The sequence below is a fragment of the Micromonospora sp. B9E7 genome, assembly GCF_039871815.1.
GTDB lineage: Bacteria > Actinomycetota > Actinomycetes > Mycobacteriales > Micromonosporaceae > Micromonospora.
On record NZ_JBDPLX010000002.1, the window covers coordinates 342,006 to 455,764 of the forward strand.

General features: G+C 71.1%; 104 protein-coding genes, 2 tRNA genes, 1 pseudogene and 1 riboswitch (2 of these 108 cut by a window edge). Of the genes and pseudogenes, 43 read left to right on the plus strand and 64 right to left on the minus strand.

Features of this window, described 5'->3' with window-relative positions; all coding sequences use genetic code 11:
- Window positions 1-801, minus strand: the 5' portion of a protein-coding gene (locus ABGB10_RS04260) for a ferric reductase-like transmembrane domain-containing protein (protein ID WP_347659522.1). The gene continues 834 nt to the left of window position 1, outside the view; the window shows 801 of its 1,635 coding nt (coding positions 1-801); its start codon is at window positions 799-801; the stop codon falls past the left edge of the window.
- Window positions 802-1,076: 275 nt separating this feature from the next.
- Between ABGB10_RS04260 and ABGB10_RS04265 the strand changes: the two genes are divergently transcribed.
- Together ABGB10_RS04265 and ABGB10_RS04270 are read left to right on the plus strand one after the other, a co-directional pair.
- Window positions 1,077-2,522, plus strand: a complete 1,446-nt coding sequence (locus ABGB10_RS04265) for an alpha-amylase family protein (protein ID WP_347659523.1) — start codon at window positions 1,077-1,079, stop codon at window positions 2,520-2,522.
- An 84-nt stretch (window positions 2,523-2,606) separates the two neighbouring features.
- A complete protein-coding gene (locus tag ABGB10_RS04270; protein WP_347659524.1) occupies window positions 2,607-3,515 on the plus strand; it encodes a L,D-transpeptidase in 909 nt (302 codons plus the stop codon).
- An 18-nt stretch (window positions 3,516-3,533) separates the two neighbouring features.
- On the opposite strand, the gene ABGB10_RS04275 is transcribed toward ABGB10_RS04270, so the two are convergent.
- The 4 genes from ABGB10_RS04275 to ABGB10_RS04290 are packed head-to-tail and all read right to left on the minus strand — an operon-like array spanning window position 3,534 to window position 7,021.
- Window positions 3,534-4,166, minus strand: coding sequence for a response regulator transcription factor (locus ABGB10_RS04275; RefSeq protein WP_347659525.1), 633 nt, complete (start codon window positions 4,164-4,166; stop codon window positions 3,534-3,536).
- Window positions 4,163-5,293 (minus strand): histidine kinase, encoded by a 1,131-nt coding sequence (locus ABGB10_RS04280; protein WP_347659526.1) that lies wholly within the window; start codon window positions 5,291-5,293, stop codon window positions 4,163-4,165. Before ABGB10_RS04280 ends, ABGB10_RS04275 begins: the two co-directional genes overlap by 4 nt.
- 26 nt (window positions 5,294-5,319) lie before the next feature.
- Window positions 5,320-6,120 (minus strand): ABC transporter permease, encoded by an 801-nt coding sequence (locus ABGB10_RS04285; RefSeq protein WP_347659527.1) that lies wholly within the window; start codon window positions 6,118-6,120, stop codon window positions 5,320-5,322.
- A 1-nt stretch (window position 6,121) separates the two neighbouring features.
- Window positions 6,122-7,021, minus strand: coding sequence for an ABC transporter ATP-binding protein (locus tag ABGB10_RS04290; protein ID WP_347659528.1), 900 nt, complete (start codon window positions 7,019-7,021; stop codon window positions 6,122-6,124).
- Window positions 7,022-7,209: 188 nt separating this feature from the next.
- Between ABGB10_RS04290 and ABGB10_RS04295 the strand changes: the two genes are divergently transcribed.
- Window positions 7,210-8,064: an alpha/beta fold hydrolase gene (locus ABGB10_RS04295; RefSeq protein WP_347659529.1), complete on the plus strand. Its 855-nt coding sequence runs from the start codon at window positions 7,210-7,212 to the stop codon at window positions 8,062-8,064.
- A gap of 19 nt (window positions 8,065-8,083) precedes the next feature.
- Here the strand turns inward: ABGB10_RS04295 and ABGB10_RS04300 are convergent, their stop codons facing one another.
- A complete protein-coding gene (locus tag ABGB10_RS04300) occupies window positions 8,084-8,341 on the minus strand; it encodes a hypothetical protein (RefSeq protein WP_347659530.1) in 258 nt (85 codons plus the stop codon).
- Window positions 8,341-8,652, minus strand: a complete 312-nt coding sequence (locus ABGB10_RS04305; RefSeq protein ID WP_347659531.1) for a DivIVA domain-containing protein — start codon at window positions 8,650-8,652, stop codon at window positions 8,341-8,343. Before ABGB10_RS04305 ends, ABGB10_RS04300 begins: the two co-directional genes overlap by 1 nt.
- 363 nt (window positions 8,653-9,015) lie before the next feature.
- Here ABGB10_RS04305 and ABGB10_RS04310 point away from each other — a divergent pair, with 363 nt between their 5' ends.
- Window positions 9,016-9,894: a helix-turn-helix transcriptional regulator gene (locus ABGB10_RS04310; RefSeq protein WP_347659702.1), complete on the plus strand. Its 879-nt coding sequence runs from the start codon at window positions 9,016-9,018 to the stop codon at window positions 9,892-9,894.
- Entirely contained in the window at window positions 9,887-10,087 is a 201-nt protein-coding gene (locus ABGB10_RS04315) for a DUF397 domain-containing protein (RefSeq protein WP_347659532.1), read from the plus strand. The genes ABGB10_RS04310 and ABGB10_RS04315 overlap by 8 nt, the downstream gene beginning before the upstream one ends.
- A 509-nt stretch (window positions 10,088-10,596) precedes the next feature.
- Here ABGB10_RS04315 and ABGB10_RS04320 read toward each other — a convergent pair.
- Complete coding sequence (locus ABGB10_RS04320; protein WP_347659533.1) at window positions 10,597-11,007, minus strand: PIN domain-containing protein; 411 nt, start codon at window positions 11,005-11,007, stop codon at window positions 10,597-10,599.
- Complete coding sequence (locus ABGB10_RS04325; RefSeq protein WP_210783943.1) at window positions 11,004-11,285, minus strand: hypothetical protein; 282 nt, start codon at window positions 11,283-11,285, stop codon at window positions 11,004-11,006. The genes ABGB10_RS04320 and ABGB10_RS04325 overlap by 4 nt, the downstream gene beginning before the upstream one ends.
- Before the next feature lie 105 nt (window positions 11,286-11,390).
- Between ABGB10_RS04325 and ABGB10_RS04330 the strand changes: the two genes are divergently transcribed.
- Window positions 11,391-12,521: a site-2 protease family protein gene (locus tag ABGB10_RS04330; protein ID WP_347659534.1), complete on the plus strand. Its 1,131-nt coding sequence runs from the start codon at window positions 11,391-11,393 to the stop codon at window positions 12,519-12,521.
- Between the two features lie 72 nt (window positions 12,522-12,593).
- Here the strand turns inward: ABGB10_RS04330 and ABGB10_RS04335 are convergent, their stop codons facing one another.
- On the minus strand, window positions 12,594-13,865 hold the full coding sequence (locus tag ABGB10_RS04335) for an FAD-binding protein (protein ID WP_347659535.1): 1,272 nt from the start codon (window positions 13,863-13,865) through the stop codon (window positions 12,594-12,596).
- A complete protein-coding gene (locus ABGB10_RS04340; RefSeq protein WP_347659536.1) occupies window positions 13,862-14,698 on the minus strand; it encodes a hypothetical protein in 837 nt (278 codons plus the stop codon). The genes ABGB10_RS04335 and ABGB10_RS04340 overlap by 4 nt, the downstream gene beginning before the upstream one ends.
- Window positions 14,699-14,733: 35 nt before the next feature.
- Here ABGB10_RS04340 and ABGB10_RS04345 point away from each other — a divergent pair, with 35 nt between their 5' ends.
- On the plus strand, window positions 14,734-15,156 hold the full coding sequence (locus ABGB10_RS04345) for a hypothetical protein (RefSeq protein WP_347659537.1): 423 nt from the start codon (window positions 14,734-14,736) through the stop codon (window positions 15,154-15,156).
- Window positions 15,157-15,173: 17 nt separating this feature from the next.
- On the opposite strand, the gene ABGB10_RS04350 is transcribed toward ABGB10_RS04345, so the two are convergent.
- Window positions 15,174-16,103 (minus strand): LLM class F420-dependent oxidoreductase, encoded by a 930-nt coding sequence (locus tag ABGB10_RS04350; RefSeq protein ID WP_347659538.1) that lies wholly within the window; start codon window positions 16,101-16,103, stop codon window positions 15,174-15,176.
- Window positions 16,104-16,201: 98 nt separating this feature from the next.
- Here ABGB10_RS04350 and ABGB10_RS04355 point away from each other — a divergent pair, with 98 nt between their 5' ends.
- Together ABGB10_RS04355 and ABGB10_RS04360 are read left to right on the plus strand one after the other, a co-directional pair.
- A complete protein-coding gene (locus ABGB10_RS04355; protein WP_112699184.1) occupies window positions 16,202-16,513 on the plus strand; it encodes a metalloregulator ArsR/SmtB family transcription factor in 312 nt (103 codons plus the stop codon).
- Window positions 16,514-17,035: an SRPBCC family protein gene (locus ABGB10_RS04360; protein ID WP_347659539.1), complete on the plus strand. Its 522-nt coding sequence runs from the start codon at window positions 16,514-16,516 to the stop codon at window positions 17,033-17,035.
- 48 nt (window positions 17,036-17,083) lie between these two features.
- Here the strand turns inward: ABGB10_RS04360 and ABGB10_RS04365 are convergent, their stop codons facing one another.
- The 3 genes from ABGB10_RS04365 to ABGB10_RS04375 form a co-directional block, all read right to left on the minus strand.
- Window positions 17,084-18,121 carry a hypothetical protein gene (locus ABGB10_RS04365; protein WP_347659540.1) on the minus strand — a complete coding sequence of 346 codons (1,038 nt, stop codon included), beginning with the start codon at window positions 18,119-18,121 and terminating at the stop codon, window positions 17,084-17,086.
- A complete protein-coding gene (locus ABGB10_RS04370) occupies window positions 18,121-18,390 on the minus strand; it encodes a hypothetical protein (protein ID WP_347659541.1) in 270 nt (89 codons plus the stop codon). Before ABGB10_RS04370 ends, ABGB10_RS04365 begins: the two co-directional genes overlap by 1 nt.
- Before the next feature lie 547 nt (window positions 18,391-18,937).
- Window positions 18,938-19,957: an aldo/keto reductase gene (locus tag ABGB10_RS04375; protein ID WP_347659542.1), complete on the minus strand. Its 1,020-nt coding sequence runs from the start codon at window positions 19,955-19,957 to the stop codon at window positions 18,938-18,940.
- 140 nt (window positions 19,958-20,097) lie between these two features.
- Here ABGB10_RS04375 and ABGB10_RS04380 point away from each other — a divergent pair, with 140 nt between their 5' ends.
- The 4 genes from ABGB10_RS04380 to ABGB10_RS04395 all read left to right on the plus strand — a co-directional run bounded on the left by ABGB10_RS04380 (window position 20,098) and on the right by ABGB10_RS04395 (window position 22,933).
- Window positions 20,098-20,688 (plus strand): helix-turn-helix domain-containing protein, encoded by a 591-nt coding sequence (locus tag ABGB10_RS04380; protein WP_347659543.1) that lies wholly within the window; start codon window positions 20,098-20,100, stop codon window positions 20,686-20,688.
- 10 nt (window positions 20,689-20,698) lie between these two features.
- Complete coding sequence (locus tag ABGB10_RS04385) at window positions 20,699-21,160, plus strand: GNAT family N-acetyltransferase (RefSeq protein WP_347659544.1); 462 nt, start codon at window positions 20,699-20,701, stop codon at window positions 21,158-21,160.
- 9 nt (window positions 21,161-21,169) lie between these two features.
- Complete coding sequence (locus ABGB10_RS04390; RefSeq protein WP_347659545.1) at window positions 21,170-21,649, plus strand: hypothetical protein; 480 nt, start codon at window positions 21,170-21,172, stop codon at window positions 21,647-21,649.
- A 75-nt stretch (window positions 21,650-21,724) separates the two neighbouring features.
- Window positions 21,725-22,933: an MFS transporter gene (locus ABGB10_RS04395; protein ID WP_347659546.1), complete on the plus strand. Its 1,209-nt coding sequence runs from the start codon at window positions 21,725-21,727 to the stop codon at window positions 22,931-22,933.
- Between the two features lie 313 nt (window positions 22,934-23,246).
- On the opposite strand, the gene ABGB10_RS04400 is transcribed toward ABGB10_RS04395, so the two are convergent.
- A complete protein-coding gene (locus ABGB10_RS04400) occupies window positions 23,247-26,804 on the minus strand; it encodes a S8 family serine peptidase (RefSeq protein ID WP_347659547.1) in 3,558 nt (1,185 codons plus the stop codon).
- A 139-nt stretch (window positions 26,805-26,943) separates the two neighbouring features.
- Between ABGB10_RS04400 and ABGB10_RS04405 the strand changes: the two genes are divergently transcribed.
- Together ABGB10_RS04405 and ABGB10_RS04410 are read left to right on the plus strand one after the other, a co-directional pair.
- Window positions 26,944-27,888: an RNA polymerase sigma-70 factor gene (locus ABGB10_RS04405; RefSeq protein WP_347659548.1), complete on the plus strand. Its 945-nt coding sequence runs from the start codon at window positions 26,944-26,946 to the stop codon at window positions 27,886-27,888.
- Between the two features lie 83 nt (window positions 27,889-27,971).
- Window positions 27,972-29,159, plus strand: a complete 1,188-nt coding sequence (locus tag ABGB10_RS04410; RefSeq protein ID WP_347659549.1) for an FAD-dependent oxidoreductase — start codon at window positions 27,972-27,974, stop codon at window positions 29,157-29,159.
- Window positions 29,160-29,717: 558 nt separating this feature from the next.
- Here ABGB10_RS04410 and ABGB10_RS04415 read toward each other — a convergent pair.
- Together ABGB10_RS04415 and ABGB10_RS04420 are read right to left on the minus strand one after the other, a co-directional pair.
- Entirely contained in the window at window positions 29,718-32,000 is a 2,283-nt protein-coding gene (locus ABGB10_RS04415) for a BTAD domain-containing putative transcriptional regulator (protein WP_347659703.1), read from the minus strand.
- An 89-nt stretch (window positions 32,001-32,089) separates the two neighbouring features.
- Complete coding sequence (locus ABGB10_RS04420; protein WP_347659550.1) at window positions 32,090-32,884, minus strand: hypothetical protein; 795 nt, start codon at window positions 32,882-32,884, stop codon at window positions 32,090-32,092.
- A gap of 213 nt (window positions 32,885-33,097) precedes the next feature.
- Here ABGB10_RS04420 and ABGB10_RS04425 point away from each other — a divergent pair, with 213 nt between their 5' ends.
- From ABGB10_RS04425 to ABGB10_RS04460, 8 genes are all read left to right on the plus strand, one after another.
- Complete coding sequence (locus ABGB10_RS04425; protein ID WP_347659551.1) at window positions 33,098-36,175, plus strand: BTAD domain-containing putative transcriptional regulator; 3,078 nt, start codon at window positions 33,098-33,100, stop codon at window positions 36,173-36,175.
- Between the two features lie 14 nt (window positions 36,176-36,189).
- Window positions 36,190-37,161: a helix-turn-helix domain-containing protein gene (locus ABGB10_RS04430; RefSeq protein WP_347659552.1), complete on the plus strand. Its 972-nt coding sequence runs from the start codon at window positions 36,190-36,192 to the stop codon at window positions 37,159-37,161.
- An 89-nt stretch (window positions 37,162-37,250) separates the two neighbouring features.
- Window positions 37,251-37,835 carry a hypothetical protein gene (locus ABGB10_RS04435; protein ID WP_347659553.1) on the plus strand — a complete coding sequence of 195 codons (585 nt, stop codon included), beginning with the start codon at window positions 37,251-37,253 and terminating at the stop codon, window positions 37,833-37,835.
- Between the two features lie 489 nt (window positions 37,836-38,324).
- Complete coding sequence (locus ABGB10_RS04440) at window positions 38,325-38,618, plus strand: hypothetical protein (protein WP_347659554.1); 294 nt, start codon at window positions 38,325-38,327, stop codon at window positions 38,616-38,618.
- Window positions 38,615-39,238 (plus strand): RNA polymerase sigma factor, encoded by a 624-nt coding sequence (locus tag ABGB10_RS04445; protein ID WP_347659555.1) that lies wholly within the window; start codon window positions 38,615-38,617, stop codon window positions 39,236-39,238. Before ABGB10_RS04440 ends, ABGB10_RS04445 begins: the two co-directional genes overlap by 4 nt.
- Entirely contained in the window at window positions 39,162-41,123 is a 1,962-nt protein-coding gene (locus ABGB10_RS04450) for an EAL domain-containing protein (protein ID WP_347659556.1), read from the plus strand. The genes ABGB10_RS04445 and ABGB10_RS04450 overlap by 77 nt, the downstream gene beginning before the upstream one ends.
- Before the next feature lie 446 nt (window positions 41,124-41,569).
- Complete coding sequence (locus tag ABGB10_RS04455) at window positions 41,570-42,097, plus strand: DUF4231 domain-containing protein (protein WP_347659557.1); 528 nt, start codon at window positions 41,570-41,572, stop codon at window positions 42,095-42,097.
- A 21-nt stretch (window positions 42,098-42,118) separates the two neighbouring features.
- The gene (locus ABGB10_RS04460) at window positions 42,119-42,574 is read left to right on the plus strand and encodes a hypothetical protein (protein ID WP_347659558.1); all 456 of its coding nucleotides are present in this window, start codon (window positions 42,119-42,121) and stop codon (window positions 42,572-42,574) included.
- Window positions 42,575-42,923: 349 nt separating this feature from the next.
- Here the strand turns inward: ABGB10_RS04460 and ABGB10_RS04465 are convergent, their stop codons facing one another.
- The 8 genes from ABGB10_RS04465 to ABGB10_RS04500 all read right to left on the minus strand — a co-directional run bounded on the left by ABGB10_RS04465 (window position 42,924) and on the right by ABGB10_RS04500 (window position 50,487).
- The gene (locus ABGB10_RS04465; protein ID WP_347659559.1) at window positions 42,924-43,340 is read right to left on the minus strand and encodes a type II toxin-antitoxin system VapC family toxin; all 417 of its coding nucleotides are present in this window, start codon (window positions 43,338-43,340) and stop codon (window positions 42,924-42,926) included.
- Window positions 43,322-43,576 carry a hypothetical protein gene (locus ABGB10_RS04470; RefSeq protein ID WP_347659560.1) on the minus strand — a complete coding sequence of 85 codons (255 nt, stop codon included), beginning with the start codon at window positions 43,574-43,576 and terminating at the stop codon, window positions 43,322-43,324. Before ABGB10_RS04470 ends, ABGB10_RS04465 begins: the two co-directional genes overlap by 19 nt.
- Window positions 43,577-43,688: 112 nt before the next feature.
- Window positions 43,689-43,762 (minus strand) — tRNA-Ile (locus ABGB10_RS04475).
- 66 nt (window positions 43,763-43,828) lie between these two features.
- Window positions 43,829-45,511, minus strand: coding sequence for an insulinase family protein (locus tag ABGB10_RS04480; protein ID WP_347659561.1), 1,683 nt, complete (start codon window positions 45,509-45,511; stop codon window positions 43,829-43,831).
- Window positions 45,508-46,455: a hypothetical protein gene (locus ABGB10_RS04485; protein WP_347659562.1), complete on the minus strand. Its 948-nt coding sequence runs from the start codon at window positions 46,453-46,455 to the stop codon at window positions 45,508-45,510. The genes ABGB10_RS04480 and ABGB10_RS04485 overlap by 4 nt, the downstream gene beginning before the upstream one ends.
- Window positions 46,456-46,510: 55 nt before the next feature.
- Window positions 46,511-47,749: an NAD(P)/FAD-dependent oxidoreductase gene (locus ABGB10_RS04490; RefSeq protein WP_347659563.1), complete on the minus strand. Its 1,239-nt coding sequence runs from the start codon at window positions 47,747-47,749 to the stop codon at window positions 46,511-46,513.
- Window positions 47,739-49,856 (minus strand): MMPL family transporter, encoded by a 2,118-nt coding sequence (locus tag ABGB10_RS04495; RefSeq protein WP_347659564.1) that lies wholly within the window; start codon window positions 49,854-49,856, stop codon window positions 47,739-47,741. Before ABGB10_RS04495 ends, ABGB10_RS04490 begins: the two co-directional genes overlap by 11 nt.
- A gap of 558 nt (window positions 49,857-50,414) precedes the next feature.
- A tRNA-Asn gene (locus ABGB10_RS04500) sits at window positions 50,415-50,487 on the minus strand.
- A gap of 294 nt (window positions 50,488-50,781) precedes the next feature.
- On the opposite strand from ABGB10_RS04500, the gene ABGB10_RS04505 reads away from it, so the two are divergent.
- Window positions 50,782-51,186 (plus strand): hypothetical protein, encoded by a 405-nt coding sequence (locus ABGB10_RS04505; protein ID WP_269682837.1) that lies wholly within the window; start codon window positions 50,782-50,784, stop codon window positions 51,184-51,186.
- A gap of 64 nt (window positions 51,187-51,250) precedes the next feature.
- Here the strand turns inward: ABGB10_RS04505 and ABGB10_RS04510 are convergent, their stop codons facing one another.
- From ABGB10_RS04510 to ABGB10_RS04615, 22 genes are all read right to left on the minus strand, one after another.
- Window positions 51,251-52,258 carry a sugar phosphate isomerase/epimerase family protein gene (locus tag ABGB10_RS04510; protein ID WP_347659565.1) on the minus strand — a complete coding sequence of 336 codons (1,008 nt, stop codon included), beginning with the start codon at window positions 52,256-52,258 and terminating at the stop codon, window positions 51,251-51,253.
- Window positions 52,259-52,469: 211 nt separating this feature from the next.
- Window positions 52,470-52,961: an ATP-binding protein gene (locus ABGB10_RS04515; protein WP_347659566.1), complete on the minus strand. Its 492-nt coding sequence runs from the start codon at window positions 52,959-52,961 to the stop codon at window positions 52,470-52,472.
- A 216-nt stretch (window positions 52,962-53,177) separates the two neighbouring features.
- The gene (locus tag ABGB10_RS04520) at window positions 53,178-55,286 is read right to left on the minus strand and encodes a ThuA domain-containing protein (protein WP_347659567.1); all 2,109 of its coding nucleotides are present in this window, start codon (window positions 55,284-55,286) and stop codon (window positions 53,178-53,180) included.
- Between the two features lie 75 nt (window positions 55,287-55,361).
- Window positions 55,362-58,220, minus strand: a complete 2,859-nt coding sequence (locus ABGB10_RS04525; RefSeq protein WP_347659568.1) for a PQQ-dependent sugar dehydrogenase — start codon at window positions 58,218-58,220, stop codon at window positions 55,362-55,364.
- A gap of 217 nt (window positions 58,221-58,437) precedes the next feature.
- Window positions 58,438-59,505, minus strand: coding sequence for a polyprenyl synthetase family protein (locus tag ABGB10_RS04530; RefSeq protein ID WP_347659569.1), 1,068 nt, complete (start codon window positions 59,503-59,505; stop codon window positions 58,438-58,440).
- On the minus strand, window positions 59,502-60,908 hold the full coding sequence (locus ABGB10_RS04535) for a nucleotide pyrophosphatase/phosphodiesterase family protein (protein ID WP_347659570.1): 1,407 nt from the start codon (window positions 60,906-60,908) through the stop codon (window positions 59,502-59,504). Before ABGB10_RS04535 ends, ABGB10_RS04530 begins: the two co-directional genes overlap by 4 nt.
- The gene (gene eboE / locus ABGB10_RS04540) at window positions 60,905-62,104 is read right to left on the minus strand and encodes a metabolite traffic protein EboE (RefSeq protein WP_347659571.1); all 1,200 of its coding nucleotides are present in this window, start codon (window positions 62,102-62,104) and stop codon (window positions 60,905-60,907) included. Before eboE ends, ABGB10_RS04535 begins: the two co-directional genes overlap by 4 nt.
- Window positions 62,104-62,961, minus strand: coding sequence for a TatD family hydrolase (locus tag ABGB10_RS04545; protein ID WP_347659572.1), 858 nt, complete (start codon window positions 62,959-62,961; stop codon window positions 62,104-62,106). Before ABGB10_RS04545 ends, eboE begins: the two co-directional genes overlap by 1 nt.
- On the minus strand, window positions 62,962-63,570 hold the full coding sequence (locus ABGB10_RS04550; RefSeq protein ID WP_347659573.1) for an EboA domain-containing protein: 609 nt from the start codon (window positions 63,568-63,570) through the stop codon (window positions 62,962-62,964).
- 53 nt (window positions 63,571-63,623) lie between these two features.
- The gene (locus tag ABGB10_RS04555) at window positions 63,624-64,643 is read right to left on the minus strand and encodes a sugar phosphate isomerase/epimerase family protein (protein ID WP_347659574.1); all 1,020 of its coding nucleotides are present in this window, start codon (window positions 64,641-64,643) and stop codon (window positions 63,624-63,626) included.
- Window positions 64,640-65,563: an SCO3242 family prenyltransferase gene (locus ABGB10_RS04560; RefSeq protein ID WP_347659575.1), complete on the minus strand. Its 924-nt coding sequence runs from the start codon at window positions 65,561-65,563 to the stop codon at window positions 64,640-64,642. Before ABGB10_RS04560 ends, ABGB10_RS04555 begins: the two co-directional genes overlap by 4 nt.
- Window positions 65,547-66,713, minus strand: a complete 1,167-nt coding sequence (locus tag ABGB10_RS04565) for an inositol-3-phosphate synthase (protein ID WP_347659576.1) — start codon at window positions 66,711-66,713, stop codon at window positions 65,547-65,549. The genes ABGB10_RS04560 and ABGB10_RS04565 overlap by 17 nt, the downstream gene beginning before the upstream one ends.
- A gap of 623 nt (window positions 66,714-67,336) precedes the next feature.
- Window positions 67,337-68,545 carry a Gfo/Idh/MocA family oxidoreductase gene (locus tag ABGB10_RS04570; protein ID WP_347659577.1) on the minus strand — a complete coding sequence of 403 codons (1,209 nt, stop codon included), beginning with the start codon at window positions 68,543-68,545 and terminating at the stop codon, window positions 67,337-67,339.
- Between the two features lie 21 nt (window positions 68,546-68,566).
- On the minus strand, window positions 68,567-69,619 hold the full coding sequence (locus ABGB10_RS04575) for a substrate-binding domain-containing protein (protein ID WP_347659578.1): 1,053 nt from the start codon (window positions 69,617-69,619) through the stop codon (window positions 68,567-68,569).
- A gap of 98 nt (window positions 69,620-69,717) precedes the next feature.
- A complete protein-coding gene (locus tag ABGB10_RS04580; RefSeq protein WP_347659579.1) occupies window positions 69,718-70,842 on the minus strand; it encodes an ABC transporter permease in 1,125 nt (374 codons plus the stop codon).
- A complete protein-coding gene (locus tag ABGB10_RS04585) occupies window positions 70,839-72,347 on the minus strand; it encodes a sugar ABC transporter ATP-binding protein (protein ID WP_347659704.1) in 1,509 nt (502 codons plus the stop codon). The genes ABGB10_RS04580 and ABGB10_RS04585 overlap by 4 nt, the downstream gene beginning before the upstream one ends.
- Window positions 72,348-72,480: 133 nt before the next feature.
- Window positions 72,481-73,659, minus strand: a complete 1,179-nt coding sequence (locus ABGB10_RS04590) for an ROK family protein (RefSeq protein ID WP_347659580.1) — start codon at window positions 73,657-73,659, stop codon at window positions 72,481-72,483.
- 286 nt (window positions 73,660-73,945) lie between these two features.
- Complete coding sequence (locus ABGB10_RS04595) at window positions 73,946-74,971, minus strand: YihY/virulence factor BrkB family protein (protein WP_347659581.1); 1,026 nt, start codon at window positions 74,969-74,971, stop codon at window positions 73,946-73,948.
- Window positions 74,972-75,034: 63 nt separating this feature from the next.
- Complete coding sequence (locus ABGB10_RS04600; protein ID WP_347659582.1) at window positions 75,035-75,844, minus strand: ABC transporter permease; 810 nt, start codon at window positions 75,842-75,844, stop codon at window positions 75,035-75,037.
- 9 nt (window positions 75,845-75,853) lie between these two features.
- Window positions 75,854-76,642 carry an ABC transporter permease gene (locus ABGB10_RS04605; RefSeq protein WP_347659583.1) on the minus strand — a complete coding sequence of 263 codons (789 nt, stop codon included), beginning with the start codon at window positions 76,640-76,642 and terminating at the stop codon, window positions 75,854-75,856.
- Window positions 76,643-76,906: 264 nt separating this feature from the next.
- Window positions 76,907-77,098, minus strand: a complete 192-nt coding sequence (locus ABGB10_RS04610) for a DUF397 domain-containing protein (RefSeq protein ID WP_347659584.1) — start codon at window positions 77,096-77,098, stop codon at window positions 76,907-76,909.
- Window positions 77,089-77,892 (minus strand): helix-turn-helix transcriptional regulator, encoded by an 804-nt coding sequence (locus ABGB10_RS04615; RefSeq protein ID WP_347659585.1) that lies wholly within the window; start codon window positions 77,890-77,892, stop codon window positions 77,089-77,091. The genes ABGB10_RS04610 and ABGB10_RS04615 overlap by 10 nt, the downstream gene beginning before the upstream one ends.
- 250 nt (window positions 77,893-78,142) lie before the next feature.
- On the opposite strand from ABGB10_RS04615, the gene ABGB10_RS04620 reads away from it, so the two are divergent.
- Window positions 78,143-78,370: a flavin reductase gene (locus ABGB10_RS04620; RefSeq protein ID WP_347659586.1), complete on the plus strand. Its 228-nt coding sequence runs from the start codon at window positions 78,143-78,145 to the stop codon at window positions 78,368-78,370.
- A gap of 11 nt (window positions 78,371-78,381) precedes the next feature.
- Here ABGB10_RS04620 and ABGB10_RS04625 read toward each other — a convergent pair whose 3' ends face one another.
- Window positions 78,382-79,314, minus strand: a complete 933-nt coding sequence (locus ABGB10_RS04625; RefSeq protein WP_347659587.1) for an ABC transporter ATP-binding protein — start codon at window positions 79,312-79,314, stop codon at window positions 78,382-78,384.
- Window positions 79,315-79,446: 132 nt separating this feature from the next.
- Here ABGB10_RS04625 and ABGB10_RS04630 point away from each other — a divergent pair, with 132 nt between their 5' ends.
- Window positions 79,447-81,768, plus strand: coding sequence for a TRAP transporter fused permease subunit (locus ABGB10_RS04630; protein ID WP_347659588.1), 2,322 nt, complete (start codon window positions 79,447-79,449; stop codon window positions 81,766-81,768).
- Complete coding sequence (locus tag ABGB10_RS04635; protein ID WP_347659589.1) at window positions 81,765-82,772, plus strand: TAXI family TRAP transporter solute-binding subunit; 1,008 nt, start codon at window positions 81,765-81,767, stop codon at window positions 82,770-82,772. Before ABGB10_RS04630 ends, ABGB10_RS04635 begins: the two co-directional genes overlap by 4 nt.
- Before the next feature lie 9 nt (window positions 82,773-82,781).
- Here ABGB10_RS04635 and ABGB10_RS04640 read toward each other — a convergent pair whose 3' ends face one another.
- On the minus strand, window positions 82,782-83,318 hold the full coding sequence (locus ABGB10_RS04640) for a hypothetical protein (RefSeq protein WP_347659590.1): 537 nt from the start codon (window positions 83,316-83,318) through the stop codon (window positions 82,782-82,784).
- A pseudogene (gene dnaG, locus ABGB10_RS04645) lies at window positions 83,319-85,221 on the minus strand (DNA primase).
- A 113-nt stretch (window positions 85,222-85,334) separates the two neighbouring features.
- Here dnaG and ABGB10_RS04650 point away from each other — a divergent pair.
- Window positions 85,335-86,540 carry a low temperature requirement protein A gene (locus tag ABGB10_RS04650; protein ID WP_347659591.1) on the plus strand — a complete coding sequence of 402 codons (1,206 nt, stop codon included), beginning with the start codon at window positions 85,335-85,337 and terminating at the stop codon, window positions 86,538-86,540.
- Window positions 86,541-86,546: 6 nt separating this feature from the next.
- Here the strand turns inward: ABGB10_RS04650 and ABGB10_RS04655 are convergent, their stop codons facing one another.
- Genes ABGB10_RS04655 through ABGB10_RS04665 form a run of 3 tightly spaced genes read right to left on the minus strand, consistent with a single transcriptional unit; the run spans window position 86,547 to window position 89,062 of the window.
- Window positions 86,547-87,395 carry a siderophore-interacting protein gene (locus ABGB10_RS04655; protein ID WP_347659592.1) on the minus strand — a complete coding sequence of 283 codons (849 nt, stop codon included), beginning with the start codon at window positions 87,393-87,395 and terminating at the stop codon, window positions 86,547-86,549.
- Between the two features lie 14 nt (window positions 87,396-87,409).
- Window positions 87,410-88,666: a deoxyguanosinetriphosphate triphosphohydrolase gene (locus ABGB10_RS04660; protein ID WP_347659593.1), complete on the minus strand. Its 1,257-nt coding sequence runs from the start codon at window positions 88,664-88,666 to the stop codon at window positions 87,410-87,412.
- A 42-nt stretch (window positions 88,667-88,708) separates the two neighbouring features.
- On the minus strand, window positions 88,709-89,062 hold the full coding sequence (locus ABGB10_RS04665) for a VOC family protein (protein WP_347659594.1): 354 nt from the start codon (window positions 89,060-89,062) through the stop codon (window positions 88,709-88,711).
- 255 nt (window positions 89,063-89,317) lie between these two features.
- Here ABGB10_RS04665 and ABGB10_RS04670 point away from each other — a divergent pair, with 255 nt between their 5' ends.
- Window positions 89,318-89,821 (plus strand): roadblock/LC7 domain-containing protein, encoded by a 504-nt coding sequence (locus ABGB10_RS04670; RefSeq protein WP_347659595.1) that lies wholly within the window; start codon window positions 89,318-89,320, stop codon window positions 89,819-89,821.
- 43 nt (window positions 89,822-89,864) lie between these two features.
- Here ABGB10_RS04670 and ppdK read toward each other — a convergent pair whose 3' ends face one another.
- Window positions 89,865-92,573: a pyruvate, phosphate dikinase gene (gene ppdK, locus ABGB10_RS04675; RefSeq protein ID WP_347659596.1), complete on the minus strand. Its 2,709-nt coding sequence runs from the start codon at window positions 92,571-92,573 to the stop codon at window positions 89,865-89,867.
- A gap of 314 nt (window positions 92,574-92,887) precedes the next feature.
- On the opposite strand from ppdK, the gene ABGB10_RS04680 reads away from it, so the two are divergent.
- The gene (locus ABGB10_RS04680) at window positions 92,888-94,591 is read left to right on the plus strand and encodes a beta-N-acetylhexosaminidase (RefSeq protein ID WP_347659597.1); all 1,704 of its coding nucleotides are present in this window, start codon (window positions 92,888-92,890) and stop codon (window positions 94,589-94,591) included.
- Window positions 94,592-94,613: 22 nt separating this feature from the next.
- On the opposite strand, the gene ABGB10_RS04685 is transcribed toward ABGB10_RS04680, so the two are convergent.
- Window positions 94,614-95,786 (minus strand): Clp protease N-terminal domain-containing protein, encoded by a 1,173-nt coding sequence (locus ABGB10_RS04685; RefSeq protein ID WP_347659598.1) that lies wholly within the window; start codon window positions 95,784-95,786, stop codon window positions 94,614-94,616.
- Window positions 95,787-96,172: 386 nt separating this feature from the next.
- Between ABGB10_RS04685 and ABGB10_RS04690 the strand changes: the two genes are divergently transcribed.
- A complete protein-coding gene (locus tag ABGB10_RS04690; RefSeq protein WP_347659599.1) occupies window positions 96,173-96,832 on the plus strand; it encodes a C39 family peptidase in 660 nt (219 codons plus the stop codon).
- 362 nt (window positions 96,833-97,194) lie between these two features.
- Here the strand turns inward: ABGB10_RS04690 and dusB are convergent, their stop codons facing one another.
- Window positions 97,195-98,352 carry a tRNA dihydrouridine synthase DusB gene (gene dusB, locus ABGB10_RS04695; protein WP_347659705.1) on the minus strand — a complete coding sequence of 386 codons (1,158 nt, stop codon included), beginning with the start codon at window positions 98,350-98,352 and terminating at the stop codon, window positions 97,195-97,197.
- A 192-nt stretch (window positions 98,353-98,544) separates the two neighbouring features.
- Here dusB and ABGB10_RS04700 point away from each other — a divergent pair, with 192 nt between their 5' ends.
- A complete protein-coding gene (locus ABGB10_RS04700; RefSeq protein ID WP_347659600.1) occupies window positions 98,545-99,519 on the plus strand; it encodes a type IV toxin-antitoxin system AbiEi family antitoxin domain-containing protein in 975 nt (324 codons plus the stop codon).
- Between the two features lie 93 nt (window positions 99,520-99,612).
- Here the strand turns inward: ABGB10_RS04700 and ABGB10_RS04705 are convergent, their stop codons facing one another.
- The 3 genes from ABGB10_RS04705 to ABGB10_RS04715 form a co-directional block, all read right to left on the minus strand.
- Entirely contained in the window at window positions 99,613-100,992 is a 1,380-nt protein-coding gene (locus ABGB10_RS04705; RefSeq protein WP_347659601.1) for a glycine--tRNA ligase, read from the minus strand.
- A gap of 114 nt (window positions 100,993-101,106) precedes the next feature.
- A complete protein-coding gene (locus tag ABGB10_RS04710) occupies window positions 101,107-101,586 on the minus strand; it encodes a hypothetical protein (RefSeq protein WP_278141083.1) in 480 nt (159 codons plus the stop codon).
- Between the two features lie 24 nt (window positions 101,587-101,610).
- Window positions 101,611-101,952, minus strand: a complete 342-nt coding sequence (locus ABGB10_RS04715; protein ID WP_347659602.1) for an antibiotic biosynthesis monooxygenase — start codon at window positions 101,950-101,952, stop codon at window positions 101,611-101,613.
- A gap of 29 nt (window positions 101,953-101,981) precedes the next feature.
- Here ABGB10_RS04715 and ABGB10_RS04720 point away from each other — a divergent pair, with 29 nt between their 5' ends.
- From ABGB10_RS04720 to ABGB10_RS04755, 8 genes are all read left to right on the plus strand, one after another.
- Window positions 101,982-102,239, plus strand: coding sequence for a hypothetical protein (locus ABGB10_RS04720; protein WP_347659603.1), 258 nt, complete (start codon window positions 101,982-101,984; stop codon window positions 102,237-102,239).
- A 54-nt stretch (window positions 102,240-102,293) separates the two neighbouring features.
- A complete protein-coding gene (locus ABGB10_RS04725) occupies window positions 102,294-103,238 on the plus strand; it encodes a metal ABC transporter substrate-binding protein (RefSeq protein ID WP_347659604.1) in 945 nt (314 codons plus the stop codon).
- Entirely contained in the window at window positions 103,235-103,996 is a 762-nt protein-coding gene (locus ABGB10_RS04730) for a metal ABC transporter ATP-binding protein (protein ID WP_347659605.1), read from the plus strand. Before ABGB10_RS04725 ends, ABGB10_RS04730 begins: the two co-directional genes overlap by 4 nt.
- 3 nt (window positions 103,997-103,999) lie before the next feature.
- Window positions 104,000-104,866 (plus strand): metal ABC transporter permease, encoded by an 867-nt coding sequence (locus ABGB10_RS04735; RefSeq protein ID WP_347659606.1) that lies wholly within the window; start codon window positions 104,000-104,002, stop codon window positions 104,864-104,866.
- 43 nt (window positions 104,867-104,909) lie between these two features.
- Window positions 104,910-105,209 (plus strand): metalloregulator ArsR/SmtB family transcription factor, encoded by a 300-nt coding sequence (locus ABGB10_RS04740; RefSeq protein WP_282257156.1) that lies wholly within the window; start codon window positions 104,910-104,912, stop codon window positions 105,207-105,209.
- Window positions 105,206-105,604 (plus strand): Fur family transcriptional regulator, encoded by a 399-nt coding sequence (locus ABGB10_RS04745; RefSeq protein WP_347659607.1) that lies wholly within the window; start codon window positions 105,206-105,208, stop codon window positions 105,602-105,604. The genes ABGB10_RS04740 and ABGB10_RS04745 overlap by 4 nt, the downstream gene beginning before the upstream one ends.
- 156 nt (window positions 105,605-105,760) lie before the next feature.
- Window positions 105,761-106,369 (plus strand): hypothetical protein, encoded by a 609-nt coding sequence (locus ABGB10_RS04750; protein ID WP_347659608.1) that lies wholly within the window; start codon window positions 105,761-105,763, stop codon window positions 106,367-106,369.
- Between the two features lie 178 nt (window positions 106,370-106,547).
- Window positions 106,548-106,715: a hypothetical protein gene (locus tag ABGB10_RS04755; protein ID WP_167493739.1), complete on the plus strand. Its 168-nt coding sequence runs from the start codon at window positions 106,548-106,550 to the stop codon at window positions 106,713-106,715.
- A gap of 9 nt (window positions 106,716-106,724) precedes the next feature.
- Here ABGB10_RS04755 and ABGB10_RS04760 read toward each other — a convergent pair whose 3' ends face one another.
- The 4 genes from ABGB10_RS04760 to ABGB10_RS04775 form a co-directional block, all read right to left on the minus strand.
- Window positions 106,725-108,647 (minus strand): acyl-CoA dehydrogenase family protein, encoded by a 1,923-nt coding sequence (locus ABGB10_RS04760; protein WP_347659706.1) that lies wholly within the window; start codon window positions 108,645-108,647, stop codon window positions 106,725-106,727.
- 179 nt (window positions 108,648-108,826) lie between these two features.
- Entirely contained in the window at window positions 108,827-109,330 is a 504-nt protein-coding gene (locus ABGB10_RS04765; protein ID WP_347659609.1) for a DUF6328 family protein, read from the minus strand.
- A 171-nt stretch (window positions 109,331-109,501) separates the two neighbouring features.
- Window positions 109,502-110,251 carry an SIS domain-containing protein gene (locus ABGB10_RS04770; protein ID WP_347659610.1) on the minus strand — a complete coding sequence of 250 codons (750 nt, stop codon included), beginning with the start codon at window positions 110,249-110,251 and terminating at the stop codon, window positions 109,502-109,504.
- 153 nt (window positions 110,252-110,404) lie between these two features.
- Window positions 110,405-111,235 carry an alpha/beta fold hydrolase gene (locus ABGB10_RS04775; RefSeq protein WP_347659611.1) on the minus strand — a complete coding sequence of 277 codons (831 nt, stop codon included), beginning with the start codon at window positions 111,233-111,235 and terminating at the stop codon, window positions 110,405-110,407.
- A 108-nt stretch (window positions 111,236-111,343) separates the two neighbouring features.
- Window positions 111,344-111,448, plus strand: a riboswitch (TPP riboswitch).
- A gap of 74 nt (window positions 111,449-111,522) precedes the next feature.
- On the opposite strand from ABGB10_RS04775, the gene ABGB10_RS04780 reads away from it, so the two are divergent.
- From ABGB10_RS04780 to ABGB10_RS04790, 3 genes are all read left to right on the plus strand, one after another.
- Window positions 111,523-112,116, plus strand: coding sequence for an ECF transporter S component (locus ABGB10_RS04780; protein WP_347659612.1), 594 nt, complete (start codon window positions 111,523-111,525; stop codon window positions 112,114-112,116).
- A 116-nt stretch (window positions 112,117-112,232) separates the two neighbouring features.
- The gene (locus ABGB10_RS04785; RefSeq protein ID WP_347659613.1) at window positions 112,233-113,663 is read left to right on the plus strand and encodes an ABC transporter ATP-binding protein; all 1,431 of its coding nucleotides are present in this window, start codon (window positions 112,233-112,235) and stop codon (window positions 113,661-113,663) included.
- On the plus strand, window positions 113,660-113,759 hold the 5' portion of the coding sequence (locus ABGB10_RS04790; protein ID WP_347659614.1) for an energy-coupling factor transporter transmembrane component T. 701 nt of this gene lie beyond the right edge of the window; 100 of the gene's 801 nt are visible here — the first part of the coding sequence; the start codon lies at window positions 113,660-113,662; its stop codon lies off the right edge, out of view. The genes ABGB10_RS04785 and ABGB10_RS04790 overlap by 4 nt, the downstream gene beginning before the upstream one ends.

A 113,759-nucleotide genomic window follows, 5' to 3' on the forward strand; every position in this document is an offset into this window, starting at 1 on the left:
CGTCCGGGCGGTCTTCGCGTCGTTGGCCCGACCGGCCATCACCGCGTTGCGCACCGCCGCCTGGTGCTGTTCGCGGCTGCGCCGACCGATGGTGACCGAGAGCCGCACCAGCAGGGCCAGCACCACCAGCAGGAGGCAACCGAGGTAGCTGAACATCACCCAGGGCGCTGCGGCCCGGCCGGCGTTGAGCCCGTGCAGGATGGCGAAGGGCCAGGCCAGGTACGCGGTCGAGTGCAGGGCGCGCCACAGCCACCTCGGGCCGACGTCGGCGAACCGGGCCCGGATGATTCCGGTCCAGATCACGCTGACCATGAGCAGGGCGGCCACCGTGCCGAGTCCGACGTAGAGCCCTCGGCCGCCGACGAACGGCACCACCGCGTCGGTCGCCGCCGCCCGGCCCGTGGCGATCTTGGTGAGGACGTGGAATCCGAGCCCGGCCACGCCCAGCACGCCGGTGGCACGGTGCGCCGACTGCATCAGCACGCGGTGCGGGATGCGCAGCACCAGCCGGTCGGTGGCGAGCAGACCGAGCATCACGGTGAGGCTCAACGCCACCAGGGAGATCACCCCGGCGAAGAACTCGGTGAAGAAGAAGCCGTACGCGTACGCCTTCTGTCCGACGCCGGTCAGCATGATCGCCGCCCAGAGCGCGGCAAGCGCCGACGCGATCAGCATGCCGGCCGCCGACCGCGAGGGGGTTCGCACCCCCCGACTGCTGGCGCTGGTCCGGACCTTGGCCGCCTTCTTGTCCTGCTGTGCCCGGGCCATCTGCTCCTCGATCGTCTCGCGGCGGCGCACCACCGGCCGACCCCTGCTCCCCCATCCAGTACGGACTGACGGGGCGCGCGGATCACCGGTCACCAAAAATTTCTGGGCTGGGATCGAACCGAGTTGCGCCGCGATGCGTTGTGCCCTCTCCCAGACCCGAAATGCAGCGATGAATATCCATGCGTTGACAGTGCTTGCAACACGCTTGTAATCTTTCGGCAAATTTCGGCAGGGGTTGCAAGATTCGAGCAGCCCGACGGTGACCCGCCGCACCACCTCCGCCACCCCCGCTCCCGTCAGGAGTCCCGATGCATCGACGTCGACGCGGCTCGGCGATCCTCGCCCTCGGCCTGATCGCCAGCCTGCTCGTCCCCGCCACCGTGCCGGCGAGCCCGGCCCTCGCCGCCCCACCCGGCACCAGGAAGGTCATCGTCCAGCTCTTCGAGTGGAACTGGCCCTCGGTGGCCGCCGAGTGCCAGAGCACCCTCGGCCCGAAGGGCTACGGCTACGTCCAGGTCTCGCCCCCACAGGAACATGTACGGGGCAACCAGTGGTGGCTGGCGTACCAGCCGGTCAGCTACCGGATCGAGTCCCGCAAGGGCACTCGCGCCCAGTTCCAGTCCATGGTGAACACCTGCCACGCGGCCGGGGTCAAGGTGCTCGTCGACGCGGTGATCAACCACATGTCCGGCCAGGCCAACGGGGGCACCGGCTGGGCCGGATCGTCCTACTCGCACTACGACTACCCGGGCATCTACCAGACCCAGGACTTCCACCACTGCGGCCGCAACGGCGGCGACGACATCGTCAACTACAACGACCGGTACGAGGTGCAGAACTGCGAACTGGTGAACCTCTCGGACCTGAAGACCGAGTCGGACTACGTCCGGACCAGGATCGCCACGTACCTCAACGACCTGCTCTCCCTCGGCGTGGACGGCTTCCGCCTGGACGCCAGCAAGCACATGCCGGCCGCCGACATCGCCGCGATCAAGGGCAAGCTGTCCCGCTCGGCGTACCTCGTGCAGGAGGTCATCCACGGCGCCGGCGAGCCGATCCAGCCGACCGAGTACACCGGCAACGGTGACGTGCACGAGTTCCGCTACGGCAAGGACCTGGCCCGGGTGTTCCGCTCGGAGCGGCTGGCGTACCTGCGCAACTTCGGCGAGGGCTGGGGGCACCTGCCCAGCGGTCCGGCCTCGGTCTTCGTGGACAACCACGACACCCAGCGCGACAGCGGCGGGGTGCTCACCTACCGCGACCGGGGGATCTACGCGCTGGCGAACGCGTTCATGCTGGCCTGGCCGTACGGCTCGCCGACCGTGATGTCCAGCTACACCTTCAGCAGCCGGGACGCCGGCCCGCCCTCGGACGGCAACAACAAGACGCTCGACACCACCTGCTACTCCGGCTGGGAGTGCGAGCACCGCTGGCCGGTGATCGCCAACATGGTCGACTTCCGCAACGCCACCGAGGGCGCTGGCATGGCCAACTGGTACGACAACGGCAACAACCACATCGCGTTCAGCCGCAGCGGCAAGGGCTACCTCACCGTCAACGACGAGGACTCCGCGGTCAACGGCCGCTCCTACTACACAGGGCTGCCCGCCGGCCGGTACTGCGATGTCATCCACGGCACCTACACGGGCGGCACGTGCACCGGGCCGGTGATCACGGTGGACGGGAACGGCTGGTTCGCCGCCAACGTGCCCGCACACGACGCGGTAGCCATCCACATCGGCGCCCGAGTCTGACCCCTGCAAGGAAGGGCCCCTTGTTATCACTTTTTGTATAACAGGGGGCCCTTCCTAGCAGCTCAGGTCCGATACAGTGGATTCGTGCCTTTCGACCGAATGTCCCCGTATCGCCGGCGTGGCGTCTGGGTGACCGCCGCCATCGCCGTACCCGTGCTGCTGGTGGCCGCGTTGCTGGTCGGCCAGGCCCTCACTCCGAACCCGACGGCCCCCGAACGGGTCATCGCGGCAGCCGACCCGACGCCGAGCAGTGTCGAGCAGAACGCGGACGAGTCGATTCCCCCGGCCGCGCCCGCCCCGGCGGGGTTGCCGGTGGTCGACTACGACCCCGCCCCCGGCGGGTTCCCCGCCGACCCGGCCACCATGGACACCACGCCGCTGACCGAGGGCGCGCACCCGACGAAGCGGATCGCCGCGTACGACGCGCCCGGTGGTCGCCCGCGAGCCTTCCTCGAGCCGACGATCCGGGGCGTGGAGCTGACCATGCCGATCGCCGACCGGCACGCCGGCTGGACGGCGGTCCTGCTGCCCTCGGCCAATCGGCGGCTCGCCTGGCTGCCCCCCGGCGGGTTCGACACCGTGCCGTTGCGCGACCAGATCGTGGTGGAACGCAAGGTCCACCGACTCACCTGGTACCGGGCCGGCAAGGCGGTGCGCTCCTGGGAGGTCAGCCTCGGCCAGTCGGGGCAGGACACTCCGCTCGGGCGGACCTTCATCCTGGGCCGCACCCCACCGCCGGAGTCGGTCTACGGCGGGGTGGACATCTACGCGCTCGGGTCGGTGCCCGACGACCCGGAGTCGGTGCCGGCCGGGCTGCGCGGCGCGCACATCGGCGTGCACACCTGGCACAACGACGACGAGTTGGGCGAGAACACCACCAACGGCTGCATCCGGCTCACCCGCTCCGGTCAACGGGAGTTGCTCGCCGAGGTCCGCCCCGGCAGCAGCCTGGTGGTGGTCGACCAGTTGCCCACCCCACCGCCGACCGCCTGAGCGCCGGGGGCCCCTCGTTCAGTCGCCGAGCAGCCAACCGTTCTGCTCGGCGACCCGGATGGCGTCGGCCCGGTTACGCGCGCCGGTCTTGCCGATCGCCGCCGAGAGGTGGTTGCGTACCGTCCCCTCGGAGAGGTGCAGCGCCCCGGCCAGGTCGGCGACCGTGCCACCGCCACGGGCCGTACGCAGCACCTCGGTCTCCCGCTCGGTCAGCGGACTCACACCGGTGGCCAGGGTCTCCGCCGCCAGCGTCGGGTCGACGACCCGCAGGCCGGCATGCACACGGCGGACCGCGTCGGCGAGCTGTCGGGCCGGGGTGTCCTTGACCACGAAGCCGCTCGCGCCGGCCTCCATCGCCCGGCGCAGGTAGCCGGGCCGGCCGAAGGTCGTCACCACCAGCACCCGGCAGGTCGGCAACGCGGCCCGCAACGCGGTGGTGGCCGCGATCCCGTCCAGGCCGGGCATCTCCACGTCCAGCAGGGCCACGTCGGGGGCGCTGCGCAGCGCCTCGGGCACCACCTCGTCGCCCCGGCCGACCTCGGCCACCACGGTCAGGTCCGGCTCCAACGACAGCAGCGCGGCCAGCGCGCCCCGGACCAGCGCCTGGTCGTCGGCGAGCAGCAACCGGATCGGCGGAGACTCGCCGCTCACCGCGCCTCCCCCGGCGCGTGTACCCGCAGCAGGAAACCGTCGCCGCCCGGTCGGCGGCCGACGGTCACCACCGCGTCCAAACGCTCCGCCCGCTCCCGCAGGCCGACGAGGCCGGAGCCGCTGGCGTCGGGAGTGGACGGCCCACGCCCGTCGTCACTCACCTCGACCCGGTCCGGGTGCACCCGGACCGTGCAGCACCGCGCCCCGCTGTGCCGGACCACGTTCGTCACCCCTTCGCGTACCGCCCAACCGAACAACCGGTCCCACTCCTGCGGCAGGTCCGGCACCTCGGCCGGCAGATCCGCCGCGATGCCCGCCGCGGCCAGCGCGGAGCGGGCGCCGGCCAACTCCGTGGCGAGGGTGACCTCGCGGTACGCCCCAGCCGTCTGCCGTACGTCGGCGAGCGCCGCCCGGGCCAGCGCTTCCACCTCGGCGATCTCGACGGCGGCCCGGTCGGTGTCCACCTCGATCAGCCGGCCGGCCAGCTCGGCCTTGATCGCCACCACGGTCAGCGAGTGCCCGAGGATGTCGTGCAGGTCCCGCGCCGCGCGGGCCCGTTCCTCGGCTACCGCGAGCCGGGCGATCTCCTGCTGGGCGGCCCGCAGCTCGCTGTTGCGTTGGGCCAACCGGGAAACCCCGAACATGGCGAACGAGGCGAGCAGCACCGCGAAGACGATGCCGCTCTCCGCCTCCCAACCCGCCACCAGCCAGGAGGCCAACGCGGGGGTCACGGCGCAGACCACCACGGTCGCCAACGCCTCCCACGACGGCAGCAGGAACACCGCTGCCGCCGCCACGTAGACCAGGGTGGCCAGCCAGTCCCCGCCGGTCCCCGGGATGCTCGCCAGGCCCACCACCAGCAGCAGCACCAGCCCGGCCCGCGCGCGACCGGCCGGGATCGGCCGCAGGGACTGGCGCAGCCCACGCGCCCACTGGAACAGCAGCACGTAGCCGACGCCGAAGGCGACCAGCGCAGTCACTCCGAGGATCCGCCGCCACAGCTCCGGCTGGTGCAGCGCGGTGGCGAGTGGCACGTTGAGGAAGAACAGCCACACGGCGGCCAGCAGCCAGCCGGTGAACCGCCAGTGGCGGCTCACCGGCCGGGGCTGCACGGTCGCGAGGTCCATCGGGTTCACGCTAGCCGTCACGGTGGTCAGACCCGCGCGGTGTCCCGGCGGAACAACCGAGCCGCACCGACGCCGAAGACCAGCGCCCAGACCACGAGGTTGGCCACGGCCGCCATGCTCACCCCGTCGCCGGTCAGTGGAGCGCGGGCCAGCACCCCCACGCCGTACACCGGGGTGAACGTGGCGACGTGCTGGAGCACCTCCGGCAGCACCTCGACCGGCACGAACAGCCCGCCGAACATGGCCAGCACGGCCAGGATCGGGCCGATGAACTGCATGACGTTCTCGGCCGGCGCCAGGTAGCCGACGAACAGGCCGAACGCGGCGAAGACCAGCGAGCCGATCCAGGCGGCGAGCCCGGACAGCAGCCAGACGTACGCCGGAACCCGGACGCCGGCCGCCGCGCCCACCAGGAACTCGACGACGACCGCGAGCAGGCCGAGGGCCATCGCGGTAGCCAGCTTGGTGGCCACGTACGCGCTCGGGCGCAGTGGGGTGAGCCGCAACTGACGGCTCCAGCCCAGTGCCCGCTCGGTGGCCACCGCGCCGCCGGCGCTGGTGGTCGCCACCATGGCCGCGTACACGGCCAGGCTGATCATGACGTACGCCGTGACCGGACGCCCGTTGTCCAGGTTCTGCCCGCCCTGCGGCAGGCCGAAGATGAGGAAGAAGACGCCCGGCATGATCAGCGTGAAGGCGAGGGTCCGGCGGTTACGCAGCACCCGGCGCAACTCGATGCGCAGGACGCCCGGGGAGAACCCGCCCAGGGCGGGCAGCCGGCGGTCCGGCTGGTCGGTGCGGGGCGGGGTGGCCGACAGGGTGGTCATCTCAGGCTCCGGTCTGCGCGGTGGTCAGGGTGAGGAAGGCGTCCTCGAGGTTGCGGGAGGTGATCTCCACGTCCCGGGCGGTGGTCCGGGTGAGCAGGTGCCGGGCGATGGCGTCCGAGTCGCTGGTGCGGACCAGCACGCTGTCCCCGCGTACCTCCACGGTGTCCACCCCGGGCAGCGCGGCGAGCGCGGCCTGGTCGGCGCCGGGCAGGGTGGCTCGCACGGTGCGACCGGCGGCCAGGTTCTTGATCTCCGCGGTGGTGCCGTCGGCGACGACGCGCCCCTGCCGGACCAGCACGATCCGGTCGGCGTACGCGTCCGCCTCGTCCAGGTAGTGGGTGGCGAAGATGACGGTACGTCCGGCCCGGGCGTCCCGGCGCAGTGCCTGCCAGAAGTCCCGGCGGCCCTCGACGTCCATACCGGTGGTCGGCTCGTCGAGGACCATCAGGTCCGGGTCGGGCAGCAGGGCCAACGCGAAGCGCAGTCGCTGCTGCTGGCCGCCGGAGCAGCGCCCCACCACCCGCCCGGCGATGTCGGCGATGCCGGCCCGCTCCAGCACCTCGGCCACCGGGCGGGTGTGTCGGTAGAAGTGGGCGGTCATCTCGACCGTCTCGCCCACGGTGAGGTCCTTGAGCAACCCGCCGGTCTGCAGGACGGCGGCGACCCGGCCCCGGGCCACCGCCTCGTCCGGGGTGCCACCGAGGATGCGGACGGTCCCCGCGTCCGGGCGGGCCAGCCCGAGCAGCATGTCGATGGTGGTGGTCTTGCCCGCGCCGTTCGGGCCGAGGAAGGCCACCACCTCGCCGGGCTGCACCCGCAGGCTCAACCCGTCGACAGCGGTGACCGCGCCGAAGGACTTGGTGAGGCCGTCCAACTCGACAGCCGGATGCGTACTGGTCATGTCAGTCATGCTCCGGCGGCGCGTACCCCGATGCCTGGAGCGGCCGTCACGTCCCGGCCGTGACATTTGTCAGGGGCCGCGCTCCCCCGCACATGCCCGCCCCGCCGGAGTGGACACGCCGGTACAGGCATTCCAGGCGCGGCAGCGGGTAACCGCCGGCCCGGACGCCGCGACACCGGGAGGACGCCATGGGTGCCACGCCGCAGGGCCAGGTCGACACGGTCGTGCTGATCCACGGGCTCTGGATGACCCCGCGCAGCTGGGAGGGGTGGGTCGAGCGGTACACCGCGCGCGGCATGCACGTCATCGCCCCCGCCTGGCCCGGGATGGACCGGTCCGTGGAGCAGTTGCGTGACGATCCCGGCCCGATCGCCGAGCAGAGCATGGCCACGATCGTCGCCCACTACGACAGAATCATCCGGGCTCTGCCCCGACCGCCGATCATCATGGGGCACTCGTTCGGCGGTCTGTTCGCGCAGGTCCTCGCCGACCGGGGTCTCGGCGCGGCGGTGGTGGGGGTGCATCCCGCAGCGGTGAAGGGTGTGCTCAAGGTGCCGCTGAGTCAGCTGCGCTCCGGCTTCCCGATCCTGCGCAGCCCCGCCAACCGGAGCAGGGCCGTCCCGTTCTCCCCGGACGACTTCGCCTACACGTTCGGCAACGCCATGAGCCGCGAGGACTCCGACCGGGCCTGGCAGCGCTACGCCGTCCCCGGCGCCGGCCGGGTGTTCTTCGAGGGCGCGTTCGCCAACCTCGACCCCCGCTCACCCGCCCGGGTCGACGTCGGCCGCGACAACCGTGCCCCGCTGCTGCTGATGGCCGGCGACATCGACCACGTCGTGCCGGCGTCGGTGGTCCGCGCCAACGCCGGGCTCTACCAGAAGTCCCGGGCCCTCACCGCGTACCAGGAGTTTCCCGGCCGCACACACTTCACCGTGGGGCAGGACGGCTGGGAGGGGATCGCCGACTACGCGCTGGACTGGGCGCTGCGCGCGGCAGCCCTACCCCGCGAGGCGACCATCGCCAGCGAAACCCCCCGCCGCTGAACGCCCATCGCCGAGTCGCTCATCGCCGTCTCGTCATCCGCCGCGAGCAGGCACCGTCGTGGTCGGCCCGCAGGAGGCAGCGCTGCCCCTCGGGCAGAGTCCGGTCGCAGAAGACCCAGTGGCGTACGTTCTGGTCGTCCTCGGCCGAGACGGTGGTGCCCACAGGGTCGAGCTGCGGCAGGACGTGTGCCCAGTGCGCGACCACGCGGGCGAGCCGCTGTGCGCTCAGCAGGTCACCGGCGACCACGGGTAGATGGATTACCCAGCGTTCGCTCATCAGCCCTGGCTCCGCTCGTTGCGGGCGCGCGCCTGCGCCGACTGCCACTGGCGCAGCGCGTCCTTGACCCGCTCGGTCTCCCGGCGGCTCTGGGCCAGCGCGTCGTAGACGATCGCCAGATCACCGGCGACCTGATCGAGGAATTCCCGCACCTCACGGGGCTCGACGCCGCGTCGACCGAGCGGGGTCGGGCGAAACTGCTTCTCGCGCACCTGCCATGGCCGCAACGGGTGGTAGGCCGCCGAGCGGTAGCTGGTCGGCCCGTGGACCGACCGCTGCCGACGCCGGGCATGCCGGAAGAAGACGCGCATGACGACCTGCCTCTCACCGTGGAGATTGACCTGTGAACGGTGGGCCCGCCGGCCCGCCGCGCACCGGCGGACCCACCCCGGCACCTGCCACCGCAGCTTTCATCAGCGGTACGAGAGCAGGGCATCCATGGCCACTGAGCTGCACGAACTCCACAGTGGCCGCAGAGGCAGTGAAACAGCACTGAGGCGTAATTGCAACATCGCAATCGATTCGCCTCACAGGCAACATGGCTTGGCGAATGCACCGGCTGTAGCGTGTCTATTGCTTATGAGACACTGGGCCGCTTCAATTGGTCGAGCGACTGTCTACGGATCGCAATCGACGGAGGTAAGGCCGTGTCACAGTCAGTAACCGGCTCGACCATGCTGCGCCGGCAGATCGGGCGCAAGCTGGAGGGTTTACGCAAGGCAGCCGGGCTGACGATGGAGCAGGCCGCCGAGCACCTGGACCGGGCACGGGCGACCATGCACCGGATCGAGAACGGCGCCGAACACGTCCGCTTCCGACAGGCTGATGTACGGCAGATGCTCGACCTCTACGGCGCGTCCGCCGAGGACTCCGAGCTGCTGCTCGCCATGACGGCAGCCACCCGGGAGAACAAGAACTGGTGGCACGACTACATCGGCTCCGGCCTACCGCGCTGGTTCCAGCTCTACATCGGGCTCGAAGACTCAGCAGCCACCATTCGGCAGTACCAAGCTGAACTGGTCCCCGGTCTTTTTCAGACTCGCGCCTACGCCGAGCAAGTGTTCAAGCTGCCGACCAGCGCGATCGACGCCAGCGACAAGGAGGAGCAGCAGCGCGCCATCCAGCTTCGGGTCGAACGACAGACCCTGCTCACTCGGTTCTCAGCCCCGAAACTCAGCGTGATAATCAACGAGGGCGTGCTGCGCCGGCCGGTTGGCAGTGCCACGCTCATGGCTGAGCAACTTCACCAGATCCTGAAGGCCATGGAACTACCGAACGTAATCGTCCGCGTGCTGACTTTTTCTGCCGGTCTGCATGCCGGGATGACGGCCGGGGCCTTCTCGGTCCTTGAGTTCCCCCGAGACAACCGTGACAAGGAGGTGGAGCCACCGGTGGCGTACTTGGAGGCGGCTACCGGCGCGATCTATCTCGACAAGCCGCACGAGATAGCCGTTTACAACACGATCTGGGCCGACATGACCGTCCGAGCCCTCAACGAGTCCCGTTCCAAGAGCCTGATCCATGAAGTCGCAGAGGAGTTCTCCCGTGCCTGACCTGACCAATGCCGCTTGGCGCAAGTCGAGCCGAAGCAACAGCGGCGGCGAGTGCGTCGAGGTCGCCGACAACCTGCCCGGCGTCGTCGGGCTTCGCGACAGCAAGGACCGGACCGGCCCGGTGTTGACATTCGGCCCGACCGCCTGGTCGACCTTCGTCGAAGCCGCGAAGGCTGGCGATATCCGTCCATGACGACGGGCATGCGCAGCCTCCCCTGGCGCGGAGGTTGCGCATGCCGCCCCCGATCGAGGGCTCGACGGTGCTCACTTCGATGGCAACAATCAGACCATGGGACTCAGCGGTCAACGCGACGGCGAGCGACGCAGGAAACGGGCGAAGGATGCCCAAGCTGTGCAGATCCAGCTCGAAAATCGCTGGCCGCCGGGTGGGACGTGCGGCATCGTGACCACCGGCGGTCGGACCTTCCATCGAGATGACGAATGTCCTGGCTACCTTCAGGGCGTCCGCCAGGCACAGAAGAAGGGTCGCACCATCAACAAGGTGGAGCGCGTGAGCGCGGCATCCGCTCGTGAGCGGGGCAAAGCTGCATGCCGCCGCTGCTGGCCGCGCGGTTGACTCCGATAGCTCACAGATCTCCGCCCGATCGGTCGACTTCTCAACTGAACCTGCCCTGCCGACACGAGGCAGACGCCAGGATGGATGGTCCGGCCATGGGTCGCACACACGAGTTCAGGCCGGGCTTAGCCCCAGCGCAGGGAGATGTCGAGGATCTCCAGATCGGGCGGCGCGGCTGGGGTGACCCGTTTGGGGTCACGGGTGACCAGGTAGCAGCGGTTCAGGACGGCGGTCGCCACGGCGTGGGCGACGTCCAGAGGCACGTCGAACCGTGCTGCGATCCGGGCCACCCGCCGGCTGGTCGGCGCGTCGTACACCGCGACCTTGATGTCCCGCTCCTCGCTGAGAAGCAGGTCGAGCAGGTGTACCGCTGGCGTGCCAGCCACCTCCAGCTGAGCCTGACCCAGGCAAAGTGCCGGAATCCACACCTCCTGCTCCGGGTCCTCCTCGGCGAGGGTCAGGATCGCCCCCGGCTCGATGCTCGTGCCGGAGGCATAGGCGAGGAGGACGGACGTGTCCAGGACAAGACCGTTCACGCGGCAGCCGACCCGTCCTGGTCGAACTGGCGCAGCCACTCGGCGTTACGGGCGTGCTGTTCGTCGGTGATCGGCGCTCGTGCGGCGAGGTGCGAACGGGTCCGCTCGATATCCTCGTCGGTCACCACGTAGCCGAGTTGCGCCCATCGGGCACGAAGGCTGTCGGCGCGCATCTTCCGGCGCAGGATCCCGGTGATGAAGCCCGACGTGTTGCCCTGCGTGCGCTCCACGTACGCGGCCACGTCGTCGGGCAGGCTGATGGTGATGCGGCGAGTCATACTCTGAGCCTACCCGCTGCATACTCAGGCAGGGAGGATGACAGTTCTCGTGTCCGGCTCAGCCGCGTTTGGCATGTGCGGGCCCGCCTGGGGTATCCCGGTGGGATGAGGGCCAGTTTCCGGCTAGGCCGGGTCGCGGGGGTGCCGGTCGGCGTCAACTGGAGCGTGCTGGTCATCTTCGCGTTGATCGCGTGGGGGTTGGCCGCCAACCAGTTCCCCCGCTCGTACCCCGATCGCTCGCCCGTGGCGTACACCCTCGCCGGCCTGGCCGCGGCGGTGGTCTTCTTCGTCGGTCTGCTCGCCCACGAGGTGTCGCACGCGGTGGTGGCCAAGCGCAACGGGCTGACTGTCGACGGCATCACGCTGTGGCTGTTCGGCGGCGTCGCCGAGTTGCGGGGCGAGCCGCGTGACCCGGGCGCGGAGTTGCGGATCGCCGGCGTGGGCCCGCTGGTCAGCCTCCTGATCGGAGCGTTCTTCGGTGCCGTGGCCGCGCTGCTCGCGCTGGCCGGGCAGGGTGGGCTGCTGCTCGGGGCGGTGGCGTGGCTGGCCGGCATCAACGTGCTGCTGGCCGTCTTCAACGTGCTGCCGGCCGCGCCCCTGGACGGCGGTCGGTTGCTTCGTGCCGCGGTCTGGAAGGCCACCGGTGACCGGACCCGGGCGTCAGTGGTCGCCGCCCGGGCCGGCTGGGTGCTGGGTGTGCTGCTGATCGGCCTCGGGTTGTGGCAGTTCCTGTCCGGGGTCGGCTTCGGTGGGCTCTGGCTGGCCCTGATCGGCTGGTTCCTGATCGGCGCGGCCGGGGCGGAGGAACGGCAGGCCCGCACCGGGAGCGCGCTGCGCGGGATACGGGTGGGCGACGTGATGACGCCGCAGCCGCAGACCGTCTCGGCGGAGGTGACGGTCGCGGACTTCGTCGACCACTACCTGTTCGCGTACCGGCATTCGGCGTTGCCGCTGACCGAGGACGGCCGACCGACCGGTCTGGTCACCGTCGACCGGGTACGCGGCGTACCGCCCGACCGGCGGGCGTCGACCACCCTCGCGGAGGTGGCCTGCCGAGCCGACCAGTTGGTGCTGGCCCAGCCCGGTGAGCAGCTCAACGACCTGCTCCCCCGGCTCAGCGAGTGCGCCGACGGCCGCGCCCTGGTGGTAGGGGACGACGGCCGCCTGACCGGGATCGTCTCCCCCAGCGACATCGCCCGCGCGGTCCAACGCAACACCCTCGCCAGCTCCCGCTGATCATGAGGTTAGCGGGCGCGACACGCCGGTATCGATGCCGCTAACCTCATGATCAACCGGCGCGGGGGGAGGTCAGCGGGGGAAGTAGCGGTTCAGCTGGTCGGTGTGGAACTTGGCCTTCGGGTCCAGGTCGGTCAGCAGGGTGCTGAAGTCGGCGTAGTGCGGGTAGCGGGCGGCCAGCTCCGCCGGGTCGGTGACGAAGACCTTGCCCCAGTGCGGGCGGGGCGCGAACGGCGCCAGGCGCTCCTCCACCGCGGCCACCACCGGCAGTACGGCGGCGGTGTCGTCGATCCAGGTGAAGTGCACGACGAAGCTGTCCCGCCGGTGGTTCGGGCTGAGCCACAACTCGTCGGCCGCCACCGTACGCAGCTCGCACACCAGCAGCACCGGGGCGATCAGGTGCGCCACGTCGTCCAGGGCGGCGAGCGCGTCGGCCGCCGCCGTACGCGGCACGTGGTACTCGGACTGCAACTCGTCACCGCTGCTCGGGGTGAAGCCGAGCTTGAAGTGCGGCAGCCGCTCGTGCCACGGGCCCGGCTCGCCGAGCTGCGGGGTGCAGTTCTCCGGCGACATCCCGAGCACCGGGTGCCGCGGCTGGACGGCGGCGGTGGTGCCGAGCCAGTCCGCCGAGGGCGGCGGTTGGTCGGCTGCCTGCTTGCGCCACACCTCGCGCAGTCGGGGCGTACGCCAGTCGGTGAAGACGCTCACGCTGTACGCCGAGCCGAGCGCCTCGTCCAACGCCTCCCGGCCGAGGTCGAGCCGCACGTACTGGCGCAGCTCGAAGGCCGGCACCACGTCCAGGGTGACCCGGGTGACCAGGCCGAGCGCGCCGAGCCCGACCACCATGCCGGCGAACCTGTCGGTGTCGCGGTCGACTCGCAGCAGGTCGCCGTCGGCGGTGACCAACTCCAGGCCGGCGGCCGCGCTGGCCAGGTTGCCGTGGGTCTGACCGGAGCCGTGGGTGGCGGTGGCCACCGCGCCGGCGACCGAGATGTGCGGCAACGAGGCGAGGTTCGCCAACGCGTACCCCTGGGTGTGCAGCTGTCGGGCGAGGTCGCCGTAGCGCATCGCGCCGCTCACGGTGACCTGCCCGCGCTCGCGGTCCACCTCGACGGCCGTGGGCAGCCCGGCGAGGCTGACCAGGTCGCCGTCGGTGTCGCCGAAGCGGTTGAAGGAGTGCCCGCTGCCCACCGCGCGGAGCCGGGTGCTGCCGGCGACCAGTCGGCGCAGTTCGTCGGTGGAGGTCGGCCGGTGGAACGCCCGGGCGGCGTACCGCACGTTGCCGGCCCAGTTACGGCGCGGCACGTCGGTGGTCGACGCGGTGTTCGGTCCCTGCTCGATCATGTAGCGGTCTCCCGATCGGTGGACTGCTGGTCGGCCAACGCGGTGACGAGGGCGTCCAGAACCGTATCCGTCTGGTACGTGTTGTAACCACGCTGGGCTCTCGGCAGACCGGCTGCGGTGGCGCGTTCGATCTCGCCCCGGGCCGCCTGCCGGGCCGACGCGTCGCCGGACATCAGGGCGTCCTGGCCGCGTCGGATCAACCGGTCGACCCGGTCCATCTGGTAGCCGCGCAGGCCGATCGGGAGGTCCGGGGCGGCGAAGGCGGCGCGGCGCAGCGCGACCAGGTCGACGAAACGGTCTCCGGCATGGCGGGTGAGCGCGGCGGACACCTGCTCGGGCTGCTCGCGGACCTGGTCGAGGACGAGCAGCTCGATGGCGGGGCGGCCGTCGAGCGGGTGACGGGCGTTCACCAGCTCACGCGGCACACCCTGCACAGGCACCAGCAACAGTCGCGGCGGTGTCGGGTAACCGTCGCGGCGGGGCGGCTCGTCGAGGACCAGCGTGGCGACCTCGGCCCACCGGATCTCCCGGCGCAGGCCGGGCCGCCGGATGCTGAGCCCGTCCGCGTGGATCCCGAACCGGAACGGCCGTAGCGCGCTGACCAGCGCCAACGCGCCGAGCGCGATCACCCCTACCGCGATGATGGTCCGTAGCAGGTGGCCGTCGCTGGGATAGACCAACAGCAGCACCCCACCGAGTACGCACACCAGGGCGAGCGCACGGGCCCCCCGATTCCGGCGCAGTTCCACGCTCGGACCCCCGTTCATGACCGTGGCGTCGGTCCCGACATCTTCCGCCAGACCGGGCACCAGGGACACCGGTCGATCGGGCACGGTTGTTCTCGTCGTCGTCGGGGAACCCTACGCCCATGAGCAGCTACCGCGATCCGGCCGCACGAGGTGACGTCTTCCCCTCCGAGGAGGAGCTGGACCCGACCGGCATCGACATCGAGCAGGCCAGTGCGCCACCGGCCGGCGGGTTGCCGAGCCACCCGGCGCCCACGCCCGGTCCCCGCCCCACACCGGCACCCGCGCCGGCCCCGACGCCGGTGCCGGCGCCCGGGCCGCCGCCACGCGCTCCCGGCGCGCAGTCGATCGTGACCCGCCACCTGGACGGCTCGGTGGAGGTGGTCACCGACCTCGACGGTGACGGTGTGGCCGACGTCGTCCAGATCGACGTGGACGGCGACGGGATCCCCGACATCACCTATGTGGACAGTGATCGGGACGGGCGTCTGGACACCGTGCTGGGCGACCCGGACGCGGTCGGGACGGGCGCCCACCGCGCCTGATCGGAGGCGGGGTCGACTCAGAGCTTCGCCATCACCTCGCTGGCGACCAGCTCCAGGTGTTCCAGGTCGCCGAGGTCCAGCACCTGGAGGTAGAGCCGCTCGCTGCCGATCTCCGCGTACCGGCCGATGGTGTCCAGGACCTCGGCGGGGGTTCCGGCGAGACCGTTGGCCCGCAGCTCGTCCGGTTCACGGCCGATGGCGGCGGCCCGGCGGGCCACCTCGGCGTGGTCGCGCCCGCAGCAGAGCACCAGGGCGTTGGACCAGACCATCTCGGCCGGGTCCCGGCCGATCTCGACGCAGGCCGCGCGGACCCGGTCGAACTGCGCCGCCGTGTCCGGCACCGAGGCGAACGGCAGGTTGAACTCGTCCGCGTAGCGGGCGGCCAGCCGAGGGGTGCGCTTCGGGCCCGTCCCGCCGAGCAGGATCGGTGGACGCGGCTGCTGCACGGGCTTGGGCAGGGCGGGCGAGTCACGGACCGGGTAGTACCGGCCGTCGTGGTCGAACCGCTCCCCCGGCGGCGTGGACCAGAGCCCGGTGATGACGGCGAGCTGCTCCTCCAACCGGTCGAACCGTTCGGCCAACGGCGGGAACGGGATGCCGTACGCGGTGTGCTCCTCGGCGAACCAGCCGGTGCCGATGCCCAACTCCACCCGACCGCCGCTCATCTGGTCGACCTGCGCCACGGTGATCGCCAGCGGGCCGGGCAGCCGGAAGGTCGCGGCGGTCATCAGCGTGCCGAGCCGGATCCGGCTGGTGTCCCGGGCCAGCCCGGCCAGCGTGGTCCACGCGTCGGTGGGGCCGGGCTCGCTGGTCCCCTCGCCCATCCTGAGGTAGTGGTCGGACCGGAAGAACGCGCCGTAGCCAGCGTCCTCGGCGCAGCGGGCGACGGCGAGCAACTGGTCGTAGCTGGCGCCCTGCTGGGGCTCGGTGAAGATCCGAAGTTCCATGATCCGAGCATAGGGAGCCGATCGGCGGTGCCGCGTCGGGACGGCGATCGTCGTCGTATGCTTTGACAGTCATATGACCGAGGAGGCATATTAGGTTGGTGTCCACCGACGCCTTCACCGTCCTCGCCGAGCCCACCCGGCGCCGGATCCTCGATCAGCTCCGCGACGCCGAACGCAGCGTCGGCGAGCTGGTCGACGGGCTCGGGGTCAGCCAGCCGGCCGTCTCCAAACACCTGCGGGTGCTTCGCGACGCCGGCTTCGTCACCTGCCGGACGGCCGCCCGACAGCGGATCTACCGCCTCGACCCCGGCCCACTGCGGGACGTCGACGGTTGGCTGGACCCGTACCGACGGCTCTGGGCCCGACACCTGGACGCCCTGGAACGGCACCTCGACAGTCAGGAGCAGTGAATGGACCGCGACGCGTTCCGCCCGAGCCCACCCGCCGACGTACGCGCCGAGGCCGGCGCGACCCTGGTCTTCGTCCGCGACCTGCGGCATCCGCCAGCCACCGTCTGGGCGGCCTTGGCCGACCCGACCCAGCTCGCGCAGTGGGCGCCGTTCCTCGCCGACCGCGATCTCGGCAGTACCGGCACCGCCGTGCTCACCCTCGTCGACGGCGAGACCACCCAGGAGGACCCGGCGACGGTACGTCGGGCCGAGCCGCCGCACCTGCTGGAGTACACCTGGGGCGACGACCTGCTGCGCTGGGAGCTGAGCCCGCTGGGCAGCGGCACCCGGCTCACCCTGCGGCACACTCTCGCCGACGGGGGCATACTCCCGATGGTCGCGGCCGGCTGGCACATCTGCCTCGACGTGGCCGACCGGCTGCTCGACGGCGACCCGGTCGGCCCGATCCGTGGTGCGGAGGCCAAGGACTTCGGCTGGCCCGAACTGCGCGACGCCTACGCCGAACGGCTCGGTGCGGACTGACCGGTATCGCCCCGGCGGCCCCGGCACCCCGGAGCCGCCGGAACCCGGTCAGACGTACGGCCGCTTGGCGTACGCCTCGCGCAGCGCGGCCAACCCGGTCGCCTTCGGTGTCAGGGTGCCCCACCCGGAGTTGAAGTAGTTGGTCCGCACGATCCGTGGCCCACGCTCGGCGTTGAGCTGGGCGATCGCCGCCGGCACGGTGGCGATCCAGGCCGCCTGGTTGGGGATCTCGGCCACCCGCACCCCCCACTCCGCGATGATCACGGGCCGGGACAGCGCCACCGGTCCGAGGTCGGCCACCGCCCAGTCCTTGGTCCGGCGGAACCGGGCCAGCGCGGTGTGGCTGGCGTTGGTGCCGTACGCGTTCCACTGGAGGAAGTCGAGGCGGGCCATCAGCGACTCCGGGTGGGTGCGCTGGAAGCAGGCCCGGTCGAAGCCGCCCAGCCCCACCGAGAAGGTCGTCCCGGCAGGCAGCGTCCGCGCCTTGAACCAGGTGATGATGTAGTTGATCGCCTGCACCGCCCGGGCATCCGACTCGGCCCAGGTGTACGCCTTGCCGTCCTCGGTGGTGCCGAACTCGTGGTCGGTGTCCAACTCCGAGGCGAGCTGGATGTTCACCCCAAAGCCGAGCGTCCGGTACTGCGACAGGGCGCGGGCGAACAACCCGTCGCACTGCCCGTTGATCACCTGGCCGTACCCGTACGCCTTCGGCCAGGTCGTGCCGGGTCGCTGCTGGATGGTCATCGACGGCGCCGGGACGGTGTAGCTGACGCCGTCCACCGCGAAGCTCTGCGGCCCCTGGTTCGGGGCGCCGTAGTGCTTCAACTCCAGGACCATGTTCATCTGCACCCCGGCCTTACCCAGGTTGACCAGCCAGGGCCGGTTGTAGCCGGGGAAGACGTAGCCGTCGGCGAAGCTGCGGTACTGGGTGAGCGACCGGAAGTTGCCGCCGGCCATGTCGGCGGTCGGATCGGCGCCGCCGGAGAGGTAGTAGCCGCCGAGCACAGGTTGACCCAGGCTGTAGTCGGCCGTGGCCGTCGCGGTGTTGCCGCCCGCGTCGCGGACCTGGACGGTGACCCGGGGCATCACGCCACCGCCCGGTACACGGCCACCGAGCCGTTGTCGGACACCCGGGTCCAGGTACGCCCGGAGTTGTCGGTGACGGTCACGGTGAGCGGGTCGATGACCGCCGTGACCTTGACCGGCGCGCTGCTGTTGCCCTGCGCGTCGGTGACCACGATGGTGACGGTCAGCGGTTTGGTGTCGGCGTCTTTGTAGGTGACGGTCAGCAGCATCTGGTCACCCGGTGCGAAGACGGATGCGTTCAGGGCTGCGGTAACGGTGGGAGCGGCCATGTCGGGCCCTCTCTGGCTCGGTCGCCGGGCCTCGGCGCGCGGTCGAGCGACGCCGGACCCCGACGGGGTCCACAGTGCGAAAGGCCGGCGGGGCACGGGGACGGATGGCACGGCCGGTGGGCGGCGTCGCCTGACTGCCGGCGGTGCTGACGTCCTTGTCCCGGTGGGCGGAGGCACCACTGCGGGCGCCCGCAGTGGTGTCGGTGACAGCCGCGGCCTCTCGTACGCGTGACCGGTACGGCAGCTGTGCCGTGACCGCCGCGGCATCGAGGCCGGGCTGGGTGAGGGCGGCACCGGTGCGGACGATGTTGTCCGCGCCGGGCCGGAGGATCGGGATGTGGCCCGCCACCCGTCTACCTCCACCTGCCCCAAGGGTGCTCTACCAGGGGCTTTACCGTCTTGTCCGGTTTGCGACAACGCCCGGTGCGGCTCGTCGTGACGGCTACTCGGGCGCCGTGCCGCGTACGGCCCAGGCCCGTGCGGTGAGCCGGATCGACCCGCCCGGCTCGACCGGCAGCCGGGTGCCAGCAACTCCCGCAACGAAGGTTCAGCGACGTCGGCGGGCCGGGTCGAGCAGGGCGGGCGGGGTGTCGAACTTCTCGTGCGCGGCGAGGTCGACGCCGGGTGCCACGATCGCGTCGATCGCGTCGAGCACGTCGGCGGAGAGCGCGGTGTCGGCGGCGGCGAGCTGCGAGTGCAGGTGTTCGATCGTGCGGGGGCCGATGATCGCGCTGGTCACTGCCGGGTGCGCGGTGACGAACCCGAGCGCGAGCTGGATCAGGGTGAGCCCCGCCTGGTCGGCAACCGTGGCCAGCTGCTCGACGGCGGCGAGCCGGGCCTGGTTGGCCGGGACGCCGAGGTCGAAACGGGCGGGCAGGATCGCCGAGCGACTGGTGGTGATCTCCCGGCCGGCCCGGATCGCGCCGGACAGCCAGCCCGAGGCGAGCGGGCTCCAGGCGAGGACGCCGAGCCCGTACTGCTCGGTCACGGGCAGGACGTGGGCCTCGATTCCGCGTTGCAGAATCGAGTAGCTGGGCTGCTCCGTGACGTACCGACTCAGGTGGTGCTCCCGCGCGGCCCACTCGGCCTGCACGAGCCGGTACGCGGGGAAGGTCGAGGCGCCGAAGTAGCGGATCTTTCCGGCCCGTTGCAGGTCGGTCAGCGCCGACAGGGTCTCCTCGTCGCTGGTGCTCGGGTCCCACCGGTGGACCTGGTAGAGGTCGACGTGGTCGACGCCGAGACGGCGCAGGCTGTTGTCCAACTCGGTGACCAACCAGCGGCGCGAGCTGCCCCGCTGATTGCGCTCGTCGCCCATCGGCATGCCGGCCTTCGTGGCCAGCACGATGTCGTCGCGGCGGCCGGCGATGGCCTTGCCGACCAGCTGCTCCGACTCGCCCTGGCTGTACATGTCGGCGGTGTCGATCAGGTTGATTCCGGCATCGAGGGCGGCGTCGACGATCGCCGTCGCCTCGTCCTGGGTGGTGTGCCCCAGTTTGCCGAAGTTCATCGCGCCCAGCGCGAGCGTGCTGACCTGGACGCCGGTGCGACCCAAGGTGCGGTACTGCATGTTTTCCTCCGTGACACGGGATCGTGGCTTGGCCGCGGACCAGCCGTTCTGGCATCCTGGCCAAGTGGAACCATGTTCCGCTAACCAACATACGGAACAATGTTCCGTTTGCCAAACGGTGTGACGGAGGTAGCAACACGGTGGCCGAGATCGACAGCGGGCGGCCAGCCCCACGGAAGCGGGCCGACGCCCGGCGCAACGAGGCGACGCTGCTGGACGCCGCCGCCTCGGCCTTCGTCGCCTCGGGGGTGGACGCGCCCGTACGGGACATCGCCGCCAGGGCCGGCGTCGGTGTGGGCACGATCTACCGCCACTTCCCGACCCGCGCCGACCTCATCGTCGCCGTCTACCGGCACCAGGTCGAGGCATGCGCGGAGGCTGGCCCGGCGCTGCTGGCCGAGAGCAGCACGCCGCACGCCGCCCTCGCGCGATGGATCGACCTCTTCGTGGACTTCCTGGTCACCAAGCACGGCCTCGCCGAGGCACTACAGTCCGACAACGCGGCCTTCGAGAACCTGCACGCCTACTTCCTGGACCGCCTCGTCCCCGTGTGCGCCCAACTGCTCGACGCCGCCGTCGCGGCGGGCGAGATCCGGCCCGACGTGACCGCCTTCGAGTTGCTGCGCGGGGTCGGAAATCTCTGCATCGGCGCCGGCGAACCCCGCTACGACGCGCGCCGCCTGGTCGGCCTCCTCGTCGCGGGGCTGGGGCAACGGCACACCGCCGGATAGCTTGGTGATCATGGCGGACTGGGAGATCAGGCCGGCGTCGACGGCGGACGTCGAGGCCGTGGCCGAGTTACGGGCGGTGGTGCTGCGAGCTGATCTGGAGCGGCTCGGGCGGTACGACGAGCAGCGGGTCCGGCAGCGCCTGCGGGACGGCTTCGCACCGGCGTACACCTGGGTTGTCGAGGTGGACGGCGCGTTCGCCGGCTGCGTGGCGCTGCGGCCCGACGTGGACGCCCACTGGCTGGAGCATTTCTACCTGGCCCCGCACCTACAGGGCAGTGGCATCGGCACGGCCGTGCTGCGCGAGTTGCTGGGCCGTTGCGACCGCGACGGCACCTCGGTCCGGCTGAACGTGCTCCAGGGCAGCCCGGCCCGACGACTGTACGAGCGACACGGTTTCACCCTCGAAACCGAGGACCCGGTGGACGTGTTCATGCGACGCGCGCCCGTCAACGAGCCGACGGTGTCAATGTAGCGTTGACAGATGATGTCGGAGCTGGCTCGGCTGGCGGAGGTCCGCGCTACCCGCGCTCGCCTGGACGAGCAGGAGTTGGGCCTCATCGATCGGGCGCGCCACGAGGGTGCGACGTGGGCCCAGGTCGCGACGGCACTCGGCCTCGGCAGCCGGCAGGCTGCCGAGCAGCGTCGACAGCGGCTGGTGGCGGCTCGCTGGTCGCGGCGGCAGCAGCTCGACCTCCGGCTGCCTCCGCAGATCGCGGCGCTGCGGGCAGCGGTGGCCGACCTTGGCCGGTGGATCGGCGCCGATCAGCGGTGGGACAGCCGATTCCGTCGAGCGGCACTCGTGCGGAGCACGGTGGACGCCGCCCTGGATGCCGCCCCGGGCTCGCTGTACGCGCTGGCGCTGCACCTCGCCACCGATCTCGCCGAAGCGGCTGAGCGACTGCCCGCGCCCGCTCGGACCGCCGCGACGAAGATCGACGCCATTCTGTCAACGGAACGTTGACGTAGCCCACCAGCATTGCCTGCTCTCAACTCAAGCTTGAGGATGTGAGTCACCTCGACTCAACTCGGAGTGCTCATGCGTCGCAACGCGGGCCTGTTCGTGTGGATCTCCCTGCTGTCCGGCTTCGGCAGCAGCGCCATGTCCCTGGTCGCCGGCATCTGGATCCTCGACCTCACCGACTCCACCAGCCTCGCGGCCCTCGCCGGGCTCTGCGTGTACGCCCCGGTCCTCGCCGGCCCGTGGCTGGGCGGCCTGCTCGACCGGGCGCCCCGGCGGCCTCTGGTCATCGCCGTCAACCTCATGTTGGCCGCCGCCCTGTTGGCACTCCTCGCGGTGCGCGGGCCGGGGCAGACCTGGCTCATATTCACCGTCTCGTGCGCCTACGGCATCAGCTACGTGCTGATCGACGCGGGCGAGACGGCGCTGCTGCCCTCCGCGCTGTCACCGACGGAACTCGGCGACGTCAACGGGTGGCGTTCCAGCGCGCAGGAGGGCATGAAGCTCGTCGCTCCCCTGGCCGGGGCCGGCCTCTATGCGTGGCGCGGCGGCCACGCGGCCGTCGTCCTCAGCGCGGCCACGCCGGTCCTGGTCGCCATCCTGTACGCGGCACTCCGCCTGCACCGGACACCCCCCGACCAGCCCGCGCGGCACAGTGACGGTCTGCGTACCGGACTGGTGGTCCTGTTCGGACAGCGGGCGACGCGACTGCCGGTCATGCTCGCCGCCGTCTCGATCGCCATGTCCGGCCTCACGACCGCGGCGATCTACGCGATGGTCGTCACGGAACTGCGGCTACCGACGACATTCCTGGGGGTGTTGGCCAGTGCGCAGGGCGGCGGTTCCATCCTCGGTGGCCTGATCGTCGGCCGGCTCATCGCGGCCAGGGGTCCCGTCGCCGTCGGTGTCGCCGGGACGGTGCTGTTCGCGGTCGGTTGTCTGGCCCGCTGCCTGCCATGGTGGCCGGCCACGGTCGTCGGAGCGGTGGTGGCCGGCGTCGGCCTGCCCTGGACCCTGGTCGCGGCGGTGACCGCCGTACAGATGCACACGCCGCCGGCGCTGCTGGGCCGGGTCTCCGCGACGGCGAACACCGCGATGTTCGGGCCTCTCGTCGCCGCGATCCCCCTGGGCTCCGCAGCCGTGCACCTCGGCGCCCGCCCACCGCTCATCGCCGCCGCGGCGATCTGCCTGACCGCCGCGGTGGCGGCCACGTTCCGTCGTTCGTCGACGCCGTACGACGAAACGCCTACCACGCCCACGCCGCGCCGAACGGCCGGCAGCCGCTGACCGGGGTCACCCGCGGACCGGGTGGGTTGACTGAAAGGCGAGTCGGCGGTCCGCGTCGTCGGCGATCTAGTCGAGGATGTCGTCCAGGTCGAGGAATACCGACCACCGCTCACGGCCGGTGGCGTCGGCGCAACGAATCGGACGTCACCCAGCTAGGGTACGACCAACCGCCCTTGATCAAGTGATGAGAAGTAGGTCAGGAACGGCGCTCAAAGCTACTTGTCATCACTTGATCATGGCGCGAGCGGTGGGATTGGTTGATCCCGGCCCGGCCCGGCCCGTGGGCGTGGGCGTGGGCCGGGCCGGGATCATCTCAGCGCACGCCGAACGCGCGGATCACCGTCTGGGTGACGGTGCCGTGCTTCGCCGCATCGGAGGCGGTCGCCCGGACGCTGACGAACCGGGCCGACTTCGGGGCGTCGAGGGTGCCGGCGCGGCCGAGTTCGCGCCACGTACGACCGTCGTCGTAGGACACTTCGACCCTGGTTGCCGCGCCGAGTGGCCTGCCGTCGATCCGGGTCGCGGTGACCGCGAGGCGGGCATGCCGCGACGCCACCCCGGACAGGCTGGTCGTCACCTGGTAGTCGAGTTGCACCAGGTCGAGCGGGGTCTGTTCCACGTGCTCCAGGTTCGGTGCCGGCGAGCGGAAGGACCACTCGGTGTCCGTGCGGGTGCTGTACGGCGTCACGCTGCCGTCGTGGGAGGTGTGCGTGACCAGGCGCAGCGACTTTGCCGCCGTACCGACCTCGGCGACCAGGGAGTCCCCGTCGGCCTTCCCCAGTTCGGTGTCGCCCTCGTAGAGCGCGGTCGTCTGGGCGACCCCCTGGGTCAGCATGCCCTGGTGGTGCGGGTCGCCGTCGCCGAAGGCGGGGAGGCCGAAGACGCCGACGAGTTCACCGATCCGCGCCGGGGCCGGGAACGGGCCGTCGTCGAAGAGCCGTGGCCGACCGACCGGCGCGAACCAGGAGGTGGTCGTGGTACGGCCGATCGGGTATGCCTGTGACTCCGACATGATGGTCATCTCCGGCACACCGGCCTGCTCACGCCACGCGCCGCTGGACACCCAGTCGGTGCGCCGGCCCTGCGCCGGGATGGGCAGGACCGGGCCGAGGAGAGCCGAGCCGGGCCGGTGGGGGTGGGCGTCGCCGCGGGTCAGGTAACCCGTGCCCGCGCTGCGACTGCGGAAGTCCTGCTCCACCCGGGCCAGATCGCGTTCCTTCGGTCGCCAGGTGAGGTCGGCGGGGATCGCGCCGGTGTGCCACCGGTTGAGGTCGTAGACGTAGCGCGGCTCCGGGTGCGACTCCAGGGTGACCGGCGACCGACCCAACCGCGACAGCAGGCGCTCCCCCGGGTCGCGGGCGATGGCGGCGACCGGCAGCGGAGTGCTCGGGTCGCCCACCTCCCACCAGGCGTCCAACCGGCCCGAACCGGTGTTGACGATCAGGAGCATCGTCGCGCCCGCCCGGTGGGCGGCGTCCGCCTGCGCGATCGCCGTCGGAACGTCGACGTACCGGACGACCGCCACCTTGCCGCGAGCCGCCGCGAACGATCCACCCGCCGGGACGAGCACCGCGCCCCGCCGGTAGACGCCCTCGGGAAGTTTCGCCGAGCCGGACTGCGGCAACAGGTCGTCGAAGCGTTCACCGGCCACGGTGAGCGACAACGGCGGCTGCGTGGAACTCCAGCGGGTGCCGAAGGTGAAGTCGCCCTGGGTGACCTTCCGTCCGGTCGGTGTCGCCCAGATGCTGTCGTACTGCGGGCCCACGACGTAGTCGTCGCCGAACGGGTACCTGCCGGGGTGGGAACGGAACAGGTCGACGCGCAACTGCGCCAGGCTGCTCCGCGTCGGGGTCACCGCGCGAGCCTGGGTGAGCTTCCGACCGTCCAGGAGCACGTCGCGGTCGCGGTCGAGGACCACCTCGGGCGCGGCCAGCACGGCGCGGCCCAACGAGTGCGGTCCGTCGGCGCCCGGCACGTCGGCGTACATCCACATCGCCCACGTGCTCGCGGGCAACCGAACCTTCAGCGTTCCGCCGGCGTCCACCTCGTACGCCTTCGGGGCGGTGTCGTTCAGCACGTCCTTAACGATCAGGACGCCGCTGAGCGGCCTGTCGTCCGGGCCCTTGCCGGTCACGGTGAGGTTCGCGTGCTTGGCCTCCCGGTTGAGACCCACGACGGTGCGCAGGGAGATGCCGTCCGGCCCGGTGGCGGTCACCGACCCGATCGCGTACGTGCCGTCCGGCATCGGGTCGAGCGGCGAGATCACCGGTGCCGTGGCGGTTCCTCGCGCGGGCACGGTGATCTGCCGTCGCGGCAGCGTGAAGGCCGGTCCGGCCACCGCGAGGTCGAGCGTCACCGCCCGTTCGCCCGTGTTCGTGTACGTGATCGTCTGCTCGACCTGCTGCCCCGGCGAGTACGGCCACCGCAGTCCGGCGAAGGTGGTACCGGTCGCGAACACCGTCGCGCGCACGGCGGCGTCCACGTCGACGCGACCGCTTCCGGCCCATTCCAGCGAATGCCGTGGGGTTCCCTTGCTGGTGCTCATCAGCGCGTCCTTGAGGCGAGCGCCGGTCCAGTCGGGGTGCACCGCGGCGAGCAGGGCGGCCGCCCCGGCGACGTGCGGTGAGGCCATCGAGGTGCCGCTCATCGTCTGGTACGCGCCCTCGCCCTCGGCCGCGTACTGGGACCTGGCCGCCAGGATGTCGACGCCCGGCCCGGTCAGGTCGGGCTTCGGCGCGTTGTCGCCGTGGCGCGGACCACGGCTGGAGAAGACCGCGAGCCGGTCCTGCGCGTCGACCGCGCCCACGGTCAGCGCCGACGCGGCCGCGCCGGGCGCGCCGACGACCTGGGCGTCCGGCCCGCTGTTGCCGGCGGCGATCACGAAAAGCGTCCCGGTCTCGGCGCTGAGCCGGTCGACCGCGGCGCTGAGCGGGTCGGTTCCGTCGGTCGGACGGCCGCCGAGGCTCATGTTGACCACCCGGGCCCGGGCGGTGCGGGCCGCCCACTCCATGCCGCTGATGATCCAGGAATCCTGGCCCTCGCCCTGGTCGTTGAGCACCTTGCCAATGTGCAGGTCGGCACCCGGCGCCACACCCCGTTCGGCACCGCCCGACGCCGCGCCGGTACCGGCGAGGGTGGACGCCACATGGGTGCCGTGCCCGTGCCGGTCGGTCACGTCCTCGCCGGGGACGAAGCTTGCCGCCTCCTCGATCCGGCCGGCCAGATCCGGGTGTTCCCGGTCGACGCCGGTGTCGAGCACTGCGACGTCCACGCCCACGCCGGTGTCGCCGCCGGCCCACACCTGCGGGGCACCGATCTGCGCGGTGCTCTCCGCCAGCGCGGCGCGTACCTTGCCGTCCAGCCAGATCCGCGAGACACCGCCGCGCATCGACGTGCCCGGGGCGGCGAGCGTCGACCAGAACTCCCGCGAGCGGGCCACGGTGATCGCCGCACCGCCGATGCTCGGCAGCGGACGGACCTCGGCGGCGCTCTTCGGCAGCGCCCGGGCACCGGCCGCGTACTCGACGATCAGCGGAAGCCGGTCGGTGCGCGCGTCGTCGTACCCGTCGGCGATCAGCCGGGTCACGTTGAACAGGTCGTCGTCGAGCAGACCAGACGCGACGAACGGCAGCGCGGCGTCCGGATACGCGTACGTCTCGCCGTCGAAGGTGCTGATGCGTACCCCGCCGGCGGCCTCCACGCGGGTCACCGCCGTGCCGGTCACGGTGACCCGGTCGCCGGTGATGAGCGTGACCGTGCGCGTGGGCGACCCGGCGGCAGGGGCGGCCGCAGCAGCCGGGGCCGGTGTGCTGGGCACCGGGGCGCCCATCGTGGCGGCCGTCAGCACGGCCAGTATCGAATGGACGAGCAACGCGACTCCTGTGCGGTAGGGAACGGGTGGCACAAAGGTTCTAGAGATCGAGTAACGGCACAATCAGCCCGTCCTGGCCACGTTGCGCCACGTCCACTCGGCGACAGTCCGGCGCGACGCGCGTGGATACTGTCTAGTCATGCCGCTCAGTCCGGACGAGGTCGAGGTGTTCGAGCAGTCCAGGGCCCGCCTGGAGGCGATCGCCTATCGCCTGCTGGGCTCGGCCAGCGACGCGGAGGACGCCGTCCAGGACACCTTCCTCCGCTGGCAGGGCACCGACCGGGAGCACGTGGAGACGCCCGCGGCGTGGCTGACGAAGGTCCTCACCAACGTGTGTCTCAACCAGCTGACCTCGGCGCGGGCCAGGCGGGAGACGTACGTGGGCACGTGGCTGCCCGAACCGGTCCTCGCCGGTGACCGGATGCTCGGCCCGCTCGACACCGCCGAGCAGCGCGAATCGGTCTCGATGGCGGTGCTCACCCTGCTGGAGCGGTTGTCGCCCAACGAGCGCGCGGTGTACGTGCTGCGGGAGGCCTTCGGCTACTCGCACGGTGAGATCGCCGAGATCCTCGGCATCACCGAGTCGAACTGCCAGCAGACCTACCGGCGTGCCAAGCAGCACGTCACCGCCGAACGGGCCCGCGCGGAGGTCGACCTGACCACCGCCCGGAAGATCGTCGCGGAGTTCCTCACGGCGGCCAACAACGGCGAGATCCAGCGGCTGGTGGAGTTGTTGACCGAGAACGCGACGAGCCTCGGCGACGGCGGAGGCAAGATCCCGGCCCGGACCACACCGATCGTCGGCGCGCTGGCGGTGGCGAAGTTCCTGCGGGGCCTGTTCAAGCCCGCCGACGTCAAACGGGACCTGGTCGGAGGCAGCCCCGCCGTGCACATCACCACCGCCAACGGCGCTCCGGCGGTGGTGGTCGTGATCGACGACCGGCTCATCGGCGTGATGTCCCTGGAGGTGACGCCCGACGGTGTCGCGGCCATCCACAACCAGGTCAACCCCGACAAGCTCGTCCGCGCCAGCCAGCAGTGGGCCGCCTCCGAGCACGAGGAGCCCACCCTCCACGTCTGGTGATCCAGCTCATAGCCACCTCCTGTCAGGAATCGCGTCGCTGCCCGGTTCAGGAAGCGACCACCACCGAGACAGGAGTGCCCACCATGAAGCACCGCATCGTCGTCCTCGGAGCCGGCTACGCAGGCGCCATCGCCGCCGGGCGCCTCGCCAAGCGGTTGCACCCCGACGACACCGAGATCACCGTCGTCAACGCCGACGCGGACTTCGTCGAGCGGGTCCGCATGCACCAACTCGCCGCCGGGCAGGACCTCAAACCACACCCCCTGAGCAAGGTGTACGCCGGCACCGGCGTCAAGCCTCGGCTGGCGCGGGTCACCGCCGTCGACGCCGATCGCAGGACCGTCGCGCTCGCCGACGAGAACGGCACCGACGAGATCGCGTACGACACGCTCGTCTACGCCCTCGGCAGCGTTACCGCCGACCACGGCGTCCCCGGGGTCGCCGAGCACGCGTACGACATCGCCGGCAGGCCCTCGGCGCTGCGGTTGCGCGACCGCCTCGCCCACCTCCCGGCCGGCGGGACCGTGCTCGTCGTCGGCGGCGGCCTCACCGGCCTCGAAGCGGTCACCGAGATCGCGGAGACCCGGCCGGACCTCGACGTCGCGCTCGCGGCCCGGGGCGGTCTCGGCGACTGGCTCAACGACAAGGCGCAGCGGCACCTGCGCGGCGTCTGCGACCGGCTCGGCATCACCGTGCACGAGCACACCGACATCGCGCGGGTCGACGCGACCGGTGCGGTCACCCGCGACGGTCGGGAGATCCCGGCCCAGGTGACGGTGTGGACGACCGGCTTCGCCGTCCACCCCATCGCGGCCGCCACGACCCTGGCGGTCGCGGACACCGGCCAGATCATCGTCGACCCCAGCATGCGGTCGGTCTCACACCCCGAGGTGTACGCGGTGGGCGACGCCGCGATCGCCGCAGGACCGGGCGGCAAGCCACTGCGGATGTCCTGCGCCTCCGGCATCCCAATGGCCTGGCAGGCCGCCGACGCCATCGCCGCCCGCCTGACCGGTCGGGCGAAGTTCCCCAAGGCCCCGCTGCGCTACTTCAACCAGTGCATCAGCCTCGGCCGCCGCGACGGCATCATCCAGTACGTGACCGCCGACGACCGGGCCAAGCCGTCCCTCCTCACCGGGAAGCTTGCGGCCCGCTACAAGGAGTTCGTCTGCACGGGCGGGGCCTGGAGCATCGCGCACCCGGTCCTGTACCCGGTCCGCCGCCACCGCGTCGTCCTCGACCGAACGGAGATCCGCACGGGCGCGTCCTGACCGGACGTGCGCGAGCCCCAGGCTGTCGCAGTGGCGGCGGCGCATGCGGAACGTGCTCCTTCACCTGGTTGTCCAGGTGCGCAGCAGTCGGGCGGGCCGGAGTCCCGCTGGGGATCGGCCCGCCCGCATTCGCCCGAAGTCGACTACCAGCCGTGGCCCCAACCGGCTTGAGCCGGCGCGGCCATCCAGGTGACCGCCAGGATGGCTCCGAGGGCCGTTGCGTAGATGACACGACGGATTCGCATGAAGTCTCCCTCTCACAGGTGGGTGCCGCCGTTTGAAGAGGCGACAGTGCTGACCGATCCGTGGGGCCCTCACGTGTCGGCGAATTCATCACCCATCTTGTTCGCCGGCGTCCTGGGTGATTGGACGTCAGCGTATTGACGCCAGCTCGGAGTTCGCTACGGTCGATGCCTGTTCCGATCAGCCGCGCACCTGTCCAGGCTGCTCACGGGCCTGTTCGGACCTGTTCGCGCACTCGGACCGGCTGCGTCTGCTCGACCAGTTGCACCAGCACCAGCGCCGTCCTCTTGTCGGGCTGCACAGAAGCAGTGCGGATCAGGTACGTGCCAGCCGCCACGTCGACCGTGAGGTGGGCGGTGTGTGGCGGCGGAGCCGGGAGCAGGCGAGCCCGAGGCTGCGGTGGGCGTGGCCCTGCCCGGCCTGATCCCCGATGTGGGACGCGGCGGCGAGAGCGATCCGCTGCGTGCCGAGCCAGTCCTGCCAGTACCCCTGCCGGTGCAGGAAGCCGGCCATGGTCCAGGCGAGCCGCCAGGCGTGTCCCTCGAACCCGCGCCGCGCCGCGAGCGGTACCGCGGCGAGCAGGACGGGGAGTTCGGCGGTGAACCACGCCGTGGCGGCCACCTTGCTTCTGGGACGTTCCGGCGTCACGCCCGCCCGCGGCGGCGCGAGGCTGATCTCGCTGAAGTGCGGGTGCAGCACGAGGTCGGCGGCGTGGGCGGTGTGCAGGCAGTGGTCGAGCAACCGGTGGACGGCGGCATCACGTTCGGCCGCTGGCTCAGCCTCGTCGGCGAGACCGGCGGCGTACGCGCGCAGCAGATCGTGGAACGCGTATCGCCCGTACGTGTGCTCGGTGAAGAGGTTCGCCCGGGTCAGCTCGGTGAGCACCGGACCACTCGCCTGTGGCGCGACGCCGGCCAGGCTGGCCACGGCCGGGGCAGAGACGTCCGGGCCGGGATGCAGGCTCAGCAGCCGGAACAGCCGGGCCGCAGGTGGGCTGAGCGTCCGGCACGACCAGGAGAACACGGCCCGGACGTCGGTGGCCTCGTCTCCCCCGTCGAAGGCGTCCAGGTCGCTCAGCTCGCCGGCGACGGCGTCCAGGTCACGCAGCTCGCCGGCGACGGCGTCCAGGTCACGCAGCTCGCCGGCGACGGCGGCCAACGAGAAGTGCCGGTTGGTGGCGGCTCTGGCCGCGACGATGGCCAGGGCGATGGGCAGCCGGGCGCACCGCTCGGCGATGTCGTCCGCCGCAGCGGGTTCGGCGGTGACCTGACTCTCCCCGAGTCGACGGACCAGCAGGTCGCGGGCGTCGTCCGGGCTCAGCAGGTCGAGGGGCACCGGTTGGGCGCTTTCGGTGACGACCAGCGGGACGAGCTGGTCGCGGCTGGTGACGATCGCGAGGCAGTCGGGTGAGCCGGGCAGCAGCGGCCGGACCTGTTCCGCGTCGCGCGCGTTGTCCAGCACGACAAGCAGGCGCCTGCCCGCGACGGTCGTGCGGTACAGGCTCACCATCGCGTCCGGGTCGCTCGGCATCCGGGCCGCCGCGACGCCGAGCGCCTCCAGGAAGCCGTGCAGCGCCCGAGCCGGCTCGGTCGGTGTGGCCCCCGGGTCGAAACCGCGCAGGTTCACGTAGAGCTGCCCGTCGGGGAAGCGCTCGGCCGCGCGGTGCGCCCAGTGCACGGCAAGCGCGGTCTTGCCCACGCCCGCGGTTCCGGAGATCACGACGGTGCCGCCCCGGTCGACGAGCGCGTCGAGGGCGACCAGTTCCGCGTCGCGTCCGGTGAACGTCGGCACGGAAGGAGGCAGCTGCGCCGCCACCGGCACCTGGGCTGCCGCCGCTGTCGGAGCGGGTGCGGCGATCGCGGTGTCCTGGCGCAGAATGGCGCACTCCAGATCCCGCAGCCGCAGACTCGGGTCGATGCCGAGGTTCTCCCGGAGCGTGTCGCGCAGCCGCCGGTACGTGGCGACCGCTTCGCCCTGGCGGCCGTCGCGGTACAGGGCGAGCATCAGCTGCGCGTGCAGGTGCTCGTCGAACGGATGCTCCCGGACGAGCCGTTCCAGTCCGGGGACGAGCCGAGCGTGTTCGCCGACGGAGAGCCGGGCCTCGGCGAGCGCTCGCTCGGCCTCCAACCGCAGGCGTGCCAGGTGTTCGGCCTGCTCCTCGAGCCAGGGTGACCCGGCCACGTCGGCCAGCGGCGGTCCACGCCAGAGCGCCACCGCAGCCGTCAGCTGTGCCACCTGCTCGGTGCGGTCCGTCGACCGTCGGGCCAGGTCGAGGAGGCGCTCGGCGGCCTGGACGTCGGTGGACTCCGGCCCGGTGTCGAGTACGTAACCGGGCTGGCGTACCACGATCGATCCAGGCTCGCCGAGCACTCCGCGCAGGTAGGAGACGTGGCGCTGCAACGTGTTCGCCGCGGTGGCCGGCAGGTCGTCACCCCAGACCACGTCGATCAGCCGGTCGACGCTCACCACCCGGCCCGCGTGCAGCGCCAACGTCGCCAGCACCGCCCTGCGACGCAGGCCGTTCACCGCCTGCGGACCGTCGGCGACGACCACCTCCACCGGCCCGAGCAGCCGCACCCGTACGCCCGTGCCAGCCATCGAGGTCACCGGGTCAGGCTAGTTCCGCAGCCCGGCACGCTCGATCTGTTCGTCGCGCAATGGACACGATCAACGGCTGAGCTGGTCGATCAGCCGGTGTACTTGCCGTTGCGGGTGTCCCCCGCCGTGCCGTCGTAGTGCACCTTGCGGTAGCGGTGCACCGAGCCCTTCTTGACCGCCTGCCAGTGGAAGGACGCCACCTCGTAGTCGTGGTGCTTGTAGTAGTCACCGAACGACTTGTAGTAGATCCGGTGTCGGGCGTACCCGCCACAGTTGGCGAGGTAGCTGTAGGAGTACATCTTCATCCCGCCGAAGTCGGACGAGTAGTACGTCCTCGCCGGGTGCCACACCGACGACGGATTCGGGTATCCGGGGAACTCGGCCCAGTTGTACGAGTTCCAGTACAGGTCCCAGCAGGTCATCGTCGCCGCTGTGGACATCCCGCTCGACGTCGGCGCCACAAGATCGTCGGCGACGACCGGGGACGCCACGATGGTCCGGTAGGCCAGCTCCGGTGGGGTTGGCGTGCCGGCCGGCGGTTCCGACAGCAGCACGCGGGGCACCGGCACGGACCTGGGCGTGATGGTCAGGTAGGTCTGCAACATGCTCTGCTTGTCGTCGTACGTCAGGGGTGCGTTGCGGCCCATCTCGCCGTCCTGACGAAGGCCCCAGTCGCCGGACAGCTCGTCGCGGGAGAACACCACCCGCACACCGTTGCGGTAGCCCAGCCGCGCCAGCTCGACGTCGCGGTCCACGGGCTCCTCGTCGTACACCCCTGGGCCCGCCCCGCCGGCGGCGCTGACCGGCGTGGCGTTCCACGCGGTCAGCGTCGGCAGGACGACCAGCACCGCGAGCAGTGCGCGTCCCGACAGCACTCTTGCCATCACAACTCCTCACCCGATCGATTACGAGACGCGGACCCGGACGGTTCGCGCCTCGGCGTTCCCGGGGTCATCCTTCGAGGCGAGGTTCAGAGCGTCGTCAAGGTGGCGTCAAATACGCCGTGTTTCGGTGTCGTAACGGCGACGCTCCCGTATGCGTGGCCGTCCGCACAGCGCCCAATGAGACATGGACCAGCCTCGACCGGAAGGTCTCGGATGAACGCCCAGACGGATCGCGAGTGGAGCCGGCGGTGCACCGTCGTGGTGGCCGCAGCCGGGTACGGCAAGACCTTCGCCGTGCGAGGCTGGCTGGGCGACCGCCCGGTGCGGTGGTGCGACGGCCCGGACGTGGCCGCTCTGGCGACCACCGGGCCGGAGTGGATCACCGCCCTCGGTACCCGATCCGTGATCGACCTGCCCGCCGACGAACCGAGCTGGCTCATCCTCGACGACGTTCCACGGCTCTCCCGCCGACGGCTACAGACCCTGCTGGACACCCTGGAACAGCTTCCCCCACAGCTCAGGGTCGTCCTGGTGACCCGGCACCCGCCACCACTGCCCCAGCGGCAGTCGGGGTTGCTCGCCGAGCACGGTCCGACGGATCTCCGGCTGTCGCCCGACCAGGTGGCATCCGTACTCGCCGCCGACCACGGCCTGACCGACCCGGCGCTCGCGACCCGGATCCACGCCGCGACCGGTGGCTGGCCGGCGCTGGTCACCTTGGCCGCCCGAGTGGCCGCTGCCGCCGGCACGGACTGGGACGACCCGGCTGAGCCGGGGACACCCCTGGAGTCCTATCTGGTACGGGAGGTGTTCGCGGAGCTGCCGCCCGAGGTCCACCGACTGCTGCGGGACGCGGCGCACCTCGACCCGATCCACCCCGATCTGATCGGCTTCCTCGGGCACCGGCACGGGGTTCATCGGCTCGACCAACTGGCCCGCACCGGCATTCTCGTCCCGGCGAGCGCGGGCGGGCACGCGTACCGGATGGTGCCGGTCGTCGCCAGCGTCGCCCGCCGCCATCTGCCCTTGGGTCCGGCGGCGACGGAACACCTGCACGCGCGAGCCGCAGCCTGGTACGCCGCGCACGGGCACCTCGTCCCGGCCCTTCGGTCGTACCAGAAATCCGGTGTCGCCGAGGCCGCGGCGCTGGTCCTCGCCGACCACGGCGCGGAGCTGATCGCGTCGGGCTGCGCCGAGGCCGTCGTCGACGCCTACCAGGCCCTACCCGAGCACGCCCGGTCCTGCGGGCTGCGGCTGCTCTACGGGGAAGCGCTACAGATGGGTGGCGACTTCGACGCCGCACTCGCCGTGTACGCCGCCTTGGACGACCGGCGGACGGCCCTCCCGGCCGGGCTCGCCTGGCAGTACGGCCTCGTGCACTACCTGCGCGGCGAACCGCAGGCCGCGCTCGAGGTCTTCCAGCGCGGTGTGCTCGACCCCCAGCCGTCCACCGACAACGCCCGGTTGCTCGCCTGGACCGCCTCGGCGCAGTGGACGACCGGGGACGCCGAGGCGTGCCGGCACAACGCCGAACGTGCCCTCGCGGCGGCGACAGCCGTCGGCGGCGACGCGGCACTCGCCGCCGCGCACACCGCGCTCGCCCTCGACGCCAAGCTGCGCGGTGATCGGCCGGCAGCCGACGAGCATCACGAGAAGGCGCTGCGGGCCGCCGAGGCGGCGCGCGACACCATCCAGGTGACCCGCATCCGCGCCAACCGCGCGTCCGCCCTGGTCGGCGAGGGCCAGTACCTCGAAGCGCTGGCCGAGGTGCGACCCGCGGTGGAGTTGGCCCAGACCAACGGGCACGCCGCGATGCTCGCGCTGGCGCTCTGCAACGAGGGCGCGGCCTACTTCCACCTCGGTCAGCTCGCCGAGGCCACCGAGTGTTACGAACGTGCCGTGCCGCTCCTCCAGCGCATGGGCTCCCGCAAGGTGGCGTACCCCCTGGTGGGGATAGGCGACGTGCACGCGCTGCGGGGCCGGACCAACCTGGCTCGCGCGGCGTACGAGGAGGCGCTGCGCGCCAGCGAACCCGTCGACGACCATCAGATTCAGGTGCCGGCGCTCGCCGGACTGGCCCGGGTGTTGGCCGCCGAGGACGGTGCCACGGCGTTCGCCCTGGCACAACGCGCCGTAAAACTGGAACGCGGCCCGGACTCGGCGACCGCCCGACTCGCGCTCGGCTGGGTGGCGCTGGAGATGGGCGACCACGAGCGGGCCGCCGAGGTGGCGCTGATGGCGTCCACCGCCGCCCGACTGCACCGTGACCGCGCGGCGCTCGCCGAGGCGCTGGAGCTTCGCGGGGCTGCCGCCACCGACGCCGACGACACCCGCCAGGCCTGGCGGGAGGCAGCGGCGACCCTGCGCGACATCAGGTCCGCCGTGGCCGCGGACCGACTCGCGGTGCTGCTCAGCCGGCTCCCCGGGGCGGATCCCCAGGAGCGGGTCAACGCCCAACTCGCCGCCGAGCGGCTGACCGGTGCCGGCGTACCGCCGCCGACGCTCAGCCGGCAGAGCACGTGCCGCGTCGCACAGGTCACCGTCCGCACCCTCGGACGCTTCGAGGTGTTCGTGGACGGCTCGCAGGTGCTGGCCACCGCCTGGCAGTCCCGCAAGGCACGAGACCTGCTCCGGATCCTCGCCGCCCGACGCGGTCGCGCGGTGCCCCGGGAGCAGCTCGGCGAGATGCTCTGGCCCGCCCAGGACCCGGAGCGGGTCGGCCACCGGCTGTCCGTGGCGCTGTCCACCCTCCGCGGCGTCCTCGATCCGGAGCGCCGTACGACGACGGACCACTTCATCATCGCCGCGCACCCCAGTCTGGCGCTCGACGTCGATCACGTCGAGCTGGATGTCGAGGAGTTCCTCACCGAAGCCGCACACGGCTTCCGGCTGGCAGAGCACGGCGAGACCGATGACGCGCGCGCCACGCTCCTCCTCGCCGAGCAGCGTTATCGGGGCGACTTCCTGGAGGACGAGCCGTACGACGACTGGTCCCGTCCGACCCGCGAGGAGGCACGTCGGGTCTACCTGCGCGTCGTACGCAAGCTCGCCTCGCTGGCCCGCGGCGTCGACGAGACCGTCCGCCACCTTGGCCGCGCTCTCGAACTGGAGCCCTACGACGAGGGTGTGCACGGCGAGTTCGTCCGGACGTTGACGGCTGCGGGCCGGCACGGCGAGGCCGCCCAGGCGTACCGGCGCTACGTGGAGGCGATGTCCTCGATCGGCGTACCGGCCCGGACGCGAGGCGAGCTGTGCGGCGCCGTCTGCGCTGGCGATACCCCCCAGGGGTAGCTTAGGCTGTCCAAATGCGGGAACGAGTTTTCCTCGTCGTCGGATACGACGGGGCAGAACTGCTCGACATCGCCTGCGTCACGTCCAGTCTCGACATCGCCAACCGGATCGGCGCCACGCCGCCGTACCAGATCGTCCTGGCCACTCCCGGGCAGCGCGAGATCAGCTGTGACTCCGGATTGCGACTGGCAGGTGAGGTGGCCCTGGAACGGTTCACCGGGCCGGTGCACACATTGCTGGTGAGCGGTGGCCGCGGCCACGAACGGGCAGCGGCGAGCCCACACCTGGTCGGCCACGTCCGACGGCTGGCCGGCATGGCGGAGCGGGTCGCGTCGGTCTGCACCGGGTCGACGGTGCTGGCCGAGGCCGGTCTGCTCGGCGGCCGGAGGGCCACAACCCACTGGATGTACGCCGACCAACTGGCGGCCCGGTTTCCGGACGTGCGGGTCGACGCTGAGCCGATCTACGTCCGGGACGGCAACATCGCGACCTCCGGTGGCGTGACGAGCGCACTGGACCTGACCCTCGCCTTCATCGAGGAGGACCACGGGCCGGCACTGGCCCGAGGAGTGGCGATGGGCACGGTGGCGTACCTGCAACGGCCCGGCGGGCAGGCCCAGATGAGCATCTTCCTGGCTCGCCGGGTCAGCGACGACGACATGGTCCGCGGAATCAGCGACCACATCGTCAGCCACCTCGCCGACGACCTGGGCACGGCGGCGCTGGCGCGGCTGACCGGGGTCAGTGAGCGCCACCTGTCGCGCCTGTTCGCCGAACATCTCGGGCAGACCCCCGGGCGCTACGTGCGCCGGGCACGCACCGAAGCGGCTGCGCACCTGCTGACCTCCACCGACCTGACACTCCTTGCCGTGGCAAGACGATGCGGGTTCGGCTCAGCCGAGTCGCTGCGGCAGGCATTCGTCGATCGGTACGGCGTACCGCCCTCCCGCTTCCGGACGATGCAGGTGGCAGCGCGCACGGCTTGATCCCAGGGCGTCGGCCACGCGTCCCCGCTATTCGGACAGAGTCGGTCTCCGGGCGCTGTCACGCACGGCGACGCCGGCAGGATCGAGGCATGATCCGGCAGTTCCCAACGCGCTGGCCGCGACCGGTCGTTCGATGGCCCGTCGCGGTGGCACTCGTCGTCGTCGCGGGTGCGGTCACCGTGATCACACTGGTGAACGAGCACGCCGAGTTGTTCGGCCCGGCGGTGGCCACGATGGCGGGTATCTACCTCATGGCGTACGCGATCGGCAGGCCGCGGACCGTGTGGCTGGCCTTCGCCATCCTGAGCGCCGTGGTGACCGGCCTGCACCTGCTGGCCCGCCTGGGCCCAGTGCCGGTCGACCCCGCGGTGGGCATGACGCTGGTGCTGGTGCCGTTGTGGGTGTGGGCGGCAGCCCGGCACCGATCCACCCGCACTCGGACCCTCTCGGTGCAGACGGCTGGCATGCTGGCCTTCGGCGCGATCACCCTGCTGACCGCGACGACACAACCGCAGGTGGGCACCGCCGTGGCCGGCCTCGGCTTCCTGGCACACGGCCTCTGGGACGCGTACCACTATCGCGCCGACCTGGTGGTGAGTCGCTCGTGGGCGCAGTTCTGCGCGGTCGTCGACCTCGGCGTCGGCATCGCGCTGGTCGTCGCCTCCGCAGGATGAGGCGTTGGACCCCGCACGTGCCGGTCTTCGTGCTCACCCACCACGACCGGGAGCCGCAGCCAATGGAGGGCGACACCACGTTCCACTTCGTCAGCGACGGGATCGTCGCGAGCGGCGAGTACGGTCCTGCACGTGACCTACCGCGTGCTGCCCGATCCACTCGGGATCCGGGAACTCGGGCGAAACGCGGCCCTGGACAACTGGGTGAACCTGTAGCTCTCAGTTCTGAATCCGACCCGACCCAAGGCCCACCCGAACACCCATCTTGCGTGCTCACACTGTCACCGAAAGTGATTAGATCAGCGGACTGCGGACCCCGACGGACAGAACAAGCCCCCTCGCCCGACGTGCCGGTAGCATGACTTTGGGGAGTTTGCGCAGGCCACCAGCATGATCGTTGATCAATCGCGATATTGTGGACGGTGAGGCATCTACATTCACCCCTCGCCACGGATAGTAATTAGCTAACCGGGGCGACGAGGGGAAATGATGAACGAAACGTTGGCCACGACCATCTCCGATCACGGAGCGTTGGCCTTGGCTCTGGCCATCGCCGGAACGACGGCAGGGTTGGTACGCGCATACGTTGCGCACCGAACACGCCTGCACGAGGAGCGTGAGGCGTCGACACGAACCGCCGCCCGGGCCACCTGGCTGATCAGGCTGGCGGAGGCCGACCACGACGTCGTGCGGATCGTGGAGCGCGATCGGGACGGGCATCGCGAGGTGGAGCTGGGCAGCCGCGACTCGGCGCGACGTGACGACATCAGGGAGGCCGCGTGACGGGGGTGGAGGGCACCGCCGCCCTGACACCGGAGCCGGTCGACGGTGGAGCGGCGCGCAGAGCGGAGGCCGCGCGTGTCAAAGCCGAGCACGACCAGGAGTTCGCCACTTTCGCCGAGGGCAGTTACCACACGGTGGAGCGGATTCTCCGGGCGGCGTGCTGGGACCGTGAGGTGGTTCAGGACGCTCTCAACGAGGCCTACCTGCACGGGCGCGTCCAGTGGTTCAAGATCCGGACCTACACCGAGCCGATCGGCTGGGTGATCATCACGGCCCGAAACAAGATCCGCAAGGAGCTGCACCGACGCCAGCGCGAAGCCGCGGTAGCGCCGGAGGACCTGCCGCCGGCACCGCATACGGACATCGCCGACGTATGGGAAGCCCAGGAGACGCTGAGAACCTGGTTGCACCACCTTCCGTCGCGGCAGGCCGAAGTGTTCCAGATGTCTCGCGAGGGGTTCTCCAACCAGGAGATCGCGCGCATCCTCGGCCTGGCCGAAAACAGCGTCCGCTCCTACAAGCTCGCTGCCAGGAAACGCCTACGTGAGCTGGCCGAGGAAGCCGGCTATACGGACTCGGAGGGCCGCCGGCGCCAGGGAGGCAGCCGTGGATCTCGATGACATCCTGGAGTTGGCCGAGACGAGCCAACCCAGTCCGCTGGAACTCGCCCGAGCGCGCCGCGTGGCGCGGGCCGCGCAGGGCCAGTACGACCTGGCCGTCGCCGACGGATACGACATCATCGTCGACGCCGACCTCGTCGATCCGCTGACCTCGCCTGTCGACGAGGCGACCAGAGTCGCGCGTGCCGCGCAGCTCGCGAAGCTCGGCACTATCACCTGGACGACCGGCAGCTCCGGGCGTCTCTCCTGGTCGGACGAGATGGCGATGATATTCGGGCATGCTCCGGGAACGCTGCGCCTGACGCCCGACAGGCTTGCTCACCTCGTCCACCAGGCGGACGTGGAGAGAGTTCGCGACGTTGTCCGGACGGCATGGGAACGCCGTCGCCCCGGCGAGGTCACCTTCAGGGTGATCCAGCCGGGTGGCACCGTTCGCCACGTGCACTGCCACATCGAGATCCTCACCACCGACGGCGCACCGTCGGGGATCATCGCCACCGGCGCGGACGCCACCGCGCTCGAACTCGCCCGGCAGGAACGTCGCCGGCTCGCCACCCGCACCGAAATGCTGTGTGCCGACCTGGCCACGCTGGACATCGTCAGTGGACTGCCGACCCGCAGCTACCTGACCGACGAGGTCGACCGAGCCCGCCGTACCACCGGCGGAGCTCTCATCGTCGTGGCAACCGAACCCACCACCCGCCTAGCCGACGCGCTCACCGACGAGAACCACGACCAACTGACGGCCGAGGTCGCACGGCACCTGCGGACGATCGTCGGCGACGAGGTGACCTGCGGTCTGGTCGGACCCGGCCTGTGGGGCGTACTCCTCGCTCCGACCGAAGGGCACACCGAGGCTCCCGCGACCCTGGCGGCTCGGATCGTCGACACGTTTCGCCGCCACCTGTTCAGCGTTGAGCACAAGACCTTGCGCCTCTACACGTGGGCAGGCCTGGTGATCTTCGAGAGCGGGGTATCGGCAACCGGGTTCGAGCTGCTCATCGACGGCGAACACGCGGCCCGCGACGCGCGCCGCCGGTGCGTCCCGACCCGCGTCCTCGCCGAACCCGCGACGGCCAAGGACCGGATAGACAAATGCCGGTCACAGGTACGGCAGGCGGTGTCCACCAACAGGTTCGCCCTCTACGCCCAGCCCATCGTCGACCTCCGACTCAACGAGGTCACCCGTCACGAGATCCTCTTGCGAGTTCGCAGCGATGCCGACGAGTCCGTGGCACCGTGGGCCTTCCTCGACATGGCCGAGCGCGTCGGCGAGATCCTCACCGTGGACAAGTGGGTCATCGACCACGCCCTCGAACTGATCGGCCGCGGGGCCCAGACCTCCCACTACCAGGTCAACATCTCCGGCAAGTCCCTCGCCGACCCGGGCCTGCTCACCTACGTGACCGATGCGATCCGCCGACACGGGGTCAAGCCGGAATGCCTGACCTTCGAGATCACCGAAACCGCCCTCATCGAGAACCGGAACGAAGCTCTCGCCTTCGCCACGGGGATCAGAGAGATCGGCTGCCACCTCGCCCTGGACGACTTCGGTACGGGATACGGCGCCCTCGCTCACCTGAAATACCTGCCGGTGGACCTGGTGAAGATCGACGGGGTGTTCATCGTCGACCTCTGCCGGTCGCCGGCCGACCAGGCCGTCGTCTCGAAGCTGGTGGAACTCTGCCACACGCTCGGCATCCGTGTTGCCGCCGAATACGTCCAGGACGAGGAGACGCTGGAATTCCTGAAGAGCTGTGGAGTCGACTTCGCGCAGGGCTACAAGACCGGAAGACCCGAACCGCTCGACATCAGCCCCGAGAAGGCGGTGCGGACGATCGAATTCGAGCTGCGGCTCCCGCCGCAACACACCGCCCTGGGCTGACGAGCGAAGCCAGATCGAATCTGGCTTCGGGCCGGTCTACCTCAGGGGCGGTAGGTGTTCGCACGGGCGTAGCTCTTGGTCTGCAACAGACCGGGCACGAGCATCGGCTCGAAGTTCTTGAGTTCCACCGCCTCGGTCTCGTACCGATGTAGGTGGGCGTACTTGCCGCCGAGGCGCTGCCACCAGCCGTCCTCGCGCAGCGCCCGCGCCTGGTCGAGTAACGCGACGTGGCCCGTCTAACCGCCGCCATCGGGTAGACCCGGCAAGAGGTTTCGCGCGGCCTCTACCGCCGTCAGACCTGACGACCAGTCTTGGCGTTGAGGTCCCGCCCCCACGCCGTCACAAGAGGGCAGGCGTGCGACTTCGCCGCGTCGTGTCGGCGGTGCCCCGCCGCACTCGCGTGGTCGCCTTGACGGTCATCGACGCACCGGTCTCTACTAGTCACCGTGCCGGACCGAGCCCAAGCGCCTACGCCGAGAGAAACCCTTGCGCAGGAATCAAACCCCGGGCTCTCGGCGAGTGGATACCTCACCGACCGACTCGCCCAGTACCAGTCCTGGTACGACAAGAAGGCGGTGAAGGCGAAGACGACCCATCTCCGGACCCGCACTGCTGCCGTCGTCGGCGGCTCGCTGGTCCCGGTTCTCGTCAACCTCGACTTCCCCTACGCCCAGGCCGTGACCACCGTTGTGAGTCTGGTCGTCGCTGGGGCGGTGTCGTTGGAGAGCGTGTTCCGCTATCGGGAGCAGTGGAAGAACTACCGGTCGACAGAGCAGACCTTGGGGCACGAGAGGATCTACTTCCTCACCCGGACCGGGGTGTACACCAACCTGGACGACGCCACAGCGTTCGCCACCCTGGTCGAGCGGGTGGAGGCGACCATCGCCAACGAGAACGCCGCAACTTTGAGCGTCATGACCCAGGTCGGCTTCGCTGGGGAAGACGGGCAACCGGCGATCGAGCGGCGGGCATAGACCGCCGTAGGATGTCTCGCCGTGGGATATTCGGTGTCGCCTTCCGGCCGTCTGCACCTACCGGAGTCGGCCGACGTCGCTGCGGCCGCCGCTGTCAAAGCCGTCCTGACCGAGCGCAATGCTTGGCACCGGCCCGACGCGTCCTCGTCGAGTGAAACGCTGACCGACATCGCGGAAGTCGCCAGAGCATCGATCACCCGCGACGGGGACTGGATCGAGTTCGGTCACGACGACGAGGGAGACCCCAAGTGGTCGGACCGGGCCACGGCGTTCTACGTCGCGATCGCCCCGTTCGTTCGCTCCGGGGTCGTCGACATCGAAGGCGAAGACGGCGCTCGCTGGTCCTACACCTACGCTGCTGGGCAGATCACTCAACAGGGTTGGAACGGCTGGGACGGCTCCATCGAGCCGTTTGGCGAGTACGTGGCTCTCCCTGACCAGGACCACCCGGAGGTGCCCGGGTTGGGGTCTCGCTGATACGGCGTATACCGGAGAGTCATATTCATACCGCAGAGGTATATGGCTCACCGGGGCGGCACCGCCCGGACGGGCTACTGACCCGTGGACGGCCCATCGGACTCAGCCTGGCGCTCGGCTTGCCAGAGGGCGTGTCCCTTCAGCAGATATCCGGTCCTAGAAGCCGGATCTCCTCGTCGGGCAGGCGCAGCTCAAGCCGTCGAGTCGTGTGGCTGCGTCGCTCGATGAGATGTCGTCCCAATCATGCACCCAGCATGCGAAACGAGAACCGCAGGTCAAAGGCGAGACCACATCAACGGCCATCAGCCCAGGTATGGGCGTCAGGCCGATGATCCTCGGGCGGCCACTCTCAGGACACCCCGAGCAGTCGGATCTCGCAGCGGACGCCGCTGGCCTTGGCAAGCCGGCCATCACCGGTCACGAGTGGACAGGCCATCACCTCTGCCGCCACGACGTACGCCGCGTCGTAGGCCGTGACATTGCCCCGCAACTGCCACATCCGGTCAAGTAGCAACGCGACGCCAACCTCGTCGATGACCAACGAAGGCAGGGTGTCGATCGCCTCCTGAGCCCGAGCAAGACCGAGCTTCCCACCGAGGACCTTGCCTCTGATCACCGACATGACCTCGACCAGAAGATGGCTCGGTGCGGCCCAGTGCGGATCTCCGGCCAGTTCCGCCCGTGCCGCGTCGCCAACCGGCCCGTCATCGACCAGGGCATCGGCCAAAACCGACGCATCCACGACGATCACGCGGCGCTTCCCCACGGTCCACGCCGCTCTCGCTGGTCGCTCAACTCGGCGGCACTCTCCCCCAGGAGGGAGCGAGCACCGTCCGAACGTCCGGCGAAGCGATCAAGGGCCGCCGTGTTGCGCAGCCGTCGAGCCTGCGTCTCCACCAACTCCAGCAGGTACGCCTGGAGTGACTGCCCGCGCGCCTTGGCCTGGGCCGCCAGGGCGTCTCGTACTTCCTCTGGCACATCCCGAATCTGAAGAGCAACCATGCATTCATTATGCATGCAGCATCGACGACTGCCCCGGAAGACTCGAACCCTCAACCAACGGGTTCGTACGACGATCGCAGCACGACCAAGAGCCGCAGTTCGGAGAAGTGCGTGGGGCGGGCGGGACTCGAACCCGCGACCGAGGGATTATGAGTCCCCTGCTCTAACCGGCTGAGCTACCGCCCCTCACACCGCGCCGGATCTTATCCCGCCCGGTGGATCACGGGCCAGCAGTGATCCGGCCCCGCCTCATCATCGCCGTCGTCGCATCAGCAGCACGATGGGCAACGCGAGGATAACAGTGAGCAGCCAGCCGATCACGAGGGCGCCCCAGAGCAACGCGTCCTCCGGGCTCTCCTCCGCGACGAACATGCCGATGGTGAGCAGCAGGCAGAAGCCGCCCATGAGCAGGGTGCCCAGCCCGCTGAGCACCATCACCGGGACCTCCCACCAGGAACGTCCGGCGGGTTCGGGCTGGCGCTCGATGGGCCTGGGCTGCGGGATCTTGTCGGGGGTGCGGGCCGGCATGGTGACGTGCCGGTCGGCCGGCACCCCGGCGTCGATGGCCTGGATCGTCCCCGGGGGCAACCCGAGCATGGTCGGCTCGATGTGCAGCACGATGGCGTCCGCGCCGATGAGTTGCCGCGCGCCGTCGGGCCACGCGAGCATGGCGGCGCAGTCGGCGTAGCGGACGGTCAGGTGCCCGTCCGTCTGCAGGTAGGTGACACCGTCGACGCCGAGGCGGACTCCACCGGCGCCCTCCCGGGCCCGGTAGGTGGGGCCGTCGACGGTGTCGGCGGAGTGGGTGGGCGCGGCGGTGAAGCCGGCCCAGTCGGCGGTGTGGCCGCCGGGCACCATCAGCAGCGCCGAGGCCATCACCTCGCCGGCCACGTCGTGCAGGTCGGTGATGCTGACGGCCTTCAGCTCGGCCCGGTACTCGTCGAGGGTGAGGTTCGGCTGCCCGGTCAGCAGGTTCAGGGCGTACCCGGGTAGCCGCGCGGCGTCCACCTCGGTGGTGGCGAGGAAGTCCTCCCGCTTGGCGATGGTGGCGTCGAGGTCCGCCTGTTCGATCCGGCCGACCCGCATCTTCGCGAGTACGTCGATGAAGCCGCCGAGCACGGCGTCCTGCTTCTCCGCCAGCGCGTCGGCGAGTGCCCGCAGTGTGGCGTACCCGTCGCCGCGCGGCTCGTACCCGGTGGTGGTGGTGTAGGACAGGCCGGCGTCCTGGCGCAACGACCGGTACAGCTCGCGCTCCAGCACTCCGGCGAAGGTGCTGGCGGCGCTGCTGCGTCGTACCACCGAGTCGAGCACCACGGCGCGGGCGCCGCTGACGAAGTACGCGGGGGTGCGTGGCAGCGCTGACGACGCCGCCGGTACCGGCTGCCGGACCCCGCTGGGCAGGGCGAGCCGTAGCCCCGCGGGCACCCGGTCCCCGGCGATCCAGAGCACGGCGTTCTCCCGGGTGAACCAGCGGGCCGTCCACTGCCGCAGGTCGTCGGCGCTGAGCGCGCCCAGGCCCCATTCCGGGTAGCTGCTCAGGCCGAAGTCGCGGGCGCCGTAGCGCCACAGCGGGATGTCGTCGACGGCGGCGGAGCCCCGGCTGCTCCACTCGGTGCGCAGGATCTCCTTCTCGACGTCGAGCCGCCCGACCGGCAGGTCGGAGAGGTGCCCGCAGACGGCGGTGAGGAACGCCGCGATGTCCGCCTCGGAGCCCTGGGTGTGGAACGTGGTGAACGCGGGGGCGGTCGCGCCGTTCACGTGGTAGTCGGCCAGGCCGAGTGGTGCGAGCGCGAGGTGCTCGATGAGGTGGGTGATGCCGGAGCGGGCGAGCGTCTCGTCGGCGGTGCCGACCCGGAAGGTCAGCCCGGCGTGCATCGGCCCGCCGGTGGGGGCGAGCAGCGTGGGCACCCCGTCCACGTCCAGGTGCTGGATCATGAACGACCACCCTTCGCGTACGCCTCGGCGCGGAACTTGGTGAAGCCCTCAGCCCCGTCCACATAGGCCCACGGGTATTCGCTGCCCAGGTTGCCGAGGACGGTGAACTGGCTGGCGGCGGCAGACCACTGCCCGGTCAGGCTGAACATCAGCGCGAACGTCGAACGGACCCAGACCCAGTCCGCTCGGTCGACGTGGTCGGGGTGCAGCACCGACCGTTGTCCGCACTGCGCGATCTCGTCCACGACGGGCGTGCTGCGCAGGTACTCCGTGCGCTCCCGCTCGGTGTCGAAGTCCAGCCAGCGTTCCAGGTGCGCCTCGGCGACGAGCGCGGCGTTGGGTGCTCCGTCGGGTGCGGCCTCGGCGCACTCGCGGGCGAAGCCGAAGGTCCGGTCCCAGTCGCCGCTCCACTTCGGGCAGAGCTGCTGGAGCAGGCTGGCCTGCGCGGGCAGATGGTGGGGATGGTGTCGGGCGAGCCGGTCGTAGCGGCGACGTGCCTCGTTCTGGCCGAGTTGCAGGCCCCGGGCGAGGGTGATCCGCTGCGTCCAGGCTGCCGCGTCGTCCTCGTGCCGGGCGGTGACGTCGATCAACACCTGCTCAGCTCGTCGCAGGTGGTCGTGGAACTGCTCGAACTGGTTCCGGCTGACGTGCTGGGCTCGGGCGGCGCTGCGGATCCGCCAGCCGGTGCGGATGAGGCAGTTGCCGAGCAGCGTCCCGGCGAGGGCGTCGGCGGGGTCGTCGTCGTACACCCGCCGCAGGAACGGCTCGGTCCCCTCCTGGTCGCCGGCGGCAGCGACCAGCAGCGTCCGGTGGGCGGGGTCGCGGTCGGCGAACAGCGCGCGGACGGCGGGCCAGTCGGCGGCGTCGAGGGCCTTACGCAGGTCGTTGACCTCGGGGTACGCAGCACCAGCATCGAAGGTGGGGGCTGGCAGAGGGGCGGGCATGGCGGGGATCATAGGTGATCAACAAGGGCTGCGTGGCCCCCGTCGAGAGCCGGGTTCAGCCGGCGCGCAGCTCTTCCAGCACCGCTCCCGCGGCACGCCAGCCGCTGGCGAGGGCACCCTGGATGGACGGGCTGTCCCGGTGGTCACCGGCCACGAACAGCCCCTCCCCCAGCGACACGGGTTTGCGCAGCCGGCCCTGTGGTGGCGGCGCGGCGGGTAGCGCCTGCGGGACGGCCACTGTGGTGAGGTGGGTCCAGTCGGCGGTGGACTGACCGTACAGCCGGGTCAACTCGGTCCGGATGGTCGGCTCGGGTGGGGCGGCCGGACCGACCACGGAGGTGGCGATCAGGTGCCGTCCGGTCGGGGCGTAGGTCGGTGCGGCGTTGCTGAGCACCACCGTGTTCGCCACGATCTCGCGCCGGTCGCCGTCGACGAGCAGGATCGGTTCGGTGAGCGGCGGCTCGGGAGCGCTGTGGTAGTAGGTGGTGTAGCTGTGCATTCGTACCGTCGTCAGGGCCGGCACCAGCGCGGGCGCGGCGGGCGGGTCGACGGCGACCACGACGGCCCGGCAGCGGATGTCGCCGGCCTGGGTGCGAACCCGGCCGGGAGCGATCTCCGCGACCGGGGTGTCCAGGTCGAGCAGGTCGGCGGGGAGCGGGCCGGCGATGGCCCGGGGCAGCGCGGCCATCCCCTCGGCGGGCAGGCCGATGCGGCCCCGGGCGAAGGAGCGCAACACCATCGCGAGTACGTGGCTGGAGGTGGCCAGCTCCCGGTCGATGAACACGCCGGACAGGAAGGGTCGCAGCAGCTCCTCGATGATCGCGTCGGAGAGTCCCGCGCGGCGTAGCGCCGTCTCGGCACTGGTCTCCGGTGCGGCGAGCAGCCGGGACGTTGGCAGGGTGGCGCAGCCGGCGGCGAGCGCGGCGAAGCGCAGCCGGTCGCGCAGGGAGCCGACGCCGGCGAGCGCGGTGCCCGGGCCGCCGGTCGGTTCGCGCAGCGGGTTGACCAGCCGCAACAGGTCGTCGCCCTTGCGCACCAGCACGCCCGAGGTGAAGTACCCGAGGTTGAGGCGGTCGGTGTCGAGCAGCGTGCCGAGCCGTGGGTAGGCGGTGTTGAGCACCTGGAAGCCCCGGTCGACGAGGTAGCCGTCGACCACGTCGGTGGCGACCCGGCCGCCGAGCCGACCGCCGGCCTCCAGCAGCCGCCAGGGCACACCGGCGCGGTGCAGCCGGCGGGCGGCGGCGAGGCCGGCCAGGCCGCCGCCGACGACGACCACGTCGGTCTCAGCCAGCATCGCGCGCCTCCCGCTCACCGTTCGCCCGGGACAACCGGCCCGGCCACCAGACCTTCGGCCCGATGTCGTACGCCAGTGCGGGCACCAGCAACGACCGGACGATGATCGTGTCGATCAGTACCCCGATCGCGACGGCCGTACCCAACTCGACCAGCACCACAAGTGGCAGGACGGCGAGGGCGGAGAACGTCGCGGCGAGCACGATGCCGGCAGAGGTGATCACCCCGCCGGTGACGGCGAGGCCGGCGAGCACACCCGCGCGGGTACCCCGCCTGACCGACTCCTCGCGGACCCGGCTCATCAGGAAGATGTTGTAGTCGATGCCGAGGGCGACCAGGAACACGAACGCGAACAGCGGAAACGACGAGTCCACGCCGGGGAAGTCGAAGACGTGGCGGAACAGCAGCGCGCACAGGCCGAGGGTCGCCGCGAAGCTGAGCAGGACGGTGGCGATCAGCAGCACCGGGGCGAGCAGCGCCCGCAGCAGCAGGGCCAGGATCACCGCGATGACCACCAGCACCACCGGGATGATGACGTTCTGGTCGCGCTTCGCGGCGTCCGAGGTGTCCACGTTGATCGCGGTGAAGCCACCGACCACGGCGTCCGCGCCGGGCACCTGGTGTACGGCGACGCGCAGCTCGCGGATGGTCCGCTCGGCACCGTCACTGTCGGGTGGGTCGGTGAGGGTGGCCTCCAGTTGCACCCGCCCGTCGACGACCTTCGGTGCGGCGTTCGGGTCCGGTGGGCCGGTCTGCGGGCCGGCGGGAAGTGGGCGGACGTCGGCGACACCACGTACGCCCTGCGCCACCTGGGCGACCTGCCGGGCGGCCTGTTCGGTGGTGAAGATGGTGGCCGGGCTGCCCGTGCCGGCCGGGTAGTGCCGGGAGATCACCTCCTGGCCGTCGACCGAGTCGACGCGTTGGGTGAACAGGTCGGACTGGCCGAGGGTGGTCGCGCCGAGTTGGGTGAGCCCGAGCGTGAGGAGGGCCAGCACGACGGCGGTGCTCAGCCAGATCGGTCGGGCGTGCCGGGCCACGAAGCCGGCGATGCGACTCCAGATGCCATGTTCCATGCGCGGGTCGGCCTGGTCCTCGCGGGGCCGTCGGGGCCAGAACACCCACCGACCGCCGAGCACCAGCAGCGCGGGCAGGAACGTGAGCATCACCAACAGGGTGGCGGCGATGCCGATGGCGGCGACCGGGCCGAGCGCCCGGTTGGAGTTGAGGCTGGACAGCAGCAGGCAGAGCAGGCTGACGATGACCGTGCCGCCGGAGGCGATGATGGCCGGCGCGGCCCCCTTCCAGGCGGCACGCATGGCGGCCCAGGGCCGGTCGTGGCGGTGCAGCTCCTCGCGGTAACGGGCGATCAGCAGCAACGCGTAGTCGGTGCCGGCACCGAAGACCAGCACGGTGAGGATGCCCTGGGCCTGCCCGTTGAGCTTGAGCACGTCGGCGTCGGCGAGCAGGTAGACGAAGACCGAGGCGAGGGCGTACGACATCCCGGCGGCCAGCAGCGGGAAGATCCAGAGCACCGGGCTGCGGTAGACGACCAACAGGATGATCAGCACTACGACCAGGGTGACCAGCAGCAGTGGCCCGTCGATGGCGGAGAACACCTCGATCAGGTCGGCGAGCAGGCCGGCCGGGCCGGAGACGTCCACGGTGAGGCCGTCCCGGTCCCCGCCGGTGATGTCGCGAAGCTGTTCGACGACCGTGCCGATCTCCTCACCCGCGGCGTCGTCCACGGGTACGACGACCTGGAGGGCCTGGCCGTCCTCGCTGGGGATGGGCGGTGGCAGCGGCGTGACCACGCCGGGCACCTGGGCGAACCGGGCGGCGTCCGCGCTCACCCGCTGCCGGTCCGCGTCGGTGATCCCGGAGGGCCGCTCGTAGACGACCAGAGCCGGGATGGTCTCCCGGTCGACGAACTGACCGGCGAGGTCCTGGGCCCGGGTCGCCTCGGCGTCGGTGGGCAGGAAGGCGGCGTTGTCGTTGGTGGCGACCTCGCTGAGGCGTCCGGCGTACGGGCCGGCGACACCGCCGATCACCAGCCAGGCCAGCACGACCACCACCGCGACCAGTGTGGCCCTGCCGCCTCGTCCGGACATGCGTACTCACCCCAAGGATCGGCGCGTCGATCGACGCGGCGGAAGCCTGGGTCGACATCGACCATCCTGCCGGGCACGGGAGCCCCAGGCGGCCCAAACCTCTCATTCCGCCTCGCGCCCCGCGCCCCGCGCGCCTCGCCCCGCCCCGCCTCGCCCCGCGCCTCCCCGCCCCGCCCCGCGCCGCGCCGCCCCGCGCCGCCCCGCGCCGCGCCGCGCCGCGCCGCGCCGCGCCCAAGATCGTGCTCAAACCACGAAGTAGTGGCCTCACCAACGCACCGACACCACTACAACAACGAACGAGCACGATCTTGGGCCAGGACCCCCGCTGCGGCGCTCCGCACCGGAAAACCCGGCCCGAGATCCGCACAACATCGGGGAAAGTGCTGGCTTACCGCGCGCTGAGGCCGCAACATCCCCGAAGTTGCTGCCACGAACGCCGGCCCCCGCGAACACGGGCGGGCGGGTCGGCGGGTCGGTGGGAGAGCGTGGCCGCGCTGCGGGACGTGGGCGCACGAGAACGCCCGCCGGCATCAGGCCGACGGGCGTTGGGTGGAGAAGCTCCCCCGATTGGACTCGAACCAATAACCTGCCGGTTAACAGCCGGCTGCTCTGCCAATTGAGCTACAGGGGATCGTGCACCGCCCGGGATCGGATCTCGCCGACGCCGTGCGACGGGACAAGAGTACAGGACTTTCCCCGGTGGCGGTCCAGTGGGTTCCACCCCAGCGCCCGTTGATCAAGATGCGCAGGTCAGGATCGACGACGCATCGACAAACGGGGTAAATCGCCATCCCGGCCCAGACATGCTTGAGCGGGGAGCAGGATGGGTAGTTAGCTGCGGACAGAGGACGCAGGCGCGAACAGGTCGCCTTCCGACGGGGCAACTCGCCGGGGCGACGGCGCGTCAGGTACGGAAGGAGCCGCCATGCGCGGAAAGATCATGTTTCTTGGCGGGCTGGCTGCGGGATTCGTCCTGGGCGCCCGTGCCGGCCGGGAGAAGTACGAAGAGCTGGTGGTCCGGGGCCGTAAGGTGCTCGACCACCCGACCGTCCAGGAGGCGGCCGGGGTCGCGCAGGCCCAGGCGAACAAGCTCTACAGCGAGGGCAAGGACAAGCTCGGCCAGACCAAGCTGGGCGAGAAGCTGGGTAACGGCAACGGCAGCACCGGCAAGCAGGAGCTGACCGCCGCCGACGACGCGTTCGCCGGCACGCCCGCCACGGTGGGCGCCAAGGCGGGCACCAGCACGGTCGGCACGACCTCCGGGTCGCCGTCGTCCACGAACCCCCGCACCAAGCCGTCCGGCTCGGGCACGAACGCCAGCACGCTCTGACCCATCGCACCTCGACGGGCCGGTCGCCGCAGGGCGACCGGCCCGTGGTCTGTCCGAGGTGCGGTCAGTCCTTGCTGCTGAACGCCGCGTCGAAGGCGGCACTCGGAGCGTCGAAGGCGAGCCGGCGGACGAACTGCAGCGCCTCCGGGGCACCGACGAGCCGGTCCATCCCGGCGTCCTCCCACTCGACCGAGATCGGGCCGTCGTAGCCGATCGCGTTCAACGCGCGGAAGCAGTCCTCCCAGGGCACGTCGCCGTGCCCGGTGGAGACGAAGTCCCACCCGCGGCGCAGGTCGGCCCAGGGCAGGTGCGAGGCGAGCCGGCCACGCCGGCCGTCCCCGGTGCGCACCTTCGCGTCCTTGCAGTCCACGTGGTAGATCCGGTCGGCGAAGTCGAAGATGAAGTTCACCGGGTCCAGCTCCTGCCACACGAAGTGCGACGGGTCCCAGTTCAGCCCGAACGCGGGCCGGTTGCCGATCGCCTCCAGCGTCCGCTTGGTCGTCCAGTAGTCGTACGCGATCTCGCTGGGGTGCACCTCGTGCGCGAACCGCACCCCGACCTCGTCGAACACGTCGAGGATCGGGTTCCACCGGTCGGCGAAGTCCTGGTAGCCGCGCTCGATCATCGACGGCGGCACCGGCGGGAACATCGCCAGGGTGTGCCAGATCGACGAACCGGTGAAGCCGACGACCGTCTTCACCCCGAGCTTCGCGGCCGCCCGCGCGGTGTCCTTGATCTCCTCGGCGGCCCGCTGACGGACCCCCTCGGGCTCCCCGTCGCCCCAGATGCGGCCGGGCAGGATGTCCTGGTGCCGCTCGTCGATCGGGTGGTCACAGACCGCCTGACCGACCAGGTGGTTGGAGATCGTGAAGACCTGAAGGTTGTGCTTCGCGAGGGTCTCCCGCTTGCGCTCGACGTAGGAGTCGTCGGCGAGTGCCTTGTCGACCTCGAAGTGGTCGCCCCAGCAGGCGATCTCCAGACCGTCGTAGCCCCACTCGGAGGCGAGCCGGCAAACCTCCTCGAACGGAAGGTCGGCCCACTGGCCGGTGAAGAGCGTGATGGGTCGCGCCATTGTTCTTCTCCCCTGTTGTCATGGGGGATTCCAGGTGCGGACCGGGGCGAGGGTGACCGGACGTACGCGACGCCGGGCGGTCACCGGTGGGTGCGGAACACACCTGGGCCCGGCGGGTTGCGCCTCCCACCGGGTCACCGGCCACCAGCACGGTCGCCGACCCCACCCTATTTCCGTGGCACCCCATCGCGAAAGCCCCGCAGGCCGATCATCACTCGGCCACCTCCTCCGGCGCGGGCAGCGCGACCCGCACGGTGAAGCCGCCACCGGCACGCGGGCCGGCGGAGAACGTGCCGCCGAGCCGTTCGGCGCGTCTGCGTACCCCGAGCAGACCCTGCCCGGTGTGGTTAGCGCTGCCGCCCGACGGCGCTGGACCGGCGCCCTCGTCGCGTACCTCGATGGTGATGCCCGTGGTGTCGTAGCGCAGGCGGACCGCGACCGGCGCGCCCGGCGCGTGCCGGCAGGCGTTGGTCAGCGCCTCCTCGATGATCCGGTACGCCACGACGTCGACCGGCCCGGGCAGCGGCCGAGGGTACCCGGCCAGGCTCCAGCGCACCGGCTGGCCCGCGGCGAAGCCCTCCACCAGCGCGTCGAGACGATTCAGGCTGGGTGTCGGCCCGGTCGACCGATCGGGCTCCTCGGCCCCGGCCCCGTGCAGCAGCCGGTGCCCGTGCGCCTGCACCATCCGGCGCCACTGCGCCATACGCCCCATGCTGGTCAAGGTACGGCAGTGGCCTGTGAGCCCGGCCTTTGGCGGTGCACGCCGGGCGGGGCGTAACTGGTGTGAGCGTTGTACCTGTGCGTCATGTCCATGACTCACAGGTACAACGCTCACCGGGGCACTGCCTCGGGAGAGGCCGCCGCCAGGTCGGCCGTGGGCTCACTGGCCGGTGACGGCGGCTCCTCCCGGCTCAGTCGGTCAGGGCAGGGTCCACTTCTGGTTGGCCGCGTTCAGGCAGGTCCAGAGGTGCACGACGGTGCTGTCCGCCGAGTTGTTGCCGGAGACGTCCAGGCACTTGCCGGACGACGGGTTGCGCAGGGTGCCGTCGGACGCCGCCGCCCAGTTCTGCGCCCCGCTGCCGTTGCAGGTCCAGAGCTGGATCTTGGTGCCGTCGGCGGTGCCGCTCCCGTTGACGTCCAGGCACTTGCCGAGCGCCTTGATCGTCGAGTTCGGCGTCACGGTCCAGGTCTGCGCCGCGCTGCTGTTGCACGTGTAGATCTGGATCTGGGTGCCGTCGGCGGTGCCGCCGCTGCGCACGTCCAGGCACTTGCCGGCCAGTCCCTTGACCGGGCCGACCCCGGTGCTGCCGCCACTGCCCTTGACCAGGGTGAAGTCGTCGACGTCGAAGAGGCCCGTGCCGCTACCGGTGAAGGTGAGGTAGAGGTTCTGGGTGCCGGACGGGACGTTGGACAGGGCCGTGGTGACGTTCGCGAAGGTCGTCCAGCTGCCGGTGTTCGGCACCGCGACAGTGCCGAGCACCGGGCCGGTGGCCGAGCCGGTGCGCACCTGGATGGTGCCACCCGCGCCACCGGAGACGACCCGGGAGGTGAACGAGGTGACCCCGGTCAGGTTGACACCGTTGTACGCCGCCCAGTCGCCCGGGTCGATGTAACCGATGGTCTGCCCACCGTTGGCGCCCGCCTTGGTGAACGCGGAGACCCCGTTGGCCGAGCTGAACGCCTCGGCCTGGATCGTCCCGGTCGGTGGCGGCGTGGTGCCCAACTCCTTGATCCGGATGTTGCGGAACGAGGCGTCGTCACCGGTGCCGTGGTTCTGGATGCCGATGTGGCCGGCCAGCGAGCGGACCGGGTTGGTGTTGGTGAAGTCGTTGATCTTCACCCCGTTCAGGAAGATCTGTAGCCGCTCACCCTCGACCAACAGCTCGTAGGTGTTCCACTCCCCCGGCGCGTTCAGCGCCGCGTCGCGGGCGGCGATGTCGGCCGACTTGAACGTGTAGACCGCTCCGGTGGTGCGGTCGGTCGCGTCGGTCGCGTCGATCTGGATCTCGTAGCCGTTGTCCACCGCCGACCACGGATCACTGGACGGCGGGAACCCGATGAAGATGCCGGAGTTGTCGTCCCCGGCCAACTTCCAGTCCAGCTTCAGCGAGTAGTTGGTGAACTGCTTGGCGTTGTACCAGAACAGCCCCATGCCGCCGACCGAGGTCAGGGTGGCGTCGGAGTTGGTGAAGCTGCCCGGACCGGCCTGCGACCAGCCGGTCGTCGAGCCGTTGAAGATCGGCGTGTAGCCGGTCTCGGGCCGGCAGTCGGCCTTGCTCCGACCGGAGGCGTACCGGATGCCGCCGAGCAGGTGGTTCCGGAACCCCGACTCCGCGTACGACGCCTGGGTGTGCCCGGCACCGGTGTAGAAGGACCGGCCGCCGTTGTAGCTCTTGCACCAGCTCAGCGGGTGGTCGGCGCCCATCCCGCCGCCGGAGTACGACGACTCGTCGAGCGTGGCGAGCACGTGCGCGGTCGACCGGGCGTTGGTCCGGTAGTTGTACCACTCGTCGGTGCGGGTCCAGGTCTGCGGCAGGTGCGCCGTCGCCGCGTGGCCCCGGTCCTCCACCTTCATGTTGGCCTGCTGGATCGCCGGGTGCGAGGCGAACCACGCGCCCACGAGGTTGCCGTAGAACGGCCAGTCGTACTCGGTGTCGGCGGCGGCGTGCACACCCACGTACCCGCGGCCGGAGCCGATGTACGACTCGAAGGCGGTCTGCTGGCTGGCGTTGAGCACGTCGCCGGTGGTGTTGAGGAAGACGACCGCCTCGTACTGGTTGAGGTTGCTGGTGGTGAACGCGGCGGCGTCCTCGGTGGCGGTGACTGTGAAGTTGTTCGCCGCGCCCAGGTCACGGATGGTCTGGATGCCGACCGGGATCGCGTCGTGCCGGAAGCCGGCGGTCTTGGAGAACACCAGGACGTCGTAGGGGGCGTCGGCGGCGCTGGCCGGGGTGGCCGGGGTGGTACAGGCGATGACGGCGAGTGCGGCCATGGCCGCACCGAGGACGGGTCGCAGGCGTCTGCGCATATCGCTCTCCTAATCGCGGTTAGGAAGGGCCCCTTGTACAACACTAGGCGTTAACAAGGGGCCCTTCCTTTCAGCTCAGGGCAGGGTCCACTTTTGGTTGGCGGCACCGCTGACGCAGGTCCACAGGTGGACCACCGTGCTGTCGGCGGAGTTGTTGCCGGAGACGTCGAGGCACTTGCCGGACGCCGGGCTTCGCAGCGTGCCGTCAGCCTGGGCGGACCAGTTCTGCGCGGCGGTCCCGTTGCAGGTCCAGAGCTGGATCTTGGTGCCGTCCGCGGTGCCGGCAGCCGAGACGTCCAGGCACTTACCCAACGACTTGATCGTCGAGTTCGGGGTGACCGCCCAGGTCTGCGCCGCGCTGGCGTTGCAGGTGTAGATCTGGATCTGCGTGCCGTCGGCGGTGGCGCCACTGCGCACGTCCAGACACTTGCCGCCCAGGCCCTTGATCGCCCCGGCCCCGCCGGCCGGCGGAGTGCCCGTGACGAAGGTGAAGGCGTCCAGGTCGAAGAGCGCCCCGGTGCCCGACCCGGCGAAGGTCAGGTACAGCGTGGTCGTGCCGGTCGGCGGGTTGGTGATCGTCCCGGTCACCGTGGTGAAGGTTTCCCAGCCGCCGGTCACCGGGACCGTGGCGGAGCCGAGCACCGTGCCGGTGGCCGAGCCGGCCCGGACCTGGAGGGTGCCACCGGCACCCGCCGAGGAGACCCGGGCGTTGAACGAGGTCACGTTGCCCAGCCGGTACGGCTGGAACGCGATCCAGTCACCGTTGTTGATGTCGCCGACGGTCTTGCCACCCTCGGCCGGGGTCTTGCTGAACACGTTGATCCCGGACGAGGTGCCGTAGAACTCGGCCTGCCGGTGCCGCGGCGGCAGCGTGTGCTGGGTGTGCGTGGTCAGCCCACCGGCGTCGGTGTACTCGGCGTCGAAGATCGCGAAGATGTTCGCCGCGTCGTCGTGCTCACCGTCGACCGGGATGGTGATCGAGCCCGAGCACCCGTTCTGCGAGGTGATCTGGTGCCCGTGCTGGTCGTGCCCGAGCACGTAGGTCATCTTGACCTTCGTGCAGTCGATGGTGCCGTCCTCCGGGTCGGTGACCGTGATGCTGTACGGCACCGTGTCGCCGAAGCCGAACAGCTGACCGTTGCCCGGGTTGTTGATGGTCACCGTGGGCGCGGTGTTGCCGACGCTGATCTGCACACTGCTGCTGCCGGTGGCGCCCTGCGGGTCCCGCACCGTCAGCGTGGCGGTGTAGGTGCCGTTGGCGCTGTAGGTCTTCGTCGGGTTGGCGGCGGTCGAGGTGGTCCCGTCACCGAAGGCCCACGAGTAGGTCAGCGCACCGCCCTCGGGGTCGGACGAGCCGGCCGAGGAGAAGGTCACCGCGAGCGGGGCCGCACCGGAGGTGCGGTTGGCGCTGGCTTTCGCGGTGGGTGCCCGGTTGCCGCCGCCGACGTAGTCGAAGCGGTAGAGCGCCGAGTTGGCGTCACCGTTGAAGTAGCCGGTGCCGTAGTCGAGCACGTAGTACGCGCCGTCCGGGCCGAACGCCGAGTCCATCACCTGCTTGCCGACCCAGGGGAAGGTGTCGATGGCGCCCCGGGAGCCGTCGGAGTTGACGTGGATCGGCTTGATCCAACCCCGGCCGAACTCGGTGGCGAAGAACTGCCCGTCGAAGGACTGCGGGAACTTCGTGGTGGAGGTCGACGAGGCGTTGTACCGGTAGACCGGGCCGCCCATCGGCGACTCGGAGCCGCCGCCGAACTCGCTCGGGGTGCCGGCGTCGCCGGCGTACCGGATCCAGGCCGGCTGGGCGGGCGGCAGGGTGGTCCGGCCGGTGTTGCGGAACGAGTTGTTGGTCGGCCCGCCGGTGCAGTTGTACTTCGCCCCGCTGGCGTTGGTGGCGAAGTCCCACTCGTTGTACGTCTCGCTGGTGGTGTTGGTGCCGGTGCAGTACGGCCAGCCGTAGTTGCCCGGCGCGGCGACCCGGTTGAACTCCACCTGGCCGGACGGGCCGCGGGTGGAGCTGGTGGAGCCGGCGTCCGGCCCGTAGTCACCGACGTAGACGACACCGGTGGCCTTGTCCACGCTGATCCGGAACGGGTTGCGGAAGCCCATCGCGTAGATCTCCGGCCGGGTGCTGGCCGTGCCGGGCGCGAACAGGTTGCCCGACGGGATGGAGTACGTCCCGTTCGCGTTCACCTTGATCCGCAGGATCTTGCCCCGCAGGTCGTTGGTGTTGCCGGCGCTGCGCTGCGCGTCGTACGCCGGGTTGCGGTTGGTCCGCTCGTCCAGCGGCGAGTAGCCGGCCGACTCGAACGGGTTGGTGTCGTCACCGGTCGACAGGTAGAGGTTGCCGGCCGTGTCGAAGTCGATGTCCCCACCGACGTGGCAGCACACACCGCGGCTGGCCGGGACGTCGAGCACGTCGACCTTGCTGGCCTGGTTGAGCGTGAAGTCGGAGTTGAGGGTGAACCGGGAGAGGCGGTTCACCCCGTTCCAGGCGGAGAAGTCGGTGCCGGTCGCCGGAGCGTCGCCGCTGGGGGTGGAGAGCGGCGGGGCGTAGTAGAGGTAGATCTGCCGGTTGCTGGCGAAGCCGGGGTCGACGCCGACGCCCTGCAACCCCTCCTCGTCGTGCGTGTAGACCGACAGGGTGCCGATCACGGAGGTGGTGCCGTTGGCGTCGGTGCGGCGCAGGGTGCCGTTGCGGGCGGTGTGCAGGACGGAACGGTCCGGCAGCACGGCCAGCGACATCGGTTCGCCCATGTCGCTCACCCCACGGGCGAGTTCGACCTGCTGGAAGTCGGTGGCGACGATCGTGTGCGCCTGCGCGGGGGTCGGGCCGGCGCCGAGTGTGACCGCTCCGGCCGCGGCCACCAGCAGCGCTGCCGATCCGGCCGAGAACCATCGTCGGGACCGGTGTCTTGGAGCGTCCTTCATGGACATGGGTGCTGCCCCTTCCTGACGATTGACTGCCAGGCCGGGCGCGCGCCGTCGCGCCGGATGCCGTAGCGGTGATGGGGGTCGATGGGTTACCGCGCCGCCGGTTCACCTCGATGAAACATTGTCGTGTTGGTCACGACACTAAGTTGAAGGTGTCGATGTGTCCATACCTTCCGGCGGCTCAGCATCAACTTTTGTCGATCTGATCGAAAGTTGCCGCTCAGGCGCGGCGGTCGATGACCTGTCCGGCCAGTTCGACAAGCGCCGAGCGAGGCTCGTCGGCCACCTTCGCGGCCTGCAGGGCGACGAGCGCGGCCTCGGTCCGGACCCGGATCATCTGCTCGATCCGCTCCCGGGCACCTGTCGTCTCGATGATCCCGCGAAGCTCCGCAGCGCCGTCGGCGTCCAACGCCGGATTGCCGAACAGCTCCCGCAGCCGAGCCGTCTGCGACCGGTCCGCGGCGCTGCGGGCCAGCGCCATCATCACCGTGGGCTTGCCCTCACGCAGGTCGTCCAGGATCGACTTGCCGGTGACCGCCGGGTCCCCGAAGACGCCCAACACGTCGTCGCGCAACTGGAACGCGTCGCCCAGCGGGTCACCGAACTCCTCCAGCGCGGCGATCAACTCCGGTCCCGCGCCGGCCAGGGCCGCACCGATCTGCAACGGCCGGGTGACCGTGTACCGGGCGGCCTTCATCCGGATCACGGTGAGCGCGCTCGCCACCGAACCGTCGCCCACGCCCGAGACGAGGTCCAGGTACTCCCCCGCGATCACCTCGGTACGCATCAGCGCGAACACGCCGTAACCCCGGTGCACCTGCTCGGTGCTCAGCCCACACTCGTGGAACATCTGATCCGACCAGGCCGCACAGAGATCCCCGCAGAGCAGCGCGGTGTTGCGACCGTACGCCTCCGGGTCACCACGCCACGACGAGCGGGCGTGCAGGTCGGCGAAGAGCCGGTGCACCGACGGCTCACCCCGGCGGCGGTCGCTGCCGTCCAGGATGTCGTCGTGGATCAGCGCGAACGCGTGGAACAACTCCAGGGCCGCGGCGGCCACCACGATCGGGGTGCCGTCGGCCGCGCCGGCACCGCGCCAGCCCCAGTAGCAGAAGAGCGGGCGGAGCCGTTTCCCACCGGCCAGCACGAAGCGTTGCAGCGCGGTGAACACGCCGCGCGGCGCGCCGTCGGGCCAGTCCGGGCCCTGCCGTTCGAGGAACCCGGCCAGCTCCGCGTCGAACCGGGCCCGCAGCCCGCTCGTGTCGGTGGGCGCGACGGTGACCGTCATGTCCCCTCCCCCGACCCGTCGGCACCCAACCCGGCCAACTCCAGCAGCAGGGCCTTGACCTCGGTGGCCGCGATCCGGTCCCGAGCCGCCGTCGGGTCGGAGCAGAGCAGCACCGGGGCGTCCGCCGGGTCGTCCGGCAGCCGGCCGTGCGAGCCGCGCACCGCCCGCGCGCCGGCGTCCAGGCCGACCGCGCTCATCAGGTAGCGCATGCCGAGTTTCTTGCGAGCCAGCGCCACCCCGGCGCGTGCCTTCGCGGCACCGGGGTTCGCCGGGTCGAAGAACAGCTCCGCCGGGTCGTAACCCGGCTTCCGATGGATCTCCACGAGCCGGGCGAAGTCCGGCGCCCGGTCGTCGTCCAGCCAGTAGTAGTACGTGAACCAGGAGTCCGGCTCGGCCACCAGCACCAGCTCACCCGCTCGCGGATGGTCCAACCCGTGCGCGGCCTTGCCGTCGGCGTCGAGCACCTCGGCCACGCCGGGCAGATTGGCGCACAGTTTCGCCACCGCCGGCACGTCGGCCGGGTCCTTGACGTAGACGTGCGCGATCTGGTGGTCGGCGACCGCGAACGCCTTCGACGTCCACGGGTCGAGGTACTCCATGCCGGCCTGGGTGTGCACCCGCAGCAGCCCCTCGGAGCGCAGCAGCCGGTTGACGTCCACCGGCCGGGACACGTCGGTGATGCCGTACTCCGACAGCACCACCACTGTCGCGTCCCGGGCCCGGGCGGCGTCCAACAGTGGCCCGAGCACCGTGTCCAGCTCGGCTGCCGCGGCGGCGGCCTGGGCCGACGACGGGCCGAACCGTTGCAGGTCGTAGTCCAGGTGCGGCACGTAGACCAGGGTCAGGTCGGGTGACACGTCGGCCAGGATCTGCTCGGCCGCCTGGCAGATCCACCGCGACGACGGCAGACCCGCCGTCGGCCCCCAGTAGGTGAACAGCGGGAACGTGCCCAGTCGGCCGGTGAGCGCGTCGTGCAGCTCCGGCGGGTCGGTGTAGCAGTCGGGTTCCTTGCGGCCGTCGGCGTAGTACACGGGACGTGGGGTGACCGTCCAGTCGACGTCGGCGCCCATCGCGTACCACCAGCAGACGTTGGCGACGGTGTAGCCGGGCTCGGCCTTGCGGGCCGCCTGCCAGAGCTTCTCCCCGCCGACCAGCGCGTTGTGCTGCCGCCACAGCAGCACCTCACCCAGCTCCCGGAAATACCACCCGTTGCCGACGATCCCGTGCCCGCTGGGCGGTTCGCCGGTGAGGAAGGTGGACTGCACCGAGCAGGTCACCGCGGGCAGCACGGTGCCCAGCTCGGCCCGGAAGCCGCCGTCGGCGACCCCACGCAGTCGGGGCATGTGCGCCAGCAGTCGGGGGGTCAGCCCCACGACGTCGAGCACCACCAGTCGGCGGCTCATCGCGTCCCTCCCATCGTCACGGATCGCTCCGTGGTCAGCCCGAGGCCGACCAGTTCGTCCCGGGCGAAGGCCAGCTCGGCGGCGATGCCGGCGGCCAGCTCCGCGTCGGTGCGGGGTCGCCGTGCGGCCGGCAGGACCCCCCAGGTGTACGTCTCGACGTCGAGGTGGTCGCAGCCGGCGACCGGGCCGTCGAAGAGCGCTCTCAGGGCCGCGCGCAGAACGGGCAGGGTCGAGCCGAGCGGTTCCTCGGGTGGGGCGTGCAGAGGCACGTGGTAGTGCACCCTCCACGGTCCGGGCAGCGCCCGGTCCAGCGCCTCGTCCAGGTCGTCCGCCGCGTACGGCGGGTCGGCCGGGTCGGGCAGGCCGGCGCAGCCGGCGCCTCGGGTCTGGTGCAGGAAGCGTGGCTCCACCCAGCGGCGCAGCGCGTCGGCCCCGCCCTCCGGGTCGGCCGCCTCGACGGCGGCGGAGACCTGCACCTTCACCACCGGCAGCCCGGCCGCCCGCAGTCGTCCGAGGGCCTCGGCCGGCTCCTCCCACGCGCACGCCAGGTGGGCCAGGTCGAGGCAGACGCCCATCCGATCGGTGTCCATCCCGGACAGCAGCGCGGCGGCCTGGCCGGTGCTCTCCACCACGCAGCCCGGCTCCGGCTCGAAGGCGACCCGCACCTCGCGGCCGGTGTCGCGCTGCACCGCCGCCAGGCCGGCGGCGAGCTGGTCCAGCCGGTGCCGAGCCGCGTCGGCCCGTCCGGTGTCCCAGGGCTGCCGCCAGGCCAGCGGAAGGGTGGAGATCGACCCTCGGGCGGCGTCGTCGGGCAGCAGGTCGGCGAGCACCCGGGCCAGGTCCAGGGTGTACGTCAGGCGCTGCTCGGTGGTCCAGTCCGGGTGGTACACGTCCTGCTTGACCACGGGGGCCTGGAAGGCCGCGTACGGGAAGCCGTTGAGGGTGACCACCTCCAGGCCGCGCGCGTCCAGCTCGGTGCGCAGCCGGCGGCGTAACGCCGCGTCGGCGGCCAGCTCGGCGGCGACCGGGGCGGCCAGCCACAGGCCGAGCCCGAGCAGATCGCTGCCGAGCGCCTCGCGGACCGGCACGGCGTAGGTGTCCAGTTGACCGAGGATGCCGGCGAGGTCCTCGGCGGGGTGCACGTTCGTGCAGTAGCCGAGGTGGACGGTCTCGCCGCCGGCATGTCGCAGCCGCATCAGCTGCCGCCGCGCAGGATCGAGTTGCCGGTCTGCGGGTCCACGGCGGCGGCGACGTCCAGGTCGCTGAGGTCGAGCCGCCCCGACTGCCCGTAGAACTCGACCGGGTTTCGCCACAGCACCTTGTCGACGTCGTCGTCGCTGAAGCCGGCCGACAGCATCGCCTCGCCGGTGGCCCGGGTCAGCAGCGGGTCGGAACGCCCCCAGTCGGCGGCCGAGTTGACCAGCATCCGTTCCGGGCCGTACTCGCGCAGCAGCTCGACCATCCGCTGCGGGGTCATCTTGGTGTCCGGGTAGATGGAGAAGCCCAGCCAGCAGCCGCTGTCGCGGACCAGCTTGACGGTCACCTCGTTGAGGTGGTCGACCACCACACGCCCCGCGTCGATGCCGGATTCGGCGACCACGGCGAGGGTGCGTTCGCAGCCGCGCGCCTTGTCCCGGTGCGGGGTGTGCACCAGCGCCGGCAGGTCGTACGCCACGGCGAGGGCGAGCTGCGCCGCGAACGCCTCGTCCTCCTCCGGCGTCATCGAGTCGTACCCGATCTCGCCGACCGCCACCACCGCGTCCTTGTCCAGGTAGCGGGGCAGCAGGTCGAGGACCGGGCGGCAACGCGGGTCGTTGGCCTCCTTGGGGTTCAGCGCGATGGTGGCGAAGTGGCGCACCCCGAACTGCCCGGCCCGGAACGGCTCCCAACCGATCAGCGAGTCGAAGTAGTCGGTGAACGAGGCGGCGCTGGTGCGCGGCTGACCCAACCAGAACGCCGGCTCCACCACCGCGCGTACCCCGGCGGCGGCCATCCGTTCGTAGTCGTCGGTGGTGCGCGAGGTCATGTGGATGTGTGGATCGAAGATGCGCATTCACGCCTCCCGGGGCAGTGCGGCGGTGAGCCGGTCGAGCAGGTCGGTGGCGTCGGCGGGCAACTCCCGGCCGGCGGCGTGCCGTTCGGCGGCGAGCGCGGCCAGCATGGCGGCCAACTCCCCGTCGGCCCGGGAGTCCAGGTCGGCGACCGCGGCGAGAGGAACACCGCTGAACACACACTTGAGCACCGCCTGCCGCCAGGCGGCCGGGTCGAGGTGCCGGGCGTACGGGCCGAGCGCGGCGGCGACCAGGCGGGTGTCGTTGGTGCGGATCGCGTCGTGCAGCAGCGGCACACCGGCGGCGCCGATCGGCAGCAGTGGCAGCGCCCGCAGCACGGCTCGCCGTTCGGCCGCGTCACCGTGCTGGTAGAGGCGCTCGGCGTACGCCGCGTGCTCGCCGGGCAGGCTGGTGAGCAGCAGCACCCGGGCCGCGTCGTCGGCGGTCCATCCGGGGGCGTCGGGCAGCGCGGCCCGCCCGCAGCGTCGGCCTACGGCGGGAAAGAGCCGGGTGATCGCGGTGGGCTCGGTGGTGACCCGGCGCAGCGCCGTGTCCAGCCAGTCGGGATCGGGTACGCCTCCCAGCGCGGCCCGTAGTGAATCCGGTGTCATCCCGTCTCCTCCCTCTTGCTGCTCCAGGCGCCCCACCACCCTTTGCTCTGCACCTACATATGCGCCGGGGCCTCTTCAGCGGGTGTCGCCTCGGCGGGTGCAGAGCAAAGGGGGCTGGCAGAGTGGTAATCGGTGGCCTTCGCGGCGGCGGCATGCAGGAACTCGATCGACCGGGCGGCCACGGCCGGCGCGGCGTGCGAGTCGCGGGGTAGCTCCACCGCGACCAGCCCGCGATAGCCGGCCGCCGCCAGGGCCGCCAGCACCGGCGGAAAGTCGATCTCGCCGACGCCGAATTCCAGGTGTTCGTGCACGCCCCGGCGCATGTCGTCGATCTGCACGTTGACCAGGTGTGCGGCCACCTCGGCGACGCACTGCGGCACCGGCCACGGCTCCAGGCAGCGGCAGTGGCCGATGTCGAGGGTGATGCCGAACCGGGCCGGGTCACCGAGCGCGGCACGCAGCCGACGCCAGTCGGCGATGTCCTGCACCAGCATGCCCGGCTCCGGCTCGAAGCCGAGGGTGACGCCTGCGGTGTCGGCCGCGTCGACGACGGTGGCGCAGCCGGCCACCAGCCGGTCCCACGCACACTGCGGTGACACCGTCTCGGGCCGGACGCCGGCCCAGAACGAGACCGCCTCGGCACCCAGGTCGGCACCGACCCGGACGGCTCGGCGCAGGAACTCGATCCGCCGGGTCGGGTCGTCGTGCAGCAACGTCGGCGCGTGTTTGTGCCACGGGTCGAGCAGATAGCGGGCCCCGGTCTCGATCACCACCGCCAGGCCCAGCTCGTCCAACCGTCGGCTGACGGCGGCGACCCGGCGGGTGAGGCCGGGCGCGAACGGGTCCAGGTAGTCGTGGTCCAGGGTGAGCGCCACCCCGTCGTAGCCGAGATCGGCGATGACGGCGAGCGCGTCGTCGAGGCGGTGGTTGTTGAAGCCGTTCGTGCCGTACCCGAGCCGCAGCGTCGTGGCATCGCCGGCCGGCAGGACCGGCCGGGTGGCATCGCCGGCCGGCAGGACCGGCCGGGTGGCATCGCCGGCCGACGGCGCGGGTCGGGCCTGGGGAACGGTCATGTCGGGGAGACCTTCCGGGCCAGCCGTCGACCCAGCGGTGCGGCCGCCGCGACGGCCAACCCGAGCAGGCCGGCTCCACCCCGAGCGGTCAGCGCACCCTGGAGGGCGGGCAGCCCGGTGATCCCGGCGCCGACGGCGGCGCGGACCCGCCCGGCCGACGGGTCGCGGACCACCTCGACCTGGGCCGCCCCGTAGCGGGCCGCGTACCACCCGGCCAGCACGGCGGGCAGCACGGCCGCGACACCAGCAGCGCGCGTCCGCTCGGGACGCACCCCGGCCGGGTCGTCCCCTCGGGCGGTCGTGCGTCGGGCGCCGGGGACGGCGACGGCGGCACTGGCGGCGACCACCGCGGTGCCCGCGAGGGTGCGCATCGGCAGGGTGGCGTCGGCGCCGGTGACCTCCCGCCGGGACAGCGCGGTGACCGTCCAGGTGTGCGCGGCGACGGTCACCGCGGCCGGCAACGCCCGCGTCACCCGGCCGCCGGACGCGCCGAGCAGCACGTCCAGCCCTCGACAGGCGGCCATCACGGCAGGGCCGGCAGCGGTGTTCTTCGCCAGCAGGTCGTACCCCCAGATGGTGGCGGCCAGCGGCACGGCGAGCGCGGCGGCTCGGCGACCGCCCACGGCGGCGGCCAGGCCCACGCCGGCGGCCGTGAGGCCCGCCGCGAGGCCGACCGCGGCGGCCGGGGTGACCCGCCCGCTGGGGATCGGCCGCTCGGGCCGCTCCTCGGCGTCCAGGCGTCGGTCGGCCCAGTCGTTGGCGGCCATGCCGGCCCAGTAGAGCAGCACCGAGGCGCCGGCCAGGGCAGGGGTACGCGGACCCAGCGCGCCGGCCGCCGCCGCTCCGGCGACCACGTCGCCGGGCACCGAGAGCGCAGCCGGCGCCCGGACCAGCTCGGCGAGGTCAGCCAACGTTGTCATGGTCACCGTCCCCGCCGGCGTGCAGTTGCCGGGTGAAGTCGGTCAACCGGGCCCACTGCTCACTCAGGGAGTGGGTGGGCGAGCCGATCGGGTCCTTGAAGAAGAAGCCCAGCTCGGTCAGCGGTCCCACCCGCCCGGCGGCGTGCGCGGCGGCGGTGAGCCGGGCCAGGTCCAGCACCAGCGGCGCGGCCAGCGCGGAGTCGCAGCCGTGCCAGGTGAACTCCATCCGCATGCCGGTGCCGAGGAAGCCGGCGAAGGTGATCAGATCCCAGGCGGTCTTGAAGTCGCCCAGCTCCTCGACGTACTCGATGCGCGTGCCACCCTGCGGGACGTAGCCCAGCGTCTCGCCGAGCACCCGCTGCTTGCTCTGCACCTTCGCCGCGTTCGCGGCCGGGTCGGCCAGGGTGGCACCATCGCCACCACCGAGCAGGTTGAACCCGGACCAGGAGCGCACGTCCAGGTTGCGCATCGCGAACATCGGCGCGAGCACCGACTTGACCAGGGTTTCCCCGGTCTTGCCGTCATGCCCGGCGTACGGCAGGCGGGCCTCTTCGGCCAGCGCCGCCAGGGCTGGCAGCCGCAGCCCGGTGGACGGGGTGAAGTCGACGTACGGACAGCCGGCCAGCAGCGCCGCGTACGCGTAGAGGGAGCTGACCGGCAGCACCTCGTCCGGCCCGGCGAGGGCGGCACGCAGCGCGGCCGGGTCGGCGTGCCCGGGGTGCGGCTGCGGGGCCGGCTCGGTGGCGGAGACGTTGACCACCACCACCCGGTCCAGGTCGTGCCGCTCGCGGAAGCTGGTGAGATCGCGGACCACGGCGGCGGCCCGGTCGGCCTGGGTGTCGCCGACCGGTGCGGGGCGCAGCTCCTGATCGACCGCGCCCAGCTCGTCGCGGAGCGCGGCGACCAGCCGCCAGGGGATGACACCGGCGTCGGCGAGGGTCTCGGCGCGCTTGCACAGCGGGGTGGTGGCCAGGTCGTGCCCGCCGAAGACGAGGTCGGCGAAGCCCGGCAGGGCGGGACCCCGCAGCTCGGGGAGCTCGGTGACGCAACCGGTCGGCCCGGCCAGGCCGGCCCGCATCGCGAGCCCTCCGACGATGCTGGTGGTCGCGACTGACCCGCGCGCTCCTACCAGCCAGACACCTGTTCGCATGGTGCTCCTTCCCCGTTCACGAGGAACCGTCGGTACCACTAAATATAGGAATATCAGAATATCTTTCGGAAAGATACGGCCTTGGTCGAGGGGCCCCGTCCGCCCTCCCCGCACCGGATCGGCACCGGTTCCGACGTCGGCGTCGGCGGCGACGACGCCGGACCGGAACCCGGCCCGGGTACAGGCAGACGGGGCTTGGTAGACAGGGTCGGGTCGGCGTCTCGACCCTGTCTCCCCCGCATCCGACCAGTCGGGGCGTTGGCATGCCCCGGCCGGGCGTCTCAGGCCGCCGTGCCCACCAGGTCACCGCACGGAGCACGACCCGGCGGACGTCGGCGAGTGGCTGCGGTACGGGTGGGGGCAACGGCGGGCGGTGTTGTCAGGTCCTGCGGATCTCCACCGATGGTGGCGGTCCTCCGGTGCGGCCGGGGAATCCCGGTCCGGTCGCACCGGACGACCGTCCTGCTCGTGCGCCACCGGGCCACAGGGCCCGGCCGCACGCTCTCCGACGCCGACCTCGTCCCGGCCACGGGGCGCAATCCGTGGCCGGTCCTCGCCGGTCGGCTTCGGGAAGCCGGTCGGGCGATGACGGTGCGAACACCACCATCGCGGATGGTCGATGGTCAGACGGTCGCCGCGGTCAGCGCCGGTTCCACCTCGGTCCAGGAGGAGCCGATTTCCGCCGAACGGGCCACCGCGTCCAGCACCAGCTGGACCTGCAGCGCGTCGGCGAACGAGGGAGTCGGGTCGACACCGGTGGCGACCGCCTCGATGAAGTCGCGCATCTCGTGCGTGAACGAGTGCTCGTAGCCGATGATGTGGCCCGGAGGCCACCACGCCGACATGTACGGGTGCTCGCCCTCGGTCACCAGGATGCGGCTGAAACCCTGTTCCGCGCTGGGCCGGGTGGCGTCGTAGAACTCCAGCTCGTTGAGCCGCTCCAGATCGAAGACCACGCTGCCCAGCGAGCCGTTGATCTCGACACGCAACGCGTTCTTGCGGCCGGTGGCGAACCGGCTCGCCTCGTACGTGGCCAGAGCGCCACCGTCGAGCCGAGCCACGAACACCGCGGCGTCGTCGACGGTGACCGGCCCGGTGGGCGCCGCGCTGCCGTCCACCGTGGCCGCCAGACCGCTCGACTCGGCCGGCAACGGCCGCTCCTTGACGAAGGTCTCGGTGACCGCGCTGACCCCGCTGATCCGCTGACCGGTGACGAACTGGGTCAGGTCGATGATGTGCGCACCGATGTCACCGAGCGCGCCGGAGCCCGCCCTGTCTTTCTGCAACCGCCAGACCAGCGGGAACTGCGGGTCCACGATCCAGTCCTGCAGGTACGTCGCACGGACGTGTCGAATCACCCCGAGCCGTCCGTCGGCGACCAACTGCCGCATCATCGTGACCGCGGGGACCCGGCGGTAGTTGAACCCGCACATCGACCGCACTCCGGCGGCCCGGGCGACCTCCGCCGCAGCGGTCATCGCTCGCGCCTCCTCCACCGTGTTGGCCAGCGGCTTCTCGCACAGGACGTGCTTGCCGGCGGCCAACGCGGCGAGGGCGATCTCGGCGTGGCTGTCGCCCGGGGTACACACATCGATCACGTCGATGTCGTCCCGGTTGATCAGGTCACGCCAGTCCGTGGTGTACGCCTCCCAGCCGAGTCGGTCGGCGGCATCCGCCACCTTCCCTGTGTCTCGACCGCAGATCAGCGCCATCCGGGCCCGCGTCGGCAGGTCGAACACGCGGTTCACGGTGCGCCACGCCTGTGAGTGCGCGGCGCCCATGAACGCGTAGCCGACCATGCCGACCCGCAGTTCTTTGTCTGTCGTGGACAAGGTGGGTCTCCCCCCGGTATGTCAGAACCCGAGCTTGTCGTAGCTGCTCGCGTTCTCCTTGGTGATCGTCTCGGAGGCGAGGGTCACTTCCTTCGGCACCTGAAGCTCCGTCAGGTCGCCCAGGCCCCGACCCTGCGCGATGAGCCGCGCGAGCGAGACCGCCGAGGAGGCCATCGACGGGTTGTAGGTGACCGTCGCCTTGAGCACGGTGTTGTCGGCCTTGATCGCGTCGATCGCGAGCTTGGAGCCCGCGCCGCCGACCATGAAGAACTCGGACCGGTTGGCCTGCTTGATGGCCGCGAGCACACCGATGCCCTGGTCGTCGTCGTGGTTCCAGATCGCGTCGATCTTCGGCAGCGCCTGGAGCAGCTGGGACGCCTCGCGCTGGCCGCTGTCCGAGGTGAACTCCGCCGAGCGGCGGTTCCCCACCTTGAAGCCGTAGGTCGCCAGGGCGGCCTTGAAGCCCTCGCTGCGCTCGACGGTCAGCGGGATCTCCAGACCGGCGATCTCACCGATGATCGGGTTGGCGACGCCCTTGTCCTTGAGCATCTTGCCGATGAAGTGCCCGGCCGAGACGCCCATGCCGTAGTTGTCGCCCTTGATGACCAGCCGCGACGCGAGCGCGTCGGGGAAGGCACGGTCGAGGTTGACGATCGGGATGCCCGCCTGCATGGCCTGGAGGGCAACGGCGTTGACCTCCTTGCCGTCGTGCGGCAGCACGACGATGATGTCCGGCTTCTGGGCGATCAGGGTGCCGAGCGTGGAGCGCTGGGCCTCGGAGTTCGACCCACCGTCGACCTCCTTGAACTCCACGTCCGAGTAGGCCGCCGCCTGGGCCTTGGCGTTGGCGTGGATGGCACCCATCCAGCCGTGGTCGGCGGCCGGCGCGGAGAAGCCGATGACGACCTTCTTGCCGGGGGCGTTGTTGCCCTCACCGCCGCCGGCGGCCTTGGTCTGGGTGCTGGCGGCCGGGGTCTCGTTGCTGGTGCAGGCGGTCAGCAGGGTGGCGGCGCCGACTGCGGCCCCGCCGAAGAGCAGCCGGCGGCGCGACAGGTCGCGACTGTGCTGGGTCATGAACGACCTCCTGGGAACGGTATGTGACTGAATGAGGGTGTGCGAGGCCCTGCCAGCGTCGAAAGTTTCGACGTGGCCAGGGACAACGGTGCGGTGCGTCAGGCGGTGGTGACCCTGTTCCGCGCGAGGAGCCGAGTGACTGACTTGTACTGGAACTGCTGGATCAGGACGGCGGCGACGATGATGCCGCCCTTGACCATGTTCTGCGCCTCGATGGAGAGGCCGTTGATGGCGAAGAGGTTCGTGATCGTGGCGAAGATGATGACGCCGAGCAGCGAGCCGACGATCGTGCCGCGACCGCCGCTGAGCAGCGTCCCGCCGATGATCGCCGCGGCGATCGCGTCCAGCTCGTACAGGTTGGCCATCGCCGCCTGCGCCGAGGTGGCCTGCGAGGTGAGCATGATGGCGGCGATGCCGCAGCAGAGACCGGAGAGCGCGTAGAGCAGCATGGTGTGCCGCCGCACGTTGATGCCGGCCAGCCGTGCCGCCTCCGGGTTACCGCCGACGGCGATGGTCCGCCGGCCGAAGGTCGTCCGGTTGAGCAGGACCCACCCGGCCAGCACCACCGCGCCGAGGATGTAGACGAGGATCGGGATCCCGATCACCTTGCGCGCCGCGATGTCGTTGATGAAGGTGCTGCTCGACACCTGGGTCTGCTTGTTGGAGATCGACGCCGCGAGCCCTCGCGCGGCCACCAGCATCGCGAGCGTCGCGATGAAGGGAACCAGCCGGCCGTACGAGATGAGCACACCGTTGACGAGGCCGACGCAGATGCCGACCACGATGGCGGTGAAGATCATGCCGCCGGCTCCGAAGTTCTGGGTGGCGACAGTGGTGCACCAGACGCCGGCCAGCGCGACGATCGCACCGACCGACAGGTCGATGCCGCCGCCGATGATCACGAAGGTCATCCCCACCGTGACCACGCCGACCACCGAGGCGAGCTGGAGGATGGCCAGGACGTTGTTCCACACCCAGGTCGGGTCTCCGTACAGGTCCGGCTTCGTGATCGCGCCGACCACGATGAGCGCGGCCAGCACCCCGATCAGACCGAGGTTGCGCTTGGCGCCGTCGCCGCCGTCGCCCCGCCACCAGGAGAGCCGGCCCGAGGATGCTGCTTTATCGCTGGCCACCGCCGTCTCCGCCGGGTCCACCGGCGGCGACTGTGCCGGAAGCTGCGGGCGCTCCGGTGTCGCGGTGGGAGTGGGAGTCGCGTCGCTCATGCCGGTGCGCCTTCCATCAAGGACCCCGCCATCACGAGGTCAAGCACAGTGTTCTCGTCGAGTTCGCCGGCCGCGGCTTCGCGGACGACCCGCCCTTCCCGCATCACCAGCACCCGGTCGGCCAGACCCAGCACCTCGGGCACCTCGCTGGAGACCAGCAGCACCCCGACGCCCTGCGCGGCCAATGACCGGATGACCTGGTAGAGCTCAGCCCGGGCGCCCACGTCCACGCCCCGGGTGGGCTCGTCGAGCAGCAACAACCTGGTGCCGCCGAGCAGCCATCGCCCGACCACCACCTTCTGCTGGTTACCGCCGGACAGCGTGCGTACCGGCCGGTCGACGTCCCGGGGCCGCAGCTCCAGGGTCTCGGCGATCCGGTCCGCCTCGGCGCGTTCCTTGGCGGCGTCGGTGAAGCCGAGCCGCGCGTACCGGCCGAAGGTGGCCAGCGTGACGTTGCGGTAGATCGGTTCACCGAGCAGCAACGCCTGGCTCTTGCGTTCCTCCGGGGCCATCCCCATGCCGGCCCGGACCGCCGAGCCGACGCCGGGACGCAGCACCCGCCCGTTCATCCGCACCTGACCAGCCTCCGCGAGGCGGGCACCGTAGATCGTCTCCAGCAGTTCGGAACGGCCGGAGCCGACCAGCCCCGCGATGCCGACGATCTCCCCGGCACGCACGTTCAGCGAAACGTCCGCGAACTCGCCGGTGCGGGTCAGCCCTTCCACCTGGAGCAGGTCGTCGCCGACGGTGTCGTCGGCCGGCCGGTCCGGGAAGACGTACTCGATGGTCCGGCCGGTCATCCGGCTGACCAGGTCGCGGGTCGGGGTGTCGCGCGCCGGCAGGTTCGCCGCCGTGGTCCGGCCGTCCTTGAGTACGGTGACCCGGTCACCGATCTCGCGGATCTCCTCCAGCCGGTGCGAGATGTAGATGACGGCGATGCCCTGCGCGGTCAGCTCCCGGATGATCCGGAACAGGTTGCCGACCTCGTCATGGGCCAGCACCGCGCTCGGCTCGTCCATGATGATCAGTCGGGCCTCGTGCGACAGCGCCCGGGCCATGCTGACGATCTGCTTGCCCGCCGCCGGCAGCGACCGGACCATCCGCCCGGGCGGAATCTCGGCGTGGCCGAGCCGGCCGAGGATCTGCCGGGTGTGCCGGGCCATCCGACCGTGCTGGACGAACCCGAAGTTGCGGTACTCGTGACCGAGGAAGGCGTTCTCCGCCACCGACAGGTCCTCGACGAGGTCGAGCTCCTGGTAGATGGTGGCGATGCCGGCCTTCATGGCGGCCTGCGGGTTGGCGAAGGTCGCCGGCTCCCCGCGCCACTCCACCTGCCCCGAATCCGGTTGGTGCACGCCGGAGAGCACCTTGATCAGGGTGGACTTGCCCGCGCCGTTCTGTCCGAGCAGGCAGTGCACCTCGCCGGCACGCACCTCCAGCTGCACACCGTCCAGTGCGCGTACGCCGGGGAAGGTCTTGACCAGATCGGTGAGGCGCAGGACCACCTCGCCCGCGACGGTGTCGGCGGGAGCCTCGACCAGCGGTGCCTCGGCGACGGCCTCGGCCGACGTGTTGGCGGGGTCATCCTCGGGCAGAGCCACAGTCTCCTCCTCGCTCACGACAGGATCTCGGTCAACTTCATGCGGCTTCCGCGAAGGCGACGTCGCTTGCCAGCACGGCCGCTCCGGTGACGCCGGCTCGACCACCGAGCTCGGACAGCACGACGGGCAGGTTGCCGGTGGCCAACGGCAGCGAACGGCGGTAGACCACGCTGCGGATCTCGGCGAGCAGGATGTGCCCGAGCTGGGCGAGCCCGCCGCCGATCACGATCATCGACGGATTGGTGAAGCTGACCAGGCCGGCGAGCACGCCGCCGACCCGCCGTCCGCCGTCCCGGATCAGCTGGATGCAGGTCACGTCACCCTCTACGGCGCCCTCGGCGACGTCGAGGGCGGTCACCACACCGCGCAGGGCCATCCGCTCGGCCAGCGCCGGCGACGCCCCACTGCGGGCCGCGGCGGTGGCGTCCTTGGCCAACGCGGCACCGCTGAACAGCGCCTCCAGGCAGCCGATGTTGCCGCACGAACACATCGGACCGTGCGAGTCGACCTGGATGTGGCCGATGTCGCCGGCGCAGCCGTCGGTGCCCCGGTAGACCTCACCGGTGAGGTAGATGCCACAACCGATGCCGGTGCCGATCTTCACGAAGAGGAAGTCGTCCACCGAGTGGGCGACCCCACCGTGCCGCTCACCGATCGCCATGATGTTGACGTCGTTGTCGACCACCGCCGGGCAGCCGTGCTCCCGGCTGAGCAGCTCGCGCACCGGGTACCGGTCCCAGCCGGGCATGATCGGCGGCGAGACCGGAACGCCGTCTCGGAAGCTGACCGGGCCGGGTACGCCGATGCCCACCGCGTCCAACCGCTCGTACGCCCCGTCGACCCGGGCCTTGTGCAGCAGCTCGTTGACCCGTTGCAGGGTCACCTTCGGGCCGTTGCGGATGTCGGCGGCTTCGCCGTAGTGCGCCACCGGTTCGAGGCGGCCGTTGACCACCTCGATGTCCATCGAGCTGGCACCGAGGTCGACTGCGGCGAAGCGCAGCTTCGGGTTCAGCTCGACGAGCGTCGAGCGACGCCCACCCCGGGAGGCGGCGAGCCCCGCCTCGGCGACGTAACCCAGGGCGACCAGACGATCCAGCTCGGCCAACATGCGCGGGCGCGGCATCTGGAGTCGGTCGCCCAGCTCGGCCCGCGACACGGCCCCCTCGTCGCGGAGCAGCCGCAACAGTCGCACGTGCAGGGGGTCGACGGTGCGCACCCGGGGCCCCCTCTTCATTGGCAGCGTTCACATCGACGCAATGCCGATGTGTTGTGTCCGACACAGTAAGAGCGTTCCACGCCGCCTGTCCAGAGCTTCGACCGTTCCGAGACCAACTTTTGTCCGAAAGAACAAAAGCTACTAGTCGATCAAGTAAAGGATCACGGATCGCCCGCGCCCCCTCGCCCGCAGTTTCATCGACGGACACGCAATCGCCCCGCCAGCCGATCCTCGGTGGCGGGGCGATTGGCGCTGAGCCGTGGCTGCGGGGCGCAGGGCTGAGCCGTCAGCGGCGGCCGGCTGAGTTGCGCTTCTTGCGGAGCTTGCGGTCGTCGCGCAACTCGACGTACGGCTCGTCATCCACCGCGTGGCCGGCCGAGATCGCCCGGCCGCGCTCCAACTCGGCGTCGAACTCGGCGCCCAGGAGGATCGCGATGTTGCTCAGCCAGAGCCACACCAGGAAGATGATCACCCCGGCCAGCGTCCCGTACGTCTTGTTGTACGAACCGAAGTTGCTCACGTAGAAGGCGAACAGGCCGGAGATCACCAGCCAGATCACCACGGCCAACACCCCACCCGGGCTGACCCAACGGAAGCCGCCGTGCCGGGCGTTCGGCGACGCCCAGTAGAGGATCGCGAACATCAGGCTGACCAGGATCAGCAGCACCGGCCACTTCGCGACGTCCCACACCGCGACCGCCGTCGAGCCGACCCCGATCACGTCACCGACCGATTCGGCGAGGCGACCGGTGAAGACCACGATCACCGCGCTGGCCAGCAGCAGCACCCCGATCACCGCGGTCACGCCGAGTCGGATCGGCAGGGTCTTCCAGATCGGCCGTCCCTCCGGCACGTCGTAGATCGTGTTGGAGGCGCGCATGAACGCACCGATGTAGCCCGACGCGGACCAGAACGCGGCCACCAGACCGATGATCGCCGCGATGCTGGCCAGGCCACCGTTCTTGTCCGCGGTGCCGATCGCATCGGTGATGATCTGCCGGATGCTGTCGTTCGGCACCGCCTGGTTGACGGTGTCCCTGACGCCCTCGGTGGCGCTCTCGCCGAGCAGACCGAGGATGGAGATCAGCACCAGCACGCCGGGGAAGATGGACAGCACCCCGTAGTAGGTCAGCGCCGCCGCCCAGTCGGTCAGGCTGTCGTCCTGGAACTCGGTGACCGTCCGGCGCAGTGCCGCCTTCCACCCACTGCCGGGCAGGTCGGTGGGGCTGTCCGGCCCCGCGTCGGGACCGACCGGCGCGCTGCCGGGACCACGCTCCTGCTCCCGCTGGGCGGAAGACTCGTCCGAGGCCATCGCCCCTCCTCATCGTCGGCGGTGTCACCTCCGGACATGCCCGTCGACGGTCGGGCGTAACCCCTACTTGTAGAGCAACCTGCCCATCCGGCGTGAAGCCACCAGCAGCCCGACCGCCACCAACACCAGCAGGTAGAGCACGTCGAGCAGCCAGAGCCACCCGCCGCTGCCCAACGTGACCCCCCGGATCAGGTGCACCGAGCGGTACAGCGGAGTGATCTCGACCAGCCAGTGCAGCAGGGTCGGGTAGGCCTGGGCCGGCACGAAGGTGCCCGAGAACAGGAAGAGCGTGAACTGGGCGGAGCCCACCAGGTCGAAATCCTGCCAGCTGCGCATAAGGGTGGAGATCGCCATGCCGAGCGCCCCGAACGCGAACCCGACCAGCACCGCGGCCGGGAAGGCGGTCAGCGCCCGGGTGACGCTGGTCAGGTCCAGAGCGACCATCACCCCGAGGAACGCGGCCGAGTAGGCGCTGCCCCGCAGCATCGCCCAACCCAACTCACCGACGGCGATCTCGAACGGCCGTACCGGGGTGGCGATCATCCCGTCGTACAGCTTCATGTACTTCATCTTGCCGAAGAAGTTGAACGTGGTCTCCGCGAGCGCTCCGGTCATCGCCGACGAGGCGAGCATCGCCGGGGCCACGAACTCGGCGTACGAGACCAGTCGTCCGTCGGGCAACGGCAGGTCGCCGACCAGCGCACCGACGCCCACCCCGATGGAGAGCAGGTAGAGCAGCGGCTCCACGAAGCCGGAGAGCAGCAGCAGCCAGTAGACCGACTTCAGCGCCGCGAGGTTGCGCTCGACCACCGACCCCGACCGCCGGGACGCGGCGGAGACGTCGACCAGCCGGGGCAGGATCAGAGTGACCACGACAGCCTCCTAGACGACGAGCTTGCGACGGAACATGCGCACCGCCAGCAGCCAACCGACGACGGCCCAGGCAGCCAGGTAGAGCAGGTGCCCGACGATCGACCACTGTGGGGCGACGCCGAGCGTGGCCGCCCGACAGAGGTCGACGGCGTGCCACAGCGGCGTCACGTACGCCAGCCACCGCAACCCGTCGGGCAGTGACTCGACCGGAAAGAACACCCCGGCGAAGAGCGTCATCGGGATGACCGCGAACCGGAACAGCATCGCCAGCCAACTGTCGCCGGACACCGTCGCCGCGTACGCGAAGGTCGGCGCGGCGACGGCCAGCCCGAGCAACGCGACCACCGGCAGGGTGAGCACCGCCCACGGCGAGCGCAACGCCCCGAACAACCCGGTGACCAGCAGGAACGCCGCGATGGTGGTGAGCACCCGGAACAGCACGAAGGCCAGGTGCCCGGCCACGATATCGCCCACCCGCAGCGGCGAGGCGCTCTGCGCGAAGTAGGTCTTGACCCACTGGAAGTTGCTGAACACCGGCCAGGTGGAGTCACCGACGGTCACCTGAAGCGCGGTGGAGGCGATCAGACCGGGCACCAACCAGTCGAGGTAGCGCACCCCGCCGACACCCTGGTCGATGTACGCCCCGACGCCCAGCCCGAACCCGAGCACCGTCAGCACCGGCAGCAGGAACGAGGAGAACACCCCCGCCCGCCAGGTGCGCCGCAGACCGACCAGGTAGTGCTCGAACACCGCGTACGCCGGCACCCACGGGAACCGCGCCGATCCCGCCGCACTCACACGACCACCCCCGCCCACCGCGCCGGCCACCACGACCTGTCTACCCCCGGGGTACGACAGACCGCGGTCACCCTACGGCGACCCGGCCGACCTGTCGCCCAGGTTTCGGGTGCCTCGGTCGACGCGCCCGCCGCCTTGATCGACTCGGTTTTCAGGGAGTCGGGGTATCAAACGCCGCGGGATGCCCCGCTTTCCTCAAAGCCGAGTCGATCAGAGAGCCGCGATCCTCTGGCCGTGCCAGCGTCGCGGCGTGACGACCGCTGCCTACCGGCGGACGGGATCAGACCCGACGAACGTGCGCCACGCGTCAGGCGTGAAGACCAGCACCGGCCCGGCCGGGTCCTTGGAATCGCGAACGGCCACCAGCCCAGGCAGATTGTCGGCAACCTCCACACAGTTACCGCCGCTGCCGTTGCTGCGGGTGCTCTTGCGCCAGCGGGCGCCGGTCAGCTCCATGTCTCCGCCACTTCCGTGATCAGGTCGAGGGACTGCTGCTGCGATAGTGCCTCACCCCGGATCGACTCCCACACCTCGACCATCTGACGCACGTACTCGGATCGGTCGATCACCTGCCCGTGGCGCTGCCCGTCCAGGTAGACGACATCCTCTCCGGTGGCGGTGGTGGCGATCACGAAGGGACCATCGAGCCCAGCGTACGCACCGGCGGAGAGCGGCACGACCTGGATTCGCACCCGGGGCAGGGCCGAGCCGAGCTTCACCAGGTGACGCAACTGCTCACGCATCACCTCCGGCCCGCCGACGTGCCGGCGCAGCGCGTACTCGTCGACGACCAGGCTGAGCAACGGCGGGCGATCCCGGGTGAGCACGCCCTGCCGGTCGAGTCGGGCGGTCACCTGCTGCTCGACCTCGTCCGCCGCGAAGAGCCCGGCACCGGCCAGGATGGCGCGGGCGTAACCCTCGGTCTGCACCAGGCCCGGCACGTAGAGCGGCTCGAACGAGCGCAGCGCTGTGGTCTCCTGTTCGATGCCGGCCCAGTCGCGGAACCACGGCACGACGGCCTCACGGCTGATCCGCCGCTGGATGCGCTCGAACCTCCCGTCGGCCTGGAACACGGCGTCACACCGACGGGCGAAGTCCAGACTCGGCCGGCGCTCGAATGTCTCCACCTTGGCGACCAGCGCGCCCGAATAGCTCAACGCCTCGGCCAGCGCCGACTGTGACATGCCGGTGGAGGCTCGGGCCAGCCGCAGCTCCTCCGCGAAGTGCTCCAGCATGGACGAACTCTCCACGGACAACCTCCGTACATCTTCGTACCGTGCCGAGCCGACCGCCGTACGCGCTGGTCGTCGGCGTGCGGAACCTCCCACCGTAGTCGGATCCTCACCAGACTGTCACGCAGCGGAACCGCTCACGGGATCGGACGGCGGGCGGAACCAGGCCGGGAGCGCCCCGTGACCCCCGATCCGGGGCGCTCCCACCCATCGATGGAGGTTCCCCCGTGCGACTCAGCTGGTCGGCTCGTGACGGTGGCGGGCACTGATGCCCCGGTACCGCCCACACGTGGCGGCACGTCCGTCCTGGCGTTGCCGGGTCTGCGGCGCGGCGTGGCCCTGCTCGCCGGCCCGCCTGTCGCTGCTCGGCGAGTACCGCGAGAACCGAACCGGCCTGCTCATCTATCTCGCTGCACTGCTCGACGAGGCGGCCGGGGACCTGCCTGGACAGGATCTGCCGATTGAACGATTCCTCACCTGGGCCAGAGCCCGTTGAGCGGTGATCGGTCAGTCGACCAGGGTGCGGCCGGTCAGGTGCAGGAAGACGTCCTCCAGGCCACTGCGCCGCACCAGCACGTTGGCCGGGTTGAGCCCCAACGCGGCGACCTCGGCGACCGCGGCGTCGCCGTCGGGCACGTAGAGCAGGACCCGGTCGGGCAGCACCTCCACCCGCTCCCCCAGCCCGTCGAGCTTGCCGGCGAACGGTTCCTGCGACTCGGCCGCGAAGCGCAGCTCGACCACTTCGCGGGTCGAGTGCTGCTCGATCAACGCGCGGGGTGAGCCCTCCGCGACGATCCGCCCGCCGTCCATCACCACGAGGCGGTCGCAGAGCTGCTCGGCCTCATCCATGTAGTGCGTGGTGAGCACCAGCGTGACGCCCTGTTGCTTGAGCCGGAACAGCCGCTCCCACACCAGGTGCCGCGCCTGCGGGTCGAGCCCGGTGGTCGGCTCGTCCAGCAGCACGATCTCCGGGTCGTTGACCAGCGCACGGGCGATGGTCAGCCGACGCTTCATCCCGCCGGACAGCGGCTCGACCTTGCTGTCGGCCCGCTCGGTGAGCTGGACGAAGTCGAGCAGCTCGTCGGCCCGCTCCCGGGCAGCCCGGCGCGAGATGCCGAAGTAGCGGGCGTAGACGGTCAAATTCTCCCGGACGGTCAGCTCCGGATCGAGATTGTCCAACTGCGGGCACACGCCGAGACGCGCCCGGATCGCCGGCCCGTCGGCAACCGGATCGAGGTCGAGGATGCGCAGCTCCCCGGCGCTGGGTGGAGAGGTGCAGCCGACCATCCGCATGGTGGAGGACTTGCCGGCGCCGTTGGGCCCGAGGAAACCGAACGCCTCACCCGAGCGCACCTCGACGTCGATGCCGTCCACCGCGGTGAAGTCACCGAACCGCTTCACCAGCCCGCGAGCCTGAATCAGTGGTCGCCCCAAAGTCACCGCCCGACCCTAACCGCCGGGTCCGACAGCCCTCCACGCAAATATCCTCCCGCGCCCGACCGGCCACCCCGTCAACGGCGAAACGCCGATCTATGCCCCACCGGTTCGCCGATCGACGTGTATCGTCCCCTCGTGTCGCCCATCAGCTCGCCCGATGGTTCTTCGTCACCCGTCCGACCAGCCAACTCTCCCGCTGGCGAGCCCGCGACGGGGCCCGGCAGCGCGGCCCCGCGACCGCGACCATCAGCCGATCCCACCGAGGCCCCCGCGACCGGGCACGACCCGAGCAAGGACGACCCGACCGGGTACGGCGACGGCGACTCCGTCGCCGAACGGGCGACGCGGGATCTCGCCGCCCAGTTCGAGGACGAGAAGCCGGGCCGGGTGTTGACCGGGCCGGCGGGTCTGCTTCTCACCGGGGCGGCGCTGGCGGTCGGCGCCCTCGCCCTCTGGCAGGTGTTCCGCCCGCTGTCGCAGGGCAGCAAGTACTACCTGATCATCTTCCTGGCCGGCGTACTCCCCCTGGTTTTCCTCGCCTACCCGGCCGACCTGCGGCTGCCGGCCCGCCTCCGTGCCCGGCGACGACGCAGCGACCAGGACCAGAGCGCCGGCAACGACGGAAGCGCCGACCGCGGCCACAGCACCGACCTCACCGCGACGCCATCGTCAGTGCGACCCACCGCGACGGACTGGGTGCTGGTCGTGCTGGCCGTGGTGGCCTGCCTCTACCCCGTCCTGCCGATCCCGATCGGCACGGGTGGCGGCGGCTACAACGCCTTCCTCGACCGGCAGGGCCTGCTGGCGCCGATGGACCTGGCGCTGGGCACCGTCCTGCTGCTCCTGCTGCTGGAGGCGTGCCGGCGCACCACCGGGTGGATCCTGCCGGCGGTCTGCCTGCTGTTCCTCGGCTACGGCTACTACGGCGGGTTGCTGCCGCAGTCCTGGCCGGTCGCGCACGCCGGCCTGGATTTCAGCCAACTGGTGGACGCGTTCTACAACTCCGACAGCGGTTTCTACGGCACTCCCCTGGACGTGGCCGCCTCGTACATCGTGCTGTTCACCATCTACGGGGCGGCGTTGGAGTTGTCCGGGGCCGGGCGGTTCTTCGTCGAGTTGTCGGCTGCCGCGTTCCGCCGCTCGCGCACCGCCGCCGGTCGGACGGCGGTGGCCTCCGGCTTCCTGCTCGGCACCGTCTCCGGCTCCGGGGCGGCGACGACGGTGAGCATCGGCGCGGTCACCTGGCCGCTGCTGCGTCGCGCCGGCTATCCCCCGGAACGGGCCGGTGGCATGTTGGCGGCGGCCGGGGTGGGTGCGATCCTCTCCCCGCCCACCCTGGGCGCGGCGGCGTTCATCATCGCCGAGTACCTGGGCGTCTCGTACCTCCAGGTGCTGGGCTGGGCGACGGCGCCCACGGTGCTCTACTACCTCGGCATCCTGCTCTCGGTGGAGATCGACGCGCGCCGGTCCGGCGTACGCCCCGTCGTGATCGACGTCGGCTCGCCGTGGCGTCTGCTGGCCCGCTTCGGCTACCACTTCGCCTCGCTGATCGCCATCATCGTGTTCCTCGCGGTCGGCATGTCCGCGACGAGGGCTGTCGTCTTCGCCATCGTGCTCACCGTCGCGTTGTCGTTCCTGGCCCCGAAGAACGAGGACCGCGCGCACCGGCTCACCCCGGCCCGGCTGGTGACCGCGCTCGTCACCGGGGTACGCGGGGTGCTCGCGGTGACGGCGGTCTGCGCCGCCGCCGGCATCATCACGGCGACCACCACGAAGACCGGCCTCGGGCCGCAGGCGGCGGCGCTGTTGATCGGCGGGGCGAAGGCCGCCACCTCGGACCCGACACTGGTCCTGGTGCTCACCGCGCTGCTCGCCGCCGTCGCGCTCAGCCTGCTGGGCCTGGCCGTGCCGGTCACCGCCTCGTTCGTGATCGGTTGGGTGATCGTCGGCCCGGCCCTGCTCGATCTGGGCGTGACCGCGCCCGCCGCGGCGATGTTCGTCTTCTACTTCGCGGTCCTGTCCGAGGTGTCGCCGCCGACCGCGCTCGCCGCGGTGGCCGCCGCCGCGGTCACCGGTGGTCGGCTGGTGCCGACCATGTGGCAGACCCTCCGGTACGCCCTGCCGGCGTACCTGACCCCGATCGCGTTCGTCATCACGCCGGCCGGGCTGGGTCTGCTCGGCATCGGCGGCGTCCAGCGGATCGTGTTCGCCGCCGTGGTCACCGCGCTCAGCGTCGCGGTGCTCGCCGTCGCCGCCGGTGGCTGGCTGCCTGGCGTGGGCCCGGCCGGCGTCCCGGAGCGGGTGCTCGGTGCGCTCGCCGGCGTCACCCTGCTCTGGCTCGAACCGGTGCCGGTCACGGTCGGCGCGACGCTGGCCGCCGTGGCGGCGGTGGGCGTCCTCATCCGACGCGGGTCCGCCGGCAGACCATCGTCCAATCCTGTGGAGGAGAAACTGTGAGACGAATCGACGTACGGCTCGCGGCGGGCCTGAGCGTGCTCGCCCTCGTCACGGGGTGTGGGGGCCAGCAGGGCGGTGCGGCCAAGGACGACACGGCCAGCGAGGTCACCTGCGAGGTGACCAAGGAGACCCGCGTCGGCATCGCCACCGGCAACGCGACAGGCGTCTACTACGTGGTCGGCAACGCCCTGGCCGGGCAGTTGTCCGCAACGACCGGTGGCAAGCTCACCGGCACCGCCGCCGAGACCGGCGCCTCGGTGCAGAACGTCGAACAACTGGTCGGCGGCCAGTACGACGTGGCGTTCTCCCTGTTCGACACGGCGGTCAACGCGGTCGAGGGCAAGGGCAGCTTCACCGCACCGCAGCCGGTGGAGGCGCTGGCCCGCATCTACGACAACTACACGCAGGTGGTGGTCCGCAACGACTCCGGGATCTCCTCGGTGGCCGACATGCGCGGCAAGCGGATCTCCACCGGCTCACCGAAGTCCGGCACGGAGGTGATCGCCAACCGGCTGTTGGAGGCCGCCGGCCTCGACCCGGCCAAGGACATCCGGGCGCAGCGACTGGACCTGACCAAGACGATCGAGGGGGTCAAGGACGGCAGCGTCGACGGATTCTTCTGGTCCGGTGGTCTGCCCACCGGGGGCCTGACCGACCTGTTCACCACCGCCGGCGACTCGGTGAAGTTCGTCGACATCGCGGCGCTGCTGCCCCAGATGACCGCGTTGAGCCCCGGCTACCAGGAAGGCACGATCGGCCGGGACGCGTACCGGACGGCGGCCGACACCCCGACCATCGTCGTACCCAACGTGCTGTTGGTCCGCAAGGACCTGGACGCCAACGTCGCCTGCGCGATCACCCGGACGGTGTTCGACAAGCGCGACGCCCTGGCCCAGGCCAACCCGGCGGCCAAGGGGATCTCGCTGGAAAAGGCCCGCAGGACCCTGCCGGTGCCGCTGCACCGAGGCGCCGACAAGGCGTTGAAGGATCTCGGCGCGAACTGACCCGACCGGTCAGAGGTCGGCCGGCGCGGTGGCGGCGCGGGCCACGCCGACCAGACGGTCGGTCTCGGCGAGCAGGGCCTCGTCGTCCGCCGGGGTGCCGGGGTCGAGTCGGACCGTCCAGGTCAGACCGTCGACCCCGGCCACGCGGCGGGCCGCGACCCGCGCCGCGCCGCCGGGCACCGGCTGGTGCTCGGTGTACGCGACCGAGCGTGTCACCCGCGCCCGCACCTGGTGTGGCAGCTCGCGCGGGTCGAGGAGGAAGTACGTCTCGGCCGGGCCGTCGGCGACCACCGTGTAGCCGTCGCGTTCGAGGACGGTCTCGGCGGGCGTGACGGTCAGCTCCCGGCCGGACCAGACGGCCTTGAGGATGTCGTGCCAACCGAGCCGGTGCCCCCGCCCGGGCAGCCACAGCCCGAGGTTGGTGGCGACCACCACGCCGTCGCCCTCACCGTTGCCGACCGCCGCCCAGGCCAGCACCCGTTCGTCGGCGGTCAGTGGGGGCCGGTCGGCCGGTGGCAGTTTCGGCTTGCGGCTGAACAGTCCCATCTAGAGGCCTCCCGCAGCCTGCTCGCGAAGCGCCCGGGCGTGCTGCTCCAGGGACAGCAGCTCACCGAAGGCCGCGAAGTACTCGTCCTTGTTGTTGACCGGGTTGATCCGCTGGATGCGCGACTTGAGGTCCCGGATCCGGGCGGTCACCGACCCGAACTGCACCCGCGCCATCGTGATCGACACGTAGCGTGGGTCGGGCTCCCCGTCGATGCGCAGCGGCTCCACCGCCAACTCGCCGACCAGCGCCGCCGCCGCCAGGTCGTCGCAGGCGTCCCGGACCGACTCGATCCAGACCGCGCCGCCGGTCGCCGACGCGGCACCACCGGCCGCCGCGATGGCCGTACGCACCGCGATGTGCACCGGGTGGCGGTATTCCGTCGCCTCGACCGCGTCGAACATGGGCCCGGCCAGGACCGGCTGTTGGAGGGCGAGCTTCAGCGCCTCCCGTTCGACCATCGACTGCGGGCTGTCCACCGCCGGCTCGGGGCGGGCCGGCGCGGGGCGGGCGGCCGGTGCGGCGTCGCGGGTGCCGGGCGGCGGGGTGTTCGCGGCGGCGAGCACCGCCCGTTGCACCGGCTCGATCTCCATGCCGAGGTCCATGGCGAGCTTGCGGACGTACTCCGGGCGCTTCTCCCGGTCCTTCAGGCGCGCGACCAACGGCGCGGCGTGGCGCATGGCCTCGACCCGGCCGTCGACGGTGTCCAGGTCGAAGCGGCCGATCACGTGTCGCAGCGCGAAGTCGACGAGCGGCTCACGGCGTGCGACCAGGTCCCGAACCGCCAGGTCACCCTTGGCCAGCCGCAGGTCGCACGGGTCCATGTTGTCCGGGCTGACGGCGATGAACGTGCGGCCGACGAAACGCTGGTCGTCCTCGAAGGCACGCAGTGCGGCCTTCTGGCCGGCGGCGTCACCGTCGAAGGTGAAGATGATCTCGCCGGCCACCTCGTCGCTGTCGAACAGGAGGCGGCGCAGAACAGCGATGTGGTCCGCGGCGAAGGCGGTGCCGCAGGTCGCCACCGCCGTGGTCACCCCGGCCAGGTGGCAGGCCATCACGTCGGTGTAGCCCTCGACGATCACCGCACGCCCCTGCTTGGCGATCTCCCGTTTGGCCTGGTCGATGCCGTAGAGCACCTGCGACTTCTTGTAGATCGGCGTCTCGGGGGTGTTCAGGTACTTCGGGCCGTCGTCGTCGTCGAAGAGTTTGCGCGCGCCGAAGCCGATCACGTCACCGGCGAGGTCGCGGATCGGCCAGAGCAGCCGGCGGCGGAACCTGTCGATCAGGCTGCCGGAGCGGGCCTCCCGGGACAGCCCGGCCGTGACCAGCTCCTGGTGGGTGAAACCCTGCTGGCGCAGGTGCTTGGTGAGCAGGTCCCAGCCCTCCGGCGCGAAGCCGCAGCCGTAACGCTCGGCGGCGGCCCGGTCGAAGCCCCGTTGGGCCAGGAACTCCCGGGCCGGCCGAGCGCCCGCGGTGCTGAGCTGCGCCCGGTAGAACTCCACCGCCGCGGCGTGCGCGGCGACCAGACGCTGGCGCTGACCCTGCTGCGGGCGGGGGCGCGGGGTGCCCTTGTCGTCCTCGATGTAGCGCAGTTGGATGCCGGCGCGGCCGGCCAGCCGCTCGACCGACTCCACGAAGCTGAGGTGGTCGGCGTCCATCAGGAACTTGATCGCGTCGCCGCCGGCCCCGCAGCCGAAGCAGTACCAGACGTTGCGGGCCGGTGAGACGTTGAACGACGGGCTCTTCTCGTCGTGGAACGGGCAGAGGCCCTTGAGGTTGCCGCCGCCGGCGGACTTCAGGGTGACGGTCTCGGAGATCACATCCCCGATCGAGGTGCGTTCCCGGACCAGTGCGATGTCCTCGTCCCGGATCCGCCCAGCCATTCGCCACCCCCTCGCCGTACATCCTGCCCTGCCGGACCGACGACACGGCGGCCGGGGGACGCCGGTGTGGCGACCACCGCTGCCGGCTGGGCGGTTCCGGCCCGCAGGCCGGGTCCGCCCGGGGACCATGACCAGATGCGCAGGGTACGGACCGCCGCCCCCCGCCTGCCGCGATGGGTGGCCGGGTGGATGGGGTTGGGCGGACAGGCCCCGCAGACGGACGAGGCCGGACACCGGCACGCCACCTGGCTGGAACTCTTCCTCGACCTCATCTTCGTGTACGCGCTGGCGGCCGTGACGGCCCGGCTGGGTGACGAGCCGAGCCCGTCGCCGACCGCCGTGCTGGCCGTGATCGGGCTCTTCGTGGTGATCCAGTGGGCCTGGATGGGGCAGGTCTACTACGACACCCGGTTCGACCCGGACGACGCGCTGCACCGGCTGCTGGTGCTCGTCGCGTTGGTCGGCGCGGGCGCGATGACGCTCGGCGTCGACGAGGTTCCGGAGAGCGTGCTCCTGCCGGTCGGGTACCTGATCGTGCGGGGCGTGCTGCTCCTGCTGTACCTGCGTGCCCGGCCGACCAGCCCGAGGGCCCGTACGGTGACGACCGTCTACCTGATCGGTTTCGGGTCGGGTTGGCTGATCTGGCTGGCGTCGCTGACGGTGCCCAGCGAGGTGCGCCCGGTGCTGTGGATCGTCGCGATGGTCATCGAACTGTGCACGCCCTGGGTCGGTGTGCGCTGGCTCAACAACTGGCCGGTGGACAACCGGCATCTGCCGGAACGGATCGGGCAGTTCACCATCATCGTGCTGGGCAGCGCGCTGGCCAGCCTGCTCTTCGCCGTGCCGGACCACCCCCCGCCGCACATGATCCTCACCGCCGCGTTGGCCTTCCTGATCCCGGCAGCCGTCTGGTGGGTCTACACCACGTTCGTCACCACCCGGCTGACCCAGAGTCGGCTGCGCGGGGGGCAGGCGTACAGCTACCTGCACATCCCGCTCGGCGGCGCGCTGCTGCTGCTCGGTTGGGCGCTGGGGCAGGTGGTCCGGCTGGTCGACGCCAACGCGACCCACCTGCCGCTGGAGCTGCGGCTGCTGCTGGGCGCGTCGATGGTGGTGTGGACGGCATGCGGCCTGGCCCTGTACTGGCTGTGGACCCGGCCGAGCGCCGCCCGGTTGGCGATCGCCGCCTACGGGGTGGTCTCGGTCTGTGTGATCACCACGACGGTGCACCAGCCGAGGCTGATGCTCTCGCTGCTCGCGATCGCGGTCGTCGGGTACGCGGTGCTGCTCAGCCGTCGACTGGCCCGGGCCGGCGCGGCGAACCGCACGCCCGAGGGATGAGCGGCCTCAGGCTGCCCGGGCCCCTCCGACGGTGATCTCCTCCTCGGCGGTCACCTGCCGGTTCCAGTCGGCCTTGGTGGAGCGCCAGCCCTCGTCGTCCATGCCACGCCGCCAGTAGCCGGAGATGGAGAGCCGGTCGAGCGGCACACCCCGCTCACCGCGCAGCAGCCGGCGCAGTTGCCGGACGAAGGCCGCCTCACCGTGTACGAAGGCGTGCACCTGCCCGGCCGGGAACTCCAGCGCCCGCACCGCCTCGACCAGCGCCTCGCCCACCGGGCGTTCGCCACGCTGCAACCAGGTCAGCTCGACCGCTCCCGGGCTGAGCAGCTTCTGCTCGTCCTCCGGGTCGCCGATCTCCACGAAGACGTGCGCCGGGGCACCCAGTGGCAGCCGCTCCAGCGCGGCGGCGATCGCCGGCAGTGCGCTCTCGTCGCCGACCAGCAGATGCCAGTCCGCCTCCGGGTTCGGGGCGTACGCGCCACCGGGGCCGACGAAGTGCACGGCGTCACCGGGGCACAGCGCGGCAGCCCAGGGACCGGCCAACCCCTCGTCACCGTGGTACACCACGTCGACCGTCAGCTCCGCCGCCAGCGGATCCCAACGCCGCACCGTGTACGCGCGCAGCCGGGGCCACTGCTCCCGGGGCAGGTCCCGGCGGATCGCGGCGAGGTCCAACGGCTGCGGGTACGCGACACCGGGCTGCGGGAACACCACCTTGATGTAGTGGTCGGTGAACTCGCCCACCGGCAGACCGGTCAGCTCGTCGCCACCGAGGACGAGCCGGATCAGATGCGGGGTGGGCCGCTCGGTGCGCAGCACCCGGGCCGAGGTGACGTTCCTGGGGCGTTCCGTCATGCAGTTAGGCTAGCCTAAGCTGCCCCGTCGTGAGTCGGCGGTGCACTCCCGCCCACCAGGCGGGTGTGCCAGGTCACGGCCGCCGGGTCGGTGAGCGAGGCGACCTGGTCGACCACCACCCGCAGTCGGGCCGTGTCGTCCGGGGCCGCTCGCCACAGCGCGGCGAAGATCGGATCGAGCCCGTCCGGCGCCCGCCGGACCAGCGCCGCGACCAACTCGGCCAGCATGGTCCGCTGCCGCTCGTAGCGACCCCGGAAGCCGGACCGACGCATCACGTACCGCAGCGCGATCCCCTTGAGCAGGGCACACTGCGCCCGGACCAGCCGGGGCACCACCAGATCGGCGGCGTAACGGCGGTGCGGCCCAGGCCCGAAACGCTCCTCCGTCGCAGCCACCGCGGCGGACACGAACCGACCGGTCACCCCGCTGGTGGTCGCCTTCAACGCGACCTGCGCGCGATGGCTGCCGTCGTACCCGGCCAGCGGGGCGAGCAGCGGGTCGGCCAGCAACTCCACCAGCACCTCGGCCAGGTCGGCCGCGGACTCCCCCGAGTACGCGCCGGCCACGTCGGCGCAGAGCGCGGCCCGCTCGTCGGCGTCCGCGAGCAACGGGCGCAGCGTCACGTACCCGCCGTGGATGCCGTCCTCCACGTCGTGCACCGAGTACGCGACATCGTCGGCCCAGTCCATCACCTGCGCCTCCAGGCAACGCCGGTCGCCAGGCGCACCTGCCCGGATCCAGTCGAAGACCGCCACGTCGTCGGCGTACACCCCGAACTTGCGCTCGCCGGGGCGGCGCGGCCAGGGGTACTTGCCGATCGCGTCGAGCGACGCCCGGGTCAGGTTGAGCCCGGCGGACGAACCGTCCGGGGCGAGCACCTTCGCCTCCAGACGGGTCAACACCCGCAGGGTCTGCGCGTTGCCCTCGAAGCCGCCGCACGGCGTGGCGAGCAGATCCAGGGCCGCCTCGCCGTTGTGCCCGAACGGCGGGTGCCCGAGGTCGTGGGCCAGCCCGGCCACGTCCACCACGTCCGGGTCACACCCCAGCCGGGCACCCATCTCCCGGGCGATCTGGGCCACCTCCAACGAGTGGGTCAGCCGCGTACGCAGGAAGTCGTCGGTGCCTGCGGTGTGCACCTGGGTCTTCGTGGCCAGCCGCCGAAACGCCGCGGAGTGCAGCACCCGGGCACGGTCGCGCTCGTACGGTGAGCGGCGGTGCCCGGTGTCCTTGGGCGACTCCTCGACCAGCCGCGCGTCCGGCTCACTTCTCACGCAGCCGCCGCTGTTCGCGACTGCGGGGCTCGCAAAACCGGCTCACTCCTCGCGCTCACGGAGAACGCAGAACTCGTTGCCCTCCGGGTCGGCCAACACCGTCCAGTCGACGTCGCCCTGGTCGATGTCGACGTGCCGGGCGCCCATGTCGACCAGCCGCTCGACCTCGGCCTCCTGACTGACGGGGCGCAGGTCGAGGTGCAGCCGGTTCTTGCGCTCCTTGCCCTCGGTCACCGGGCCGAAGAACAGGGCGGGCAACTGGTCCGGGGACTGGCGGATCTCCACGCCGCTCGGAGTCTCGGTGACGACCTGATAGCCGAGCGCCTCGGCCCACCAACGGGCCAGTCGGGCCGGATCGCGGGCGTCGACAGTCAGGCTCTCCCAGACACTGGTCATGCAGTCACCTCTTCCCGTTCGACGCGGCGCCCAATCGGCCGTGTGCGAGCGAGCCAAGATTACGCCCGCCACAGGTCCTCAGCCCGCCCCCGACGCATCGACGATGGGGCCACAACCGCCGATCGGCCTGGAGTTGCCATCCGATCGCCGACGGTTATGGGCTCGCGGGCGGAGGTGGCTACCGGTAGCGTTCCCGGCGCGGAACGTGACCAGCCGATCGACATGCCAATCCCGACCGGTAAGGGGAAGAATCTCGTGGACGCAGACACGGTGGTGGGAACGGAACTACGCGGGCTGCGCCGCCGTCGACCCGAGATCGCCGGCACCGTCCTGGCCGGCACCGACGGGCTGCTCATCTCCAGCGACCTGCCCAGCACCGACGCCACCCATCTCGCCGCTCTCGCCGCGGCCAGCTTCGGGATCGGTCACCGGGTGGCCGACACGGTCCGATGTGGTGAGTTCCGGGAGTCGGTCGTGCGCACCAGCGCAGGCTGCGTGGTGACCTACCCGGCCGGGCGTTCCGCCCTGCTGACCCTGGTCACCGTGTCGCCCGGGGAGGATCTGGAGGCGCTGCACGAGGAGGCCCGCGCCGTGGCCCGTCGGGCCGGCACAGTGGTGGACCGGCGCGGCGGAGGTGGTGTCGGCACCACCGCGGTTCCGGAGGCACACGGCCCGCTGGCCGTGCGTACGCCGATGGCGACCCTGCCCACCCAGTTGCGCCGCTCGTCCCGGCCCACCTGGCGTCGCCCGCCGATCTGAGTATCGGCGGCGGACCGGTCGTCCGGTCCGCCGCCGAACTGCCTCAGCGGCTGTCCGACCCGCCGGTCTCCACCACCGCCCGGCCGGCTTCCAGCCGGGCCACCGGCACCCGGAACGGCGAGCAGGACACGTAGTCCAGGCCGACCTCGTGGAAGAAGTGCACCGAGTCCGGGTCGCCGCCGTGCTCACCGCAGATGCCGAGCTTCAGGCCGGGCCGGGCCGCGCGGCCCTCCTCGGCGGCGATGCGCACCAGTCGACCGACGCCGTCGCGGTCGATCGACTCGAACGGTGAGATGCCGAAGATGCCCAGCTCCAGGTAGCGCCAGAAGAACGCTCCCTCGACGTCGTCGCGGGAGAAGCCCCAGCCCATCTGGGTCAGGTCGTTGGTGCCGAAGGAGAAGAACTCGGCGGCCTCGGCGATCTGGCCGGCGGTCAGCGCCGCCCGGGGCACCTCGATCATGGTGCCGATCAGCACCTCGACGCCGCTGTCCCCGACCACCTCGGCGATGATCTTCTCGGCCTCGGCACGGACCGTCTCCAACTCCTGCACGGCCCCGACCAGCGGCACCATGATCTCCGGCTTCGCCACGCCACCGCCCCGGGCGCAGGCGACGGCCGCCTCGGCGATGGCCCGCACCTGCATCGCGAACAGGCCCGGGATGACCAGGCCGAGCCGGACGCCCCGCAGGCCGAGCATCGGGTTCTCCTCGTGCATCCGCCGGACGGCGGCGAGCAGCGCCTCCTCCTTGGCCACGTCCTCGCCGCGTTCCTGGGCGACCGCGACGTTCACCGCGAGTTGCTCGAGCGGTGGCAGGAACTCGTGCAGCGGCGGGTCGATCAGCCGGACGGTGACCGGCAGGCCGTCCATTTCGCGGAAGATCTCCTCGAAGTCGGCCTGCTGCAACGGCAGCAGCGCCGCGAGCGCCGCCTCCCGCTCGCCCGGGGCCCGAGCCAGGATCAGCCGCTCGACCAGCTCCCGCCGGTCGCCGAGGAACATGTGCTCGGTGCGACACAGCCCGATGCCCTCGGCGCCGAAGCGCCTGGCCCGGGCGGCGTCCGCGCCGGTGTCGGCGTTCGTGCGGACCGCCAGCCGCCGCTTCCCGTCGGCGTGCGTCATGATCCGGTGTACGGCCCGGACCAGCGCGTTGTCGATGTGCTCGGGGTCGAGGCTGCCCTCGAAGTACTGCACGACCTCGGAGGGCATGACCGGCACCTCACCGAGGTAGACCTTGCCGGTGGTGCCGTCGATGGACACGACGTCGCCCTCGTTGACGGTCTGCCCGGCGACGACGAAGCGCTTCGCCGGGACGTTCACCTCGATCTCGTCGGCGCCGGAGACGCAGGTCTTGCCCATGCCCCGGGCCACCACGGCGGCGTGGCTGGTCTTGCCACCTCGCGAGGTGAGGATGCCCTTCGCGGCGATCATGCCGTTCAGGTCGTCCGGGTTGGTCTCCCGGCGGACCAGGATCACCGACTCGCCCTCGGCGGCCAGCTCGACGGCCCGCGCGGAGGTGAAGACGACCTTGCCGGACGCCGCGCCGGGCGAGGCCCCGATGCCCTTGGCGACCGCCTCGAACTCGTGGTCGAGCTGGAAGCGGGGGAACATCAGCTGGGCCAGTTGCGCGCCGTTGACCCGGTGCAGCGCCTCGTCCAGGTCGATCAGGCCCTCGTCGACGAGCTGGCCGGCGATGACGAACGCGGCGGCGGCGGTGCGCTTGCCGACCCGGGTCTGCAACATCCACAGCTTGCCGCGTTCGATGGTGAACTCGATGTCGCAGAGATCCTTGTAGTGCTCCTCCAACCGCGCCATGATGCCGAGCAGCTCGTCGTAGGAGGACTTGTCGAGCTGCTCCAGCTCCTGCAACGGCACGGTGTTGCGGATGCCGGCGACGACGTCCTCGCCCTGGGCGTTGGCCAGGTAGTCGCCGTAGATGCCCTGCGCGCCACTGGCCGGGTCACGGGTGAACGCGACACCGGTGCCGGAGTCCGGGCCGAGGTTGCCGAAGACCATCGTCACCACGTTGACCGCGGTGCCGAGGTCGGCCGGGATCCGCTCCTGACGACGGTAGAGCACGGCGCGCTCGGCGTTCCACGACTCGAAGACCGCCCGGATGGCGAGGTCGAGCTGTTCGCGCGGCTGCTGCGGGAACTCCCGACCGGTGTGCTTCAAGAAGATCTTCTTGTACGCGTCGACCAGCCCACGCAGGTCGTCGGCGTCCAGGTCCAGGTCGTTGTGGGTGCCCTTGGCGTTCTTGGCCTCGTCGAGCGCGTGCTCGAACTCCTCGCCCGGCACCTCGCAGACGGTCTTGCCGAACATCTGGATGAGGCGGCGGTAGGAGTCCCAGGCGAACCTGTCGTTCTGCCCTGCCTGCGCGGAGAGCCCGACCACGCTCTGGTCGTTGAGACCGACGTTGAGGACGGTCTCCATCATGCCGGGCATGGAGAACTTGGCGCCGGAGCGGACGGACACCAGCAGCGGGTCCTGCGGGTCGCCGAGGCGCTTGCCCATCGCGCGCTCCAACGATTCCAGGTGCGCCTCGATCTGCCCGGCGAGCCCGTCCGGTTCCCGTCCCGTCGCGAGGTATGCCTGGCATGCCTCGGTGGTGATGGTGAAGCCCGGCGGGACGGGCAGGCCGAGGTTGGTCATCTCGGCGAGGTTGGCGCCCTTGCCGCCGAGCAGGTCCTTGAGATCCTTGTTGCCTTCGGAGAAGTCGTAGACGTACTTGTGATCGACGGTCTCTTGCGCTGCCACCAGAGCCTCCACAACACACGCGCCGGATTGACACTTAACGAAGGTTCAGTTTTCTGTACCCCGAGGCGGACCACCGGTAATCCCGGGTCGACGCCGATCGGTGGGCGAAGGTTAAGCGAACATCGAGCGACCTGGGACCGTTCGGTGACAATTGGCACAGCCATCACGACTATCCGTGTTCGTACCGTTTTCTGGGAACGCTTCCATGCGCACCAACACGCATCCTCGCCGAGCGTCGTACGCTGGATGGCACGCCAGCCGGCGAACCTCACTTTTGCCATAACCGACGCGAATACACCCCCGGAGTCGCCGCCGTGTCGACCGCCCCCTCCCCCGGCCCTGCCGCCACCCCCGCCACCAACCCGGTGCCGCTGCCGGCGGTGGAACCAGACGCGGCCACGCTGGCCCGCGCGGCCGAGCGAGCCGCGGGCGAGGCGCTCGCCCCGTCGGCCGCACACCGGTTGGCCGACGTGGTGCCCGCTCCCCAGCGGGTCCAGCCGGATCCCACCGGAGACTGGACACTGCCCGCCGAAGCGGTCATCGTGGCCAGCCCCGACCCCGCCGCGCTGGCGGTCGCCGAACAGCTCGCCGGGCTACTGCGCCCGGCCACCGGCTACCCGCTGCCGGTCACCGACGCCGCCGCGCCGGCACCGGTCGACGGCATCGCGTTGGTGCTGGACGAGACCGCCGCCGACCTCGGCGCGGAGGGCTACCGGCTCGACGTCACCACCAACGGGGTACGCGTCACCGCCGTCACCGCCACCGGGCTCTTCCACGGCGTACAGACGCTGCGCCAACTGTTGCCGGCGGCGATCGAGAGCCCGACCCCGGTCACCGAACGGTGGGCAGTTCCCGGCGGGACCATCACCGACGCGCCGCGGTTCCCCTACCGGGGCGCAATGCTCGACGTCGCCCGGCACTTCTTCGCCGTCGAGGACGTCCTGCGGGTGGTCGACCACCTGGCCCGTTACAAGCTCAACCACCTGCACCTGCACCTCACCGACGACCAGGGCTGGCGGATCGCCGTCGACTCCTGGCCGAAGCTGACCACCGTCGGCGGGGCGACCGAGGTCGGTGACGGCCCCGGCGGGTTCTACACGAAGGCCGACTACGCACGGATCGTCTCGTACGCGGCCGCCCGGCACATCACCGTGGTCCCGGAGATCGACCTCCCCGGGCACACCAACTCGGCGCTGGTCGCGTACCCCGAGCTGGCACCGGACAAGATCGCGCCGCCGCCGTACACCGGCACCGAGGTCGGCTTCAGCTACGTCGACCCGGCCGACGACCGGACGTACGACTTCATCGCCGACGTTCTGGGCGAACTGGCCGCGATCACACCCGGCCCCTGGCTGCACATCGGCGGCGACGAGGCGTTCAAGGTGAAGGGCGAGGTCTACACCGGTTTCGTCGAGCGGGTCCAACGCATCGTCGCCGGCCTCGGCAAGACCGTCGTCGGCTGGCACCAGCTCGCGCCGGCCGCCCACGTCGACGGGCGGGTCCTGCAGTGGTGGGGCACGAACGGCGAAGACCCCACCACGGTCGAGGCCGTACGCCAGGGCGCCCGACTGATCGTCTCCCCTGGCAACCACGCCTACCTGGACATGAAGTACGCCCCGGACACCCCGATCGGGCACGACTGGGCCGGCCTGATCGACGTACGGAAGGCGTACGAGTGGGACCCGGGCACGCACGTTACCGGCGTGCCCGCCGAGGCCGTGCTCGGCGTGGAGGCGCCGCTCTGGACCGAGTCGGTCACCTCGCTGGCGGACATCGAGTTCCTGCTTCTGCCCCGGCTCCCCGCCATCGCCGAACTGGGCTGGTCACCGCGCGCGACGCACGACTGGGCCGGCTTCCGCGACCGCCTGGCCGGTCACGGGCCACGTTGGGCGACCGCCGGGATCGCCTTCCATCGCTCGGTCGAGATTCCCTGGCCGGCGAGGCCTACGACTCCGGTCCCTGCGACCCGCCAGCCGGCCGGCGACGCCCAGTTGCCGCTCGGGAGCGACGCGGGGTAGCGAGGGCGCCGACGGCGCGGTGTCAAGGTCGACTGCCGCCGCCGTGAGCGCTGTCCTCCACCAGACGATCAGTGAGATCCCGCCGCAGTTCGTGAAGGCCGATCAAGCGGCGGAGCAGCCGCTGCGCCGCGCAATCGTCGAGGGCGAGCATCGCCAGCACGAGGTGGCTCGTGCCGACCTCACCGTTGCCGCACAGGCGAAGCGCTTCGTTCGTCACGGCTGCTGCCTCCGCACCGAACGGCGGATCAGCCCGTAGGCTGCGCCAGCGGTACGTCCGGTCCCCCGTCGAGGCGGGTTGCGGCAGCACGGCAGCCCTGCTCACGATCGCCGACACGTCGAGCCCTCTTTCTGCGAGGAACTCGCCGGCAGCGTTGGCCGCAGCCCATGGTTGCGCGACAGCGCGACCGGAGTAGGCGAGCTGTTCGTCGAGCGAAAGAACAGCTGCCAGTACGCCGACGCTGTCCACCTGAGCGGCACCCATCCGCACCGTCTGACGGATCGCCTCCTGATCCAGCGACGGCAGGATGAGGCCGATCTCGGACCGCAGTATCAGCCGGCTCACCCGCGACCGTAGTCGCCGTGACAACGCTCCGCCCTGCCCGTTCAGCACACCCATGCCGGCAAGGAAGCCCGCGGTGAAGGTCACCGGCGTCCCCTCCGCCGCCACCGACACCTCCATCGGGACGGCACGCACGATGTCTTCTCCGCAGATGCCGAGGTTCGCCAACGCCACACTCGCCCGGCAGGCCGGATCCTCGACGAGCGCACCCAGCAGGTGCATCCCGTGGGCGTACCGGACCCCGTGGGTTCGAGCAATACCCAGGGCGTTCCGTACGGCGGCATGGACCGCAGAACTCCACAACGGCGGCGAAACGAGGTTGTCGTACCCCAGGTCGCGCCGGGCGTTCCACATCGCCTCACGCAGGACAGCCTCGACCTCCTGGTCGACGGGTGACCGCGAATCTCCGGACGACTCGACCATCGCCGCCTCGGACGGAATGTCCGAAGCCACGCCCCCAAGGTGCTTGGCCTTCCGGCCGAGCAGCCGTTTGAATGACATCATCCGGGTTGTCAGCTCGACTGCCACATCCGACGTGTCGACGACATCGCGCCCACCGCGCCAGCTAACACCTGCCGCACCGGCCAAGGTCCAGGTGAGCTCTCTGCCCGCTCGGGGCTGCCATACCGTCTTCACGTATCCCCCACCACCGCCAAGGGGTCAGTAACCACGTGGTTCGGCCCCGACGTCCGGTTTCGGCCGAGTCCGTCGAGGTCCCGGGATGCGCCAATCAGCGTAGATGTGCCGCGCACGCTCCCTGTCCCCGCAGGTGGGCCGGCCGGAGACGGAATGATGGCCCGGGCCAAGTCGTTTTACAGGGGGTAACCACGACGGTCTCCGGCGCTCGGGCCGGCCCCCACCGGTGGAATGCCCCGCCGGCCGCGACGGTTACATCCCCCGGACGCCCGAGCAGGTCCCCCCGATCGCCGGGCCGCCCCCTCGAACTTCCCCCTTGCACCGCGCGCACCGTCCCCCTTTGGTGTGCCGTGCAGGGTTCCCCCGATGCAGAGGAGCACGCCATCATGCGTACCGATCTGATCCGTAAGACCGCCCTGACCGCCGCCGGGCTCGCCTTCACCGGCGGCGCCATCGCCGGCCCCGTCACCGCCGCCTACGCCGCCTCCGACGCCAAGCCCACGTCGCAGACCCAGACCGACCGCAAGGGTCACGGTGAGCGGGAGCTCGGTGTGCGCTACGAAGCCCAGCCGAACTTCTACTACTGCGGGCCCGCCGCCACCCGAAACGCCCTGAGTGTGCAGGGCAAGAACATCAACGTCGACGACATGGCCAAGGAGATGGGTACCACCGAGGCCGGCACGAACTCGATCAACGACATCACCCCGGTGCTGAACAAGGAGACCGGTAAGAACGACGCCTACCGGTCCGTGGAGATCAGCACCCCCGACGCCGACGGCAAGCAGACCGACACCCTGCGCGCCGACATCGTCCGCACCGTCGACGACGGCCGGGCCGTGGTCGCGAACATCGCCGGTACCAGCACCGACACCGACGGCGCCACCCACTCCTACGAGGGCGGGCACTACATCAGCGTCGTCGGCTACCGCGACAACGGCGACACCGTGAAGATCGCCGACTCCGCCGACCCGAACACCGCCTCCTACTGGATCAGCACCGAGCACCTCGCGGACTGGATCGCCACCCGCGGCTACGCCACCAGCTGACCCACCCACCGAACGAACCGAAGGGCCGGACCCCACACGGGGCCCGGCCCTTTCGGCATACCCAGGTCACTGTCCACACCCCTCGCCGGCCCGAGCAAGGTCGAGGGGTCATCCGAGCTGGCCAGGCCAGCCCAGCCACCAACCGAGCAGGCAAGGCCGACCGACTGTTTCGCTGGTCCTTTGGAGCTGATGTCGTAGACGAATCAAGGCATCGACGACCGAGTCGAGCTGGTGATTCGTTCACGACATCAGCTCGATAGCGTGCCGAACCCACATACCCAGCCGCTGGGCCGAGCCCGCCTTTGGGGGAAGCCGAACGCGCCTCCGCTCGGCCCCGCCAAGGGCTCGGCCCTGCCAAGGGCTCAGCCGCCGGAGTCGTCCATCTCGGCCCCCTCGGGGACCGTGTCGTCGTCCCGGCTGGCCAGCCAGCCGTCCGGCAGGGCGACCTTGCCCGGCGAGTTGGTGCGCCCGCGCGGCTGGCCCAGGGCGGTCACCGGGAACGGCTCCGTCGGGTCGAGCTTGCCGAGCAGGTCGTCGAGCTGGGCCAGGCTCTCGATCATCGCCAGCGAACGGCGCAGCTCGCCACCGACCGGGAAACCCTTGAGGTACCAGGCGACGTGCTTGCGGAAGTCGGTGCAGCCGTCGCGTTCGCCGCGGGCCGGGTTGCGGGCGCCGGCCACGAACTGGTCCACCAGCAACTCGGCGTGCCGGCGCATGGTCGCCGCCACCTCGCCGAGGGTGGGCAGTCGCCGTTCCGGCCGGCCGTTGAAGGCGGCCTCCAGGTCGGCGAAGAGCCAGGGCCGACCCAGGCAGCCGCGACCGACGACCACGCCGTCCACGCCGGTGTGCGCGACCATCCGCAGCGCGTCGTCGGCCTCCCAGATGTCACCGTTGCCGAGCACCGGCACGTCGAGGGCCTGCTTCAGGGTGGCGATCGCGTCCCAGTCGGCGGTGCCCGAGTAACGCTGCGCGGCCGTCCGCCCGTGCAGGGCCACCGCGGCCACGCCGGCCTCCTGGGCGGCGAGCCCCGCTTCGACGTACGTCAGGTGGTCGTCGTCGATGCCCTTGCGCATCTTGACCGTGACCGGCACCCCGGCCGGTGCCGCGGCATCCACCGCGGCCTGTACCAGTCGGGCGAAGAGCCGACGCCGCCACGGCAGCGCCGCACCGCCGCCGCGCCGGGTGACCTTGGGGACCGGGCAGCCGAAGTTGAGGTCGATGTGATCGGCGAGGTTGCGCTCGACGACGATCCGCACGGCGGCGGCGGTGATCTCCGGATCGGTGCCGTAGAGCTGGAGGCTGCGCGGCTTCTCGTCGTCACCGAACGCGATCATGCGCAGCGTCTTCGGGTTGCGCTCGACCAACGCGCGGGTGGTGATCATCTCGCAGACGTAGATGCCGCCACCCTGCTCCCGGCAGAGCCGGCGGAACCCGACGTTGGTGATCCCGGCCATCGGGGCGAGCACCACCGGCGGCCACACCTGGTACGGCCCGAGAGTCAACGGCCGCAGCACGGGCATGGTCGAGGCAGTCACCGCACAAGTGTAAGGAAGGGCCCCTGCTTAACGTCTGCTGCATAGGAAGGGCTCCGCGTTAACAAGACGCATATCACACCCGGCGACGACAGACGGAGTTGTCCACAACCGGCGGGTTATCCACCGCACGCACGAGCCAGGCCGGACAGAATCGGACCCCGGCGGCATGCTGCGGCGATGCGCGACCTTCCACCCGAGCTGGCCACGACGACCGAGCGGCAACAGCAGATCGCAACCCGGGCTCAGCTACTCGCCGCCGGCTACGACGACATGTACCTCTACCGCCAGGCTCGGCGAGGCCGGTGGCAACGCGTCCTACCAGCGACGTACGCCCTGGTCACCGGGGTCCTGACCGATGAACAGCGACGGATCTCCGCCGCGCTCTACGCCGGGCCGCAGGCGCAGCTCACCGGCATGGCCGCGCTCACCTGGTACGGCTTCCGGCAGATTCCCCGCACTGCCGACGTACACCTGGTGGTGCCGCACGAGGTGCGGCGCCGCTCGGTGGGATACGCCCTCGTCCGACGGGCCCTGGCGCTGGACGCCCGGCCCCGGTCAAGCGCGCTCTACCCGGTCTGCTCGCCCGCGCGTGCGGTGGTGGACGCGGCCCGCGACCTCCGGCAGCTCCGTCCGGTGCGAGCCATCGTCGCCGAGTCCATTCAACGCGGCTTCACCGACCTCGGCACCCTCGACGAGGAGATCCGCCGGGCGCGGCGCAGTCGCACAGCGCTGATCAGGATCGCGTACGCGGAGGTCCTGGCCGGCACCCGGTCGGCACCCGAGGCGGAGCTGCGCGAATGCCTGGCGGGCAGCGCGATCCTGCCGGAAGTCCGGTGGAACCCCCGCCTTGCTACCAGCGATGGGGCGGCGTTGCCGACGCCGGACGGCTACCTGACCGACTCGGCGGTGGCGTTGGAGGTCGACTCACAGGAGTACCACTTCAGTCCGGGCGACTGGGCTCGGACGTTGGAGCGGCACAACGAGCTGAGCCGGCATGGTGTCCTGGTCCTGCACGTCACGCCAGCCCAGCTGAGGCAGCATCCGGAGCGCATCCGACGGACGGTCGAGGACGCCCACGAGTCCCGGCGGGGCGTCGGTCTCACGCTCCGGGTCCGCGTCCGGCCGGCCGTACCCGACCCGGCCGGAGCCTGATCGGGTACGCGGGCACGCCGGTCGCGGAGCCGCAGTGTTAAGAAGGGGCCCCTCCTATACCGGAGGCGTTAAGAAGGGGCCCTTCCTTACCGCTCAGCAGCCGGGGAGGCGCTCGATCAGGTAACGCTCGACCTGGTCCAGGGAGACCCGCTCCTGGGCCATCGTGTCCCGGTTGCGCACCGTCACCGCGTTGTCGTCGAGGGTGTCGAAGTCGACAGTCACGCAGAACGGGGTGCCGATCTCGTCCTGCCGACGGTAGCGGCGGCCGATCGCCTGCGAGTCGTCGAACTCCACCACCCAGCGCTTGCGCAGCAGCGCCGCGAGGTCCTTGGCCTTCGGCGACAGCGCCTCGTTGCGGGACAGCGGCAGCACTGCCACCTTGACCGGGGCGAGCCGCGGGTCGAACCGCATCACGGTGCGCTTGTCCACGCCGCCCTTGGTGTTCGGCGCCTCGTCCTCGTCGTACGCCTCCAGCAGGAAGGCCAGCACGGCGCGGGTCAAACCTGCGGCCGGCTCGATGACGTACGGCATCCAGCGCTCACTCTTGGTCTGGTCGAAGTACGACAGGTCGACGCCCGAGTGCTTGCTGTGCGTGGAGAGGTCGAAGTCGGTGCGGTTGGCGACACCCTCGAGCTCGGCGAACTCGCTGCCACCGAACTGGAAGCGGTACTCGATGTCCACCGTCCGCTTCGAGTAGTGCGAGAGCTTCTCCTTGGGGTGCTCGTGGAGGCGCAGGTTGTCCGCCGACAGACCGAGGTCGAGATACCAGTTCCAGCGCTCCTGGAGCCAGTACTCGTGCCACTGCTCGTCGGTGCCCGGCTCGACGAAGAACTCCATCTCCATCTGCTCGAACTCGCGGGTCCGGAAGATGAAGTTGCCCGGGGTGATCTCGTTGCGGAACGACTTGCCGGTCTGCGCGATGCCGAACGGCGGCTTCTTGCGGGCGACCGTCTCGACGTTCTTGTAGTTGACGAAGATGCCCTGCGCGGTCTCCGGGCGCAGGTAGTGCAGACCCTCGTCGCTCTCCACCGGGCCGAGGTAGGTCTTCATCAGGCCGTTGAACATCTTCGGCTCGGTGAAGGTGCCCTTGTTGCCGCAGTTGGGGCAGTTCAGCTCGGCGAGTGAGGTCAGCGGCTTGCCGTGCTTCTCGGCGTACGCCTCCTCCAGGTGGTCCGCCCGGAAGCGCTTGTGGCAGAACTGGCACTCGGTGAGCGGGTCGACGAACTCGGCGATGTGGCCGGACGCCTCCCACACCTTGCGGGCCAGGATGACGGCGGAGTCGAGGCCGACCACGTCGTCGCGCTGCTGGACCATGGTCTTCCACCACTGCCGGCGGACGTTCTCCTTGAGCTCCACGCCGAGCGGGCCGTAGTCCCACGCCGATCGGGTGCCCCCGTAGATCTCGCTGGAGGGGAAGACGAAGCCTCGGCGCTTGGCGAGGCTGACGACGGCGTCGATACGGTCTGCTGGCATGTTTCCTCCTACGCCGGCTGGCGGTCGGCGGGGGCGAGATGTGGATGGAACGGTCAGTTCGGGACCACGGTACGACCACCGAGGCCCTGAGCCCAGCAGAATACCGGGGGCGGGTCAGCTGACCCCGCAGACCTCCACGCCGCCGGTCTGCCCGTCCTGACCGAGGCTGACCTGCTGCTGCTCCCGGTCGCCGCCGGCGAGCGTCACGTCGACCGGCACGGTCAGGCTGGTGGTGTCCACCTCACCCACCCGGAACGCCGCGACCTGTGGTTCGGCGGCGGCGCGACGCTCGAACTCGGGCCGGGACTCACGCCGCTGCGCGTCGTCGCAGAGCTGGTCGTACGCCCGCCCGTAGTCCCGCTCGACAAGCGCCTGGTAGTAGTCGCCGGTCACGGTGCGGGCCTGCTCCCGGATCGCCTGCACGCCGCTGACGGCCAGGCCGACGACGGCGGTGCCGCCCCCGCCACAGCAGAGCACCAGGGCGAGCGCGCCGACACCGAGGCCGAGCCAGAGCCGGGTACGGCGACCCTCGGTGGGCGGCGCGGCGAACGGCGGAGCCACCCCGGGTCCGGGTGGCGGGGCGGGTGCGGTCATAGGAGCAGCGTAGTGTCCGCCGGCTCAGCGGTAAGGACCCGCAGCCCGATCACTCTGGGCGACGACCACCGCTCCCCCAGGTGCCGCGACGGCCAGCGCCTCGTACGCGGAGGGCTCGTCGACCGACTCGGCGAGCAGCGGCACGGCGCTGACCTTGACTTCGAAGGCGCCCAGCGCCCGCCGGTACGTGCCGACCGACTCCCATTCGGTGACCAGCGACCAGTACCGGGGGTCGTCGAGCGCCCGGACCAGTTGACCGCGCAGGTAGCCGGGACGGGCGGCCAGGGCGGTGAGGGCGGCGTGCGCCCGTTCGGTGAAGTCGTCGGCGACATCGACGTCGACCACGAACCGGTTGGTCACCAGCAACGGGGGTCCCTCCTCGTAGAGTCTGTGGGATGCAGCGTACGCAGCGCCCTCTGCTGGCCCGGTTGGCCGGGGCGAACCCGACGTCGGTGTTCCTGCTCACCCTGGTGGTGGTGCTGGTGGCGTTCTTCACGCCCGGAGTGATCGGCGGGCTGCTGACGCTGGCGCTCGCCGCGGTCCTGATCGCCCTGTTGGCGACGACCTGGGCGGTTCAGGCGCCGCAGACCCGCCTGATCCGGCTGGTGATGCTGACCCTGCTCGTGACGGTGGGCCTCGCGAAGCTCCTCTGACATGCACTCATGCGTTTTTGACAATCATTATCGTTGCCACGGACAGTTGACGACATGACCAACCGCGCCACGTACCGTGTCCTGGCCGCCGTGACCGCCCTGCTCACCCTGGGCGCAGGGGCCGGCTGCTCCACCGGCGACGCCGCCGGCGCCGACCCCCAACGAGTCGACGTGGTGGCCGCGTTCTACCCCCTCCAGTTCCTCGCCGAGAGGATCGGCGGCGACGCGGTCCGGGTGACCAACCTGGCGAAGCCCGGCGCCGAGCCGCACGACCTGGAGCTCAGCCCGAGCCAGGTCGGCCAGGTCACCGAGGCGGAACTGATCGTCTACCTCAAGGGTTTCCAGCCGGCGGTGGACGACGCCGTCGCGCAGAACGGTGGCGACCGGGCGTTCGACGTGACCAGCGTGCAGCCGCTGTTGGACGCGTCGGCCGGCGGGCACGACCACGAGGGCGAGGAGGGGCACGCCGAGGAGAGCGGCGGCAAGGACCCGCACGTCTGGCTCGACCCGACCCGGCTGGCCGGCATCGGTGACCAGCTCGCCCAGCGGCTCGGCAAGGCCGACCCGGACCACGCCGCCGACTACACGGCCCGCGCCGCGACGCTGCGCGCCGACCTGACGGCCCTGGACGACGAGTTCAAGACCGGTCTGGCGACCTGCCAGCGGCGGGAGATCGTGACGAGTCACGCCGCGTTCGGTTACCTCGCCGACAGGTACCAGCTCGACCAGGTCGGTATCACCGGGCTGAGCCCGGACGTCGAGCCCTCGCCGCAGCGGCTCGCGCACGTGATCGAGGAGGCGAAGGAGCACCAGGCCACCACGATCTTCTTCGAGACCCTGGTCAGCCCGAAGGTCGCCGAGACCATCGCCGGTCAGGTCGGAGCGAAGACCGCCGTGCTGGACCCGATCGAAGGGCTCGCCGCCGGCAGCAACGGGGACTACCTTTCGGTGATGCGTACCAACCTGCAGACCCTGCAGACGGCCTTGAGCTGCTCGTGACCGCACCTGTCATCACCGTCGAGCACGGGGTGGTCGGCTACGACGGCCGCCCCGTGCTCCGGGACATCTCGTTCACCGTGACCGCCGGCGAGGTCGTCGCGGTGCTCGGCGCCAACGGCTCCGGCAAGTCCACCCTGATCCGCGCCGTGCTCGGGCTGGTGCCGCTCAGCGCCGGCTCGGTCACCCTCTTCGACCGGCCGTTGCGCCGCTTCCGGCAGTGGGCCCGCATCGGGTACGTCCCGCAGCGCCTGGGCGCCGGCGGCGGCGTACCGGCCACCGTGCGCGAGGTGGTGGCCTCCGGCCGGCTGGCCCGCCGGGGGGTGCTCCGTCCGCCGGGTCGAGCCGACCGCGCCGCGGTCGACGCCGCGCTGCTCGCGGTCGGGCTCGCCGACCGGGCCGGTGACCCGGTCGCCACGCTCTCCGGCGGCCAACAGCAGCGCACCCTGATCGCCCGCGCCCTGGCCGGCGAACCGGAGCTGCTGGTCCTCGACGAGCCCACCGCCGGGGTGGACGCGGCCAGCCAGGAGGCGTTCGCCGGCGCGCTGCGCGACTTCGTGGGTGACGGCGGGACGGTGCTGCTGGTCGCGCACGAGCTGGGCCCGCTGCGGCCGGTGATCAGCCGGGCGGTCGTCGTCCACGAGGGTCGCATCGCGCACGACGGCGCGGTGCCGGACCCGGCCGGGCACCACGCGGCGCCCGACCACGACCACGTGCACCCGCACTGTTACGACGAGCCCGCCGGGCTGTGGAGCAACTGACCCATGGAACTCTTCCAGTACCCCTACATGCAGCGCGCCCTGATCGGCGCTCTGGTGATCGGCCTGGCAGCGCCGGCGCTCGGCATCTACCTGGTGCAGCGCCGGCTGGCGTTGATCGGTGACGGTGTCGGGCACGTGGCGTTGACCGGCGTCGGGGCCGGCCTGCTGCTCAACCGCTCACCGGTGCTGGTCGCGGTGATCGCCGCCACCATCGGCGCGGTCGCCATCGAGGTGGTCCGCGCCCGTGGGCGTACCTCAGGTGACCTGGCTCTGGCCCTGCTCTTCTACGGCGGCATCGCGGGCGGGGTCCTGCTGGTCGGCCTCTCGGACGCGACAAGCGCGAACCTCAACGCCTACCTGTTCGGGTCGCTGACCACCATCTCGCCCGCCGACCTTCTCACCATCGCGGTGCTCGGCGCGGCGATCCTGGTCACCATGATCGCGCTGCGGCCGGCGCTCTTCGCGGTCAGCCACGACGAGGAGTACGCCCGGGTCTCCGGCCTCCCGGTGCGCACGCTGAACCTGCTGATCGCGGTCTCCACCGCGGTCACCGTGACCATCGCGATGCGGGCCGTCGGCGTGCTCCTGATCAGCGCGCTGATGGTGGTGCCGGTCGCCACCGCCCAGCAGGTCACCCGGGGGTTCCGCAGCACGATGGCCGCCGCCATGGCGCTCGGGCTCTTCGCCGCCGGCTCCGGTGTCTGGGTGGCGGCTACGGCGGACACCGCTCCGGGTGCCTCTGTGGTGCTGGTGGCGATCGCGTCCTTCCTGGTGGTGGCCGTGGCCGGCGGTGTCTGGCGGACGCTGCGCCGCCGGGCGACACCGACCGCCGCACCAACGCCGGAACCGCACGAGGTCGTGCTGAGTTGATCCTGATCAGCAGGACGTCGGTGGTATTGGTTACCGTTGCAAGATGACCAGCGCCACGGGTTACGAGGGGTTCGACGGGGCCAGCGAGTTGCTCCGCGCCCTGTCCGCGCCGATCCGGCTGGCCATCGTCAGCGAGCTGGCCGACGGTGAGCGGTGCGTGCACGAGCTGGTGGAGAAGCTCGGCGCCGCGCAGCCGTTGGTCTCCCAGCACCTGCGGGTGCTGCGCGGCGCGGGAGTGGTCCGCGGTTCCCGGCGTGGGCGGGAGATCGCCTACAGCCTGGTCGACGAGCATGTGGCGCACATCGTGGCGGACGCGGTCAGCCACGCCGGGGAGGGATCATGAGCGAGAGCAACGCCGCGGTGCGCAACACCCGGCAGCGCTCGGCGGTGAGCGCGCTGCTGGGTGAGATGGAGGGCTTCCACAGCGCCCAGGACCTCCACGCCATGCTGCGCCAGCGCGGTGAGCGGGTCGGCCTGACCACCGTCTACCGCACCCTGCAGGGGCTCGCCGACGCCGGCGAGATCGACGTGATGCGTCCACCGGGTGGCGAGCACCTCTACCGCCGGTGCAGCGAGGGCCACCACCACCACCTCGTCTGTCGGGCCTGCGGGCGCACCGTCGAGGTGGCCGGCCCGGCGGTGGAGAGCTGGGCCGACCGGGTCGCCGCGCAGCACGGCTACGCCGACGTCAGCCACACCCTGGAGATCTTCGGCACCTGCCCGACCTGCGTCCGCTGACCAAACGCGGGCGTCGCGCTGTGGGCAGCGGCCTCCGGATCACGGCGACGCCACTACTACCTCGACGAACGCGATCTTGTGCGGCGACGGCCGGTCGGCCTCCCGCGCCGATTCCACACCTGTAAGAACCTGGGCGTTCGTGGCACGCTGTCCGGCGTGAAAATCTATGCCGATCGGTTTCCGACCGCCGCCCGTCAGTTGCTCACCGACCTGCTCGTCGTCGCCTGGGTGTACGCGGCGATCCGGGGCGCGCTGTGGCTGCACGACCTGGTGCAGAAGCTCGCCGTACCGGGGCAGAAGCTGGAGGGCGCCGGCAGTGGCCTCGCCGACAACCTCGCCGACGCCGGCAGCAAGGTCCGTCGGGTCCCGCTGGTCGGTGACGAGCTGACCGCGCCCTTCCGGCAGGCGGCCGACGCCGCCCGAGGGCTCGCCGACGCCGGCCGTGACCAGCAGCACCTGGTCGACCAACTCGCGCTCGCCCTCACCATCGCAGTGCTGATCTTCCCGCTCGGCATCGTGCTGTTCGGTTGGCTGCCGCTGCGGGTCCGCTGGATGCGGCGGGCCGGGTCAGCGGCGAAGCTGGCCGCCGGGCCGGCCGGCCGGGACCTGCTCGCCCTGCGCGCGCTGGCCACCCAGCCGTTGGGCCGGTTGACCCGGATCGCGCCCGACGTCGCCGAGGCGTGGCGGCGCGGCGACGACGACACAGTCGACGCCCTGGCCGCGTTGGAGTTGCGCCAGCTGGGCCTGCGCGGCCGAGGCCGCTGAGACCCCGTGTGCATCGGCCCCCGCCGTCCCCTGCCGTGATCAGGTGATGAAAAGTAGGTCTCCACGCCGCTTCTGACCTACTTTTCATCACCTGATCAAGGGCAAGCACTCTGGGTCTGTTGTGCGCAAGCGCTGCGCCAACTCGGGTCCGCGCGGCCGGGGCCGCTAAGGTCTTCGGGTGTTCTACTTCCTCGTCGTCATCGCCGTCCTGCTGCTCGGCTACGCCGCCGTCCTGGTTTCCTTCCTGCGGCGGGGCAAGAAGATCCCGCCTGCGGCGTACCTGGCCCTGGCCGGGCTCAACGGCCTGATCCTGGCTGGCGTGCTGGCCTGGGCTGTCTCCCGCTGATCGGGTGGGTCACGGCTTCGGTGGGATGCGGCGGCGGACGTCCTCGGCGGTGGACGGGCCGGGCGTCCAGCGGGCCACCCAGGGCAGCTCGTCGGACGGGGTGATCACACCCTCCTCCAGGCCCGCGTAACGGCCGGCGAGGATCCGCTTGGCGGCGGCGGTGTCGACCGAGTCGGTGTTGTCCCACAGTGCGGCGAACAGAGCGTCCACCCGCACCCGCGCCTGCCGGCAGAACAGGTCGGCCAGCTCGACGTTCTCCGGTCGGGTGTCCCGTTCGGCGGAGGCCCGGACACAGACGGCGGACATCGCGAACAACTCCGCGCCGATGTCCACCACACGGCCGAGGAACGCCTGCTTGCGCTCCATCTTTCCCTGCCAGCGCGACATCGCGTAGAACGTCGACCGGGCCAGCTTGCGGGACGACCGCTCCACCTGCCGCAGGTGCGCGGCGAGCGGCCCGAACTCGGCGTACGCCGAAGGGCTCTGCCCCCGGCCCACGGCGAGCGTGGGCAGCCACTTCGCGTAGAAGGCCCCGGCGCGGGCGCCGGCTCTGGCCTTGCGGCCCAACCCCGCGTCCGGGTCGATGATGTCGCCGGCCACCGACAGGTGGGCGTCGACCGCCTCCCGGGCGATCAGCAGGTGCATGATCTCGGTGGAGCCCTCGAAGATCCGGTTGATCCGCAGGTCGCGCAGCATCTGCTCGACGGCGGCCGGGCGTTCGCCCCGGGCGGCCAGCGAGTCGGCTGTCTCGTAGCCGCGCCCGCCCCGGATCTGGATCAGCTCGTCGGCGATCTTCCAGGCCATCTCGCTGGCGTACAGCTTGACCAGCGCCGCCTCGATCCGGATGTCGTTACGGTCGTCGTCGGCGAGCAGGCAGCAGAGGTCGAGCATGGTCTCCATGGCGTACGTGGTGGCGGCGATGAAGGAGAGCTTCTGCGCGACGGCCTCGTGCTCGCCCACCGGCCGACCCCACTGGACCCGGTCGGCGGCCCAACCCCGGGCCACGTTCAGCGCCCACTTTCCGGCGCCCACGCACATCGCCGGCAGGGAGAGCCGGCCGGTGTTCAGCGTGGTCAGGGCGATCTTCAGCCCCTTGCCCTCGCCGCCGATGACGTTCTCGGCGGGTACGAACACGTCGTGGAACCGGGTGAGGCTGTTCTCCAGGCCGCGCAGGCCGATGAACTCGTTGCGCCGCTCGACGGTGATGCCCTCGCTGTCACCCTCCACCACGAACGCGGTGATCCCGCCCCGACGCCCCTCGGTGGCCGGCACCCGGGCCATCACCACCAGCAGCGTGGCCACGATGCCGTTGGTGGCCCAGAGCTTCACCCCGTTGAGCCGGTAGCCGGTGCCGTCCTCGGTCGGCTCGGCGGTGGTGGCCAGCCGGGCCGGGTCGGAGCCGACGTCCGGCTCGGTGAGCAGGAACGCGGACACCTCACCAGCCGCGAGGCGGGGCAGGAAGCGTTGCTTCTGCTCGGCGGTGCCGAACATCTTCAGCGGCTGCGGCACACCGATCGACTGGTGCGCCGAGAGCAGCGCGCCGATGGCGGGGCTGACCGAACCGGCAAGCATCAGCGCCCGGCAGTAGTGCAGGTTGCTCAGGCCGAGCCCGCCGTACTTCTGGTCGATCTTCATGCCGAACGCGCCGAGGTCGGCCAGGCCGTGGAACACCGAGTCCGGAATGGAGCCGTCTCGTTCGATGGCCGCGCCGTCCACCTCGGAGGTCAGGAAGGCGCGGAACCGACCAAGGAACTCCTCGGCGCGCGCGACGTCCCCCGGGTCGGACCGGGGCCAGGGGTCGATCAGGTCGAGCCGGAACCGACCGAGGAACAACTCCTTGCCGAAGCTGGGTCGGTCCCAGGTGGACTCGCGGGCGGCCTCGGCGACCTGCCGGGCCTCCTTCTCGGAGACCTGCCCGGCCTCTGCCGGCAGCGGCGCGGCGGCACCGACGGTGGTCTCGGGATCAGGGCCGTCCGGTGCCGGTCGGCCGTTCTGCGTCGTGGTCACGGCTGCCCCCTCGAACCTCGGTGCGGCTGCGTCGACGTGCGCGACTACCGTCACGCTACCCCCGGTTGTTACCCGGGGGTAGCGCTGCGTGCAGATCCTCGCGATCAGCCGGCGCCGAGACTGTCCGGGTCGTCGTCCTCGTCGTCGACGTCGTCCTCACCCCAGTTGCGCCGGACGAACGGCAGGATCACCCAGAACACGAGGAACCAGATTCCGGCCAGGGCACTGAGCGCGAAGGCGATCGGCCGGTCCAGCACGAAGTCGGTGATCAGCAGCACCGCGCTGACCATGGCTATCAGCATGAAGGCGAGGCCACCGGTGGCCATCCGGTGCGCGAACCGCACCAGCTCCGGCTTGCGTCCCTGCCGGAACAGCGCCCGGTGGAACGCCACCGGCGAGATGATCAGTGCGGTGGCGGCGGCCGCCGCGAGCAGCGCGACGATGTAGACGTCTCGCTGGAACTCGCTGGTCCGGGTGAAGCCGTTACTGAACGGCAGGGTGAGCAGGAAGGCGAAGAGGATCTGCACGCCGGTCTGGGCGACCCGCAACTCCTGGAGCAGGTCGGCGAAGTTGCGCTGCCAACGCTGCTTCTCGGTCTCCTTGGACACGCGCTACCTCCGGTCAGACGCTACTGCCGGCGGTCCCGGCCGCCGGCAGCAACGCCAATGCCCCACCCGGCCGAGCGCGAAACAGGTTCACGACATCTGCCGTTCACGTCGGGGACGCAAGTCGGCCGCCCGCCGTGCCGGTGCCGGGCGACCGAGGTACCGGTGGCGGCCTCAGGACCCGCGTCGGATCCGGCCCGCGTACCGGGCCTCCAACTCCGTGTTGTGCGCGTCGCCGTCCGGGATGTTCGCCGACAGGTAGACCGGCGGTCGCTCCCCTGCCGCCAGCAACCGCGCCACCACCTCCACGGTGATCTGCTGGGCCAGCAGCGCCGCGGTGATCGAGGAGACCGCGCCGACCGCGCCGCCACCGGGCAGGGGCAGCGTCGCGTCACCGTACGGCGCGCCGTTGTCGAGCACCACGTCGGCGAGGTCACCCAGCTTGCGCCCGGACGGGTGGCGGGAGCTCATCCGACCGGAGTGCTGCGCCGAGGTGATCGCCACCAGTCCGTGGCCGCGTTCCTTGACCAGGGTGGCGAACTCCACCATCGCGCCGTTGACCCCGGAGTTCGAGGCGAGCACGAAGACGTCGGTGGGCCGCACCGGGGCCAACTCGTAGAGGCGGTGCGCCACACCCGGGTCCCGTTCCAGCATCGGACCGAGCCGATCGGCTGGTTCGCCGCCGAGCAGCACCAGGTCGCGCAGCGCGATCCGGTTGGTCGGCACCAGACCACCCGCCCGACCCGCGATCTCCATGGCCAGGGCCTCCGAGTGCCCCGTGCCGAACGCGTGCACCACACCGTCGGCGCGTACGGCCTCGGCGATCAGGTCTGCGGCCCGGCCCACCGCCTCCCGCTGACTGGCGGCCACCCGGCCGATCGTCTCGGTCACCACGGTCAGGTAGTCCTCGGCACTCACCGTCATGCGTCCTCCGTCGTCCGGTTGCGGGCCAACCAGTCAACCGCGCGCCCCGCCGAGCATGTCGACCAGGGTGCGCCCGGCCGGCACCTCTTCGGCGGCCGACCCGGGCGCGGCGATCGGGCGCCGGCTGCCCGGTCCGCTGCCGTCCACCGCCACTCAGGCCGTTCCGCCGGCTCGGGCCAGGATCGCCTCGGCGAGCGGACCTGGCGCCGCGTCCGGGATCCAGTGACTGACACCGGCCAACTGCACGAAGCGGAAGTCCCCGGTGACGTTCGCCGCGCACGCCTCGGCGGCGGTCCGGCCGATGGCGACGTCCCGGTCGCTCCACACGTACGTGGTGGGCACCGCCACCGGGCCGACGGCGGCCAGGTCAGCGCGGGACATCGCCCGGTACCAGTTCAGCGCTGCGGTGAGCGCCCCCGGCTCGCGCATCGGGTCGGCGTAGCGGTCCACCCGGGTCCTGTCGCCGACCCCGCCGAGCAGCTTGCGCAGCGCGGTGGCGTGCCAGGCCAGCAGCACCTTCTCCGCCTTGTCCGGCTTACGGAACAACGCGATGTACGACGACCGGGCCTTCTGCTGACTGTCGTTGGTCAGGGCGTGCGCCATGGCCGCCGGATGTGGGACGGACACCGCCGTCAGTGTGCGGACCCGCTCGGCGTGCCGGGCGGCGACCGCCCAGGCCACGACCGCGCCCCAGTCGTGACCGACCAGGTGGACGGCGTCCAGACCGAGCGCGTCGAGCACCGCCACCACATCGGCGACCAGCTCGGGAATCCGGTAGTCGGCCACCGCCGCGGGCCGCGCGCCCGGTGAGTAACCCCGCTGGTCCAGCGCGTACGTGCGCAACCCGGCCGCGTGCAGCGCCGGCACGACGTCGTCCCACTCACCGCTGTGCTGCGGAAATCCGTGTAGCAGCAGAACGGGTACGCCGTCCGGCGGACCACCCGTGGTTACCTCGAACGTGAAGCCTCGCGCGTCGACCCGCATGATCGGAAGCGTACTCAGCCGGCGACGGGCCGGCCGCCCGCCGCAGGTCAGAGGAGTGCCCTGCTGGGCCGGCGACCCAGGTCGGTGTTAGCGTCAGCGAGACAACTTCACATCCGACAGGGGAGCGCACAGCGCTGAGAGTGCGGGCACGCCCGCAGACCCTCGAACCTGATCTGGGTAATGCCAGCGCAGGGAGTTCGGTCGACCTCCAGCCGCGCCGCAGTCCGGTGCCACCGGACGCGGCGTGCGTCTTCTCCTGGTTCGATTTACTGAACTGGGAGCCACACATGAAATCCACCACCGACACACACCGTTGGCGCACGATCGACATCGTGGTCGCCTCGGTGATCGCGGTCGCCTTCGGCGTCATCTTCTGGGCATGGGGCCTGCTCTGGAGCGCCACCGAGGGCGCGTTCGCCTTCTTCCCGCCGGCGCAGGCGCTGCTCTACGGCGTCTGGCTGATGCCGGCCGTGATCGGCGGTCTGGTCATCCGTAAGCCCGGTGCCGCGCTCTACTGCGAGACGGTCGCCGCGGTCCTCTCCGCGCTGCTGGGCAGCCAGTGGGCCGGCACGGTGATCCCGCAGGGCATCGTGCAGGGCATCGGTGCCGAACTGGCCTTCGCCGCCTTCCGGTACCGGTCGTTCCGGCTGCCGACCGCGGTGGTGGCCGGCGCGCTGACCGGTCTCAGCGCCGCGCTGTTCGACTTCTTCATCTGGAACGTCGACTACGAGCTGACCGACTACCGCATCCCGTACGCGCTGATCACCATCGTCAGCGCCACCGTGATCGCCGGTGCCGGTGGCTGGCTGCTGACCAAGGCCCTGGCCAACACCGGTGTCCTGGACCGCTTCCCGGTAGGCCGGGACCGCGCCCTGATCTGACCCCCACCAACTCGCGTTGATCATGAGGTTGACGGGTGGATGGATCTTCATAACCACCGTCAACCTCATGATCGACCGTGCAGGGTGGAGCCGGGGCCTGGGAGGAGGTGGGTTTGGTGGGCGGGGTTCTGCTGCGCGGGTTCGGGTGGCGGCACGCTGGGCGGCGGGCCTGGGCTCTGCGCGGGGTTGACCTGCGGGTCGAGGCTGGGGAGCGGGTTTTGCTTCTTGGGCCCTCCGGGGCCGGCAAGAGCACCCTGCTCAGCGCCCTGGCCGGGCTGCTGCCCGAAGACTCCGGCGAGCAGGAGGGCACCGTCGAGATCGACGGGCTCGACCCCCGCAAGGGACGGGAACGGGTCGGCATCGTCTTCCAGGACCCGGAGACCCAGCTCGTGATGGCGCGCTGCGGCGACGACGTCGCGTTCGGGCTGGAGAACCGGGGAGTGCCGGCCGACGAGATCTGGCCCCGGGTGGACGAGGCGCTGCGCCGGGTCGGCTTCCCGTACCCCCGGGACCGCAACACAGCCGCGCTCTCCGGCGGCGAGCAGCAACGCCTCGCCCTGGCCGGCGCGCTCGCCCTGCGCCCCGGCCTGCTGCTGCTCGACGAGCCGACCGCCAATCTCGACCCGGCCGGGGCCGAGCTGATCCGGCAGGCGGTGACCCGCGCGCTGGACGCCGACACCACGCTGATCCTGGTCGAGCACCGGGTCACCGAGGCGCTGCCGCTGGTCGACCGGGTGGTCGTCCTGGAACCCGGCGGCGGGGTCCGCGCGGACGGCACACCCGAGGCCGTCTTCGCCGCCCACGGTGCCGCCCTGGCCGCCGAGGGGGTGTGGGTGCCGGGTCACCCCATCGCGCCCCGTCCGGCCAGCGCCGCGGCCGGGGAGCTGTTGCTCACCGCCGACCGGCTCGGCCTGCCACCCCGGCTGGCCCCCACCGACCTGGCGGTACGCGCCGGCGAGGCACTCGCCGTACGCGGACCCAACGGCGCCGGCAAATCCACCCTGGCGTTGCTGCTCGGCGGACTGCTCCGGCCGGGCACCGGGCGGGTCACCGCGTCTCCGGAGTTGGCCGGCACGGACCACCGCACTCCCCCGCACCGCTGGCGCGCCCCCGCCCTGGCACGACGGATCGGGTCGGTCTTCCAGGACCCGGAGCACCAGTTCGTCACGAGCACGGTCTTCGACGAGCTGGCGCTCGGCCCGCGCCGGACCGGTCAACCCGAGTCGGCCGTCAAGGAGACCGTGGCCGGGCTGCTGGAACGGCTGCGGCTGGCCAGACTCGCCGCTGCCAACCCGTACACCCTCTCGGGTGGTGAGGCGCGGCGGCTCAGCGTGGCGACCGCCCTGGCCACCGCGCCCCGTCTCTTGATCTGCGACGAACCCACCTTCGGCCAGGACCGGCGGACCTGGCGGGAGCTGGTCGACCTCTTCGCCGACCTGCGCGACGCCGGACACGGCGTGGTCGCGGTCACCCACGACGCGGATTTCGTCGCCGCGCTCGCCGACCGCAGCGTCACCCTGCTACCAGCCTCGGGCGACGACCGATGATCAGCATCGAGCCGGTCGCCGCGCCCGGTGCGCCGCTGGCCCGCCGCAACCCGGTGGCGAAGGTCGCCGCAGCTCTGGTCTTCTCGTTCACCCTGC

Excerpts from the sequence above, each read along its gene's own strand:
- ABGB10_RS04520 (WP_347659567.1), bottom strand. The coding sequence starts at position 55,286 with ATGCGCAGACGCCTGCGACCCGTCCTCGGTGCGGCCATGGCCGCACTC.
- ABGB10_RS04335 (WP_347659535.1), bottom strand. The coding sequence starts at position 13,865 with ATGATCGAGCAGGGACCGAACACCGCGTCGACCACCGACGTGCCGCGC.
- ABGB10_RS04330 (WP_347659534.1), top strand. The coding sequence starts at position 11,391 with ATGAGGGCCAGTTTCCGGCTAGGCCGGGTCGCGGGGGTGCCGGTCGGC.
- ABGB10_RS04300 (WP_347659530.1), bottom strand. The coding sequence starts at position 8,341 with ATGAGCGAACGCTGGGTAATCCATCTACCCGTGGTCGCCGGTGACCTG.
- ABGB10_RS04325 (WP_210783943.1), bottom strand. The coding sequence starts at position 11,285 with ATGACTCGCCGCATCACCATCAGCCTGCCCGACGACGTGGCCGCGTAC.
- ABGB10_RS04310 (WP_347659702.1), top strand. The coding sequence starts at position 9,016 with ATGCTGCGCCGGCAGATCGGGCGCAAGCTGGAGGGTTTACGCAAGGCA.
- ABGB10_RS04470 (WP_347659560.1), bottom strand. The coding sequence starts at position 43,576 with ATGGTTGCTCTTCAGATTCGGGATGTGCCAGAGGAAGTACGAGACGCC.
- ABGB10_RS04385 (WP_347659544.1), top strand. The coding sequence starts at position 20,699 with ATGGCGGACTGGGAGATCAGGCCGGCGTCGACGGCGGACGTCGAGGCC.
- ABGB10_RS04665 (WP_347659594.1), bottom strand. The coding sequence starts at position 89,062 with ATGACCAGTGTCTGGGAGAGCCTGACTGTCGACGCCCGCGATCCGGCC.
- dusB (WP_347659705.1), bottom strand. The coding sequence starts at position 98,352 with ATGCCCGTGCTGCGGCCGTTGACTCTCGGGCCGTACCAGGTGTGGCCG.
- ABGB10_RS04395 (WP_347659546.1), top strand. The coding sequence starts at position 21,725 with ATGCGTCGCAACGCGGGCCTGTTCGTGTGGATCTCCCTGCTGTCCGGC.
- ABGB10_RS04735 (WP_347659606.1), top strand. The coding sequence starts at position 104,000 with ATGGAACTCTTCCAGTACCCCTACATGCAGCGCGCCCTGATCGGCGCT.
- ABGB10_RS04375 (WP_347659542.1), bottom strand. The coding sequence starts at position 19,957 with ATGCAGTACCGCACCTTGGGTCGCACCGGCGTCCAGGTCAGCACGCTC.
- ABGB10_RS04780 (WP_347659612.1), top strand. The coding sequence starts at position 111,523 with ATGAAATCCACCACCGACACACACCGTTGGCGCACGATCGACATCGTG.
- ABGB10_RS04535 (WP_347659570.1), bottom strand. The coding sequence starts at position 60,908 with ATGAGCCGCCGACTGGTGGTGCTCGACGTCGTGGGGCTGACCCCCCGA.
- ABGB10_RS04490 (WP_347659563.1), bottom strand. The coding sequence starts at position 47,749 with ATGCTGGCTGAGACCGACGTGGTCGTCGTCGGCGGCGGCCTGGCCGGC.
- ABGB10_RS04290 (WP_347659528.1), bottom strand. The coding sequence starts at position 7,021 with ATGACCAGTACGCATCCGGCTGTCGAGTTGGACGGCCTCACCAAGTCC.
- ABGB10_RS04305 (WP_347659531.1), bottom strand. The coding sequence starts at position 8,652 with ATGCGCGTCTTCTTCCGGCATGCCCGGCGTCGGCAGCGGTCGGTCCAC.
- ABGB10_RS04505 (WP_269682837.1), top strand. The coding sequence starts at position 50,782 with ATGCGCGGAAAGATCATGTTTCTTGGCGGGCTGGCTGCGGGATTCGTC.
- ABGB10_RS04345 (WP_347659537.1), top strand. The coding sequence starts at position 14,734 with ATGAGCAGCTACCGCGATCCGGCCGCACGAGGTGACGTCTTCCCCTCC.
- ABGB10_RS04620 (WP_347659586.1), top strand. The coding sequence starts at position 78,143 with ATGCCCCGGTACCGCCCACACGTGGCGGCACGTCCGTCCTGGCGTTGC.
- ABGB10_RS04545 (WP_347659572.1), bottom strand. The coding sequence starts at position 62,961 with ATGCGCATCTTCGATCCACACATCCACATGACCTCGCGCACCACCGAC.
- ABGB10_RS04560 (WP_347659575.1), bottom strand. The coding sequence starts at position 65,563 with ATGACAACGTTGGCTGACCTCGCCGAGCTGGTCCGGGCGCCGGCTGCG.
- ABGB10_RS04725 (WP_347659604.1), top strand. The coding sequence starts at position 102,294 with ATGACCAACCGCGCCACGTACCGTGTCCTGGCCGCCGTGACCGCCCTG.
- ABGB10_RS04580 (WP_347659579.1), bottom strand. The coding sequence starts at position 70,842 with ATGAGCGACGCGACTCCCACTCCCACCGCGACACCGGAGCGCCCGCAG.
- ABGB10_RS04705 (WP_347659601.1), bottom strand. The coding sequence starts at position 100,992 with ATGCCAGCAGACCGTATCGACGCCGTCGTCAGCCTCGCCAAGCGCCGA.
- ABGB10_RS04495 (WP_347659564.1), bottom strand. The coding sequence starts at position 49,856 with ATGTCCGGACGAGGCGGCAGGGCCACACTGGTCGCGGTGGTGGTCGTG.
- ABGB10_RS04710 (WP_278141083.1), bottom strand. The coding sequence starts at position 101,586 with ATGACCGCACCCGCCCCGCCACCCGGACCCGGGGTGGCTCCGCCGTTC.
- ABGB10_RS04440 (WP_347659554.1), top strand. The coding sequence starts at position 38,325 with ATGAACGAAACGTTGGCCACGACCATCTCCGATCACGGAGCGTTGGCC.
- ABGB10_RS04530 (WP_347659569.1), bottom strand. The coding sequence starts at position 59,505 with ATGACGGTCACCGTCGCGCCCACCGACACGAGCGGGCTGCGGGCCCGG.
- ABGB10_RS04285 (WP_347659527.1), bottom strand. The coding sequence starts at position 6,120 with ATGACCACCCTGTCGGCCACCCCGCCCCGCACCGACCAGCCGGACCGC.
- ABGB10_RS04565 (WP_347659576.1), bottom strand. The coding sequence starts at position 66,713 with ATGCGAACAGGTGTCTGGCTGGTAGGAGCGCGCGGGTCAGTCGCGACC.
- ABGB10_RS04435 (WP_347659553.1), top strand. The coding sequence starts at position 37,251 with ATGATCCGGCAGTTCCCAACGCGCTGGCCGCGACCGGTCGTTCGATGG.
- ABGB10_RS04610 (WP_347659584.1), bottom strand. The coding sequence starts at position 77,098 with ATGGAGCTGACCGGCGCCCGCTGGCGCAAGAGCACCCGCAGCAACGGC.
- ABGB10_RS04770 (WP_347659610.1), bottom strand. The coding sequence starts at position 110,251 with ATGACGGTGAGTGCCGAGGACTACCTGACCGTGGTGACCGAGACGATC.
- ABGB10_RS04690 (WP_347659599.1), top strand. The coding sequence starts at position 96,173 with ATGCGTACCGATCTGATCCGTAAGACCGCCCTGACCGCCGCCGGGCTC.
- ABGB10_RS04295 (WP_347659529.1), top strand. The coding sequence starts at position 7,210 with ATGGGTGCCACGCCGCAGGGCCAGGTCGACACGGTCGTGCTGATCCAC.
- eboE (WP_347659571.1), bottom strand. The coding sequence starts at position 62,104 with ATGCGGCTGCGACATGCCGGCGGCGAGACCGTCCACCTCGGCTACTGC.
- ABGB10_RS04365 (WP_347659540.1), bottom strand. The coding sequence starts at position 18,121 with ATGCCCCGGGTCACCGTCCAGGTCCGCGACGCGGGCGGCAACACCGCG.
- ABGB10_RS04740 (WP_282257156.1), top strand. The coding sequence starts at position 104,910 with ATGACCAGCGCCACGGGTTACGAGGGGTTCGACGGGGCCAGCGAGTTG.
- ABGB10_RS04265 (WP_347659523.1), top strand. The coding sequence starts at position 1,077 with ATGCATCGACGTCGACGCGGCTCGGCGATCCTCGCCCTCGGCCTGATC.
- ABGB10_RS04595 (WP_347659581.1), bottom strand. The coding sequence starts at position 74,971 with ATGGCCTCGGACGAGTCTTCCGCCCAGCGGGAGCAGGAGCGTGGTCCC.
- ABGB10_RS04650 (WP_347659591.1), top strand. The coding sequence starts at position 85,335 with ATGCGCAGGGTACGGACCGCCGCCCCCCGCCTGCCGCGATGGGTGGCC.
- ABGB10_RS04280 (WP_347659526.1), bottom strand. The coding sequence starts at position 5,293 with ATGGACCTCGCGACCGTGCAGCCCCGGCCGGTGAGCCGCCACTGGCGG.
- ABGB10_RS04420 (WP_347659550.1), bottom strand. The coding sequence starts at position 32,884 with ATGGCAAGAGTGCTGTCGGGACGCGCACTGCTCGCGGTGCTGGTCGTC.
- ABGB10_RS04480 (WP_347659561.1), bottom strand. The coding sequence starts at position 45,511 with ATGATCCAGCACCTGGACGTGGACGGGGTGCCCACGCTGCTCGCCCCC.
- ABGB10_RS04360 (WP_347659539.1), top strand. The coding sequence starts at position 16,514 with ATGGACCGCGACGCGTTCCGCCCGAGCCCACCCGCCGACGTACGCGCC.
- ABGB10_RS04510 (WP_347659565.1), bottom strand. The coding sequence starts at position 52,258 with ATGGCGCGACCCATCACGCTCTTCACCGGCCAGTGGGCCGACCTTCCG.
- ABGB10_RS04700 (WP_347659600.1), top strand. The coding sequence starts at position 98,545 with ATGCGCGACCTTCCACCCGAGCTGGCCACGACGACCGAGCGGCAACAG.
- ABGB10_RS04515 (WP_347659566.1), bottom strand. The coding sequence starts at position 52,961 with ATGGCGCAGTGGCGCCGGATGGTGCAGGCGCACGGGCACCGGCTGCTG.
- ABGB10_RS04415 (WP_347659703.1), bottom strand. The coding sequence starts at position 32,000 with ATGGCTGGCACGGGCGTACGGGTGCGGCTGCTCGGGCCGGTGGAGGTG.
- ABGB10_RS04370 (WP_347659541.1), bottom strand. The coding sequence starts at position 18,390 with ATGGCCGCTCCCACCGTTACCGCAGCCCTGAACGCATCCGTCTTCGCA.
- ABGB10_RS04390 (WP_347659545.1), top strand. The coding sequence starts at position 21,170 with ATGATGTCGGAGCTGGCTCGGCTGGCGGAGGTCCGCGCTACCCGCGCT.
- ABGB10_RS04430 (WP_347659552.1), top strand. The coding sequence starts at position 36,190 with ATGCGGGAACGAGTTTTCCTCGTCGTCGGATACGACGGGGCAGAACTG.
- ABGB10_RS04350 (WP_347659538.1), bottom strand. The coding sequence starts at position 16,103 with ATGGAACTTCGGATCTTCACCGAGCCCCAGCAGGGCGCCAGCTACGAC.
- ABGB10_RS04655 (WP_347659592.1), bottom strand. The coding sequence starts at position 87,395 with ATGACGGAACGCCCCAGGAACGTCACCTCGGCCCGGGTGCTGCGCACC.
- ABGB10_RS04525 (WP_347659568.1), bottom strand. The coding sequence starts at position 58,220 with ATGTCCATGAAGGACGCTCCAAGACACCGGTCCCGACGATGGTTCTCG.
- ABGB10_RS04485 (WP_347659562.1), bottom strand. The coding sequence starts at position 46,455 with ATGCCCGCCCCTCTGCCAGCCCCCACCTTCGATGCTGGTGCTGCGTAC.
- ABGB10_RS04575 (WP_347659578.1), bottom strand. The coding sequence starts at position 69,619 with ATGACCCAGCACAGTCGCGACCTGTCGCGCCGCCGGCTGCTCTTCGGC.
- ABGB10_RS04425 (WP_347659551.1), top strand. The coding sequence starts at position 33,098 with ATGAACGCCCAGACGGATCGCGAGTGGAGCCGGCGGTGCACCGTCGTG.
- ABGB10_RS04555 (WP_347659574.1), bottom strand. The coding sequence starts at position 64,643 with ATGACCGTTCCCCAGGCCCGACCCGCGCCGTCGGCCGGCGATGCCACC.
- ABGB10_RS04640 (WP_347659590.1), bottom strand. The coding sequence starts at position 83,318 with ATGGGACTGTTCAGCCGCAAGCCGAAACTGCCACCGGCCGACCGGCCC.
- ABGB10_RS04405 (WP_347659548.1), top strand. The coding sequence starts at position 26,944 with ATGCCGCTCAGTCCGGACGAGGTCGAGGTGTTCGAGCAGTCCAGGGCC.
- ABGB10_RS04410 (WP_347659549.1), top strand. The coding sequence starts at position 27,972 with ATGAAGCACCGCATCGTCGTCCTCGGAGCCGGCTACGCAGGCGCCATC.
- ABGB10_RS04720 (WP_347659603.1), top strand. The coding sequence starts at position 101,982 with ATGCAGCGTACGCAGCGCCCTCTGCTGGCCCGGTTGGCCGGGGCGAAC.
- ABGB10_RS04775 (WP_347659611.1), bottom strand. The coding sequence starts at position 111,235 with ATGCGGGTCGACGCGCGAGGCTTCACGTTCGAGGTAACCACGGGTGGT.
- ABGB10_RS04550 (WP_347659573.1), bottom strand. The coding sequence starts at position 63,570 with ATGACACCGGATTCACTACGGGCCGCGCTGGGAGGCGTACCCGATCCC.
- ABGB10_RS04745 (WP_347659607.1), top strand. The coding sequence starts at position 105,206 with ATGAGCGAGAGCAACGCCGCGGTGCGCAACACCCGGCAGCGCTCGGCG.